We start from the raw sequence: 115,343 nt of genomic DNA, 5'->3' as shown, positions 1-115,343 counted from the left end.
AAGACAATAGCAGATTTGTGATGTTTTTAAAAGATGAGACCAGGGAACCTGCTCAGAAAAACCTTAAGATTGCCTTTAGTCACCAGTTAACCGGCCCCTACTCTGCCGCCAGTGCTCCAATCACGGGGAATTACTGGGCCGAAGGGCCTACCGTCTTAAAAAAAGGAAACGACTGGCTAGTGTATTTTGATAAATATAGAGATCACAAATATGGAGCAATCCTATCCTCAGACCTCAAGAACTGGAAGGATGTATCTGATCAGATCGCATTACCTAAGGGTATAAGGCACGGCACCATCCTTCAAGTCAAACAAAAAGAACTTAAAAAATTACTATCTCAATAGAGCTGTATATGCTATCTAAGACCGCAATATTTTTAAAAATAAGGAGTAATGGTAATCGGACCAATCAGACCAGATGGCATTACCGACCAATTTGAAGCATCAAACGATTTATAATTTATATTCACAAAATTGATCTCATGATAGTTTCTCCACTGGATCTTTTTCTGATCCATATAACGAATACGATTGGCCATCAGGTTAACCACTTCAACTTTAATGGTGTTGGTACCCTCTTTTAAATACTTTCCTACACGAGCCTGAAAAGGAATACTCCATAAGATGCCAACTTCCTCTCCATTAATCCAAACCCTGGCACTTTCGTCAACCTGGTTTAAGTTTAACAGGTATTCTTTGGCAGTTTTCCCCTTTAGCATAAAACTACTTGTATACACACCTGTACCTGAAAAATTCTGAAGTTTAGGATCGGCAAGACTAGTCCAGGAAACCAGCTTATCCAATTTTTGATCAGCAGGTATTTCTGGTCCACCAGCAGTAAAATGCAATGACCACGCATTAGTCAATTCAATTTGTTCAGCAGGTTTATTTAAATACGTCCATGATGTAGTCCCGGCAGTGCCTTTTTCCATCACCTTAAGTATCATCGCTTCACCAGAATGTATTTGCAGCCTCACCTTCAATTGTCCAGCTTTAACACTTGCTGCAGCAAGTCCTGAGGCTCCACTTTGCGGATCCATGATCAATACACTACCTCTGGCATTAATCGGTAATTCCGTATCAATAGCTGCAGCAGTATGGTTAACGATGTAATAGTATCTACCTCCGGCAAAACTGCGACGGATAAACTCTAAGCCCGTATCCGCCAATTCTTCCCGCTTAACGGCTTTATAGGCCAAAGCCTTTTCCACGTCTGCAGCCAACAACACCACACCTTTACCCGTTTTAAACTGTTTCAACCCCTCACCTGCATCCGAAAAATTCAGTTTAGACAGGATGGTTTTCAATTGCAGCCTGCGTGTTTCCAATTTATCTAAGCCTGGAACATCTTTTGGCAACTCCTGAAAAATAACGGTTGCACCATCATTCGCCAGTTGAATGACTTTACTTAGGGTTTCCAAACTAATCATTGTACATGCTGGAATCACCAATATCTTATAAGACGAGGCCTGATTCGACGTACTTATCAGCCCCTGCCGAGCAGTAGATTGTGCCAACAACCTATCCGATGCAAAATCAAAAGAATAACCCGATTTTGACATTCCCTTAGCCAATTTATAAAATGCTGTAGGATGTAACCAATCATCTATGTTATGTACTTTAACAGCCACATCCATGCCTTTAGCAGCATTCCATACATCATACACCGGCCAGTAAATCAGCAATTCATTGTCCGGTTTACCAGATTGAAGGATAGACTGACAGCGGGTAATATAATTGGTTAATCCACCAAGATGTGGCCACAAGCTATTACTGGGCGTAAACTCTGCCGAAGCATAAAACAACCAACCTGGCCAAACTGCATCCTCAGGAGAATTTGTGGAACCATGAAAAAAGATATGATTCACGCCAGAAAGAAACAACTGCTCTGCCTCAGGCTTACATTGGGAATAAGAAGTTTTAAAATGCTCTGTCAACCAGGTAAAAGTCTCAGAAGAAACCAATTTATTACCTCCTGTATGTGCCGCTGAAGAAGCAAACTTACACATCATTGGGTCAGGATCTACATTCCTGATATCTGCACTGTCTCTGCGAAGTCCAGGTATAGGGAAATTACTGGAGCCAAAAGTTTCCGTTTCCGGGATATCTACGGCAGCATAAAGATCCAGCAAGTTCCCAGGAGAACCATGTGATTGGTTCTTGGTCATCGATTTATAACCATGTGCCCAGTCTGTCCAGTTATGCGTAAAATTGAACAGTAGCAAATCACTCATCGTTTCTCTATAGTCTGATTTCAGACGGGCAACATTTTCATTGGTAGAATCCTTACCTACCAAGTCCCTCAGGTATTTTTTTAAATCGTAGCCTCTTCTTTTCCGAAATTCATCAAAAAAAGTGGGTGTCCAATTTGCGCCATACACTTCGTAACTATCGTTAAAAAAAGCCCTTACCCCTTGTGGTTTAAGACCAAAGGCATTGTCAAAGCGACTCAAATAATTCGTAACTGCACTTTTATCTAAATGATCCATAGTAAGACCTTCTCCACCCGGAGCTGCACGTTTTACCGCCTGACGCGTTTTACCGGCAAAGGCAGCATACACTTGCCAGCTTCCATTTCCAGCCGTCCAATTCAAAATACCGTAGGCATCAACTTTGTTCAATAAATCAAGCACCTCACCTTTGCTGCCATAAGCCGTAATGGCTTGTAGTTGGGCCGCATCCTGTTTTGCTTCCTTTACTTTAATCGCCTCAGTTAACTTTTGACCGGATTTCAACTCATACTGCTGTACAATTAGTTTGGTCGCTGCCTGTTCTGGTTTCACCAATGGCCCACCAAATGGCCAACCTGTCCCGGTATTCATATCTACCCCCATGCCCAGCGTATTGGATTTTTGAACAGTATAATGCAGCATGTCCAACCATTTAGGCGACAAAAAATCAATATAGCGTTTCTCAAAACCAGCAGCTCCATAGATAGGCGTAATTTCGACTCCTCCAATACCAGCTTGCTGATATTGAGTCAGTACTTTACTAATATTACCTTCATCTACAGCATTCCCCATCCACCACCAACGGGTCCAGGGTTTCATTTGTTTCTCTACTGCTGGCCATGTCCCTGATGGCTTAATCTTGTTTTGTGCAACAGCTGTATCAAATAACAATACACCGATTGCCAATGCGGTTAAGGTCGATTTCAGTTTCATCATTTAATCCAGGTGAAACACCTGCTCCAACTTTGTACTCACCGGCGAATTGTCCGAATTAGTTTCCATAATATCGGCCATATAGACCCACCACTTTTGTACAATTGCTGTAGTCCCCAAGTCTTGTGATGATGCACCGTCCTGTTGCTGCACCGCAAATAAGGTATTGGTTTCTTCATCCAGAAAAATAGAATAATCACTTACTCCATTCTGCTTTAACAAAGCAGCCAAATCTGGCCATATTTCGTCATGTCTTTTTTTATACTCCGCTTTGGCACCAGCCTTTAGCTTCATTTTAAATGCAATTTTCGACATATTTATCTAATTTATATTATTTTTTCATTTTATAAACTTCCGTACCCGCCAACAGAAAACAGCCCAATCCGTAATCCTCAAAATCAGGCACATTGGTGTAGCTTACCGGCTGACCATCTTTTGGTTCTTTACCGGTACCCTGCACATACCCCAGGAAACCATTTTTATGTACCGCATCTTTAATCATAGCATTCCATGCTTTTACAATGATCGGTTGATAAACCTTTTGATCTAAAAGTCCCTGATTTACACCCCAGGCCATCCCGTAAACGAATAGCGCCGTACCAGATGTTTCTTTGCCCCCAAAATTTGTTGGATCATGCAGACTTACATTCCAAAATCCATCAGTACGCTGAATTGGCACCAATGATTTGATCATTTCATGATATGTTTTTAAGTATTCATCTCTATGTGGTGCATCCTTAGGCATAATCTCCAACACTCTAACCAGTGCTGCAACTACCCAACCATTACCGCGAGACCAATAGCAATCCTCGCCATTTGGTTCTTTGTAAGGTGGTACAAAATCCTTATCTCTCCACCATAAGCCCTCTTTAGCATTGTATAAACCGCCACCTTCTACATTTTTAGAATACATATACATTTTGTACATATACTCGTAATAAGCATTGTCTTTATACAACACGCCCAGTTGTGCAAAAACAGGCATCCCCATTTGTAAAGCATCAATCCAGGTCCAATCGTCAATTTTACCCGATTTCATCATTAAGTCCATAGAAGCTTTAATGTCTTTAATCCTTTCCGGCTTTTTATCGATGTTATATAGGTCAATATAAGTCTGACCACAGGCTTGATTATCCGCATTACGGGTAGCGATACCATCTCTAATTCCCCATTTATGTTTTTCTCCCCACTGCAGTGCATACTCATAATAAGCTTTGTCTGCTTTAAGCTGATACAAACTCATTAATCCTTCATAGTACACCGCTCTTGTCCAAATATTACTAGGCCGCTCTCTATTGGTAATGATAGATTTGCCCGCATCCGGCCATTTGTTCATAAAATAAGCATTGGTTAGTATCAATGTTTTTAACACCTCTTTTTTAGAAGGAGTTTTTTGAGCAACACTGGTTTGGACAACCAATCCAAATAGGGTCAAGGCAATAGCAATCTTCTTTTTTATCATCATTTGTGTGGTTTTTGGTATTAAGTTCTTTTGCCGCCTACTAGTATAGGTTTAAACTATTACTCAGGCAACCTGTGGTGTCCTGTAAGCAGCCATTATATCCTTAAATAATTATTTAGTGTATTTTTTTCAGGGTTTATTTTTTTACGGGTTCTACCAGTACAATATTGGGTTTTGGTGCCTTTTTCATCCCATTTCCAAAATAGAAACCCGGGTGCGGTGGTTGGTTGTAACCCACATTTTGCCATGCGATACTCAATCTATATTGTGGATCGTGCATTAAAGTATAGGTTCTATGTGTTGTGGGAATGGTGGTGGTATAAATCCGAAGACTCTGATTGTCAAGGGCACGAAGAATAACCTCTTCCCGCCAATCTCCAAAAAGGTCTGCACTTAAACCCGGCGTGGATTTGGTGCCATTATTAGCCGCGCTACCAGTTGCAGTAAGCAAACGACCACCATTGTATTTATCGATACGATTGCCATCCAGCAATTCGCGGGAAAGATCGGCATCCCACCAAATTAAAAAGTTGGTAGAATGGGGTGCATTACCTATTCTATTACCTTTAATATCATACAAACCAGCAGAGCCCGACCACCACATTTGTGCACCTACTTTGGTATTGTCAATATTATCGGCTACGCCGCGACCTACATCCTTATCATCAGCGCCTTTCCATAAGATTTTACCTGTGCGGGCATCATAAACGGCCGCACCAGGTCCTTTGGTTCCTTCTTCAATTTCGTGCACACCAAAAACTTCCAGGCCAGGACGTTCAGGATCCAGATCGCTCACATGTAATGCATCACCATGTCTTAAACCAGTCGTATATAAACCCTTGCCGTTGTCATCCAAGCACATCGATCCGTAAATAATTTCATCTTTTCCATCCCCATCCACATCAGCAACAGAAAGCCCATGGTTTCCCATCCCCGAATAAGGATTTCGGCCATCTTTTGAATCAAATACCCAACGAGAGCCTAGCTTTCCACCGCGCCAATCCCATGCGGCCAAAACGGTACGGCCATAATAACCACGACACATCACTACACTCGGATGTACACCGTCCAGATAAGCAATGCAAGCTGTAAAACGATCCACCCGATTACCAGTGTTGTCATTTTTACCATTGCCACCTGATCCGCCCCATGCACCGATATCTCCACGCGCAGGGATATAAGCTGTTGTAGCCAATACTTCGCCGGTTTTACCACTAAAAATGGTAAAAAACTCAGGGCCAGATAGGATTTTACCATTGTCATTGCGCCAATCTTTTGTCGAATCACCAATCACCTTCCCTTTTCCATCTACTGTACCATCCGCAGTTTTGCAGGCAAATTCGGCAATACCATCACCATCCAAGTCATAGACCATAAACTGGGTATAATGCGCCCCTTCTCTTATATTTTTGCCAAGGTTGATCTCCCATAGCAATGTGCCATCAATTTTGTAAGCCTGAAATATCGGTGGGTCTGTCAGCCCATTAGAAGCATTATCCAGACCACGACCAGTTTGGTGTAATACCAAATCATATTCGCCATCCCCATCAAGATCTCCTACTGAAATGTCATTCGGGGTATATCCTTTAGGTGTATGTAGCGGTACTGTTAAATATTGCTGTGCGGGTGTATTTGCCAGCAATTTAAAAGCTGTGCCAGCTGTTTGTTCAATTCCTTTTAATACAGGTTTCACATAATAGCTATACTCCGTTGTTGCGGGGGCTTTTGCATCTACATAATTTGTACTTTCTGTTAATGGAGCTTGATTCAACTTTACCGCTTTAGCATTGCCAGCTTGTCGGTACAGGTTAAAAGTCAACTCATCAGGATCAGTTCCTAACATACGCCAACCTACATATACGGAATCGGCACCTTGTCGCATAGCGATCACACCACGTCCCAATTTTTCCATTTGCCGCTGTGCCAGTAAACTGCCGGAAAAGGCAAGCATTGCAATGACCAGTAGGATAGATTTAGTATACGTTTGCCCGAACATCATTCTATTTAACCTGATATTGTGCTACTCCTGTTACCGGCACGCCATTGACCGTAATTCCTTCGGCACGAATAGAAATGGTAGCCTGAGGATCAGCGTTTAAAAAGCTAAGTTTCGCTTCTCCCTGCTCATTTGTTATTAAGGAAGGGGCCCAAAAGATGGTAGTCCGAAGATCTTGCTTAGCCCCCATCTTATCCTGAAATGGTGGAATATAAAACTCTCGAGCTTGGTAATAACCGGGTAGAGTTGTATTTAAAACATCCAAACTAGAACTTCTAAATGCATCTTCTTTCAAATCCAAATTCATCACATAGGCATCACCACCTCCATTCCGGATCAGGTGTCGAACGGTAATCTTGTTCACTTGATTCATCGGTAGACTGTAATAATCCAATCTATCGAAAATATCTTCTCTTTTGTTTACAATAATACGGGGTGCCAGCCTTTCACCTCCTGAAGCTATAAAAGCAACCCCCTCAGTGGTATCAGAAAGTGAAACTGCTCCCGGAACTTTTGTAAGTAAAAAGTGTTCAAGACTCTTATAATCATGATCCGCTGCCGTGATGTTATATACCAAATCCGGATAGCCGAAGGTCGTTAAGGTTTCATCCCTAAGCACAACTCTTTTTTTATCTCCACCATCAATCACCACCTCTTTTAAGTTAATGGCTTCATTGGATCTTGCAATACGATTAAAGACCATTCGTCTGCCCGTTTCAATCTCAAATGCCGACAAGTTGGGCATATTTATGCCACCTGCTACGGCATTAACTTTCAAGGGATCCTTAAAAAGTGAGTCCAACATAATCCAGCCACCCTTTTTCCCTTTGGTATCTTTTGAAGATAGCTTGAAAGCCTGGTCACCAAACCAATTTAATCCATCCAAAAAATAGCGGCCATCGGCTAAACTTTTAGTCATATATATTTTACTATCCTGAAGTCCGTTTCCAAATAAAGTAATGTTCATATCCGGAAGTACTTTGCGCCCTACTTTCTGACGTACCTTCCCCGAAATTGTAATTCCTGGCTCAGGCATATAACTCATTACCGGCTTTGCATCTGCCAGTCTCTTCCATAAATAATCCCGCCATCCCTGGGTCATCAGTAAAAGATCCAATTGCTTTGATCTTCCGGGATTCTTTTCGTCAAAATACCTTGCTGGATCTTGTATCTTTCCTTTAATTTCAGACTCCAACCACAAATATGAAGCGATGTTACTTTCGTTGCCCGGCACTATAGCATCCAAAGCTGCCAGCGATAAATAGGTTTTGACTGGTTTCCCTACTCCATCTACTACTTTTACAGTTAAATTCACTTGTTCTTGCGGCTTATAACTGGCTTTATCAGACAATACCGATAAAATAACTGGCTTACCGGGTACATAAATCAGCCTTTCGCAATTCGGTCGTCCCTGATCGTCTATAACTGTGAGACTTGTTATGCCTTGAGGCAGATCTTGTAAAGGGAACAATATAGAAACCTGTGACTTACTGAGTTTGATTTGCTCCGTATAAAATGTACTGCCACCATGCTTTACATCGACAGTTATCTCCTTATTTTTAACTTCGTTCAGCATGGCTTCATTCACAGAAATTACGGCTTTAATGTTGGCCGAGTCTCTAACCACATGTAAGGAAATCCCTTTACTCAATGCATCGGGCAATGTTACTGTAAACTTCTTCCCATTTGCATAAATCCCTTCTACCCGATATTTAACACCAGCCTCCGGTTTAAGCGTAAATATACCCAGGCCCAGATCGGTACTTTCAAAACCACCAATTTCGGCTCCGCCGCCAGAAATCACCTTCCCGCTTACACGAATTCCATTGCCCTGTTGATCAAGTGCCTTAAAAGCGACAAGGCCGGTAACATCCTGCACCAACGATCCCCCCTCTGGAAATAACTGAATAGATTCTTGAGCCGCAATTGCCGCTGGATTTTTCTTTTTAGAAAGCGTACTGGAAATGTAGATCTTCTTTTGAAAAACAAAAAGGTCGTTAAAGTTTCGCATCCAGTTGGTATACGCCCTTAATTGGTACCATCCACCGGGTATAGAATCTTTGATTTTAAAATCACCTCTCCCCAAGCCATTATCCAATCGGATCAATTTACGATCCATGATTTCAGCTGCTGGCGAAATCAGTTCAACATACAAGTTGTTGCTTGTTGCAGTTAAATTAGCACTTCTACCATTCACTAGATAAGCACTAAACCAGAGATCTTCTCCAGTGCTATAATACTCACGATCTGTATGCAGATAGGTTTTTTCGAAAAACCATTGAACAGTTTTCGAAGCAGTCCCAGCTGGCTGAACCTTTTCCTGTGCTTGTCCAATTACAGGAAGCAAACTTAAAGCAGCAAAAACTATAATGGTGCGAAGGTTCATATGTTACAGCTTTACGCCAACAGAATTGATGACTTCTAGTTTAGTTTTATCAACGGTTTTAATTACCACATTTTTAAATGTCCAGTTTTCGGCATAGTCAATCGTTCCAGCTGTAGCTCCATCTATATCGATGTTGACAAGATTAAAGTTCTTTAAAATCGTTTCTTTAAAACCAATTGCATTGATTGCTTTTTTTGCCGCTGTAGCTTTAACATTATAAACAGTTACATTCTGGATTTTAGGGATCCCCTTAGATTCTGGAGTTACCCTATTTAACAGCTTTGTCCAATGTGGCGGAATAGAATCAGGATTGTAACCTGCCGGCAGTGTAGAGTAGCTGTAACTTGGATTCCAGTTTGGATTGATTTGAATCACATTGCCCACACCATGCATGGTGATGTTACCGAAATAAATATCCTCTACTGTACCGCCACGCGTTTTGGCAGATTTAATATTTAAAGCATTGCCTGTACCATAACCGACAAGGTCTGTAGCCCATACATGACGAATACCACCAGAGGTTTCACTACCTAGAGTCAAAAGTCCAGCACCTTTTCTGGCTACACTATTGCGTATTACTACATATTCTGTCGGGCGATTTACCCTCAGTCCATCCCAATCACGTCCCGCTTTTAAGCAAAAATTATCATCATTACAGTCGATATCACAGTTTTGCACCAATATCCACGATGAGGAATCAACATCAATCCCATCGGTACTTGGCCCATGCCCGCCGACGTTGTTGCGAATGGTAATGTTATCTACGGTTACATAAGAAGAATAAAGTACCTGCACCGTCCAGAAACCGGCCTGTTGTGCGTGAATGTCTCTTAAAATAATATTTTTTGAATCGGCAATTAAAATGGTTCTTGGTCTTTTCGCATCGTAATCTACAATCCAGCGCAGGCCTTTCGGATCGTAATCTTCCTTACGGATCTTCCAATAATAATCCCAAAAAACCTTTCCTTGTGCATTGATTAATCCTTCGCCACTGATCCCTGCATTTTCCTGATTTAAAATATTTAGCAAGGCAGCCGGCCATTTCATTTCTATACCAGCTACACGTGTATCAATCTCTTTATAATCCTTAATATTCTCGCTACCCAACAGCTCAACATCTTTATCAATTTTAAAGTTCACCCCTTTTTTAATAAATAGCGAACCTGTCAGGTATTTCCCCGGGGCGAATGTAACTACGCCGCCACCTTTAGCTGCGCAATCATCAATAGCTTGCTGAATGGCTTTGGTGTTTAGTGTTTTGCCATCATTTATAGCACCATATTTAGATACATTGAACGTAGTTTTCTTAAAAGTAATGGTTTTTGCACCGACTTTTGAAACCCATTCTGGAGCTTTAGGCTGAGCAAATGAAGGAACTGAAAAAAAGAATAAAGCAAGAAGTAGTAAACTGTTATAAAATCTCATAGTGGTTAAAATATACTTGGTTATGGTGAAAAGTTAAAAACCCTTTTTATTATTGCAATTGGATAAACTTATCCTGCTATCTATTTACATCATCTTTTTAAAGCCTTCCCATTTTACTTTCCAGGTTCCATCTTTAGGAAAACCGGGACTTTCTATCTTGTTGCCATCCCAGCCCGCACACATCATCGCGATAGCAGTCAACAAGCCTCCGTTACCTGGCAGATACAAACGCAAGCGATCATCCTGATAGTTATGTCCGTTGACCAGATAAGTGTTTGTTTTGACATTCATCAACAAAGCATCAATCGCTTTCTCTGGCATATTTAAACGTGCAGCAGTCATGGCAGTCATAGGAAAATCCCAGCCCCAGGTATCATTCCAGCTCCAGGTATCCCAAACCAGGTTAAAGGTTTTCTTCATTACGGCCTTATCCAACAAACTGGTTTCAGGCAGCATTCCGTAAGCTCCTAAGACCGAAGGATGATCCGTTTTATATTCTGGATTGGTGTAAGAATCTGTTGCACTCTCTGTCGCCAGATATACCCCATCCTGTTTTGGCAGAGGGGATAATTTAGCGATCACATCATCCCATTTTGCATTACGCGCCATGCCCAAACGGCTGCGCCATTGTTGTGCAGTTTTTAATGCCCATTCCCAATAAGCCAATTCGTAAGTTGGATTAAATGTAGTTTCGGCTTTAAAGCGTTCCTGTGCAGGAATTAAACCCGGTCCTAACACATAACGTTGTTTATCCTCATCATAATGTGCAAAAGAGGCCATAAAATCTGCTGTCTTAAAAACCAGATCTTTGTATTTCTGGAGCGTTTTCTGATCAGGATGGGCTCTGTATTCGAGTTCTGTAAATGTAATGATGTGTGGTTGCTGCCAGATTAGCATTGCCCCTACCGACGAAGGCGATTCATTACCTTCGTTGTCTGTCATTTTTTGCCATCGCACGCCATCAAACCCTTGACGTTTGGCGATGTTGGCCGCTTTATCTTTCACTGTAAAATACCAGTCTACACTTTTATTTAACAATGCAGGTCTGCCCCATAATGCAAAATGAACGCCATGCCACCAGTGCATCTCCAGATGCGGTTTGCCAAACCAACTGTTATAGGTTAAGCCTGTTTCCTGCGGTGGAAAATCTCCGGCACATTGAATTTTAGTTAGATATAGCGATAGAATAATCCTACGTTCCAATTCATTCGCGCGTTTATCAATGCTACCACTAAAATCAACTGCGGCACCGCTTAACCAAAAAGCTTTCCATTTGTTGATGCTATTGGATTGAACAGCAGCAAATAAGGGTACTGCATGTTGACTTTTTTTAGCGCTGAAAAGACAACTAAAACTAAAGTCATTTGATTTTTTATCAGGTATAATCGTAAAGTAATGCTTTGATTTCTCGACAATACGCGCTCCACTTTTCCATGAAAACGCAGTAAAATAAGCAACAGAATCCAACTGATGTTTTACAACTGCGCCATTCTGATTACTGTTGGTGATGGAAGAAGTATGCCTTTCCAGATCGTCCCAGTTGTTACCAACATCAATCCAATCGCCTGTTGGATAAGGAAAGCGCAGTCTGATTTTTAACCGTCCCAATTTAATCAGGTCCGATTTAACTGATGCAGCAATAATGTCCTGATCCTGATGCCCCAGGGTAACCACAGTTACCGGAACACCATCAAAAGTAAAGGAGCTTCTTATTTCTCCTGTCCAGGGATCTAGCACTTGCTTAATATTTTTGATATCAGCTGGGAGCGCAAGTTTACCATTAGCTTTGCTCAGCTCCAGACCAATATTACCTAGTTGCAAGCGGTGCACATTTTGGCGGTAATAGTTCGAGGCATCTTTACTCCGCTGTGTCTCATTCTGTTGAACTGTATACGACACTTTACGACCATGCTGATCGTAATACTTATAAGCTTCTTCAAGTTTAAAGTTGGCGGTGTCTTTAAAACTATCCCAGCCCCATTCTGATTGTGTGCCCAGTGGCACACCTTTAGCATAAGCATCTGGGAAAGTTTGCAGACCGGTTGCATCCACAGTAAAGGCAAATTTGCCATTACCTACAGAAAGAGACGATAAAGAGTCCATTTTATTGACCAACACCTGATGTCTTTGTACCAATCCCTGCCGGTTTATCTGTGCATACAAACTAGTTACAGGGCATAAAAAGGTAAGCAACAGTGCTGCTGCAAGTTTTCTTCCAAAAAATAGCATCTTCATATTCTTATCGTTTTATTAAGCTATTGATGTATAGTTCAAGATTTGTGTAACCTGTTCCGTTAATTTTAGTTGCATCTGCAGCATTGCGATGATCCAGTTTATTTTTCTTTTCCCAATCGTCGGGGATACCATCCTGATCTGTATCTTTTACAATTACGCGCAGCTCTTTTGGCAGATCCTGTCCACCTGCATCAGCTTCTGTTTTAAAAATCTGACCGGTTTTACCCATGCTTTTGAAATAACCAATGATCCTATTGTCTACAGCATCTCGTTTTAAGGAAGAACCAGCTTCTGCCATCACTACGTTGCAAGCTTCAGCGGCCGTACTGATCTTAACATTGCTTTTTAACAGAAGGGTTGGCTCTTTGAGCAGCGTAGCAGTTTCCTCTATAAAATCTTCATCTGTAATCAAACGTCCGTTTAGTTTACCGTCTTTATCCAGATCAGCGTAGTTATCTTTATGATATACATGGTCTGTTGCGGAAAACATACTCAGAAACTCATTTGTAGAACTTGGACCAGCAATGAAATAATTACCTACGATATCTTGATAATGATGTGCGCTAGAGTGTCCTCCTACAAAGCCACTTTTTCCCCAGTTGTAAATCACATTGTTGATAAATTCAATACTAGCCTTGGCTTTTGGATTGCGGCTTTGATTACCTGCAAAAAGGGAATGATGTATAGTTACATTTTCAGGAACTTCTAGTAGCGCGCCAAAACGTTGTGGGTCTATACTTTCGGCAATCATGCAATATTGTAAGGTTACATTTTTACTTTTCTTGATGTGTAGGTTGTCCCATCTGCCCCACTCTATGGATACATGATCAAAGATGATATCGTTTAAATCATCGGCAACCACAGTACACGATCCTTTAGACATATTGATGCTACCCCTGAAACGGATGTAGCGTACAATTGTGCTGTCTTTAAAAGAGACGCCATTACCGTAAATGGTTATTCCCTCCCCCGGTGCCGTCTGACCGGCAATGGTAATACGGGGGGCAACTGAGATTTTACCCCCAATTTTAATGACCCCGGAAACATCAAAAACTACCGTTCTGCCAGGCTGGCTTACGGCATCACGAAAAGAACCCTTACCAGAATCCTGAAGGTTGGTGACCCGGTACACCGTGCCGCCGCGACCACCGGTTGCAAATCTGCCAAAGCCCTCTGCTCCCGGAAAAGCAAGTTGTTGGGCATTGGTCACAAAAGTGAAGAAAATAGAGAAGATTAAAACTAAAAAAGTACGTTGCATTTAATGTGTTTTATAGGATGATCAATAGGATAGAATTGTATTATTTGAGTTTAAACGGCAAGTACCAATTGGCTTTGTTGGACAAACGTGATCTCACAGTTGCAGCAGAGGCACCATCGCCTGCAGCTTCAAACTTGGCTGCAATCTTATCAGCCAGGTAATTTGGTTCTGTAGTCTGCCGGCGCAATGCGATACGCAACAGATCCTGCCAACGGTAACCTTCGAAAGCGGTTTCCAGTGCTTCTTCCTGGATAATCTTATTCTCGGTATCCACAATCGCATTGGCAGTTAGAATAGGTACATTTTGATTTACAGCCCGGCCTCTGATTCCTGAGTTTCGGTACCAGTTACCCCTGAAAGCATTTGTGGTAGTCCCATCAAAATCAAATGGATAAGTATCTGGAACACCATTATAAGTAGATTTCGTTCCGAAAGTTCCCCAAATACCATTATTGATTAATGCTCCTGCAAGCACACTACGATCTAACCTGTTTGCGGCTTCAGCGAAGCGCATGTGCATTACCGCAGCACGGTAAACAACCCAAACCCCAGTTTTTTCAAAAGGCAATGCCGAACTATAGTTCATCGTATATTTTAAAACTTCAGGATCCTCACCAAACATACCGTACGACATATTTCGGCCTCGTCTATCCGTTAAACTGCCATCAAGTCTTACTTGATTATTCCAATTACTAATGGATAGCGCTGAAGGCTTAACCAGGTAACTTCCAGAAGTTGAAAATAGTGTCAGCAATGGGTTTCCAGGTGCAAAACGACCACTGAAAGGCAACGTCCACATCCTTTCCCAATTCGTAATCCGATCTGCCAGAGCCCCATAAAAAATCTTTGTCCATGGATTAAGCACCGCTGTAGTTTTAAGCGAGTGATCTGGGGAGTTGTCATCAGATACCCTGTAGGTATCAAAAATGTCCACCTGTTGATCAGCACTGGTACTGCTATTGGTTCCAGTTTCCATTACCTCCCGGTAATACTTAGCAGCAATTAAATAATCGCCTTTCCACAGGTGAAGATCGGCCAGAAAAGATTTTCTCTGGATAAAAAACTTAAATACACCATCCTTAAGTACATAAGTATCCATTGGCAACATCAGCGTCGGACTTGCAGAAGAGGTATTTTGATTGAGGTATTCTTTGGGGATGGCTTCAGTTTCAGCAATAAGCCGAGTCAACAAATCCTCAAATGACAACTTTGGAAACTTACCTTGATCCTTAAGGTCATTGACATCGCTTAGTGCATCTGTTACGTAAGGTACACTGCCATAATGGATACCAAGCTGTAGGTAAATCCAACTGCGCAAAAACAAAATATCAGTATAGCGCTGATAAAACTGGGTATTATCCAGTAATTTTTTACTGCGCATGATTTCAAAATTCTTCAGCGCGTCATTGCAATTTAAAATGACTTCATAAAAAGCCTTAGGATCGGCATAAGGATTATCTTCTGCAACCGTTTGAGTTCCTAACTGTCTTAAATAAGTATTGGCGTTTCTCGTTACATCCAGTAGATCTGCCCTCAGCTCATTGAGCAGGATGTAGCGATCTGCCAGCCCGACAAATTTTCCGTAAATCCCAAGTACAGCAGCATCGGCATCATACACATTCTGATAGGTTTGTGACGATTCTAAAGCATCTTGTGGTTTAATGTCAAACATTTTTTTACAGGAAGCCATAGTGCTCAGCCCCAGGATTACCAGTGTATATTTTCTTATTGTAATGGATAATTTCGTGTTCATATTTCTTCTAAACTAAACTACAGACCAATTCTCACACCCAGTTGTACTGATTTTGTCCCGGGCTCCAACCCTGTATCCACTCCTCTTGCGAATACACTATTACCTGCACTAAACTCTGGATCATAACCCTTGTACTTAGTGAGTGTAAATAGATTATTGGCAATGGCATAGACCGTTGCAGACCTAAAAAAAGTAAGCTTAGGCAGTTTATAACTTAAGGCTAATGATCTCAACTTCAAATAAGAGCCGTCTTCCATCCAGCGATCCGAGAATCTTGAATTTCTGGATGGATCATCCCATGAGGCTCGCGGCATATCGGTTACTTGTCCATTCACCCGCCATCTGTTTACTACAGCCAGCGTTTGGTTATTGTATCCATTCATACTCTCCAGCGCAGCGCGTGTCCCATTGTAAATATCATTTCCGTAAGTAAACGTAAACAAGGCATCCAGCGTCCATTGTTTGTAAGACAGTTTATTACTAAATGATCCTGTAAAATCAGGATTTGGGTTACCAATTACCTGCCTGTCATTTTCATCAATGGTATGGTCTCCGTTTGTATCCACAAAGCGCATATCCCCACCTTGAAAAGGGATAAAGTCACCATCGACTGTTTTATTACTTAAACCAGAAGCCAGCGCTTCTGCATCAGCAGCATATACCCCTTTTGTTTTGTATCCATAAAATAAGTTTGCGGCAGATCCGGGTTGCGTAATAATGGTTGCTCCCGAAAAATTGGTAATCAGATTTTGGTTTTCGCCAAGGCCGATCACTTTATTTCTATTGAGTGCATAAGTAAAGCCCATGTCCCATTTCAAGTTATTCTTATTGATCAATCTGCCACTTACCGCAAGCTCAATGCCCTTGTTTTCCATGGTTCCACCATTTTGCAATCCATAATCAAATCCGGTAGCCGTTAACATCGGTTCATAGATCAACATATCCGATATTTTATTGCGGTATACATCCAGACTGATGTTCAATCTTTCTTTCAGGAATGAGGCATCCATACCAACATTTAACTTGGCATTTGTTTCCCATTTCAAAGCCGTGTTACCAATGTTACCTCTAACCAGACCTTGTCTGCCTAAAAAATTCTGAGAAACATAATAGGTCTTAGCGCTATAGTTACCAATTTCGTCATTACCCGTTAAGCCATAACTTGCACGTAATTTAAGGCTCTCTACAAATCTATTATTGGCCATAAAATCTTCTGAAGAAACAAGCCATGAACCAGCTATAGAAGGTAATACGGCAACCTTAACGCCATTTAAAGTCAACACATCTGGAATTTGCTTTCCAAAACGGGATGAAGCATCGGCAGCTACATTAAATGATAAAAAGTATTTACTGTAAGCCTCATAGTTTACATTAAAGTAGGTATTTAACCAGTTCCATTTTCCCAGTGCCCCACCTACAATTCTTAATGTGCTTTGTCCACTTCCTAAGGTTACAAAATCATCACTGGCAGTATTGTAAGTTGTACCATTATCCAATTCGGCACTGCTACTCTGATACCTGAAACCTAGGTTTGCAGTCAGTTTACTAAAATGATTCAAATCCTTTTGGTAAGCCAAGCGGGTATCTGTATTTACGGCAAACAAACGCTGTACACCAGCTGCCACTTTATTATAACCCACTGCTGTTGGCAGTAATACTGGTGCGATTCCCAATTCTGGGGTAAAGTAGTTTTCTCTTACTTTATCAAAGGTAACTCCAATGATGGTACTGATTTTAAAGGATTTATTAAGTGTATAATCGAAACCAATAGAACCAGCAAACCGGTAATTACGGTTTATGGCCTCCACACTTTCGGCCGCTGCAGCTGGATTACTTACACCGAAAATATCAGTATCTGAAAAGTTTGGAGAAAGTACACCTGATTCAGATATTTCTTGTGGGGAAAGAAAAGGTGATTTGATCAATGCCAGGTATAATGGATTGGTGGTGTAAGCCTGGCCCTGATCTCTCAAGTTCTGCTCGCTCCTTGTAAAGGCCAGATTTGCCTGTGCTTTTAATTTTGAGGAGAGGTTTAAGTTTGCGTTAAAACGTGTCTGATATCGTGTCAGATCAGTATTATTGGTTAAACCCTCATTGTTCAGGTAGCCCAATGATAAAGCGTAAGTGGCAACCTCATCTCCACCTGTTACTTTGAGGTAATAGTTCTGGCTACTGCCACTACTCATTACCTTATCCTGCCAATTGGTATTTTGATGGTAGGTATAATAATCCAGCCCAGAATTGTCATTCATATAGGGCTCTGCTTTGAGCATCGCATCCGTATATCCTGGTCGGGTTTTCAACAGATCCCCTAAAAATATGCGGTAATTGTAGGCCTGCATCACCGGCAAATGACTAACCGTACCATTGTATCCGCCATAGGCGGCAAAATCCAATCTGGTCGCCACATCCTTTGCCCTGCTTGTTGTAATTAAAATTACGCCATTGGCACCACGTGTTCCGTACATAGAGGCCCCGTCTTTCAGTACGGTGATGTTATCAATATCCTTAATGTCAACATTGGCCAGGTGGTTGGTCTGGTGACCAGAAATAATAGAACTGCCATAAGTGTTGATGTCATAAAGCACACCATCCACGACTATAAGCGGTTGATTGGCGGCATAAAGAGAATTATACCCGCGCAAATAAAGATCGGCGCCAATGTCTGGGGTACCTGATCTTCTGATCGCGTCCAAACCGGCAACCTTTCCCTGAAGATAGGAGTCAGGAGTTTCATTACTACGCTCCCATGATCCATTAGGGTTGACAGCCGTAACTGCATATGGTGTTCTATTTTTAAGTACGGTTCCAAAAGGAAGTACCGCAGCATCATATACAGAGGTATAGCTCTCTTCATACAAAGCCGAAGAAATTGTTTTTCGTCCTTTCAATGCTTCTTCTTTAGACTGATAGCCTTGTCCTGAAATTATCACTACCGCAGAAAAACCAGGAACACTGATTTTATATTTTCCATTTTCGTCAGTCAGAGCAGCAGCATATCCGGGTACACTTACGTTAATTCCCGGCAAAGGTTTTCCTGTAGCTGCATCCGTAACTACACCACTAATTTGTGGTCCTGTAGCCCTTTTTACAACTGCAACTTTCTTTGTGCTTATGGTGTCTGTTTCCTGGGCAAGCAAGGTATTGCTGAATGCGAGGAAGAGTAGGCACGGTAAGAACATATTTTTTACCGTTTTTGTATTTATATGCATAAGGTTCTGTTGAAGGGCTTAGTTAACTGGTTTTAATTTGATGTAATCTAAAGTCAGGGCCGTTGGCAGTGCAGAAGTCGCCCCTAGTGAGGAAACCAGAAAAGTATACAGCGTCCCATAGTATTCAGGCGTATAGGTCCCTAGATAAACTTCCTTATATGCATCTTTATACGCCTGACTGGTTTGGTCCAGACCAAGTACGGAAGGAACGGACTTGTATCCGACAGTTGGAAATGGTCCTAAAGTATAATCCCAGGTCGTACTAAAATCAACTTTCATGGAGATTGGTATGGTTAACACATCATTTATCGCTCTCCAGTAGACTTCGTATTTTACTGAGTTTACCGTTGAATTATAGCTGAAATAATAAAGTGGGCTGGGACTGGCAGTAATGCTACCAGTTTGCCTGTCGATGTAGCGATTGCCAAAAGGGTCTTGCTTGATCCTCACAAAAGGATTTGCAGGCGTTCGCCAGCTATTGGTCATTTCGCCCTGGAGCACCACTGTAGGGATTTTATTTTCCAGAAGCTGATATCCAATTTTATTCACTACATAAGCTATCCCGTTACTGAGCAAACGTGTTTCGACAATGGCGCTCTTATCCAAATGAATCCTAACCCCGGTTACTGTGGTCATCGAATCCGGGAGCTCATTAATCTGGTAAACCTTGTTCACTACCAAATCACGCACTACACACCATTTGGTAAGCGTATCTGCCAACTTCACATCAGGGTGCAGGTTGTAAGTAAATAACTTACTCTTTTCAGCATTAAATGCGGCATCATTTAAGATGATATAGGTGAACAGGCTATCTTCACTGCTGATATCGGAAATCCGTTGAAAATACTGGTTCTTAAGTACCTTGAAGGTGGTACCTTCCTGATAAACTCCTTTTTGCGTTACCGGATCTTTATACAGCAGCACGCCTTTACTGGTGTCTAGCTCCATATGTTCCAAGCCTTTGATAAATGCGGCCTGCAAACCTCCCGAAACAGCGGACTGTAAAAACTCCCAGGCATTTGGCTTTGGTATGGATACCCCATTCACAACATGTAGCACCCCATTTTTAACATACACATCTGCAACAGTAATTGTAGACTCCTCAAATGTAGTTTTGGTAAGTGTGGTGTTTTTACCGTTTAACATCCTTACGATCAAAGAAGGCTTCGGATTTGCCGTAAAATAGCTCTGTTCTGCAATGCAATTGCCTACAAAAAGCTTTAATGCAGCATCATCGTTCACAATAGCATTGTCCAGACTTTTTAACGCTTCGTTACTGGGTGCCCATACGGTATAATTTTTGGACGATTTGAGCACCACATCGTAACCTGTTTTCACAAGATAGGCATGGAAAGTACTTAAATTGGGCTCAGCACTGATCTGTTCAGAAAGCGTCTGATCAAGTCTCGCTATATTTAACTCATTGTGGTCTTTCCAGGCATCTTTGCAGCCGGCAAAACTTAAGCTGGCAAGCAGAAATACTAAAATGAGATATCTGGTTTTAAATTTGGTCATCTTTCAGGTTCTATTATTTCTAAATCTTTTTTCTGGGGCGGGTTATGGGGCTAGTATTTTGGTGCCATCAGGCTTATATTTCGGATATTGCTGATCCTCATTGATCGGAATGAACTGAATCATATCAATATTATTGGTGTTCTGTTTTCCATTTATCGCTTTAAGCCTCAACCAATAACGTCCGGTCTGCTGGATATCAGCAACTCCCATTAACTTCGCAACCTGTGACCCGGATGTATTTTCCATATAGGTTTTAAATCCAACGGCCTCTTCTGCTTCCGTATCAATTACCGTAACACCATTAACCGTTTTATTAATCCCTGGACGTTTAACAGTGAAACTCAATGTACGGGCATTGGCCAATGGTACACGGTCTGTGCTGCCATCTACACCAATCAGCGCCTGAACTTCGAGTGTAGTAGCTCCCTCTGCCTGAACATAAATACCAATCCATACTTTGTATTTCCCTTTAATCAACAATGGCGTCCTAAACTCTACCCATTCTGCCCTACTCGATTCACCACCTGGTACAAGGGGCACAATCAGCACATCTACATTGTAGGATGTTTTTGAGGTAGATTGACCAGTACCATAACGGTAGATCAGTTTTGACTCTGGACCTGAAAACTTAACATCGGCCAATGCTCCAGCTTCAGCTACAGAAAATTCGTAAGTCTGCCTTTTATAGTATTGGGTATTTTTAATGAGTTCCGGAAATGAAGCCACATCAAACTCCACCCGGTAAGGCGACCTGAGTTTAATGGCAAAATGAGCCGAGGATTGGTGTACAACACCGTTTGTTGTGGTCACATCACTTTTATCTCTAAGTAAAGAGAAACCTCTTTCATAAACCCCGTTAAAGGTATCATCATTCATCATCGCCGTCTCTCCTGTCAGCTTGGACGTTAAAACCTCTAAAGGCGCTAAAGTATTGTGTGCACTAGATGTGATGATGTCTGCCAGGTATTTAGCCTCATACAAAATGTGATAATCCAAAAATAGGTGCAGACTATCTGTGGCTAATTTTGGATTTCCGGTATTTGAAAACTTATCTTTCAATGCCGCATAACTATTGATCCCTGCTGCCTTAAAAGCCTCATCAGTTTCAGCAATTACAGTTAACCATTTTTTCTTTTCATCGGGATTATTTGCAGGAAGTAAATTCAATTGGTCGTACAGCCCCGTCTCCTTTAAAGCCTGAGTAAATATGGAATATTGCGGATTAGCCTCAATCGTCTGCGCCAGACTTAATGTTGCCGGACTCAAAACATGGTCGACACTATGGATCAGTCCATTTCCAACAGAAATATTTGATTTAACAACATTCGCTTGTTTGTTGATCCTGATTTTGGTTATCCCGCCCACATTTTCTGATGATGTGGTTAGGTATTGACCAAACATGGTTAGGTTAAATAGTTTACCATCAGTAAACCGGGATGTAGGAATAGAATCCTCCAACAGGTGTAAACGAATAAAGCTTTTCCAGTCATCTGCACTAATCTCTTCTACGGCAGCCTTTCCCTTTTCCTGCAAATACGTCTTAATCGCTGTATTTGTAGGTGCAAACAAGGTATACGAGCCATAAGCATTTAAAAAAGAAGCTGTTCCAGACAAGCTCAACACCTTCGTCAGTTCAGAAAAATCATCAGGATTGTCCTTCAAGTATTGAGTCATATTGACAGCATTTGAGGTACTGCGTACCAACGAGTCTTTATTGCAAGCCCAAAGACAAAGAAAGATACTGAACAAGCCCAGTAGCATTATTTTAAAATTCCGTTTCATAACTATATATTTTTGGTTAGCGGTTTATTGATAAAATGGATTTTGTACCAGCCCCTTATTGGTTTGCAATTCATACGAATAAATTGGAAAATAATGGCTTCTATGGTCTTTATACTTATTGATGACTGTTTGTTGTTTACTAGGTTGTGCACTTGCAGAAACGATGTCCAGCAATAGTTTTTCATTGGCGTAGTTGTTTCTTTTGGCATTACGCAGAATGTCGTACCAACGTTTACCTTCAAAGGAAAACTCGCGGGCGCGCTCTTCAAAAATGTATAAAGAAAGGTTTTCCGTATTGGCTGGATCCGGTATTTCTATGGCTTTTCCATCCACATTGTTCAATGCATGGCGTGAAGTTCTGATGCGACCAACCAAATCAATTGCCTCCTGTCCATTGGCAGCGTTGCCAGGTGATACCCAGGTTAAGGCCTCTGCTTTCATCAACAGCACATCTGAATAACGATAAACAAACCAATGTGCATACGAAGTAACTGATGATCTTCCGTTCATGTACTTTACAATTAGGGCACTGGCTTCTGACATAGAAGTTCCATTGCCACGAACGTCAACATTTAAAAAATCTATTGCATCTGTACCATACAGTCGTCCCTCGGCAATCCAGTCTGCCGCCTTAAACTCTGTTCCCCCAAAGCCAAACATTGGGGCAAAAGGATTCAACTTTTGATTGTCAAACTGGAACTCAAAAATATTTTCCACTGAGTTTCCATTGTAATAAACATTCGTGTAAAAATCAAACTGGGGTGTTCCTGCAGGAAGTAATTGATATTTACCTGATGCGATGACCTTATCACAGGCATCAATAGCCTTTTGATATTCCTCATTCCACAAATAAACATCTGCCAATGCTGTATAGGCCGTAAACTTGGTGAACCTACCACGGTCTTCGGCCATATTGCCATAAGTAACCTGGCCATTTTCGGCAGCAAAAGTCAAATCAGTTACAATTTGTTGGTAAACTTCCTGCTGACTTTTCTTAGCAATAGCGGCAACCTGGGTATCATTATAGGTGGGTTCGAGCTTCAAGGGTACCTCACCAAAAGAACGTAACAAATAAAAATACATCAATCCACGTAGGGAATGTGCTTCTGCCAGATAAGCATTTAATGTGGTTTGACTAAGGGTTTTATCATTGGCCATCACATCGGGTCCGAACTTAATAACCGTATTGCAAAGGTTAATGGTTTTGTATACAGCTTCCCAATTCACAAAAATATTATTGGCAGAAGTTTGTGTACGCATCATATCCACCTCATCACGCATCGTCGCATTTAACAGCGCTTCATCATCCTCTGTAGCCAATTCCAATCCTGGAACGACCATATCACCTCTCAATTCGCCCCAAATAAAAAGGTATTTGGCCAATGGTATTGTGCTTCCACCCAGTAATGATGCATAACAACCCATTACCGCAGCATCCAACTGTTCTTTGGTTTTCCAGTATTCCTGACGGGTCAAGCCATCCTCAGGCTGCAAGTCCAGCCATTTGTTACATGAAGTTCCCAATACACTGATTATGGTAACCAGAACAAGTAGGGTATATTTTATATTTCTTTTCATATCAAATCAATTAAAAACCAACAGTTAAACCAAGCGTAAAAGTCATGGAAGGTGGTGTTAATGCATCGTCTTCAGCATATTTAAACGGGCTATTCTCGCCACTGGAAGTCACATCAGGATTTTGCCCGGTATAGTTGGTCCAGGTATATAAATTCTGACCTGTTACATACACGCTACCACTCTTCATCTTAAATCGTTTTAAAATGTCACTGGTCAGGTTATACCTTAAGGTAACCGAGCTTAAACGGATAAAAGAAGCATCTTCTACATAGCGATCAGAACCTAGCCAGTTGTAACCAGTTCCATACAATGCCCTTGGCATATCGGTCACATCACCTGGATTGCGCCAACGTCTAAGCACAGCTGTACTTTGGTTATTTACACCTGCCATATTGGTTGTGGTAATTTTAGCTTTGTTTACGATATCATAACCATACCTGTAACTGAAAAAGGCCTGAAGTTTTAAATTGCCCTTAAAAGTTATATTTGGGCCAAAGCCTCCTGTAAACTTAGGGACACTGTTTCCCAGGTAAACCATGTCTTTTTCGTCGATGTTTCCATCATGGTTGATGTCTTCATATACCGCATCTCCGGGTTGAAACACATAGTCGACCATCGGATAATTGTAACGCATATAAACCGTCTGGCCGTTAGGACCAACAATGCGATTTCCGTCTACATCTTTGGCAATGGTTGCGTCTTTATCAGTATATACACCTTTGAATTTAAAGCCGTAATAAGAACCGAAAGGGTTGCCTTCGATCAGGAAAGATTTGTACTTACCCAGATCTGGTAAACCAGCAGCACTTTCACGAGGGTAAAACTCTGAAATGGTTTGGATGCTGTTCACGTTGCGGGCAATGTTGAAATCGAAACCAACATTCCAGGTCTTATTTTTAAACGGTGTGGTATTGATCATGATCTCCCAGCCGTTGTTATTCATGCTACCAATGTTCATGTCAATTTTACTATAGCCCGTAGTACTTGCAATCTTAAGATCGTTGTAGAACATATTTTTCGTGGTATTGCGATAGATTTCCGCGTCAATCTTTACCCTGCTTTTAAACATGGTTAAATTGAAACCCACATTCTTACCCACCAGCGTTTCCCATTTTAAGCTGGAGAGTTCGATATTGGATGGGTATACTGCGGCCCGACCTGCATACGACCAATCAAAAGGCGTATAATTGTTAAAATAACCGTAGTTATCTTTAGGTGCTTTACCGCTGGCGCCATAGCTTAGCCTTAAGCTCAAATCATCAATAAAAGTAAGCTTCTTCATAAACGACTCATCAGACAAGCGCCATCTGGTAGATATACCTGGAAAGAAACCAAATCGATTATCCGGAGAGAACTTCGAACTACCATCTACCCTACCATTCACATTGATAATGTAGCGATCCAGAAACTCATACTGAGCTTGAAGTAAAACACCTACAGTTCTGGATTGCGACTGATTAGATTTTAACGCAAGGCCTACACCATTGGTAACAGAAGGATTTGAAGGATCCTGTAATTGAGATGAAGCCGTATTGGCTGTAACCAAGCTATAGGAAGCTGATTTTGTATCATTGGTTTGGAATGACATTAAGCCTTGCAAATTATGATTGATATTGATCCGTGGTCTGTAGATCAAATTGATCTTAGTCTGCATATTGTAAGAATCTCCATCCGCATCCGAAGCCCTGTTTACGGTAGTTTCAGTACTGGGTTGCCCGGTTGCAATCTGAGGTAAGAAGGTCTTCGACTTCGTGTTATTGACATCAAACTGAACATCGAATGTAGAGAACAATACAGATGAGATATCGTATTGCAAGTTAAACTTCGGTGTAATCCTCTCGCCTATCAGCTGACTAAATCCTTCGTTAGCCATAGCCAATGGATTATAAGTTCCCTTAACCTCATTTTTATCATTTATGCTAAAAGATCCTTGGATATTGGATAAAGGAGAGAAATAAATACCTGTATTATTTCCGTATTCATCGAACTCAAAAGGGGCCATATTAGGCATTTTATTGATGGCGGTACCCCGTAGTGATTTGTTATAATTTAGATTGTTATTAACGTGTGTATAAGTTAAATCTGTCTTAAATCTCAGCTTGCTGGAAACAATATAATCCAGGTTAATCTTAGTGGTTATCCTCGAAAGATCAGTGCCTAATGTTGTACCGGTTTGTCCCAAATAACCCACTGAAGCATAATAACGTGCCTTTTCGCCACCACCACTCATCGATAAGTTATGATCGTGCGTATAACCTGTACGTGTGATGAGTTTAAGCCAATCCGTATTGTTGCTATAATTGTAATAGTAATATGAATCTGAAGGATCGTACTGGAAGGCTTTATTCTGTCCGTTGTTTCCCAGAAAATCCAGAGGTAAACCTGTCGAGTTCATCACCGCTTCGGGGATCAGCATAGAATACTGATTACCGCTAAGAAAGGGAATTGGGTTAGGCTGGGTAGCCATAGTCCCCTTAAAGTTGTACGCAATAAAGGGCCTACCCTTTTCACCGCGTTTGGTGTTGATCAAAAGGACACCATTTGCCGCCCTTGATCCCCAAACAGCTGTAGATGCAGCATCTTTAAGTACGGTAATGTCCATAATATCTGATGGAGCAATGTTCAACAACTGCGCATACCCTTGTTCATCGGCCGTCCCGAAATTAAAGTCCGATGGAATTTCCGTTTCATAAGGCATGCCATCGAGTACGATCAAGGGTTCTGCAGATCCTGTAATTGAGGATGTACCACGAATACGGATTGACATCCCTGCTCCCGGATCTCCTGAGACCGTTCCAAAATCTACCCCTGACAAACGTCCTGCGAGGGCTTGATCAATAGAAGTTACAGGCAACTCTGCCAATGCTTTTGCACTTATGGTGGCCGATGCAATGGTAGAATTACGCTCGGCTATGTTTAGGCCGGTCCCGTTATTCACCATTTTTTTTGAGGTTACATTCACTGCATCCAGTTCATTTGAATTGGATTCTAAGATGACATTAATCGTAGTTCTATCACCGATTACTCCTCCCTGGAAGGTCTTATAACCGATATAGGAAACAACAAGCTGGTGCTTGGTATTGGTTACTCTAAGTGCAAAATTCCCATTGATATCAGTACTTACGCCTGTAATTGTTCTCTTATTTTGATCTACTTCGATAACGGATGCCCCAATTACCCCTAACTTATCTTTCTTGTCTGTCACCTTTCCGCGAACCGTAACAACCTGCTGCGCATAAAGTGATGCTGAATGCCCCAGAATCATCACAATCAGCGCCGTAAGACAGAAACTTTTGTATAAAAAACTTTTCATATAAACTCAGCTTGGCTTATTATTTATTGTAATTGAGATAATTGGTAATGGAATGAATAATGGTCCGGTTAGACAATTGATTACTTGTACTTAAACTTGTCTGAGATGTTCTGCCGGCCCTATCGGTAATGATCAGGTTACCTGGGTCGTTCAACACATTGACCAATGTGTTATCCCCTGCTTCTGTTTGTAGCAAAGTCAGGTAGTTATCTGCCTTTTTGCCATCAATAGCTACAGATTCGCCATTTATGATGTGATACAATATAAATTTACGCATCAGATCTTTTTGTGCTTCATTGGTAGGCGCAGCTGTAGGCAAGGCACCTGTTGCTTTTGTACCCGGCAATATGCCATCCCTAATGGCCTGTGCAATCGCATTGTTATCAGGTGCAAATAGAGTGTACTTATTGTCGATCCCCGTGTTCAATCCTGCAATAACCTTTGTAGTCTTATTGTAGATACCGGAATTAGAAACCATCCAGTAAAATGAAGCATAGCTGTTTGGATATTTTGTGGCCAGATTTTCTAAATGCTGACCAACATTTTTTTCAGAGAACGATAAAATACCATCCAGATAATGTACCACACCATTGATGGCGGTGTTATCTGTTTTGACAATATTGATGTCTACCCCCGAATCTACTGTTCCGCTGGTCTGAATCTTTCCGCCGCCATATTTAACATAATCGCCGCTTTGTGATTCAACAATGCCAGAGGCCCCAAAATTTGTGATCGATCCGGTTGGGGTAATCAATACTCCCGTTTTTAAGATTCGGAATATATTGTCCCGATAAAGAAAATTATGGGCATAGCTTCCAGTTGGAGATGATCTGTATCCCCATGCTGATGTGGTTAAACCTGCACTGCCTTCATTGTAACGGTATCCTCCGGCAATTAAAACCGCATCGGGCATCACCAGGATCGTTTGTCTAACCCCTGGTTGTGTGGAATATGCTTTAATCCCTGTAATGTCATCCGAATAGCCCAAATAAGTCATCATTGTAGCTGGATCAAGATAAGGGATGCCAAATACCGTTCTAAAAACGTTCGCCTGCTGCGCTTCATTTATGCCATAAAACAAGCCATTACTTAACAACTGTTTATCCACCGCATTTCCAATACTTATGGTTGCGACTTCCTCTTGATAATTTGCATCCTGCGAAAATTTACTTGGCCATAAGGCCGCTGCCCACATGTGCGAATTGATAAAATTAATGACTATACTCCTTGGTGCTGTTTTAAAGAACGAATTACCATACTTTGCCAATATCTTTTTGCGGTAGGCCCTTAAAGCGTCGTTGGTTGGCGCCATAATGGTCCAGCTTGATTTTTGAGACTCATTAGCCAGGTAAGCACTGATCCCCGGCTGCTGGTAGTTTTCATTGTTAATCGAAAATGCCAACAGTCCGTTGTATCCTTTTACATATACCGAATCCTTTTGGCCGGTGGCGACAAAATTCCGGTGCGTTAGATAGGCATTGGCCGTATAATATTTTAAAGAATCTAGCAGGCTTTTAAATTCACTGTAATTGTCATTATTACTGATATACTGATCAATGTTCTTTAAAGGCAGAATAACCCTATCCACTTCATGAATCATTCCGTTTTCAGCAGAAATATCCTTATTTACAACAGATGCTCCTGCTACGTTAAAGCCCGAAAAAGTTGAGTTGGGATAAAAAGATTTATAATCGTTTTGATTTAAGCCAGTGGTGGCGAAAAACTGATCGGTAAAATATGGGATGTACTTATTGTTGTTGTCCCCATCTATGTAAGCAGAACTGTTAATACCCTTTATAGATTGTACATTTCTGTTGGTTGCAATGATCTTACCATGCTCGGCATCCCCCTTTTGTTGTACCCAGTCGTAATAAGCAGTTTTTCTTTTAAAAGCGAGACCAACTCCAGTCTCCACATCGGCCCGCATCTGGTAAGTACTCAATTGATCTTTGCGGTAGGCATTGTATACCAAAGCATACTTTACAATTGAAAGCGCCATTGAATCTGTAACACCTTTTACCCCGTCAATGCCCTGTTCTATAAAAAATCGTTCAAAAGCAGCGTCATTGGGTGCAAACATTGTCCACCAACCTGTCTGAGCCAAAATGTCTTTGTAGCCTGCCTTGTCAATTAGGGCAGTAAGATGTTTAAAATTTCCTCGTGTTTGTAGCTGCTGATAAATAGGCTCACCCAATCCTTTTGGGCGCTCGTAAAATGCGTCAAAATCCTTTTTCTTGCAGCTGCTTAGAATTCCTAACAAAAGCAGGAAGCAGCATGAACTTGTAAAAAGTTTAGTCATACTCGGTTTAGTTATATTTGGTTATTGGTAATACAAATCTATCTGGAAAGGCGATCCAGAGTTTTCAAATTTTGACGAAATGCTTCTATTATTTGACAAAAAAGATGGTTTAAACTAATTTAGAGTGGGTTGGACCCTAAATGTCTGCTGAAAGATTTTCTGAATATTGCGAATCTCTCTTTATTCCTTTCAGGTACTCTGATGGAGACATTTTGTACTTCTCTTTAAAACAAGTACTGAAATAAGGTAGGCTGCTGAAGCCAATGAGGTAGCCAATTTCGGAGATGGTTATAGATCCTTCATCCAACAATTGCCGACTCCGTTTCAAACGCATATCTCTCACAAATTCAACCGGACTTAGCCCGGTTAAACTCTTCAATTTTTTATAGAAGGTAGTACGTCCCATACCGATGGCGGTAGCCACTTCTTCAATATTAAAGTGTGGATCTTTCATCCCTTCTTCTACAATCTTAATGCTTTGCTTTAAAAAGACTTCATCCTTTGAGGTGATCACTATCTCATCAGGATTTAGATTTACAATCCTTTTATCCAGTGCATTTGAAAGTTGCTCGAAGAGTTTTTTCCTCGAAGCAATCAGACTTTCAATAGAGGCCAGCAGATAATCGGTATGAAAAGGTTTGGTAATGTATAAGTCGGCGCCATATTTAAGCCCTTCTATCTGACTTTCTACCGAAGATTTTGCGGTTAAAAGAATCACAGGGATATGGCTGGTCCGAACATCATGTTTCAACTGATCCAACATTTGAATGCCATCCATATTTGGCATCATTACATCACTGATGATCAGATCTGGCAGTAAAGTAAAAGCAGCATTTAAACCTTCTATACCATCTGCAGCACTTTTAATACAGTACAATCCATCCAGTTTCACTGATAAAAAACTACGCAGTTCAGGATTATCTTCTACAATTAAAACCAGTGGGGTATCCACCGTCTTGATGTTTTTAACAGGGAGCTCTATTGCCGTTTCAGGCGTATCCATAGGGATCAACCCAGCTGTTCTGAAGCCAGCTTCAAACTTCAACTCTTCAGGTTTAAAATGTGCATTACCTGTCTTTAAGGTTAAGACAAAGGTCATCCCGACCGAACTATTTTGCTGAGCCGAAAGTTTACCATGATGACTCAGGGCCAAATCACGTGAAAGGGCTAAACCAATACCTGTCCCTTTGAGGTGGTTTTCGCCCATGGTATTCCCTTCATAATAGATCTCAAAAATCTCTTCCAACTGATCTGCTGCAACGCCTTGCCCAGCATCGATGACTTTCAACTCAATATCCTCTTTACCTGACACATAGTTCAAGGCTACGCTAATAGATTGATTGGCTGGTGTAAACTTAAAAGCATTGGAAAGCAGGTTATAAACAATAATGTCGATCTTTTCCTCATCCACCCAGGCCATGACTTGCTCGGTTTCAGAACTTACCTCAAAATGAATCCCTTTTTCGATTGCCATTCCAGAAAAATGACTGCAAATGTCTCTTATCAGGACTAATAAATCAACTTCAGCTATGTGAAGCTGCATTTTGCCACTTTGAATCTTCCTAAAATCAAGGAGCTGATTGATAAAACGGATCATCCGGTTGGCATTCCGATTTACAATATTCAAATACGCCGCGCCTTTAAGAGACAAGGACTCATTGCGTGAAATTTCCTCAAGCGGACTTACAATCAAGGTTAATGGTGTCCTTAGTTCATGAGAAATATTGGTAAAAAAGGCCAATTTCACTTCGGTCAACTTTTGTTCTACTAAAACTTTATTTCTCAACCTGATCATCGTGATAATAATACGCCTGGCTACAATAGCAATAGCCGCAGCAAGCACCAGATATATGAAATAGGCCCAATAGGTTAAATAAAATGGGGGTTTTACAATAATTTGCAAAGTCTTTTCGGGAACATTACTAAAGAGATCCTCACTTGCGGCCTTTACTTTAAATGTATATTTTCCGTGTGGCATATTGGTATAAGTAGCCTTTCGCTGATCGTTTACATGGTGCCATGTTTTGTCGAAGCCTTCCAATTTATAGGCGTAGGTAATTTTGTTTAAGGCCCGGTAATCCAATACCGCATAATCTATACTGATTGCATTCTGATCATGTTTTAAGGTCAAAACTGGAGTTTCATTTATGGCAAATTTCAAAGGAGAACCCTCAGCCCCCGGAACGATGTCTTTATAGTACAATTGCATCCTGGTTAAGGCCATTTCTGCATCAATCTTTTTATCAATAATGGTTACCGGGTTAAAAGAAATATACCCGTCCATACAACCAAAATATAACTTCCCATCGCTTCCGCTAAAGCAGGTACCTTCCGAAAACCCCGCTGCTGGCAGCCCATCATAAGCATCGTAATTTTTAAAGACTTTAGTTCTGGGATTAAACTGTGAGAGCCCACTTTCTGTAGCGATCCAGATGTTATTTTGTTGATCACCCGTAATGCTCAGCACAACATCATTAGACAATCCGTTTTCGGTTGTAAACACCTCAAACTTAATGTCGCCATTAGCTGCTTTAACGACCTTATTTAATCCCCCACCAAATGTACCTACCCACATTTGTCCGGTTTTGTCTTTATAAATGTATTGGACACTATTGTTGCCTAAACTAGACCTATCTCCTTTTATTTTTTGATACTTCTGATAATGATAGCCATTACCCGATGTCCTGTTTGGATCAAAGATGAGCAGTCCATTGCTTGTTCCTACCCAGATTCTACCCTGATTGTCCTCGTTGAGATGTCTGATTACATTGGCCCAGGAGAAAGGGTACCGTTTCATCGTATTGTAATAATTTTTAAAGCTGATTTTACCCTCCTGAGTACTCATCAAATTGATCCCTCCTCCAAGTGTACCCACCCAAATCCGTCCTTTACGGTCTTCAATCACCGAATAAACCAAGTCGCTGCTTAAGCTATTCGGGTCGGACTTATCGTTTCTAAAATTACTTAAGGCATAAAATGATCTTGCGGCATCTATAGGGGTTGCTTTAAACAATCCATCTCCTTTTGTGCCCAGCCAAACATTGCCTTTGCTATCTTCGATAATACTGTACACATAGCCTACCTTTTCACCGGTATTGACAAATACAGAAACCTGCTTGTTGTTTTCATAAACATACACCTTTCCATCTCTGGAGCAGAGCCACAAACGGCCTCTTGAATCCTTCATCATTGCCCGTACATTGTTTTCTGAACGATTTTGAGGATTTTTTACTAGCCTGAGGTAATTAAATTTATCGGTAATGGGAACTATTTTATTCACGCCCCCATCTTTTGCGCTTAACCATAAAACGCCCGTTTTATCTATTAACAGGCTGGTTAATATGTTAGAAAACTTTTGATCTTTAGTCCCCGGTTCATCATAAAAATAAGCGATGTCATCACTTACCGGATTGTAATATCCAAAGCCACCACCTTTCATACATACCCACAGTGTTCCATTAGCATCTGTAATTACCTGATAATCCCTCCCGGAATTGGTCACATCTTTTTTCTGGGTAAAATGCTTATAGATTCCGGTATGTGGATTGTATTTCAAAACCCCATTTTTTTCGGGTTCAATCCAAACCTGCCCGCCTTTATCTTCATACAATGAAAAGTAAGTATCATGAGCTGCCAAGCCAGAATAAGTGTATTTAAAGGTTTTTAAATCTAGTGTAATCAAGCCCTTCCCAGCGGTAGAAATGTACAACAATGGCCTATCGGAGCTACACATCGCGTTTAATTTACCCCCCTTACAAAGGGATTTAATTGAAAAAACCTTGTTCTTTATGTGATAAGTAATCAGGTTTCCATCTACAGTCCCAAAAAATAAGAAATCCTTATTTTGGGTAAAGCAGGTAAAAGAATAAGCAGCTAAAAATTTGGTAACCGCTGGTGTAAATTTGACTACTGCATATTTATGGTTTTTATCGAGTTGCAAACAGTTTAATCCAGCTTCTGTTCCTACCCAGATATTATTTCCCTCTCTATGCAGGAACTGAACCGAATTTCCGTTGATGTTAAACGAGCTCGCCCTATTTTTACCATAATAATTGATCACTGCTGTGCCAGAAGATTCGTTCATCGCATGAAATATTCCCTGATCTTCAGTAAGCAACCATACACCGTTTTCAGCGTCTGGAATTATTTTATCGATCGGACGATCTTTAAAAAGATGCTTGTAGGTTCCATCTGATATAGCCAGAAACTGCTCTGTCTTTTTATTAAAACGATACACCTTATTGTCATAAGTCTTTACCCATAAAAAGGCTGACTTATCCTCAATAATGCTCCTGATCTTATTGTTACTTAAATTAGAGCTATCACCTGGTCGGCTTTTATACACGACAAAATTATGTCCATCAAACCGGTTGATACCATCAAAGGTACCGAACCACATAAAGCCATCTCTATCGCGGGTAATGCACAAAACCCCATCATGCGACAAACCGTCCCGTGTAGAATAGCGGGTAATGTTACTGTTTAATTGAGCTGTGGAGATTAAGGATTGCAGCGAGAAAACTACAATCGCTAATATTTTATACATGACCGACTTCATTTAACGTACCAATGTAAGACCCATCATTCCAATTACCACATCATTACATAGGGCAGACAACGTAATTTTCGACAGTGTTTTATTCGGGTCGAGTTGTATCCCCAGGGCTGTTGCAGCACCGCCATCGATCTCCTTTCCATTCCATATATTGCCTTCCGCTGCTGTGATGATCTTTCCACTTTTTAAGTGAACACGTAAGGGCCTTGGCGCCCCGGTATCAAATGCAAAGCCATCTACGTACAAATCCTTTTCAATTGGCCACCAGTTTTCCGGATTTCTTAAAGCCAGTTTTTCCTGGCTTCCATCCGTATAAAAAACACGGATGATCCCGTTATCCATCCTACTTTGCATGGTATTGGTTGATCCTGCCAGTAAGAAAAATACAGCACTCGCTTTTCCCGATAAGGGAACGCTTACATTTTGTGGGTAATTATCCCACTGAGAAGTGTATGCTATATTCTTCAATGTGACATCGCCTGGTGTTTTAAACACAAGTCCTGATGGAAGAATTAATTCATTCTTAAGGCCTGCGAGGTTTCTTAACCCAGTGTCGTTAATTTCCGGTTTCAATGTCGGATGAGGCCAGTCGCCAATTCCTTGTACAGGCAACTGAAGCGTAGTGGTTTGTGGACGTGGCGACAGGTATTTATTGTTGAAAATCTGTGTTACTTTATCATTGAAGTAGGCAGATAGATCCAGGGGTTCCATTTTTTTGTTGGCCCATTCTTTACTGCTCAGGTCTAATGCCGGCTTTACAGCGCTTTCGCGTTCTTTTAGTTCAAAACACAGCGGAAACCAATAGCTAAACATTCCTCTTTTTAACTGAACAAAAACGGTACGATTTCCCAAATCCCCGGCTACTTGAGTTTTTATTTTACCACCTAAAATCTGGGAAGATTTGAACACATTTTGAGGATCAAATACTTTAGTGATCACTGCATCCTTAAAACTAGTTTCAAAATCTTCCCCCTGCAGATATACTGATTTCAGTTCTGGTTTTACCGTGTTCTGACCTGACCATACCAATTCAATTTTATAGCTTGCCGCAGGCTTGCTTTCAATTTCGATTTCCGGTAATCCGATGGCTGTTTCTACATTGGTCCATTTTACATCTTTCCCATTTACTTTTACTGACTTTAGCGCTGTACCTCTAGCCTTTACCCTCATTTTCAGATCCAAGGCTTTGCTAAATGAAGGGATTAAAGTATAAACATCTTTGTCTTCCGTTCTCTTAAAATCAAAAGAGAGATCTGGAATTTTTAAGGAAGCATGATCCCAGGCAGCAGGCAAACCTGGTCGAATCACTAAGGTGTGGTTTAACGCATCCGGTACAATCCCGAAAAGCCCTTCCACAAGTGTTCTTGAATTGATTCCAACAGGATCGCCAAAATCCCTGTAAGCCTCGCCTCGGTTAGCATCGTAATGAGATATCTGTACAAAATTCCCAGGACTTCCGCCCATGTACATGCTACTCAGTATTTCGCTTTTCCATAATTTAAAGGCCTCTTCTGTACGCCCTGCTTGCCAATTGGCCAGCGCTGTATGGGTAGATTCGGCCAATACAACATTATTTAAAGACCATTCGTAAGGCATCCAGTTGGTTGTAGAAAGCGTATAATATCCTTCATCTTTCAATCCATTGGCTTTAATAGCCATGTGCGGCAGCCCTGTATCCACATAACGCAAGCTTTGCCAGGCCTGAAAAGCATCAGGCACATCAGAATCTATACTGTGATAAATTGTCCAAAGTGCTGCAGCAGGATGAAGCTGTTTGAGACCAAGTCCATCTTTATATTCGGCAAACCAGCCTTTGGCCGGCATCCACAATTGGGCATTCATCGCCTTTAATATTTTATCGGCTTCCTTTTGATAAGGGCTGCCATCTTCATTTAACAATTTAGCGATTTTTGCAGCGGTATAATTCGACCGGTAATTGTAAGCAGAAGAATGTGTAACTGCGCCCCCACTATACTGCAGGGCATCACTTGCCCAAATCGCAGCATAGGCGTCATACAAACCATCACCATCTGGATCAAAAGTACGTTTCTCCCAAGCCAGGTGTCGTTTAAGAAGTGGCCACATTTCCCGTACAAATTTCAAATCCCCCGTCCAATTGAAATGCCATAGCAATTGGTCAATGTAAACGAGGTTCATATCATAATGATGAGGGCGAAGCGATTTTCCATTCGGATCCCGACTGATATAGCCATTGCTAAACATGGCCGTTCCCATTGCTTCCTTAGACCTGGCCAAATTTAAAGCAGTATCTGCTACAACCGGTCCCTTTTCAGGGCTCAGTACCTGCGATTTAGCATAAGCGCTAAAATGAGTTCTGGCACGGTCATGCCAACCCAATGGATCGGCTGTGTAAGCACCACGCCAACCGTTCAAACGCATGCGCCAGCCTATGGCGCCATGCATATAAGAAGGGCTTTCCCAAATACCATCTGAGGCTATGCTTAATGCACCGCCTATAGTATTCATAAAGGGATCTGGTGTATTAATTTGTACTTGATTGGCAATTGCCAGGCGAGAGGCTTCGGCACGTTTAAACTGCTCTGCTGGAGTCCAGTATTTTTTTAAGGTATCGCTATCAGGATTTTGGATCAGAAAATAAAAATCCGTTGCATTTTCAGCAGTAAGCTTTCCCGTTAAGACAGGGCTTTCTTTACCCGATGATCGATCCAACTCAGCTGGTGTGTGTTGATCAGCCGCATTTGCAACCTTTAGGTTGTTGGATGGAAAAGTTCCTATGAGCGATTTACCCTTGCCATAACTTAACCTAAAAGAGTTGCCATTTATCGCATAGACATTGTCTTTACAGTTCGCGGCCTTCAGATAAAAAACAGATTCAGGATCAGGCCCCATATCGCCACTGCGACTAAAGTTTTTGCCACTTGCGCCACCAAAAGCCCACAACAAGGTAACTTCTGGTTTTACATTTTCAAAGCGCGCTTTTAAAACCAATCCTTCGGAATTGCTCAGTGCCAATATTTCCAGATGTAATGTCCCATTTCCGAGTAAACGATCTTTAATGGAATAAATCATCGCGCCTGCGCGATACCTGGCTTCAATATTTTCTGCTGCAATCAACCATTTGCTTTGTGCTCCAACTATGAGCCCAAACTTCAAGTTACCGCCCATTCCAGGCATGTACATCGCAAACTCAGGAAGATCACCGGCCTCTACCCTAAAAGCTGTATTGGTACCATAAAGAGCTCGTGTAAAACGTCTGTTCCCATTTTTAATCACGAAATCTGTACCCTCAGGATGATACCTAAGGCTACGCTGTTCATTATGCCAGTTACCAGGAATTAATTTAGGGGGATAAAGTTCTTGCGCAAAAAGCGAGTTTAAGGAAAAGTACAACAGCAAGAACACGCCATAAAATTCCCGATTTCTAAATAGAAAATATTGATTAATCATTGGTCTGCTTTTTATGCCTAACATAAAAAGATATAAAACAATTAGCAACCTGTCTCATCCTGCTTCAAGCCCTTAGTCATTGCAATTAAGGGGCTTAAAAAACAGTGATTTCAATTTTTTTGCAAATCCTTTTTGTCCTGGATAGCACCTGTTAATGTGCATGCTCTTGGTTATGGGTTGTGGATTACTTTCCGAGCAATTTTCTCGAACGAGGTCCGAACCAGGTCCGAACGTAGTCCCTCTCAGGAGCGACTTTGTTAACCGGCACAATACAGGGACGATACCGCTTCGCTAACAATCCAAAAAAATTCATTTGATTTTAATTTCGGCCACAGCATGCAACTAAAAGGATGTGATTTCAATTTTAAATCCTAATCCAATATAAACAAAAAGAAAAGGAAAACCTAATTCGTCTTAATTAATCTGGCCACAAACATGGTATCGGCTTTATCTGTATAACCTTTGATCAGCTCCATTTTTTCGAGCTTTAAAGGTAGATTTTCCAATAAATAAGCAATCACATCTTCGTTCTCCTGTTTAAACACAGAACAGGTAATGTAAATTAAGGGCTTCCCTTCTTTCAGGTATTTGACCACATTTGAGGCAATACTTTGCTGCAACTTCGAGAAATAGCTGATCTTATGCTGCTCAAAATAGTACAACATTTCAGGTGTTCTTCCCCAAGTTCCGGATCCTGAGCAGGGTGCATCCAATATAATCCCATCAAATTCGTAATCGTGCAAATCCTGAGCATTATTTTGAAGCAGATCCAACACTTTTTTCTGGTATTTCTTTAATCCAGCTTCTCTAAAGCGTTCATCCAGATTGTTTAAGCTATTTTCCCGAACATCACTCACCAACAACTCTATTTTAGGTTCCAGATCATGTAGCAACAATGATTTACCACCTGAAGCTGCGCAGCAATCCCACCATTTATCCCAGGTTTGTGGCTGGAAAAAACTACCTGTTTGCTGCGAGGAAAGATCCTGTACCTGGTAGTGTTGCTGCCCGGTTAAAATCTGATCTAGTTTAGTACCATTGGCAACGGCAAGGGTATTGTCCCCAATCTGCTCCGCAACGATACCGTCCTTGTTCAGTACTTCAGCTATTGTTTTCAAATGTCCGCCGGTCACCCTGATAAACAGGTCAGGTTGCGTAAAAAAAGAGCTTAAGAAAGCAGGTTTATCAATAGATTCGGAAAGTTCTTCATGGAAACTAAAGACATCGGTTAGCTCAAATGCCGGATAATTTGATTTGATCAGCTCCAGTTTTTCGGATACTGAAAGTTCAACGTGTTGCTTCAATTCGGGCAACAAGGACTCAATCACCAAACTGCTGGTTGGGTTACACAGAAAATCTGCAATAGCTAGGCGCAACGCCCTTTCTTCTTTAATTAATGCTTTGCCCAATCTAAAGAAACTGTAGATATAGCGAGAAGCCCAGCGCCGATCTGAGGATCCCATTTGCTTATTTCTTTTAAAATAAGTAAACAAAAAACGATGTAATGGCAATGCACCATCATAACTTTTAAAGATCTGTTCAAATGCCCTTAGCTGGTGTTCTACTCTCATTCAATAATATTTAAAGCAAAGTTCTTATAACGCAATAGCATCAAGCTGGTATTGATGTATCCGGAGGTATTATCGTGGACAAAATGAAAGGAATTGTGAAGCCCCTTATAGTTTTCTTTAGTTAGGTATTTGATATAATCATCACCATACTTAGCAAGCAGTCTTCCAAAATAGAAGCCCGTATCAAATCCCTTGAAGGCATATTCTCCAGGCTCAAAATTGAATTGTGCTCTATATTTTTTTATGAAAGTGTTTACCTCAGCCCTGGTATAATCTACCTTATAGGAAGAAGAAACAATGGTATTAAAAGCCTGAAGTTCTTCTGTATTGTAATTTTGTTTAACCCATTCAGGATGGCCGAAGAGCGAGATATTCAATCCCGTTTTTTTAATCTTCATCAACTTATCCAGTGTAGGTACTACAAACTTTTTGTCGGATGAGCTGACTAGAATTACATATTGTTTTCCTTTTACAACCTTAGTTTCCATCGTAAAAACAGAACCATACTCCTGAAAGGCGAATACCTTTTTACTATTTGCAAAATAAGCTCTTAAAGGCTTCGCAAATATCTCATCACTGGCCGTCTTAGGGTTGATCAATACGACAATTGTATTGGTAGGATTGTAATTTTTACTGATGTAATTACCAATCTTTTCAGCATGAAGATCGATGTTATTTACAATAGAGATAAGATTAGGGTTGCCAAATTCGGCAGGCTGTGAAGCCGCAAGTGGATTTACAACTGGTATCTCTCGTGATATGGAATAATTGGTAATGTGTTTTAATCCATCAGGATAAACAGGGCCAACAATTATATTGCTACCCAATAAACTGCCATTGCTGATTAAATCGCCAATTTGGGCATTGTTATCCTGTGTATCGTAAACCTTAAGTTTAAAATTCTGTCCAGCTGCCGCTGCAGAGTCTACGCCTAACTTAAATCCTTGGTAGAAATCGATAGCTATGGCTGCCTTTTCTACATCGGCTTTAGTGGCACTCTTCAGTTTTATTTCATCTAGCCGAAAGGGAACAAGCAAGGAAATAGTAGCCTGCTTTACTTTCAAAGCAGGCTTTTCTATTTTCTCGACTTTCTTCGGCGTCTCGGTTTTTTTGGTTTCAGGCCTTATTTTTGGCGAACAGGCTGATAGAAAAAGTGCCGATAATACGATGATCCAATACTTATTCCCACTCAATTGTAGCAGGGGGTTTTGAACTAATATCATATACAACGCGGTTAATTCCTTTTACTTTGTTAATTATTTCATTAGAAATTTTTGCGAGTACGTTATATGGCAAATGACACCAATCGGCAGTCATACCATCAACAGATTCAACAGCACGTAAGGCAATTGCATTCTCGTAAGTACGCTCATCCCCCATTACACCTACCGATTGAACTGGTAGGAATATCGCTCCTGCCTGCCATACTTTGTCGTATAAACCAGCTTCTTTTAAATTATTGATATAGATGGCATCAGCTTCCTGAAGGATCGATACCTTCTCAGCAGTTACTTCACCAAGAATCCTGATGGCCAAACCTGGTCCAGGGAAAGGGTGACGTCCAATAATAAAGTGCTCCAATCCTAATGATCTTCCGACTCTTCTTACTTCATCTTTAAATAAGGTATTTAATGGCTCAACTACTTTCAATTTCATGAAATCAGGTAAACCACCAACATTATGGTGTGATTTAATGGTTGCAGAAGGGCCTTTTACAGAAACCGACTCGATGATGTCTGGATAGATTGTACCTTGAGCCAACCATTTCACATCCTGTACCTGGTGTGCTTCATCATCAAAAACTTCGATAAACACACGTCCGATCGCTTTACGTTTCAATTCTGGGTCTGAAAGACCGGCAAGCTGACTTAAGAAACGGTCTTTAGCATCAACACCTTTAATGTTTAATCCTAAATGTTTGTATTGCTCTAATACAGCGGCGTACTCATCTTTACGTAACAAACCATTGTCAACAAAAATACAATGTAAGTTTTTGCCTATGGCCTTATGTAATAATATAGCGGCTACACTTGAATCTACACCACCTGAAAGGGCAAGTACAACTTTGTCATCACCCAATTGCTGTTGCAATGCAGCAATAGTAGTTTCAACAAATGCATCTGGCGTCCATTCTTGCTTACATCCACAGATGTCTACCAAAAAGTTCTCCAATAACTGTTTTCCATCGGTACTGTGGGTAACTTCCGGGTGAAACTGTATGGCATAGGTAGCAGTACCTTTAACTTGATAAGCCGCAACTTTTACACTATCGGTGCTTGCGATCAACTCAAAGCTTTCTGGTATTTTAGTAATGGTATCACCGTGTGACATCCATACTTGCGAATCAAGGGCAATATTTTTAAATAACTTATTGCTTTCGGCAACATAATTCAGATTGGCTCTGCCATACTCACGCGTTGATGAAGCTTGTACTTCGCCACCTGTTTGCTGAGCAATGTACTGGGCGCCGTAACAAACAGCAAGCACTGGGTAATTATCAAACTTTTTAAGATCTACCTGAGGAGCATCTTCCTGACGAACCGAATATGGGCTGCCTGAAAGGATGATACCTTTTACATTTGACGTTATTTCAGGAATGTTATTAAATGGATGAATTTCGCAATAAACGTTTAACTCGCGTACCCTGCGTGCAATTAACTGTGTATATTGGGATCCAAAATCGAGAATTATGATTTTTTCTAGCATGGCCAAAGTTAAGAAAACTTATGCCGCGCTACAAGCAGGAATATCAATTAACCTTGATTTTCGTACTTCAGGACTTCTACACCGAACCTTTTTAGGAAATCTACGCCTTCATCACTAGCTAATCCTTTGTATGCTGCGTAAGAATCTCTGTAATAAACCTTCTTAATGCCAGACGAGAGGATTAAACGCGCGCAGGCTATACAGGGTGATAACGTAGTATACAAGGTTGCTCCTTCTATTTTAGAACCGTTTTTTATCCCGTATAAGATGGCATTCTCTTCGGCGTGCAAGGCCAATGAGCAACTTCCACGTGAATCTTTGGCACAACCAGTTTCCGGCCATTCTACATCGCAATTGTGTGTACCTGCAGGCGGACCATTATATCCTATGGAAATAATACGGGTATCTTTTGTCAACACTGCTCCTACTTGTGCCCGTACGCAATGCGAACGAAATGCAAGATCGGTAGCTAAATTCATGAAAATATTATTGAAACTTGGTTTTACTGTCATTCTACTGATTTCTCCCTTGATACTTAAAAAGTGGCAAAGACGTTTATTTTATAATTATAATGAAGGATAGTTTTTTTGAAGCTAATTTATGTTTAAAATTGCATATTAGCACAATATATACGTTAGCTGAATGTTTGAAGCAATATTACAAGGGATAGGTGCGGGTATTTTATTTTCTTTTTTAACAGGGCCCGTATTCTTTTCAATGATCAAAACCAGTATTGAAAAAGGATTCAAGGCCGGTTTTTCGCTGGCGATCGGGGTAATCATAAGTGACATTATTTTTATTAGTTTAACTATTTTCAGCTCACAGTTCGTTGACTATAATTCTACATTCAATAAATATATCGGCATCGTTGGTGGTTTATTTTTATTCGGCATTGGCCTATATTACCTCTTACATAAGGTAAAAGTTAGCTACAATATAGAAGAAACCATAAAAATCAATAGAAGTGGCTACATTTTAAAAGGTTTTTTAATGTGTCTTTTATCTCCTTCTACTTTGATGTTTTGGATTATGGTAGGTGGTATTGTATCTGTACAGCTTCATTACGAAATGGCAGAGAAAGTCGTGTTCTTTATTATAGCCATGACCACACAGTTGTCTGTAGATTGCTTAAAAACCTATTATGCCGCTAAGCTCAGGTATAGAATCAAAGAGAAGACCATCCAAAACCTAAACAGAATTGCAGGAGCTGTTATACTGATATTTGCAATTAGACTGTTTTATGAGGTGATAATTAAGTATTATTCAAAATAAGCCATTCTATTCACAGTCTGGAACAATTGATGCAGAAGGGCATCAAATATTCCTAGGCCTGTTCACAGAAGGCATATTTTGTTTCAAAGCATGATGCAGACTGGGTGTTAATAAGGGGCCGACCTGCCTGCCTAAAATAGCTTTTTGTTTAAATATCAGATATAGGAGTTTGTAGATTTCCGGCTAATCCGGAATCCTTTACAAATTTACTTAGTGTTGCTGCCGGAATGGCCAGACTGCTTGTACGGCTTACGCGAGCGATGTTTATTCCATAGAAATTCCCATCGATATCATATAAGGGGCCACCGCATTCAGCGGGCTTTAACTTACCATCATGAACCAGTACGGACTTAAATCCATCCCTCCTTTCGCTGCGTCCGTCCGTAAAACGGTAAGCAATATGTCTTTCGTTTAGTCTCCTTGGTTTGAGTACAATTTGTTTGTTGTAGGGGACGCCGGATCTGACCAATTGAAGACTGAGCGTATCGTCAGGTCTGTGTTTCGAAATTTCCAGACTTAGATCTTCCATTTTTGAAACCGGCTTTCCATTAAAACTATTCAGCTCATCTCCTACCTCCAGCTCTGCTACACTTGCGGGGCTACGCGGCTGAACCATCGATATCACGACCCGCCCATCTTTTAAACTCGTATTCACCCCCATATATGCGGCTGTAGGTCCTTTCGCTATAGCAAATTGTGTATTCCCCAATACACCTACCACCCCGTTACCGATAGGTTGTGGAGAAACTAAAAACTTACCTACCTTCCCAAAGGTTACTGAATCGGAGGTTACAGTTTTTAGTGCGATACCGCCATTAATCTTTCCCTGAACCTGAAGTAAAACCAGGTCATTATCCTCATCCCGCTTTAATACCTGGGCAATCCTTGTTACTCCTTGTTTCAATTCAACCAAGGGTTCATCTCCCACCATGGAGCTTTTGCTGAGCAAGAAACTCTTCCCTTTCAAGATCATTTCGGGAACAAGTCCTTTCAAATCTATCAGCGTCCCGAGTATCTGCCTGTCAGAGCCGTTCACAAAACTTTTTATCACCATGACGCTTTTATCCCTTCTACTTTCCGTGTACTGCAGGGTTTCAGCAAGATTCAAAATAACAGATTCGGCATTTAGTGCACTAGCATGGAAATCCCCTGCAAAGCTTTCGGCTGCAGGCAGTGAGACATAACTTGCCGGCCTGATCAATGAGCTCCAGTATTTTCTATATAGATCTATGGGGATTTCAAAATTATCCTCCAACGAAAGATTAATTTTACTGTGCAGCCCGATTACCCTTCCTTTCATGTCAAATACCGGACCTCCCGAATCACCAGGTTCCATCAAACAGGTGGTACGTATAAAACCTTCACTTGTCTCTGTCTCGGCCACATAGCCCAGTCTTACCGTTGGTGTTTTAGCTGCGAGAGTTCCCGGGTATGCGATACTGATACATGGCATGTCTTTCTTTAGGGATGAGGACCATCCCATTTCTGCGTATGGCCAGCTTCCTTTTTCTTCGATTTTCATTACAGCAGCGTCATTAGAAGGGATTCTACCCAGACCAATTGCCCTGAATTTTCTTCCGTCCGGAAAAGTAACCTCATACAAGTTGTTGGGTTTAACAGCATGAGCGGCCGACAGGATATAACCGGCAGTATCGACCACCACTCCACTAAAAGAACCGCCTGTAGCCTTCTTATTAATTGAGTCATAGGGAGTGATGTAAACACTGGCTTTGTAGACACGCTGAATAACCTTTTGAACGCTAGTTTCTAAACGTTTAACATCTGAGGGCTGGGAATGCGCAAAGAAGGGAGCCGCACATAGTAGGGAAATGAATAAGCATGATAATTTTTTCATCAATATTATTTTTTAATGCTACGATAAGACACAAACCAATGACAAAAACAGGAACAAGAAGTTTAATCAGATTACGTAATATTTTAATTACAGCCAGGTTCAAATGTTGCTGGTCATCTAAGCTGAAGCAGAATAATAAAGCAAGAAAATTTAAAATAAAAAAGCCCCCAATAAGTGTCTAACTTTTTGGGGGCTTTTCAAATGAACTGTAACTATTGAGGCTTTTTAGTCAATTTAAGGAACTAGTAAGCTCTTTGGTTATTACCTTCTTTCCAGTTCACAAAAGCTTTATTTACGACTTTGTTACCACCTGGAGTAGGATAGTTACCAGAGAAGTACCAATCGCCAGTGTGATTAGGACAAGCTACATGTAAGTTATCTAAAGTTTGGTAAATCACTTCTACTTCGGCAATTGTATCAGCTGGAGTAATGATTTTAGTAATTTGAGCAGAGATCTCTTCTTGTTTAAAGGGTCTGTAAATATCTTTAACGTGATTTACAATTTCGCCTTTAGGTAACAATAGAGAAGCTTTACATTTTTGATAAACCTCTTCGATTACATGCTCCATTCCTCTTGCTTTTAGCAATTGAATTGCAGCTTCGAATGCGACGAATTGTCCCATTTTAGACATATCAATACCATAGCAATCCGGGTAACGGATTTGAGGGGCAGAAGAAACAATAATGATCTTTTTAGGATGCAGTCTATCAATAATTTTAATGATACTTTGCTTTAAGGTTGTTCCCCTTACAATTGAATCGTCAACTGCAACCAATGTATCTGTATGATTTTTGATTACCCCATAAGTCGTATCGTAAACATGCGCTACCATATCACCTCTGTCGGCATCCTGCGTAATAAAGGTTCTCAGTTTTACATCTTTGATCGCCAGCTTCTCTACTCTTGGACGCATAGAAAGCAACTCATCAAGTGCTGCATCGTCTAAAATATCCTTGCGGTGAAGTAAAGCCTCTTTTTGATAATCTCTGATGTACCCATGTAAGCCATCTACCATTCCGTAAAATGATACCTCGGCAGTATTGGGAATAAATGAGAATACTGTATTTTTCAAATCAGCATTTACCGCCTTTAGAATCTGAGGGCATAATAAGGCACCCAGGTGTTTTCTTTCTTTATAGATTTCAGCATCACTACCTCTTGAAAAATAGATGCGCTCGAATGAGCAGGCTCTTTTTTCTTCAGGCTCTCTGAATATCTCTTGTGTTACCGTACCATCCTTTTTAACAATAAGTGCGTGTCCCGGTTCTATTTCTTTTACATTTTTAAACTGAATATTGAAGGCTGTTTGAATAGCAGGTCTTTCAGATGCTGCAACAACAATCTCATCATCTGCATAATAATATGCAGGACGTATGCCCGAAGGATCACGAAGTACAAAGGCATCACCGTTACCAATAATTCCAGAAATGGCATAACCACCATCCCAGTTCTTAGCCGACCTTCTCAGGATCTTAGCGATGTCAAGATTTTGAGAGATCTTTTGAGTGATCTGTACGTTATCTAAACCTTCTTTTTTATATTCATCAAACAACTCTTGATTCTCATCATCCAAAAAGTGACCTATCTTTTCAAGAACAGTAATGGTATCCGCTTTTTCTTTTGGATGCTGCCCCAATTCGTACAATTGCTCAAGTAGTTCGTCAACATTAGTCATGTTGAAGTTACCAGCAAGCACCAGATTTCTGGTCATCCAGTTGTTCTGACGTAAAAATGGGTGGCAGTTTTCAATACTGTTTTTACCGTGAGTACCATACCTTAAATGGCCTAGTAAAACCTCTCCAATAAAACTCACATTATGCTTTAACCACTCAGAATCTTGCATCAATTCAGGGGTTTCATTCTGAATATCTACAAACTTGCCCTGAACATGCCCAAATATATCGGCCACTGCGTTCTGAGCCATCGAACGATATCTACTGATGTAACGGTTTCCCGGTTTAACATCCAGTTTAATTGTTGCAATCCCAGCTCCATCCTGTCCACGGTTGTGCTGTTTTTCCATCAAAAGATAAAGCTTGTTGAGTCCGTAAAGAGCAGTACCGTATTTTTCCTGGTAGTATGAGAGCGGTTTTAAAAGGCGGATAAAGGCAATTCCGCATTCATGTTTTATCGAGTCACTCATTCGTGTGTGTTGTTTGAGCCGCAAATTTACCGTTAATAATAATCAGAACCTAGAAAGAAATATAAAGAAAATTTTGCGCGACTTCGGACGACAGGAAACAAAAACACGCCTAATAACCAATCAAATAGCCTTTTCTCCTGTTATACGAGATTAAAATCAGCTAGATTTTTCTTTATGGATTCAGGTCAATGACGTGTAATTTTATCAAAAACGGCTTGATTTGCCTAAAACGTAGCCCTCAATCTTCATCAGCTCATTTGACATATGAAGCGTGACTGGAAACAATTTCCTTCCCGAAAAATATAGATGCACTGGCATCAAAAGCTTGTGGATCTCCAGAAGTGAAAAACTGACTATAACCTTCTTTTGAAATCTTAGCTTCAATTTCAGTATGTTTTTCAAGGTAAAGCGCCAGGCTGTTCGCCACAATATCGTCCTGCCCCAATACACTAATGTGCGCAGGAAGTGCTGCTACGATCTTCGGAATTAGCAATGGATAATGGGTACAAGCTAAAACGATACAATCAATTTCATCATCCTTAGCCAATAGCTGATCTACATATTTATTCACAAAGTAATCTGCACCCTCATGTAGATGTTCGTCATTTTCTATCAATGGCACCCACATTGGGCAACTCTGCTGGGCCACTTTTATCTCCGGAAAAAACTTATTAATTTCCATCAGATACGATTCGGAATTAATTGTTCCCCGGGTACCCATTACACCTATCCTTTTGCTCTCTGTAAAATCACCTACAATCTCTGCCGTGGGTCTGATCACCCCGAGTACCCGATGGTTAGGATATTTAAATGGAAGTACATTTTGTTGGATGGAGCGCAAGGCTTTTGCCGAAGCGGTATTACAGGCCAGGATAACCAGTGGACAACCCTGTGCAAATAACCATTCCACACACTCTAGCGTATATTGATAAATAGTTTCAAAAGAATGGTCTCCATAAGGAGCCCGGGCATTATCACCAAGGTAGATATAGTTGTATTGAGGTAGTTTTTGGACAATAGACTTAAAGACGGTGAGTCCGCCATAACCTGAATCAAAAATACCTATAGCTTGTTTATTTTTCATTATAAAAAAACGGGACTGAGTTTATGACTCAGTCCCGCAATTTAAATATTTTGTTTATGTTAACCTATTTTTTAGGTGCAGTTGCTGTAGCTGCACCCAGGCCCAATTTAGTTCTTACTAAAGCTGTGATGTCTTCACCACCATCCCAGTAAATTAAAGCTTGGTTTGCAGTATCAAATACATAAGCAAAACCTTTTTCTTTAGCTACTGCTTTAATTGCATTATCAGCTTTAACTTGAATAGGATTAAACAATTCAGCATTTTTAGCTTCTAATTCTTGTTGAGCTTTAGTTCTAGCATCAGTAATGCGTTTCTCAAGATCTTGCAATTCAACACTCTTCGCTTGTAAATCTTTACCTACAGCTTCTTTGTTGGCTTCGCTCATTGTTTTTTCTAAGTCTTGAGCAGCTTTAAGCTTACCTTGGTATTCAGCGATCATCTTTTCGATTTCAGTCTGCTTACCTTTCTGAAGGTTTTCTAATGTTGTGCGGGCAGTTTTAACCTCTGGCATTGCTTCGATAATGGTTGCAGAGTTTAAGTGTGCAAGTTTTTGTTGTGCATTTGCAATGTTAGCAGTAAACAATAATCCTGCTGCTAAAAAAAATGCATTGATTAACTTTCTCATTCTATTTGTCTTAATAATTGTTTCTAATTTATGTTTAATCTCTCTATTTTACTGTTGTCTCTGGCTTATATCCCAACTTTCTAATTACATCATTGCTGACATCATAAGCGCTACTGGCATAAATCATCATTGTTGCTTCACTACTTTTATCAAAAATAAAATCTAACAACTTGGCTTTTGCAATCTCCGCTACGGCCTTAGTTACGCTATTTTGAATCGGGCTCAACAATTTAGTCCGGGCTTGAAATAACTCTCCTTCCGGGGCAAATATTTTACGTTGAAATTCTTTGGCTTGTTTTTCCTTTTCAATAATATCGTTCTCTCTTCTTTTGCGCATATCCTCTGTCAGTAATACCTGATCTGCTTGATAAGCTTTGTACATTTTATCAATCTCAACAAAATTATTGTCTACTTGTTTTTGCCACTGTTGCGACAAAACATTCAACTGATTTAATGACGACTTATAATCCGGCAAGTGTTTCAGAATATATTCTGTATCAACATATGCAAACTTCTGTGCAAATGCACCAAAGCTTACGAACAGCAAGATGCAAATTAAAAAATACTTTTTCATGCGTATATGTTTATTTTTCAGTGGTATTTATTGTTTCAATTGTCTTAAATCTGCATATTCAGCTTTAAGGGCTTGAAATTAAGATAGGTTTGCTAAGCTTCGCCCAACAAACCTATCTTAATTTCCTTTATTATTTTTTAGTTAAATCCTCCAAGTTGTTGGGCTATACTAAAGTGGAACTGTCCTTTATTAGCATCAGGTGATCCTGGAATATTATCAAATCCATAACCCCAATCGATCCCTAACAATCCAAATATCGGTAAAAATATTTTTGCACCAAAACCTGCCGAGCGTCTAACGTTAAACGGATTAAATTCAGAAAACTTATTCCAGGTGTTACCGCCTTCGGCAAAAGCTACTAAAAACGCTGTAGCCTGCTGACTTGCAATTACAGGGTATCTTAACTCCATTACATATTTAGAGAAGATTGGGCTACCTGATTGCTGCGCAATACGAGGATCGGATCCTACTGGTATTACCGAGTTATTGGCATATCCACGCATAGCAATCAATTCTGATCCTTGTAAGAAGTCGAAACCTTGCATACCGTCTCCACCCAATTTAAACCTTTCGAAAGCAGACTCACCAACAGCACTGTTATATGAACCAAGGAAACCAAACTGAGCTTGTGCTTTAATTACAAACTTACCGGCTAACCTTTGGAACCATTGCGATTCGAATTTCCACTTGTGGTACTCTGTGAATTTATAACGTTGCTTATCTGATGCAGTAGCATAGTTCACATTATTCAACAATGAATAAGGAGGTGTTGCCTGAACTGTAAATTTAAAGTACGAACCACTTTGAGGGAAAATAGGGGAATCTCTTGAATCCCTGCTAAGCTCCTGTGTTAAGTTAAAGTTATATGAAGTTCCTGTGCTGAATAAGAATCCACCATAGTTATTCAAAATGTATTGTTGTGCGTTGATGGCGTGGGTTAACTGGAAGTAGTTATCTGGGAAGTTTAATCTTCTTCCTAAACTCACAGTAACACCATTTAAACGAATTTTTGAATACTGGCTGCTCGAAGGATCAATCGTACCATAGTAGCTTTGTCCACCGTTAGACTGCAATGAAGTAAAAGCACTCACACCAAAGCTGATTGGTTTTTTACCACCTAACCATGGCTCAGAAAATGAGAAACTGTAAGACTGATAAAACTTACCATTTGTTTGTCCACGTAAACTTAATTTCTGTCCGTCTCCTTTTGGTAGTGGTTTATAAGCGCTTAAATTAAACAGGTTCCTTAAGGAGAAGTTATTAAATGTTAAACCTAAAGTACCGATGATGTTACCACCACCAAAACCACCTGAAAGTTCAATCTGGTCAGAAGGTTTCTCTTCTACATGGTACTCAATATCAACCGTTCCATCAGCAGGATTTGGCTTAGGGATTGGGTTTGTTTTCGACTCATCAAAGTTCCCCAATTGACCGATCTCACGAACACTACGGATCAATAGATCTTTTGAGAATTTCTCTCCCGGTTTAGTACGGATATCACGTAAAACTACACGGTCATTCGTAATGGTATTTCCAACAACCGTAATTCTGTTATTGGTATACTGAGGTCCTTCATAAATCCTCATTTCCATTTCAACAGTATCACCATAGATCTTTGTTTGAACTGGCTCTACATTAAAGGTTAAATAACCATCATTCAGATAAATGCTCGATACATCATCACCGTTAGCACTTCCTCTTAATTTCTTCTCTAATTTCTCTTCACTAAATACCTCACCTTTTTCTATACCCAATGCTCTTTGTAAATAGTCGGTCGTGTATTTTGCATTACCTACCCAAGTGATGTTACCGAAATAATATTTAGGTCCTTCAAATAGATCGATGTCGATGCTTACAGCTTTAGGGCTATACTGATAAACGCTGTCTCTAATAATTACAGCATCGCGGTAACCCTTGTCATGCATTTTAGCAATCAACTTTACCTTATCTTCATCATATTTCTCTTTATTGAACTTTCCTGAACCGAACACTTTGTAAAATGCCTGTTGCTTGGTTTTCTTTAGATACTTACGCAGTTTAGCCGATGAAAAGTCCTTATTTCCAGTAAAGTTGATCTTATGAACTTTAACTTTTCTGCCTTTATCCACCTTTACGAGTAACACAACGCTATTCTCCTGACTAGGGTCTGGCTTAGTTGAATACTCCACATTGGTAAAGAAATATCCTTTTCCCAATAAAAACTTCTTGATGGTAGCGGTGGTACTGCTGTACAAGTTATCATTGATAATTGCCTTACCTGCTTTCTCACCAAGCTTTTCAAGAATATCTGTTTTTTGCGATTTGCTGATTCCTGTAAATTCGAAAGAACCTAAACGCGGACGCTCAACAACTTCAATATCGAAATACACGGTATCTTCAACGATCTTAACAATGTCCAACTGCACATCATCAAATAAGCCTTGGGCCCAAAGATTTTTGATTGCATTTGCTGTTGCCTCACCTGGAAGCACAACTTTCTCTCCTTTAATCAGTTTTGAAAGCGTAATGATTACATCTTTATCCAGGTATTTTGTACCAGTTAAAGTAGTACCGCCAATGATATACTCTTTAGGATTGAAATAATCCAGTTCTAATCCCTTAACTTTTAAAGAAGGTGCTGCAGGATTGGACTGAGGACGGGTAATCTGTGCCATTGTTGGTAAACCAATCAACAACAATAATATAAGTTGGTATATTCTTTTCATTTACAATCTAAAAATCGATGCTAAGTTAATTTAAACACATGTTAAAAAGTGTTAAAAGTAAAATTAGTTAAGTTGTTCACTAATTTTACCGAAGCGGCGTTCGCGCTTTTGGTAGTCTACAATAGCTTCAAAAAGGTCTTCCTGTCTAAAGTCGGGCCACAGCTTATCTGTAAAATACAACTCTGTGTAGGCCATTTGCCACAGCAGAAAATTACTAACCCTGTGTTCACCACTGGTTCTGATCATCAATTCCGGATCGGGCATATTTATGGTAGTCAACTGAGCTGAAAACTGCTCTTCGTTAATGTCTTCAAGATTTAATTTCTCATCTTTTACCAGCTTGGCCAATTTCTTTGCGGCTTCGATAATCTCCCATTTAGCGCTATAGCTCAAAGCCAGCGTTAAAGTACAATGAGTATTGTTTGCAGTCTTATCCATAGCACTTTTCAAATCATCAATACACTTTTGAGGAAGCGAACTGATATCTCCTATGGCATTTAGTCTGATGTTATTTTTGGTAAGGGTTTCAGTCTCCTGATTGATGGTGGAGATCAGCAATTCCATTAAGGCATTCACCTCTTCTATAGGTCTGTTCCAATTTTCAGTCGAAAAAGCATAAACTGTTAGGTATTTGATACCTATATCAACGCAACCTTCCACGATATCTTTTACGGACAGTACACCACTTTCATGACCAAAAGCCCTGAATTTACCTTGATTTTTAGCCCATCTACCATTACCGTCCATGATGACGGCGATGTGTTCTGGCAAGCGATTGATATCTATTTGTTCTTTAAATCCCATTTATTATCCGCAAATATGCTTAAAATGTATAACATTTTTGGGACACAAAGGTATAAGATATGCCAATACCTACAAACATATATGTATCTCTTTTTCTAAAATCGCCTCTTTGTACGCCTGGATCACCATATTGAGTGATAGAAGGATCCGAAAGAAACTTACGATCAGCGAAATAGGCATCATTTTCCCAAACATTTGGATTGGGATATCTACCACTTACATCATCCAAATAATCGGTATAAGCGGTCCTATACCCGATCTGCGAAAACAGCCCCCAACGCTCTTTTAAGTGCACTTTAATCCCAACGCCATAAGGTATGCTCATGGCATAAGTTTTGTAAGCTTCACCTTGTCCTTCAGTTTGATAATATCTTAACTTGTATTCCTTATCGTTGTATATTGCTTTTGGATTATAAAATACACCTCCTATACCTGTAAAGATATATGGTGTAAATCTTTTGGTCCCACCGCCAGCAAAGTAATTCAGGAAATTAAAATCAAGTTGCAGACTAAATTCGTTTAATGCCGTTTGGAAATTTAGGTTCCGATCTCTAAACTGTTTATTTTCTGAATCGGCATCATTACCTCTAATTTTACCGTAATTATAATGAAGACCTACAGCCCAATATGGATCAAGGTTAACTTTGACATACCCTCCGGCAGAGATGCCAGAAATTTTTAAAGGCTGATTTTGATTCAAATCTCCCATATAACCGGCTCCGCCCCCTCCTATTCCTAGTTCAAAAGTTTGGGCATGGCTACTTAATATTCCGAAAAAAAAGGTAAAAAAACAGACAAGCGGCCGGGTATATTGCATACTAGTAATTACGGGTATCGATGCCCCATAGGAGCTTATTCCTTAACGTTGTCAGGTAGCTTTCATTGTTCAACCTGATCAAATTTACATGAAATTTCGCTTTATTGAGGGTAAGCTTTACCGATCTGTCTACAGTCTCCGTTCTCGAATCGCATGACACCAGGAATTTAGCACTTCTGGCTTCAACCTCAAAGGTTAAAGAAACATCATCAGGCACAATTACCGGCCTTACATTTAAGTTATGCGGTGCTATTGGTGTAATGACAAAGTTCTGTGAACTGGGATAAATGATCGGTCCGCCACAACTTAAGGAATAGGCTGTAGAGCCTGTTGGAGTGGCAATAATTAGTCCATCAGCCCAATAGGAGTTGACAAATTCATTATTCATATAAGCATGAATAATCATCATCGCTGAATTGTCTCTTCGGTGAATAGTGATGTCGTTCAGCGCAAAGTTCTCTTCTCCAAAAAGGTTATAGGTAGAGGCTAAACTGAGTAGCGTTCGTTTATCTAAGGAATACTCTTTATTCTTTAAAGCTTCAATGGCTTTCTTGATTTCATCTTTATTGATACTGGCCAGAAAACCTAACCTACCAAAGTTGATTCCTATCACTGGAATTCCAGAATCCCGAACTAAAGATAGTGTATCCAGCAAGGTCCCATCTCCCCCCAAGCTCACCAAGACATCTGTATGCCCAACAAGTTCGCTATGTTGCGTAAAAGCCGTTATATGCGTTGGTAGTTTAATTTTATCCTTTATAAAATCAAGGTATTTCTTGTAAACAAGAATAGGTGTTTTATACTGATCAAGAACATTAAAAACTTCCTGAACATAAGGTAACACACTATTATTGAATTCCCTACCGTAAATTGCAATCCTCATTTAGCGTCGATTTTCGTTTCTTTATTTTTGAACGGTAATTACACGTTCAGATAATTCATAAATGAATTAAACCTGTCTTCCGTTCCATCATCCGCCTTGGTGCTATTAAATACTGCTTTTACCTGGTAGTTATACCGTTCGAAAGAAGCAATAATACCGGACAATTCCGTTTTATTAATTTTCAATGTTATCTCCAGTTTGGTAGAGTCGGGAAACGACTGCACATAGGAAGATAGAATTTGTGCATTGTCAGCCTCTACAATTTGGGCCATATGGGCTAAAGAGTTGTTTCTATTGCTGATTTCCAATACAATAATACCTCCGGCATCCTTTACTGCAAAAATATCGGCGACATAACCTAAAATGCTATTTACCGCGATCAAACCAAGGTAATTTTTCTTATAATCCAGCACTGGGACTGCTGAAAGATTGAGTTGGGTGAGCAACCTGATGATGTCATAAATGTGTGCATCTTCATACACAAATGGATTTAAAAGGGATAAGGACAGACTACCAATAGGGGAATCTACATCCTTAACCTCAATCAATTCATCTTCGGAAAGTAAACCCAGAAATTGGATTTCATTTACGATTGGCATATGTGAAAGTTTGAACTCAGTCATCCGCTCCAAAGACTTCTGAACAGTGTCAGATGTTTTTAGAGGGGGGATTGAATAGGATATGAGTTCAGATGCCAGCATTATTTAAGTAAAATTCTGTTTAAAAATTTGCTCAGGTATTCGTTAAAAACTTCGGGGCGTTCCATCATTGGAGCGTGTCCGCATTTATCAACCCAGTTCAGTTCCGAATTTGGCAAAAGTTCATGAAACTCTTCTGCTACCTCCGGTGGTGTTACTTTATCTTGTTGTCCCCAGATCAAAGAAACAGGGATAGTGATTCTCGAAAGGTCTTTAGACATATTGTGTCTAATCGCTGACTTTGCCAAAGCAAGGATACGAATTACTCTAGATCGATCATTTACGGTCTTATAAACCTCATCAACCAATTCTTTAGTCGCTGTAGCCGGATCATAAAATGTAAATGCTACTTTCTCGCGAATATAATCGTAGCTCTCTCTCTTTGGAAAAGAACCTCCAAAAGCGTTTTCGTATAAACCTGAACTACCAGTAAGCACAAGTGCTTTTACACTTTCCTGATGTGCCAGGGTAAATATAAGTCCAACATGACCACCCAATGAATTGCCTATTAAAACAACCTGATTGGTCTTTTTATGTTTCAAAAATTTATTAACGTATTTAGATAAGCTTCTTACACCAAGCGTTAAAATAGGAAGTTCATAAATTGGTAAAATCGGCACCAGGATATGATAGTTTTCTTTGAAATGATCTATTACGGGCTCCCAATTACTCAACTCACCCATTAAACCATGAAGTAATACCAGGGTTTCACCTTTTCCGGCTTCTATATAATTAAACCCACCTTCGTCTATTACTTCGTATTTCATATATATTTTGTGTAATGTATTATTGCTACTAAGTTAGTAGAGTAAAATTAATTTAATGTAATTTAATATATTAATTTATTGAAAAAAAACGCAATCCATTTAATTTGCAGCACAATTTATGCCAATTGCTTTTTTATGAGTTCTGCGATGAGTTTACCATCAGCCTTGCCTGCCAGCTCTTTATTCGCCAATCCCATTACTTTGCCCATATCTTTAACGGAAACAGCTCCCGAATCTTTAATTAGCTTTATAATGATCTGTTCAACTTCTGCCTCAACTAATTGTTTTGGCATAAAAGCACTGATCACTGCAATTTCTTCTTCTTCAACCACACTTAGATCTTCACGGCCCTGTTGCTTGTAAATATCAGCAGATTCCTTTCTTTGTTTAACCAGCTTTTGTAAAAGTTTAATTTCAGCCTCTTCTGTAATTTCTTCGGCAGTTCCTTTTTCAGTTTTAGCCAATAACAAAGCTGCTTTTATAGCTCTTAAACCTCTTAACCTAGCTTGGTCTTTAGCCAACATGGCTTGTTTTATTTCCTGATCTATTGTATTTGATATCATGGTATTTTCGTTTATTTCCTATCTATTATTGTACCTGTTGCCTGCGCTGTTGGCATAATCAACATGTCATTGATATTTACATGGGCCGGCCTGCTCACAACAAACCAAATGGCTTCGGCAATGTCATCGGCGATCAATGGCTCTAAACCATCATACACTTTTTTCGCCCGGCCTTCGTCTCCCTTAAAGCGTACTTTAGAAAACTCGGTTTCTACCATCCCAGGGTGTATTGCAGTCACTTTTATCCCATGAGTTAGCAAATCTATCCGCATACTTTTACTTAAAGCATCAACTGCATGTTTTGTGGCACAATACACGTTGCCATTGGGATAAACTTCCTTTCCGGCTATGGAGCCTATGTTGATGATGTGCCCACTTTTTTCATTGACCATCCAGTTGGATACGATCTTAGTGGAATACAGCAGTCCCTTTATATTGGTGTCGATCATGGTGTCCCAATCGGTGATGCTACCTTTATGGATAGGATCTAAACCCTGACTAAGGCCCGCATTGTTAATCAGCACGTTTACTTTTTTCCATTGTGCAGGCAAGGTTTCTAAATGATAGGACAGGTTTTCGTAATCCCTAATATCTGCGACAATCCTTTTTACTTCTACCGCATACTTATCTTCCAGGTGCTTTCCGATCTCTGTCAATAGCTCTTCTCTTCTGGCTACCAATATTAAGTTATACCCTTGAGCTGCTAATGAATGCGCACATGCTGCTCCTATACCCGATGTTGCTCCTGTAATTAATGCCGTTTTCATGTCAATAAGTTTGTTTCACCCTAGGGCAAAGCTATAATTTTTTTTATTAGCAAAGGCTTGTTTTTGATGTTCTGGGCTACTCAAAAAATAAACTGAAAGTAACATGACGCAACATCAACTTATCTATAGGTGCCGAATACAGACTTGGGTCATTTTTCAAAACACTATTCAACGAATAAGATAGCTTTATCTCGGGCGACATCTTGAAATATTCAAAATAGAGATCAAACCCAAAGCCGGCTTCATAGGACAAAAAGTTCGTTTTATTCTTCAAAAACTTTTCCATTGGGGGATTAGGTGCATCATTGGTTTTCTTTTTAGAGCCGATATCCATCGAATACTTTGCTCCTCCGATTACATAAGCCCTGAAATTATTCCTTCTGTCTGATTTTAATTTAAAACCCAGTGGGAACTCGATCATCGTAGATTGCACCTTTCTCTCTATTGGCGCTTCCTCTTCTATAAAATCATAATAGGCCAATCGATCGTTAAAGACCAATATTGGCGTAAGTCTTAGATCTGCGTTTTCGCTGATGCGCTTGTTCACTACAAATCCAATTCCGAAACCGGGAGAGGATACAGACGAAATAGACCTTAGCGTTCTCCCCACCGGCATTCCGTCATCAGGATTAATGAACTGTTGTTGCCAGGTGTCCTTTTTTAAGATCTTAAACTCCGAACTCATGTATTGAAAGGTGAAACCAAAATGCAGGTTATCATCATCTACCCCACCACCCCAATTCTGAGCATTGGCTATATTTACAGCCAGGCAGCATAAAAGCAGCAGAAATGATCTAGTTTTATTTAACACCTGTATATATTGCACTTATTCCAAAAGTCAAACGAATATCTTTACTCTTTTTAAAACCTACCTTATCCATTAGTTTGATAAAATCTGCTCCATCTGGAAATGCAGCAACAGATTCTGGCAAATAAGTATAAGCCCGACTATCTTTAGAGAAAACCTTGCCAAAAAAAGGAAGTACCTGTTGTGAATAAAAATTATAGGCTTGTTTTATTGGGAAGCTTCTTGGTTTAGAAAACTCCAAAATCACGATCTTTCCTTCAGGTTTTAACACTCTAAACATATCCGCCAATCCTTTTTCCAGATTTTGATAATTTCTTACTCCAAAAGCTACAGTTATGGCATCGAAATGATTATCCGGAAAGTGTAATCCTTCTGAATCGCCCATTTGAACTGAAAAAATATGCTGAAGGTTACGCTCTGTAATTTTTTTTCTGGCTACATCCAACATTCCTTCAGATATATCAACGCCTATTATTTTTTCGGGCTTCAGGATGCTGATGGCTTCAAAGGCAAAATCACCTGTCCCCGTAGCTACATCCAGCATCACCCTTGGTTTTATGGATTTAAGCTCCTTAATCGCCTTTTTTCTCCATAAAATATCAATCCCTAGTGAAAGAAAATGATTTAAAAAATCATAAGTTCCTGATATATTATTAAACATTGTAGCTACCTGTTCTTTTTTTGTAGCCTCTTGAGATTGGTATGGTGTAATGTTTTCGTTCATGGTAAGCAGCAAAGATAAGTATTGTTGAAAACTAATTTTCTACCTTTGTCAAATGATTATAAAATCAGCAACATTTATTTGTAGTAATACAAAGGTATCGGCGCTACCTGTAGCCAATATGCCCGAATATGCATTTATCGGTCGATCTAACGTAGGTAAATCATCATTGATTAACATGTTAGTGAACCAACACGGATTGGCAAAAACATCACAAAGACCTGGTAAAACCCAGCTTATCAACCATTTTCTGATCAATGAGCAATGGTATATCGTCGATTTACCTGGATATGGATACGCCAAAGTATCTAAAAACAGTAGAGAAAATTGGGAAAAGTTTATCCGTAACTACATCACTAAAAGAGAAAGCTTGCAATGTGTATTCGTTTTGATAGACAGCAGATTGGAGCCTCAAAAGATTGATCTTGAGTTTTGCTGCTGGATGGGCGAAATCCAAATCCCCTTTGCACTGATCTTTACAAAGGCAGATAAGCAGTCGACCGTAAAAACAGATAAAAACGTTGCTTCATTTAAAAAAGAGTTAAGCGGGTGGTTTGAAGAAATCCCGCCATATTTTGTAACTTCTGCAGAAAAGGGTTTGGGAAGAGATAAAGTTTTAGACTTTATTACGCAGGTAAATCTTGATTTTGCCATGCCAATTTTAACGCCTAACGACGGTTTTTAAATTATTTTTATTCATGAAGAAATATTTTTCTTTGGTATTGTTCGCGCATTCAATTTTTGCGCTGCCTTTCGCAATGATTGGTTTTTTTCTGGGTGTAACCACTACCGAAAATCCTTTTAACTGGCTTAAATTGGCGCTTGTACTATTATGTATGGTATTTGCACGAAATGCAGCCATGGCTTTTAACCGATATCTGGACAGAAATATAGACGCCAAAAATCCACGTACGCAAATGCGGGATATTCCTGCCGGAAAAGTATCTGCGAAGGAAGCGCTGACATTTGTGATCATCAACTGTGTGCTCTTTGTGATCAGTACGGCTTTTATCAATAATCTGTGTTTATATCTTTCACCTATTGCCCTGTTTGTTGTTTTATTTTACAGTTATACCAAAAGATTTACGGCTTTGTGCCACCTTGTCTTAGGCCTGGGACTATCCTTAGCCCCTATTGGTGCTTACATTGCTGTTACTGGCCAATTTAATCTTGTACCTGTACTGTACTCCTTAGCGGTATTGTTTTGGGTAAGTGGTTTTGATATCATCTATGCCTTACAGGACGAAGATTTCGACAAAGGTGAGAAGTTGCATTCCATTCCGGCGGCTTTAGGGATAAAAAATGCTTTAAACCTATCGGTAGGCCTGCATATTTTATCTGCAACATGCGTGATATTACCAGCATTCTTTACTACTTTTAGCTGGATATATTACATTGGGGTAGCCTTTTTTTGTTTCATGTTGACTTATCAGCATTTGCTGGTTAAGCCGAATGACATTAGTAAAGTAAATAGAGCATTTGCTACGACTAATGGCTTTGCCTCGGTTGTTTTTGCTGTTTGCTTTTTACTGGATGCCTTTTTAAGAACTCATTATAACTTTTAGATCCCATGATCAACCTTACCATACCAAAGAAAATACGTACTTATATTCCTCAAGACCTTCAAATTGAATGGGAGAACCTGGAGCCTATTTTAAACGAACTGTTGTCGCGCCCGATTAACAATGTAAATGAATTGGAACAATGGCTTAAGGATAAAAGTGAGCTTGAAGCTGCTTTAGAGGAAGATTTTGCCTGGCGGTATATAAGAATGAGCTGTGATACCGCAAATGAAGAACTGGTTAAGAACTTCCAATACTTTGCGATGGAGATTGAACCTAAAATTTCTCCGATTGCCAATCAACTGAATCAAAAGTTTAATGACAGCCCATTTATTGATGAGCTGGATCAGGATGAATTCTTCGTTTATATCCGTGCCATCAGAAAGGCTTTGGAAATATACAGGGAAGAAAACGTTGACTTGCTCACTAAGTTACAGGTTACACAACAAAAATATCAGGCTAGTACGGGAGCCATGAGTGTAACTATTAATGGTGAAGAATATACCCTGGAGCAGGCCGCAAACTTTATTAAAGATACGGACAGACAGGTAAGACAACAGGCTTGGGAAACGATACAACAACGTCGCCTGGTTGACAAAGATGACTTAAACCTATTGTTTGATGAATTGATTGTGATGCGTCATCAGGTAGCTTTAAATGCAAATTTTGAGAACTACCGGGATTATATGTTTCAGGCCTTAGGTAGATTTGATTACACCCCTCAGGATTGTTACCTTTTTCACGAGGCGATAGAAAAGAAGATTGTTCCGATTCTTAAAGAACAAGCCGAAAAAAGAGCTGAATTGTTGGGCCTTGAAGTGCTTAAGCCTTGGGACATGGATGTGAGTACTACCGGAAAAGCAGCCTTAAAACCATTTAAAAATGGCACCGAATTAATCGACAAGAGTATTGAGTGTTTCAATGCGATTGATCCAAAGCTGGGCCAGATGTTATCCATTATGAAAGCGAATAACCTTTTTGATGTGGAAAGCAGAAAAGGCAAAGCGCCTGGTGGCTACAATTACCCCTTGGCAGAAACAGGCGCTCCATTTATTTTTATGAATTCGGCCAATTCGCTTAGGGATTTGACCACGATGGTACATGAAGGTGGGCACGCTATCCATACTTTCCTTACCGCAAACCTGGAGCTCAATGACTTTAAGCATTGTCCATCTGAAGTTGCTGAGTTGGCTTCGATGAGTATGGAATTGATCTCTATGGACAATTGGAATATCTATTTCGACAATGAGGAAGATTTGATCAGAGCGAAAAAAGAGCAATTGATTGACGTGCTAAAAACACTTCCATGGGTTGCGGTGATTGATCAATTTCAACATTGGATCTATACCAATCCCGGCCACAATCCTGCTGATCGCGAAGAGGCTTTTAAACAAATATATACCCGCTTTGGCGCTGGCTTTACCAACTGGGATGGCCTTGAAAAAGAATTTGGCAATGTTTGGCAAAAGCAACTTCATCTTTATGAAGTTCCATTCTATTACATAGAATACGCCATTGCACAACTGGGTGCGATTGCCATCTGGAAGAATTATAAAGAAAATCCGCATAAGGCACTACACCAATATTTGGAAGCGCTTTCTTTAGGATATACCAAACCTATTAATGAAATTTACGAGACTGCTGGCATTAAGTTCGACTTCAGTCCGGAGTATATCGAGCAGTTGGCATCATTTGTTAAAGACGAATTACACAAATTAGGATAATTTATGCTCGAAAAACTGTTCCGAAAAAAGTCCATTGACAAAATATTAGCCGATGCCGAAAAGGGATATGGTGACCATGGGAGTTCCCTACATAAAACCCTTGGTGTTAGAGACCTAACTGCTTTTGGTATTGCTGCGATTATAGGAGCAGGTATTTTTAGTACAATTGGTAAAGCAAGTGCGGACGGTGGTCCGGCGGTAATTTTTCTATTTATTTTTACGGCTATTGCCTGTAGTTTCGCTGCTTTTGCTTATGCGGAGTTTGCTTCGATGGTACCGGTTTCGGGAAGTGCGTATACGTATTCGTATGTTGCATTTGGTGAACTAGTTGCCTGGATCATTGGTTGGTCGCTCATTATGGAATATGCAATCGGAAACATCACCGTGGCGATTTCCTGGTCCGATTATTTTACGGGACTCCTCTCCTCCATCAAAATTCCGGCTTTAAACATTAACGGGATTAACTTGCCGGATTGGATGACGATGGACTACCTTACGGCTTACAATGGGCATCAGCATGCAGATGCGCTCATCAATGCTGGTAAAACCTATGAGAATCTCGATAATGCTACCCGAATAGCCCACAATGCCTGGATTACAGCTCCAAAGATTGGCAGTTTCCATCTTGTTGCAGATTTACCTGCCTTAGCCATCATTATATTCATCACCTGGTTGGTTTATCGCGGGATGAAAGAATCCAGAAATGCGAGTAATGCCATGGTTATCGTAAAATTAGCGGTGATTTTACTGGTGCTTGCGGTGGGTGTATTTTATGTGGATACCAAGAACTGGGATCCTTTTGCACCGAATGGAGTATCTGGGGTATTGAAAGGTGTTTCTGCAGTATTCTTTGCCTATATAGGTTTTGATGCCATATCCACCACTGCTGAGGAGTGTAAAAATCCACAACGTGATTTGCCTCGTGGCATGATGTGGGCAATTATTATATGTACCGTATTGTACGTCGCCATTGCATTGGTGCTTACCGGTATGGTTAACTACAGTTTACTTGCTGTTGGTGATCCTCTGGCCTTTGTTTTCGATCAGATAGATATGAAAGTCATGAGTGGCATTATTGCCGTGAGTGCGGTCTTTGCTATGGCCAGTGTATTGCTGGTGTTTCAAATGGGACAGCCCAGAATATGGATGAGCATGAGCCGTGATGGTTTGTTGCCCAAATCCTTTTCTAAGATCCACCCTAAGTATAAAACGCCTTCTTTTGCGACTATAGTAGTCGGCTTTGTGGTTGCGGTTCCCTCTTTGTTTATGAACCTGACTATTGTAACGGATTTATGTTCTATAGGAACCTTATTTGCATTTGTGCTGGTTTGTGCTGGCGTATTGGTTTTACAAAACAAACCGGATATTAAAAGAGGGAAGTTCAAAATACCTTATGCCAATGCCAAGTATTTCATCCCTGTTTTGTTTGTAGGTATGTTGGTTATGGGTTTTACTTTATATAAAAAGGAAACTACAGCTTTTATCTGGAATACACCAGCGATAAATAGTCCGATAAAGATCATTACTTCGTTAAACGATGCGGAGCGTGCAGTGATCAAGCAAGAGATCACCGCCGAACAAGCGAAGGTTACTCCTGTTGAAAACAGTGTTGACGCTGAAGCTTACTTCAATAGTCTAACAGAGCAACAGTACCAGGATTTTATTGACAAATCGGCTATCGACAGCACCAAAAAGTATGAAACTGGCTGGAACCTATTTAAACATAAAATCCCGATGTGGATCTTTTTCTTCCTGAGCATCGCCATCACCTATTTCTGCATTACAAAAAACCTAAGTCTTATACCAGTTTTAGGATTACTAAGCTGTTTATACATGATGTGTGAGCTGGGCATCTCTAACTGGATTGGTTTTGGCATTTGGCTACTTGTCGGCTTAGTCGTTTACTTTTTGTACGGATATAAGCACAGCAAACTTAATGTAGAAAAAATTCCACAATAGAAAATATTCTTTAGATTTATTATAATATATTAATAAAATACACTACATTAGAGTGGTAATCACCTATGGGTTACTAAATGCTCTCTTTTCCCCACTTCGGGGAAATCGGATTGAGCACATTGATTTGCCTTCCTAATTATCCCTATAGTTGTTTGGTCGGACGACCGACAATAAAGGCTCCTCCCCGGAGCCTTATTTGTTTAACTAAACCACATAGAGACACTGATAAAAAAAACATACACTTTTTTAATCTATACAAGAAGAATTCTGCCTTTTTAACATTGAACAAAGCCTACACTCTGGTCGGTGTCGATTCCTTCGGGAAGTCTTGCTCAGGGGTAGGATCGAATAAGTAGTAACATAGGAATATCAAAGGACTTTCGTAGGACAAATAGTCCTATGAAAGTCCTTTGATATTCCTTTAACAATCCTATCATTGTAAACGCGCGCCCGAAGCCTTACCGAAGGCCTATAAAAGCCTCGGGACTATTTATTAAACTGAAGCTGGCTAAAATTAAAGAATCCAACATCAGCTAAAACTGTTAGGGTCTGTTTCCCTGCATTTAGAGGGACATTCTTTATTTCTATAAATTGAAAATCACTTAAACCTCCCGTATTAGGAACAAGAATATCCTTCGAGACTAATTTTCCGTTAGATAGGATTGAAATCCTCCCATTATCATTAGCAGCGGCAACTTTTAATTTAATTGTATAGCTCCCCTTCTTTTTAACCTCCATTGTATAGTTCAGCCATTCGCCGGACTCAATGTTGTAGATGTAATAAGCCTCGTATGCGGTCGGATCTTTTATAATATCCACACCATCATTTCTATACATCCGACCTTTATTACCTCCTTTGTGTTTTGCATTCGAAACATGATAATCAGCCGTATCCTTGTCGAAATAAGCAACCCCATTACGACCTAAATCATAATCTACCGCGTTTATCACAATACGGTTCTGCACTATATGCTTTTTAAAAGGTTTGGTTTCAGCAGAAAATGGCTGGCGTATCATCGCATCAATTACATCACGATGAATGGTTGTATTTTCAAGTCTGGTGTGGACAGCAAGTTCCATTAATCCGCTATAGACATTACTTTCTTTTGGCTTGTTTCCACCTCCATTTAAATAGTCAACTACGCTATCGTAATTTAAGTTTGATTTTATTTCCACAGGATTATTGACTCCTATTTTCTTTAATGGCCACCAAGCCCAGCCAATGTTGTTCGTTTCAAATAAACGAATCGCTTCTGTGAACCATACATTTGAATTTTCTCCAGTCTCTCCAACCCAAACAGGAATATTATACTTATCCCTTGCTTTAATCATATGACCTGCAGATCCCTGATCATTGTAACTCCAATACTTGTGAAAGCTCAACACCATGTTATTATCCCATTGAGGAAGGATTCCGTTGTAGTTATTACCCCAACCATTCCCTTCAATGATAATCATGTGCTTTTTATCGACCTCCCTAATCGCTTTGGTAATGTCGATCATCAGCTTTTTTAAAGGGGCATTATTTTTTTCTTTTGTACCGTTTTTATCATTTACTGGATCATCAAAACCCCAGTTGGGCTCATTAATCAAGTCATATCCACCAATCCAGGGCTCATTTACATAACGCTCTGCTAACTTTCTCCAAAGGGCAATTGTTTTTTGCTGGTTGGCTTCACTATCCCACAACGAGGGTTTTGATGGATCACGGTCTGAGATATTTACATCATTACCCTGTCCACCAGGGGCCGCATGAAGATCGAGTATCAAATACATTTGGTTTGCCTTACACCAGGCCAACAAGGAATCAGTCATGGCAAAACCTTTTTCGAGCCATGTATTTTGTCCGTTTACAGATTCCTTTTCTACAGGCAATGTGTATAAATTATAATGCATAGGTAACCGCACAGAATTAAATCCCCATGCTTTCATTGAATCGATATCAATCTTACGCGTATGATTGGCCAACCACAGGTCATAAAATTCGCCGGTCTGTTTCGCCCCCATCAGCTCTTCTAGTCTCTCGCGAATACGGTATTGCTGACCCTCTTTATTTATTTTTAACATGTATCCTTCCTGCAACATCCAGCCCCCAAGTCCAACGCCCCTTAACAAGACATTCTCCCCTTTTTCATTTACAATTTTCTTACCATCCGCCCGCAAAAATCCTTGCGCCAAACTACGCGAAGAACAAAAAACAGATAGCCATATTAGCAATAAGAGACTTAATTTTTGAAACATATAAAGTATATTTTGATGAATGTTAACATTATTTAAATGGAAATAACTTACCAAATATAGGTAGCAACATCTCCCTTACCGATTGTACAGTTTAGCAATTTACCATTAAAACTAATGCTAAACGCCTGGCTATCCGCAGCACTATTGGCAACGATTAGCACGTTTTTTCCATCGGGAGTTTTAAAGGCCACATTAGAAAGATCCTTTGGCTCATTGGATGCAATCCGGACGGAAGCCGGGCGCACAAATTTAGCCGCATGGGCAACAGAATAATAGGCCACATTTCTTTTAACATGATCCCCATCAATTGTTACCGCTCCCTGACACATCGAACATCCACCCCTATCAGTGAAAGGCTTATTTTCAGAATTTGAAGTTAAATTCCATTCCAATACAGTCTTGCTCCAGTTTCTGCTGGCGCCGATAATGAGCCTCTTAACGGGCGATATGATATTGATTTTATCATCTTCAGCACCCTCAATGACCATTTGCTCAGTAAAATAAATATTTTTATCTGGATGGGCCTCATGCACATCGGTTAAAGCTTCAATTTTACCCCCGTAAAGATGAAAAGCAGATCCGTCAATATATTTACGCGCTTCCGGATCATTAAGCACGGTAATTGGGTAATCCGGACGATCGGCATTGTGGTCATAAATGATAATCTTTGTTGCTAAACCAGCTTTTTTAAATGCAGGTCCAAGGTTATTTTTAATAAAAATTGCCTGATCCGGTGCAACCATCAATAAACTAGGATTGTTACCAGGATGTAACGGTTCATTTTGAATAGTGACCGCATCAATAGGAATACCCTCGGTTTTCATATCCTTGATATAACGAACAAAGTATTTTGCATAAGCTTCGTAAAATTCAGGCTTTAACATTCCACCTCGCGCATCATAAGTCGTTTTCATCCAAAGTGGCGGAGACCAGGGAGAACTCATTATTTTGATATTGGGATTAATCGCCAAAATTTCCTTCATTATAGGTATCACATCTACACGATCCGGACCAAGTTCGAACTTATCCTGTTCCAAATCGGTTTCCCCTTCGGGCAAATCATTGTACGAAAACACTTTTTCATTTAAGTCTGACGCACCTATAGTTAAGCGTATATAACTGATACCAATGTCATTTTCGTTCGTTGCAAATAGTTCTTTTAATAGAGCGGTTCTGGCTTTAGCACTCATTTTTAGCAAATGTTGAGCACTCCCACCTGTTAAAGCAAAGCCGAATCCATCAATGGATTGAAAGGTTTCTTTATCATTAACTATAATGGTAGGCTTAACCGACTCCTGTTTATTAAACACCAGACTCCCTTGCTGTTTAGCAAACAACACAGAACGGTCGGACTTGGTAAGCCAGTAACTTGCCTGCTGGGCATTAACATGCAGGGCAGAGATCAGCAGCATGCCGGATAAAAATATATTTAGGTTTAATCTCATCTTGGCTTATTGAATAATAAATGTGGAAATGGAATGCGGCAGACTAGTCGTTTCGGCAGCTTTGCCGTCCATCCATAAATAGTATGGGATCTTATCGTTGCTCTTATTCATCACGATGACAGCCAGTTTCCCATCTGTATTCATAAAGGCCGTAGTGATCAACTTATCTCTGTTTGATGAACTGGCCACCCTACGAGCACCAGGCCTTACGAATTTCGAAAAGTGCCCCAAGTAGTAGTAAGAATTGGTATAGATCAATTTGCCGGTCTTCGTATCCGCATGAACTGGGGCAAAGCAAAAATTACCTACATGATTGGGACCACCTTTATCATCCAGCAACATATTCCAGTCTGTCCATGCAGTCACTCCGCTGTTAAAATCGTTGATCATGGAGTACCCATAGCGTTCTCCAAGGTCCCACCTGGAAATGCTATCCAGGTTAAACTTTTCTACACAGCCTTCAGTAAGTAACAACTGCTTATCTGGAAATGCTTCATGAACCAGTTTCACATTGTTAAAAAGCATGTCACTTCCGGTCCAGGTTTCATACCAATGGTATCCTATACCCCACACGTATTTTGATGCTTCTGGATCTTTAAGGATAACGCTTGCCCTTTGGTAAATCTGATCCCTGTTATGATCCCAGGCAATCAGTTTTTTATCAGCCAGGCCATTTTTATGGAGAATTGGCCCTAAATATTCCTTGATAAAATCCCGCTCTTCTTCGGCTGTAAAAATACAAGACTCCCATTTCTGTGTTGCCATCGGCTCATTCTGAACGGTTAAGCCCCATACCGGAATCCCCTCCTTTTCGTAGCCTTTAATAAATTTGACAAAATAATTGGCCCAAGCTGATCTAAACGCCGGTAATAGTTTACCCCCACGCAACATATCATGGTTACTTTTCATGAATGCAGGCGGGCTCCATGGACTTACAAAAAGTGGAAGCTTTCCGCCCGCAGCGACAATACATTGCTTAAGGAGTGGGATCCTGTATTTCTGATCGTGCTCCAAATTAAAGGACTGAAGAGCTGCGTCATTCTCCTTTACATAAGTATAGCTTCCACTTGAGAAGTCACTGCTGTGGATTGTTGTTCTGGCCAAGGTATAGCCTATCCCATTGTCTCTATCATAATAAGCTTTTAAAAACTCTTTTTGAACATCGTTAGATAAAGTTGCATAGGTTTCGGCCGCTGCATCGGTGATGGTTCCACCGATCCCTGTAACGGATTGGAATTTGGTTTGCGGATCTACAAACACGCAGATCTGAGTTTCCAGGGGCTGTTTCAGCTCTTTAAAAGTAAGTGATCCAGAGGCCGTGAGTCTTAAATTTGTGTGATCGGCAGTTGTATAAATAACCGAAGTCTGGGCGTAAATTGGCATTGTCCCTATAGTCGACAGCAGGATTGGCAAAAGACCAATTGGTTTAAGCTTCGACAAGCATTGTATGATGTTCATGGATTGGGTTTTATTTGTTTTTCAATCTTAGTAAGGATTCCAGATAATAATAATCTGCGTAGTTAATCGGCACATCAATTTCTGAGTTTGCTGGCCTATGCCCGGTGCTGTGCTCCAGGATAAAGCCCTTATTGCTACCGACCTTACTTGTATAAAATTTGTTTAAGCTGTATAGCAGATGATCAGCGGATTTTTTATAGCCTCCATTTGGCACATAACCATCCATCTCATAAAGTGCTGCTGCTGTAATAGCCGCTGCCGAAGCATCCTTTGAAGTGTTGGGAATCTTTGGATCGTGATCATCCCAATAAGGAATGCCATCTGCTGGTGTAGTTTTGTTGTTCAATATAAATTTTGCAATGCCTTTTGCTTGATTCAGGTAAGTTTCATTATGCGTTTCCCTATAACACATGATAAAACCGTACAAAGCCCAGGCTTGTCCCCTTGCCCATGCGGATTCATTACTATAACCCTGGGCGGTTAACTTTTGAGTTACCTTGCCTGTTGAGGTATCATAATCTAGCACATGCCATGAGCTGTAATCAGGTCTGAAATGATTGCGAAGGGTTTGATCGGCATGACTTACCGCAATTTTATAGAAAGTTGAATCACCTGTTAACTTAGTCGCTTCAAACAGCAACTCCAGGTTCATCATGTTGTCAATAATTACCGGGTATTTCCACTTGGCCTTTTGGTGGTCCCATGACTTAATGACTCCCGCCACCGGATTGAATCTTTTACTCAGCGATTTGGCAGATTGAATGATGACCGACCGGTAGGCGGTATCACCTGTTAATCGATAGCCATTACCAAAGCTACAATACATCATAAAACCCAGATCATGGGTACCTATATTAAACTGCTCTTTTTTTATTTTCTCGGTATATACCTTCGCCAAGTCCATCCATTTAGGATCCTTGGTATATTCATAGAGATACCAAAGTTCGCCGGCAAAAAATCCACTGGTCCAATCGCTCGATTTCACCATCACCAGTTTACCTTTTTCAACTGTTCTGGGTGACACCTGATTTTTTCTTAAAGCAGCGGTATCATTTCTCACTTCCTTCAATAAAACTTCAGTTTGTTTTGCTGCATCAGCAAAGGCTTTTGAAACGTTTACTTTCTGCGCCTTTACTGTACAAATCCCCAAGGCCATATACAGGCTCAATATCAGTTTTGTTTTCATATCATTTGTGTGTTGCGTTTAAATTGGTCAGGTCACAGCCATATCAGGGGATGACGAATCGGTAAATTTCTGATTACCTCTTCCACCTTAGGATCGTGATCCAGACTTTTCCATGTTAAATACCAGCTATTTTGTTTAAAAACATTGGCACCAAACAACAAGAAAGGTTGTGCCACGGGCCAGTTGTTCCAATACATTACATCTTGCTTAAAGGGCCATTCATTTTTATGCTTTACAAAGGGGAACAAATAAGCTATGCCTGTCTTTATAGACTGCCCTTCTTTCGCTTTATAAGTCCATAGGTTATCTTCCGGTGTGGAGAGGATCTGACACAGCATAACCATCGCGTCTAAATTAAAAATGGAATAACCATAAGGTTTGGTTCTCGATAGCTCTAAAGGAAAACTGCCATTGGCAGCCATCTGTGTTGGCAGCAATACCGTCTTGTACCTTAACCGCATGGCATCCAACATTTCGTTGTCCCCGCATAGTTTGGCAAAAGAAGCCACCTGCATTGCCCAACAGGTAGAATGATTGTTTTTGATTGCTTTTTCTTGTAGTCCAGGCTTACTGGTATTTAACCACTCCGTGTATTCGGAGAACCATTTTTTAATTTCCTTTGCAGTCTCTTTTTTAAATGCCTTTGATTTTTCTAACAGCAATATACCTTGGGCAACTTCCATTAAGTGAATGGTGTCAATTATTCCATAATTGCGCCCCTTGTGCTTCCCTTTTACGGCTTGGGCATACAATAGGTTAGGGTTCATCAATGTCTGAGGATCGATGAACCAGGCTTTCAAATGCAACAATGCATGTTTTACATATTTCTCATCACCTGTTAATTGATAAGCAGAAGCCAATGCTCCAATAACATTGCTGAAACGGATCATTGACTTTCTATGTGCTACAAAATTATCGGGGTTAGTTAAACCATCACGTTCAATATAAGGGCCTTCCGGATTGTTTGGATCGGGCCAGAAGTAATCAGCTTCAGAAAAAAAATCATGCTTACCACCTGAACTTCTAATGGATGAATCCGATGTCACTGTAATCGGCTGCTGTTCCAAAGCCCATTGCGCTTCTTTTAACACCTGTTTTCTCAGTAAGGCTGTAACCTCCTTTTTTAAGTCTACAGGCGGCGAAGTTGTAAAAGCAGTCGACACCGTAAGAAGCAGCAAAAGTAATCCTCCGGTATGTATTTTTTTAAATTTCTTCATATCAAATATTAATATCAATTCAGCTTTCTAACAGAAATGGCATTTAAAACCGGCGCCCCCTTTACTGGAATAAAATCCAGAAGTAGTCCCTGTCCATTAGCAACATCAATTCTAATTGTCTTCTTAACTGCAGTTGCGTATCCATATTCTTCAGCAATATTGAAGTTATCCAGAAATTTCTTTCCATTCAGATTAAGGGTAAATATTCGCTGTCCCCCTATTTCTTTCACAATTTGATTGTCCAGATTATAAACCAACATTTCTTTGGGTGTCCCTCCAACTAGTTCAGCAAAATACAAGCTCAGCTCATATTCCCCATCTGGTACATCCATTCTATAAGCCTTCAGGTCCACCTGTTGTGTTTGATAAATAGGATCAAGATCCGTATTCAGGATATTTTTGTCAGAGCCATAAGAAATACGGCTATTGCCGCCTTTAAAGGCAGCTCCACCGATATGACCAAAAGATCCTTTTCGATATGGCTGATCAGGAATCCACAATACCTGCTGCTCCCCATCCATAAAATAACGGTTTGCCCCCAGTAAAATATGCATGGTTGTAAAGTCCCTTGCATCAGAAAAAAGATAGGGTAAGAGCGTAAAATCAATTGATGTCTGATCGCTAAGCATTGGTTTTTGCGGATCTACGGCCCGAAGCTGATTAAGGCCGGCGGTAAATGGAACCTGCCATTCGCAGATACGATCTTTACTCGATTGCAATCCCATACTTTTCCCATTCAGGAATAGCTCGACCACATCCAGATTGGTAGCCACCTGAACAGGCTGTGTGCAGAACAGACTAGCCGAGTCGGCTATTCCGGTTCTTTCCTTCCAATTTCGGGATGCGATTTTGATAAATGGCTGATCCATTAGGTAAGCTTGATACAGATAGTAAGTATCTTTTTCTTTTCGTCCGAGCGTTAGTAATCCCTTATTGTTAATGTGTGGCATTGTTTCGGCTCTAGTTTCTGAGCTAAAGTCGGCCAGATTCCATACCATTGCACCACTTACAAAAGGTCTGCTTAAAATATCATTTAAATAGACCTGACTGAAGCTGATCGCATATTCCACACTTTTATCAAAGCGCAGTGGCGAAAAAGACCTGATCCTTGGATCTGCGTCGGCGCCAAATTCGGTAATCAGTAAAGGCACATCCGGTAATTCCCGATGGTGCTTATCTAAAAATTGCCCGAATCCTTTCAGCTCTCCGCCATACCAGCCCTGATACAAGTTCCAACCAATAATCATTGGAATTTTAGTTAACCCTACTTTATGATACCGATCAAAATCACCATGAAGCGCCATCATTGTGTATCTTGAAGGATCTTCTCTGCGTGTCAGGTTCTCCAATTGCTGAGCCAGCGCTCGCACATTGTTAAAATATTGTTCCTGTCGGGGCTTGTCAGTCTCAAATTTAGGCCGCAATAGTACTTCATTCATATAAGCCCAGATGATCACACTGGGATGATTAAAATTTTGACGGATCATTTCAATTTGCATGTGCTTACAGTTTTCGGTAAAACCTTCGCTTTCTGTAATTGCATTTACAATCGGAATTTCTACCGAAGCGAGAATCCCTAAACGATCACAGGCTTCGAGGATCACAGGATCTTGTGGATAATGGGCTACTCTTAAGAAATTACCCCCCATTGCTTTCAGAAGAGTTACATCCCTTATTTGCAATTCATCAGGAACTGCATTTCCTAAACCTTCATAATCCTGGTGACGGCTTGAGCCCATTAATTTTAGTGGTTCGCCATTTAAAAAGAAGCCTTTCTTTGCATCAAACTTATACCATCGAAACCCTATAGAATTGGCAACCTGATCTAAAACAGATGAACTTTTAGCATCAATAATTCGGCTAACTGCCCTATGCAGCACTGGATTTTTGGTTGACCATAATTCTGGTTTCTTTATGACAGGCAGGTCTTGTGTGACTACTCTTTTCTCCCCCGGTTTTAAATTTACATTTAAGGTATGAGTTGAGACCGCTTTCCCCTGCTGATTATAAACTGTCGTTTTCAGCTGAAATGCGCTCGCTGTAGTACCGGAGTTCTCCAATGAACTATTTATCCTTACACTGGCTTGCTCGGCAGATACCGTAGGCGTCTGGATATAAACACCATCAGCACCATAGTCTCCATTGTAAAAATGGACTGGCTCTGTGACCAATAAGTTAACTTTTCTATAAATCCCACCGAAAAAAGTAAAATCGGCAGTCAATGGTGCAATATCTTCATTAAAACGATTGGTTACCTTAACCAGCACTTCGTTTTTAAAATTGGCCTTATGATTTACCAATGCCGTCACCGGAACTATAAATCTCGTATAACCACCAGCATGTGTACCAGCCAATTTACCATTAACATACACTTCGGCTTCCTGATTCAGGCCATCAAAACAAAGAAAAAGCGATTTCCCTATCAAAGCCGGGTTTCCCTTTAAAATTCGTTTGTACCAGCTTGTTTCACGGTAATAACCGGGCGTATCATCCATGACATCCTTTGCATTCCAGGTATGAGGTATGGTAACACTTTCCCAGCTTTGGTTATCCTTACTAAAAGACCACTGGTCGTTAAAGCCAATCATTTGTCTACCGCTGAAGATTGGTTGGCCTTGCAAAAAAAAGGGACATATCAATAAGGTAAAAAGTATAAACACATTCTGGCCATATATTGCCAGAATGTGTTTAACCAACCTGCCTGTAAACAAATTGTATTTCTTCATTTAATCAGGAATTTTATCCAGTGCCGGAACGTTATTTTCATAACCACTGTAACCTTTATTCTGATTGATGCGTCCATTTACGTTAAATCGTTGAGAACTTGCTGGCACTGGCCACAACACGTGATAAGGAGCAATCCTGTACTTTACGCCCTGCAGCGTAGACACTTCATTTTTGTAAAAATCATTTTTCTCTATAATGCGGTCATAGAAGAAATTGTTATCTGAAAAAGAAGCGAGATTATATGATTTACCATTATAGGCCGTTTTTCCCGTTTGCGCAAAAATATAAGCAATTCGCGTCAGTTCAGTTTTACGAGGTTCTTCCCAATACAACTCCCGCGCACGCTCATCCAGAATTGTTCCTATAGTGACTTTGCTCGGATCAGTAAGCGGTGTTGCATTGGCACGAATCCGCACTGCATTGATGTCCTGCATAGCCAGTCCCAGATCTCCTCTCCAATAGTAAGCTTCGGCTCTTAAAAGAAAGGTTTCAGCTAATCTGAATACATACCAATCAGTATTGGTACCACGTGGCGGCGACCAATAAGGATCAATAGCCAATGCATTTGTAGAGTTGATAAACACTTTATAATGCGGCCAACCAAACCAGTGACGGATCGTATCTAAAGCACCGTTCTGGAATCGTGCAGCAACATTGGTATTGTCAAATTGCAACAAGGGTTTGCCATATAGCGCCTTGTCTGCAGCATTATTTGAATTTTTTAGTGCGGGATTATTATAAACCAGATCGGTCATATCCATCCACATTCCTTTAGCATGCCTGTAGTCAGTATTATCCGTCCAAATGTATTTAGTACTGTAAGGTGTTCCTCTGTAACGTCCAATTCCACGTCCATACATTCTGGTTAAAGGAAATTCTGCATTTACGGCATCCGTTAACGCAGTTGCGCCAGATGGGGTTTTTACGTTAGCAAAATGCCATGCAGGAACAGTATTCCGCATTAATTGCGAACCATTGGCCGTAAAGCCCTGTAAAGTCTCCCTATCTATCACAAGAAATAAAGCTTCCCTATTGGTAGGAAGTGCTTTATTGTCCATCCTATGCAGATCCCAGATTACATTTTTCGTCGCGTCGGCAGCTGTACTACCAAAACGAGAAGTCATTAAAGCATAAGGGCCGCTAATCACACTGGTTGCCGAAGCAATGGCATCATCAAATTTACCAAGAGCAAGGTTAACTTTAGTGAGCAAATGACCTATTGCACCCTTTGTAACCTCACCTTTGTTTACATTATCAGAAACTGATGCCTGCGCAAATTCAAGATCCGATTTCATCTTTGTAAGAATTACCTCTCGTTTGGTAGAGAAGTAATCATCTTTTGGAGCATCAATATCCTTTAAATTAAGGGGCACGTCACCAAACTGATGAACCAATCTATAATAATGATAGGCACGATAAAAATAGGCAGCACCCAGAATTGCATTCTTCTCAGCTGTGCTTGCATAGGTCGGCCTATCTATGTTTGAAATGATGGTGTTGGCAAACCTTACTCCGCGAAATTCCTGTTCCCAGTACCAACCAACCTTGTTAAAATCATCGCTGTTCAAATTCGCATCAGGTGTTATCCTCGAGACCAGATCCTGTGCAGGCGTACTTTTATCGGTTGTACCTTCGACAGCGACATCAGAAAAAATAGATTCGGTAAGCATTGGGGCAGCATCTCCGAAAAATTCCTGCCGCACATTTGCACCCAGTGCATTTAGCGCCCCTTTTAAAGCCGCGACATTATTTAAAGACGTTTCAGGAGAGTATTGAGAAAGCTGGTCTGAATCCAGAAAGCTTTTTTTACATCCCCCGGAAGTAATCAGGGCTGCGGATGTAATTAATATGACGATTTTTTTATTGAGCTTATTCATGTTCGTTAAGATCATTATAATGAGATATTAAGACCTAGGGTATAGAATGTTGGCGTAGGACCATCATCGGGATCATTTTGAGGATCCCAGTATTTCCAATCCGTAAAGACAGCTGCATTGTTGGCATTCACATAAACCTTTGCATTTTTTATCCTCACCTTACTTAAAATGCTTTGTGGTAAGGAATAGGCCAATGCAATGGTATTTAACCGAACGAATGAACTTTTGCGAAACACATTGAAACTCGTTCCGCTCGTGCCTGAATTTAGGCGTGAGAAGTCATTAATTGGATTTTGTGGCGTCCAATAAGGCTGAACATAGGAAGACATACGGGCAAAACCTACGCTACCCGGTTGGTTCTTAGCTTGGTTGTATTGTCTTTGTTGTCCCCAGTTTGAAACCAACTGGAAGGAGAAATCGAATTTTTTGAATAAATTAAACTCATTTCTCATCGCCCACATAAACCTCGGTGTCTTGTAACCCAGATATTGTTTATCGGCATCATCATAAAGATAATTCCCGTCTACATCCTCCAACTTAAAATCTCCGGCTTTAATTGCGCCCTTAGTAAACTTGTTGGCTTCGGCCATTTCACTTTCCTGCCATACACCAAGAATCTTGTAATCCCAGATCACGTCAATGTCCTTCCCGATGAACCACCCATTTGCAGGTTCATTGGCACTAGTTGTCAACCTGACGATTTTATTTCTGTTCAAAGAAAAGTTAAAGCTGGTGTTCCAGGTCAGATTACCTTCTGTAATGTTTCTAGAGTTTAGACTGATCTCTAATCCTTTATTGTTTACCTCCGCAAGGTTAGAATAGTAATTTAGATACCCTGAAACCGGTGGAAGAGCGGGCCTTACCAGCAAATCAGTCGTTTTTTTATCATACACATCTACTGAACCACTAATCCGGCTATCCAATATACCAAAATCAAGTCCTACATTTAGAGACGTTGTTTCTTCCCATTTAAGATCAGGATTACTTAAACGTGTACCAATGACTACCGTATTTACTTCTGAAGCTGCTCCAGAACTGTTTACCGTTTGATATTTCCCTATGTTTAACTGCGATAAGGCCGCATATGGATCAACAGTCCCGTTATCAGGATTACGAAGATCTCTGTTGCCATTGATACCATAAGACACGCGCAGTTTTCCATAATTCAACCATTTAACGGATTCAAGGAATGATTCTTCCGTAAAGTTCCATGCGAAGGCTGCTGCCGGAAAAGTTGCTCTTTTTGAATTGATACCAAAAACAGAATAACCATCTCGGCGAACAGACAAGGTTAGGTTGTACCGCTGCATCAGGCTATAGTTTAGCCTGGCCATCAAAGCATCTCCAGTATACACCTTGTCCTCACTATTGACACTCGCTTTAATGCCACTTGATACGTTATGAAAGCCCAGAAGATCATCGGGAATAAGTCCCTGATTCCCTGCCTCAGTCCACCAGGTCTGGTATTTTTCTGCATTAGCCAATAAAGTAACATCAAAACTATGAACACCAACGGTCTTGTTCCATTTCAACAGATTATCTACCTGCCAGTTATACCTGGTTTCATTAGCCCTTGTCACAACCCCGCCTGGGGTAGTCACGTTTGGATTTCTAGACGAGCTGTAGTTGAATGTACGATAAGAATCAAGTCCTGGACTAAAGTTAATCTGATAGGTAATTCCAAAAGGCAGTTTTGCTCTCGCAAAAAGACTTGCAAATAGCGTATTCTGCTTATCTAAACGATCATTATAGGTCATGTTAAGGAATGGATTCCTGGCATTTAATCCATTGTCGTCGGTTGGGATCCTGCGCAACGTACCATTTGCATTATACATATCACCATAAGGAGAAAGATTGGTCAACTGGGTCCAGTCTGCTGCAATAGAACCTTCATCTCTTGCGGCAAACTGTAGATTTAAACCTACAGTCAGGAATTTTGCAGCTTGCCCTTCCAGATTAACCCTGGACCGGAATGTATTGAATTCTGCGCCTTTGATTACATTTTCATTTTTCTGATAACCTAAAGACATGTAATAACTGATCTCCTCTTTTTTACCGCTCATACTCAGAGTATGATCCTGACGGAGCCCAGTCCGGAAAATTTCATCATACCAGTTTATCGTTTTGCCATCCAGGTAGTTCTTCTTTTCATTGGCTACCAGTCCCAATCTATTGAGCCATAGATCTACTGGATCGCCCGTTTGCCCATTCAACCATTGGGTCATCGTTACCCCTTCAGGTAGATTCCTTGGATCATTATAAAGATAGGGAGCCGTAACGGCACCACTTCTCATCACATCTCCACGCCAATTGATGAAACCAGGTCCATCATAAACGTCCATATTCTGAGATAGCGTAGCAATTCCAAAGTTTGAATTGAGGTTTATTGTTGGTGTATCACCTTTTCCCTTTTTGGTGGTAATTGCAACTACACCTGTAGCAGCCTTTGCACCAAAAACGGCTAATGAGCTAGCGTCTTTTAATACATCCACTGATTCAATGTCATTCGGATTAATGTCTGAAAGCTGTCCGTTGTAAATTACACCGTCCAATACAATCAATGGCGCAGTACCAGCACTTAACGTTGTCTTGCCCCTTACCAATAGGTCACCACCACCTTTGGCACTCGTATTCATACTCACGGAAAGGCCCGCAATATTTCCCTTTAGTATATCTGCAACACTTTGCGGGTTTTCATTTTCCAGCTGCACCGCTTTCACACTTGAAATGGCGCCGGTTACATCCTTTTTCTGTGCTGTTCCATAACCGATCACGACTACTTCAGAGAGACCTTGTGATTCTTCAACCAAAGTTATATTGATCTGGTTGCGATTGTTTACAGTAACTTCCTGTGTAGTAAAACCCACCGCTGAGAAAATCAATACCGCATTTCCAGAAACAGAAATACTATACCGCCCATCTGCGCCGGTGGATGCACCAATTTTAGAATTTTTAAGTTTTACGGATGCACCAGGTAATGGTGATCCATCTTTTTCTTTCACAGTCCCTGTTATGTCTCGCCCCTGACCAAAGGACAATACATAAGCAGATAGAAAGAACACAATTAGTAGTGTAATTCTTTTTTTCATCTTTTTGCTTGGTTAGAATTATAAATGGTGAGGTAAAACTATTCGATTAAAAGCATAAGAACAAGAAAAATATTTCATAACTAATTGAAAAACAAATAGATATAACAAAATACAATACACTTAAATCGCAAGAATAAATATGGTTTTCCACTGATTATCATACTGTAAAGCGACTTTCTATTTTTGATGGTGATACACTATAAAAACATCAAAAAAAAGTTCAAAAAAAATGAAATAAGGCTCAAAAACAGGCCCATACCTCCTTTAAATAAGCTTTTAAGAATCCGGGCCTTATGTTTTTATCCTAAAAACTTATATATTAGGTTAAGAACAACTAAAATTCCCAAAAACATGATATTTTCACATTTAACCATTCGGGTTACCTTGCTCTGCATTTTGCTTTTTTCAGGTTTCCATGCCCTAGCAAACATCCAAAAACCTGTGTTCAAAGTCATTGCCTTTTATACAGCAAAAAATGACCAGGCCCATATCAGTTATGTTCATGAGGCTAATGAATGGTTCCCTAAAATGGCCAAGCAGTATCAATTCAGTTATGACACTACCTCTAACTGGAGTAATATGAATCCAAAATTTCTATCACAATACCAAGTTGTTTTATTTCTGGATACCAGACCAGAGACACCTGAACAAAGAGCTGCTTTTGAAGCGTACATGAAAAACGGTGGGGGGTGGATGGGCTTTCATTTCGCAGCCTTCGCACTGGCAAAATCGACATACCCGGATAATTGGGATTGGTACCATCATGAATTTTTGGGCTCTGGTGCCTACGGCAGTAATACATGGAGACCAACATCGGCCATTTTAAGAGTAGAGGATCAAAAGCACCCAGTGACAAAGCAGCTTCCTGTAACTTTTAAATCTTCACCAAATGAATGGTACCGTTGGCAAAATGATTTACGAAAGAACCCCGATATAGATATTTTGCTCGCTATAGACAGTAGCAGCTTCCCTGTAGGTACCGGCCCAAAGGACTACGAAATTTGGCATAGTGGTTATTATCCGGTAGTGTGGAGCAATAAAAAATATAAAATGATGTATGTAAACATGGGCCACAACGACATTGATTATGAACATAAAACCAATAAAACGCTTTCTCTGACTTTCGACAATGAAGTTCAGAATAAAATGATCATCAATGGCTTGTTGTGGCTTGGCGCGGATAAAAAACGCGGCTGAGTTTTATTTATTAACGCCTGAATAGACGGCTTTTCTTAAAACCCCATCTTCAGTATCTCCGCCATACTCCCAATACATAGCACCGAGCATCCCGCGACTCAGGATGTAACTGCATTTTATTGCTATGGATTCAGGACTTTCATAAGAGCATACAAATTCGCCCTTGTCATTTTCCAAAAAAGGTACTTTAGCCTCATCATCCCATTGATTTTTAAAACCATTTAATTTTACCACTTCCTTATAATCAATAAAATTAGCAACACCGTTTTTTCCATGTCCATAAAAAGGAATGCCCAAAACTAATTTATTTAAAGGCATTCCTGCTTTTACATGCGCAGTTACCCCTTCATCCACGCTAATCCAGCCGGTATATTTGGAACGGTATAAACCTGCATTGTGATTAGGGGGATTGCCCATATCATAAGTCATAATGTTCACAAAATCGACAAGTGGCTCGATGGTCTTAAAATCGACATACTTTGCATCAGCAACAGAGGCCAGTGTTAATAATTTGCTTGTCCCAATCTTGTTTCTGATGGCCTTCATCATTAAGCTATAATTTTGCGTGTCTTCTGGAGCGGATGATATTTTAGCCGCAGCACTTGTAGGATACTCCCAGTCAATGTCAATCCCATCAAGCTTAAATTCATTTATTACCCTTAGACAATCTTCAGCAAACTTATTTCTATTGTCTTCAAGTGCAGCCATTTCACTAAACCTTCCGCTGCCCCATCCACCAATAGAAATTAAAACCTTTAACTCGGGATATTTAGCCTTCAAATCGGTCAAGCTTTTAAGTCGGCTTTCATTGTCAATACGAATTCCATTAAAATCGTTATTTACATGCCCAAAGGCATAATTTATGTGTGTGATGTATGCCGGATCAGGCATTACACTGGTCCAGGAAGTAACGTAAGCTACAGTTACCTTTTTCGAAACATTTGTTTGTTGTTGTGCCTTCTGTTGTCCCTGAACAACGCAAGTACAGCCTATAAGCCAGATCAATACCAGAGATGGAGTTAATTTTATCATGTTTATTAAGTTTTAAATGTAGTAGCTATATTTCTATTTAAGGTTTATACAATTTAGAGTTTTAAACGAATGTTAATTTTTGAAAGCAAAATAGAAAATCCAATCATCGCCAATGCCCAGACCAGTGAGCCTACAACCGCTAGAAGCTGATTTGCATCTTGTTTATAGATAAAAATATGCAATCCCATACCCCAACTCATAAAGTAAATCACGTCGGGTGCCAGGTAAGTTGTTAAAGAATTTTTACCGGCAGCCCCAAACATCCAGCCCCAACTGCTTTTACCTTTTATATCCACCAGGAAAAACAAAAGTGCATAGATCAGCATGCTGATACCGTTACAAACCATTGCCCAGCTCGGCGTACCAAATATTTTGGAAAGGATAAACCAGTTGCGAAGAAAAAAACCAAGTCCAAGGCAAATTACCCCTAAACAGGCAATGACTAAAGCTATTCTTTTTGAACTCATTTCTTTCTGTCCAAGCAACAGTCCCACCGTTAAACCAGCCAAAACAATTGAAGGTACGTTTCCGTCTATTATAACCCCAAACACTGGATTTAAAAAGTCGAGCCACCCCAACATTCCAAGCTGGGAGAGGACATTCAATCCAATGAAAAATATCCATAAAGCGGCAATCGGCAACAGTTTTGACTTTAAAAACAAACAACCTAGTGCAGCTACAAAATAACCCCAGCCAATCAATCCCAAAATCCCCCACCATTCAATTTTCAACCAGGAAGGATGTTCGGGTTTACCTGACTTGAATATGGCCACAAGCACAATCAGCCCAATAAAGCCTAATATTCTTAATCCACTAAACCAATATTTACAACTCTCTTTTTCCGGATAATTATTCCAGATCAGGAAAATAGAAACATAAAGTAGTATTGCCCAGAGGTTATTGTCCATACCCGTGAGCTCGGAATTTAAACGCCCGGAGTTGAGCATTAATACACCTATAAGCAAAAGGCTCAATGTTCTAATGATAATGTGCGAGAAAATATACAGATCTGAATCCCCTTTCTTTTTACGGGATGTAATTGCATATGGAATGGACATCCCAACCATAAACAAAAAACCTGGAAAAACCCAGTCGGCCAAGCCCATCCCATCCACCTCACCCTCTGTATGCAGCAACCAACGAGGAACACCCCGCTCATACAGATCATTTACAAAAAGCATGAGAAAAAGGGTCAATCCTCTCATGATGTCAATCGATAAAATCCTTTGGATTTTTTCTGGAATAGCTTTGGTCATGGTGTGTTCTTTATTTGCCGGCTGCCCATAAAATGGCATTTCCAAACATGGTTTTAAATTCTTCAGACTTCAGTAAATTGGCATGATGTCCCATCAGGAAATAAACATTTCTGGCCTTCATTTTTTCATTGATCCAGATCACTGGGTGATCACCCATTTTAATGGAAGACGCAGGTTGATAGCTCGCTTCATCTACATTGGCCAGTACCTTAGCATTTGATCTCGGGTTTTTATCAAAAGTATACCACTCGTCGTCGGGAATAACAAATGAAGCGGGCAAGCCTTTCATTATCGGATGCTTTTTATCTTCAATATGTACGGTACCCGAAGCACGGGCAGCGATGTAACTTTTGAAACGTATGCCGCCCATAAAACCCGAGAACCAATTCCACATTGGGTAGCCATCAAACTCACCAAGCAAGGTGGCATGATGAAAACCAACCCAGCCGCCATGTCCCTTTTCAATATATCGCTCAAAAGCTGCTTTAGACTGATCCGTCCATGCATAAGGCGGATAATTCAATTGAATAAACAACTTATAATTGGAAAGATAATCTGCATCTACATCTTTAAGATTATTGATGATTGTAATTTCGAAATTATGATTTACCGAAAAATCATTAAGCCAAGCCAAGGCTGCGACTACAAAACCTTCATGCCCTCCTCCCCGCTCTGTAAGTACCAGCGCTTTAAATTTAGGCGGCTTAGCATTAACATTGGCTGTAAACACCGTAAAAACCAATATCAGCAATACAATCTGGTTAATAATTCTATTCTTCATATACTTTATACGTTTCAATTGACTGACATCCCTGCTACGGCCTGTAAAAACCAGCCAGTGTGAGGAATCCACTGTTCAGTCCAGCGCCATTCATTTCCATTATCCTCGATTTTAAAATCAATACCTGTTCCATCCCCATTTCCGTCTTTCCCCGTAATTCCATTTGATATCCCGCCCTTTCCGGTACCGTGACCATACATAGCACTCATGTGAGGGACATTTTTTTCTCCATACCCGTACATCATACACATATTATATGGGTTACAGCCCAAAATCCAGGAGACCAGATTACCAGCAAATTCTGAAAGCTCCGGTTTCAGTCCAAATGGTCCTTGACCGGGATAAACCAAACGGCCACCAACAATTGCGGCAGCAGCCAGCGAACCTAATCGTGCATTTTCACCCTGCCACCACCAACCACTTTCATTTTCATGGGGAATAAAAAAACCATTTTGCACTTTCCCTTTGTAAAGAAAACTCTGTCTGGGATAGCCAAAAGGGTTTGTGGTTTCGCTGGTTACTTTAAGATTATAATCAAGCGCCTTTTTGATGGTTAACAAAGCTAGATCTCTAAATTCCTTGTCCCTTTCTACATCAAGGTACCGGGCAAGCGCTATAACAGGTAAACCAGCATCTGCGGCATGCCAAAACGGGCGATCTTTGTCATTAGCGATGAAGTAACCCGCTGGAGAGAGACGCTTACTAAGGTTGTTTGACCGTAAACGGGCCTCATTGCGGTATAATGTTTTACCTGTAACCTTCCAAAGTTCTACGGCGGCCATCAGGGCACAATAATCATCAATGATGTTATCTTTATGGTCATCTGCATATTGTGTACTAAATTTCTGCAAATGCACAAAGGCGATTTCCGCAGCATCCAGATATTGTTTTGAAGAAAATTCACCATGCATCTTCCATCTTGATACCCGTGCAAGCGCTGCGATGGCCATCCCACCACCTTCCCTGTAGGCACATTGGTAATCTGCTGTTGTCTTACTATCTGCCAGCAAACCAACTATTCTCCTGGCATTGGGGTTCTTATCAAAATAGCTAAAAACAGTCATGTAAAAATATCCCTCGGCAGAAAGCGACCGCATCAGGTAATCCGCCCCATAAAGTGCTTCTTTAGTAAGTGCCTCCTTACTTCCGATCTGATCCAGAAAGGAAGGAATGGTTTCTACCGTATTGGTCATAGACCAGGTAACCATGGGAATTTGTTGGGGCAGCATAAAATTGGTATAAGCTAAATGGGAAAAATACTTACTTACATCGCCAGAAGCATCACACCATCCACCGCTCAAATTAACCGTCTTTTGACTTCCATATAGCTGGACGTTTTTGTCGGCTTCCTGCTCCTCAGGCGAGTTTGCCCTTTGATGGTTGAAGAAATTCACAATTGCGGGAATAGCAATTTTGCCAATCCCCTGCTCTTCAATTTTAAAACCGTAGGAATTGTAGGTTCTCCCTTCCACCAAAAGCCGGACATAATAAGTTCCAATCACCGAAAGTCCAGAAAAATTAACCTTGCTATACCAAACATCCATCCCCCAGTCCGCTACACGTTCTGATCTGCCTACTTTTCCGGAGAACAAAACAACCGCATCCCCTTGCTTAACCACCTGAAATTCCAGGTTATCTGGCAAAGGGTGGTCACTTTTAACTACGGCCTGTTTGGGGCCCTTAAGATTATACGCAACCTGATTAACCAATATATGAATCGGTTCTACTGTTGCTGCGCCGGAAGATGGGACTGACACAATTGTCATTCCCATCAGTACCAGCACAACTGCCATTATCATATTGATATTTTTGGACACCATGTACTTAAAAAGCCAAAGATTTCATTCTTACACCAGATATTTTCACGTATTGATTGGCTGTCCCAGTACCATTAAGGTTAGCAACAAAACCAAATGAAACCCTGGTCTCTCTTTCTATAGTAAAATTAATTGCAATGGTATATCCCTGTGCCGCAGTCGTTATCTGCATATAACTTGCATCTGTACTAAGACCCGTAAAATTAATTATTGACGGACGCTTTATCAGCTCTGAAATGTCTGGAATATCCGTACCAGCCTTTGCGACAAAGTAGATAGCGGAATTCGCACTTGCATTACCGACCCGAGCTTCAAGACTATATTCCCCTGCCGGTAATAATTTAGATTGATAGATCTTACCATTGCTCATCGTATTCAAGGTTGGAGTAGTCCCGTTTTTTCCAGCTTCGAGAGACATTGTGGCAAAATTAACGACTGTTTCTGCAGTTCTTTCCACCCATGTTCCATAGGTATCAAAAGCAGTCCCCCAATTGTTTGCCTGAGCATTAGAAGTCCAGCCTGCCAATCTCCTCCAGGTTGCAGCATTTCCGGCAACCACAGCGCCTTGCGTTAAACTAACAGGTAAAAATTGTTGACCGGTTGTACTTTTCGGGTCCATTTTTCCAGGATTATCAATAAAACTGGCTGTAACATCAGTTCTTGCATTTATCCCTCTACGGTAGTCCGTATAGAATGTATCTATCGCTAAACTATCCGGAAGATATACAGTCCTGTAATCAAAAGTAGTTCGGTATTTATAATTCAACAACTGAGCAGTTGCTGAGTTGGTCAACCTTTTCGCTCTTGCCGCCGCATTGGATGTATTGGTATACAAAATATCCATGTAAAGCGCTCCACTCGTTTTATCAAGCCCTCCCCAGGAAATGGTAGCTGTCGAATTTTCAAGAGAAACATCTGACACAGGCATATTAACCAATGATGCTGCATAATTATTACCATACACCTTTACACCACTCTTAACAACCGGTATAGAGGCATGCATTTGTGAATCGTAGGTAATGACTTCAAAGTTATAAGACCCTTCGAACAAATTACTCACATATTGCTTAAGTGTATCTACGGCTAGTTTACGCGTAACAGGCACTATTAAAGAATCCTGTCGACTGTTCCAATAGATTTTACAGAGGGTGATTTTACGATCAGAAATAAATAGCCCTTGAACCAGCACGCGATTCCGTCCTGATCGTATGATCAAGGAATCCACTCTGCCGGTATAAGATATTTCACCGTCCCTAACATACTTTTTAAAATCATCCATCTTTGTGCAGGATGCTATACCTGCCATGCATATCGCAAGCAGGAACAATAGAGATCTGATATTTAGAATATTCTTCATTTCCATTCAATTAATCATTAATTATTTAGGATTTCCGTATGCCTGAACTTCCGTAATCAATAGGAAATTCGTCCCCTGCCAGTTACTTAGATTTTTTATTCTCAGATAGCGTAGTTTAGGAACATTGATATCAAGATCCCAGCTAAATCCTGCCTGTGCGGTGGTTAAATCCTCATCGCTGACTTCTCCATATGGTAACCCGGAAGGTTTCACAGATTGATAGGTGCCCAATTTGTACCAGCTGTCATATGATCCATCAGGATTAGGATTTGCGGAACCCCATATTTCAAAGTTTTTCATGTTCCCCCTATAAAAGTATGTCTTTCTTGCACTAATCGTTTCAGGGTAATCCCAGATCACAAGGCGACTAAGTTGAGCGGTCTGACCGAGATCAAATGTAATTGAATGTGGGCCTTGATCTGTTACGGTTGGCGGTGTATAAGCACAACTTGGCCAAGCCACTGTCTCCCCATCCCACATCCTTTTTATCCCCGTTGCATCTATTCCATTGTTCGAAAAATTAGCTTTCTGATCTCCAGGCCATATTACCCCTGGCATTTCTTTATACAAAGATTTAGCGAGTGGCATTTCAAATAGCGGGGTAACTTCGGCAAATAGCGTATCTGTTTGGTTCAAAAACCGATCGCGGATAACCACTGCTATTTTAATAGGAACAGTCTCTAATCCTCTTATATTTTTACTAACCACCTCGGCAGCCGTATAAATACCATCAAACGGAACCCAACCTTTATAGCCTTGTTGTCTCATCGGAATAATCGACAAGTTTGCTTTGCCGGTGTTCGTTAAAGAAACATTAATCCCTCCAAAAGCCGCCACAACCTTCATGGTTCTAAAAGCAATTTGTATTGCATTTTCCAAGGGCTTAATCTGAACGGTTATTGGAGCAGAGGGAACTTCACTTTTATTAACTACCCTCAAGGTTACCGTATGTACTTCTGTATCACCAAATCCATCAACCACCATCTGACTGGTATAAAAAGAAGCCCGAACCTCACGTTTAGCACCAGATAACAAAGTATATTCTGCTTTTACATAAGCGATGTCATCATCCGTAGGCAAAGTATAAGTTAGGGTAGCTTGCCCAGATTGGTTGAGTACTTTGACATTGGATACAGTCCCCGGTGGAGTCATATTATTGCCTAAAGGGCCAATGATGTCCTTTTGGCATCCGTATAGCACGATGAATATCAGCGCTATCATTAAAATTGATTTAAATAATTTCATTTCTATTAATTTAAGGTGACTACCATCCTGGATTCTGAACTAAATTTGTGTTTACTCTGAAAGCTCCGGTTTGAATTGGCCATAAATAGTCTCTCGGAGCAATAAATGTCTGGTTGTAAATTACTCTTGGCTGATAATAACCTATAGCAGAACTTTGACTGATCGTCCAACCCGTAATTGCTGCATTTAATTCTTCAGCAGCCGTCTTCCATCTTCTAAGATCCCAAAAACGACTTCCCTCAAATGCCAGTTCGATACCTCTTTCTCGTCTGATCAGTTTCCTCATGTAATCCTGATTACCTAATCTTGCACCTCTATCTTTTGTAAACTGTGTCCAGGATTCCCGAACGCCTAATAGTCCAGCTCTTACCCGAATCAAATCCAGGTATTTAAAGATATCCGGATCTGTTGGACCATTCGCTTCATTTAAAGCCTCGGCATACATCAAGTACAAATCAGCCAATCGAATTTCCGGCCAGTCATAGGGCTTAACTGTATTAGAATTTGAGGAATTAGTCAGGTTAGCTTCCACTAATTTTTTAATAAAATATCCGGTTTCGTTATAATAGCCTTCAGCCCCTGAATTACCGGGTTGAGTATATTTTGCCTGCATATAGAAGGTTCCTTCATCACCACCACCTGCTCCCGGATTATTAGCGACCATATACCACACACCCCCATCAAATCCAAGATCGGCATAAAAACGAGGTTCACGATCAAAGTTAACCCGCGCCGTTTGGTAGCCTTGACTAATTGCAAAACGTTCTTCATTTGTTGCCGTACGCAATTGGTTTTTTATAGAGAAATCAAGCTCACTATCTTCATTCATCGGCACTCCGTTCTTGGTATAAAACAAATCTGTGATCTTCAGAGGAGCAGAGAGCTGTCCATTTGAGTTATTCGGTGTGAAACTAGCGGCAAGACATCCCATAGCAACCCGTTGAAGCTGCCCCGCGTAACTATTGGACAAGCCCCATACCCGCTCTGTGTTCCATCTCTCTGAAATCACATTTCTCAATGTCATTTGCTGATTGGTAAATGGTGACAATACCGATGATGGTACCGCTGTATACAGTTTAATTCCCGCTTGCTCACAAATATCAATGGCAGCTTTTGTGGCTAATGCTGCACGATCCCATTTGGTTTTATCAAAGATTGGGTTTACCAATTGAGTTCCGTCTTTATTTTTAAGGGATGCGTAATCCGGATTACCATTAAACAATGGACTCGCGGCCAAAATCAATAATTTCGCTTTTATAGCCAAGGCGATCGGCTGCGTCATCCGACCAAGTTCTGTCGCCCGCTCACCTATCACAACAGGAAGGTAAGGAACAGCCTCGTCAATTAGGTTAACCACATAATTCACACAGTCATCAAAAGGCGCTCTGGTTACCATCATGTCGGAAGTAGGCGCATCGATGTCAATGTTTTTGTCAATAAGCGGAATGGGGCCGTAAGCTCTTAAAAGTTGGTAATTATTAAATGCTTTGAGAATTTTTGCTTCTGCCAACCAGCGCGACCTCATATCGGATGTCAGGTCGTAGACCTTTTCTTCATCACTCACATTTTCTATGAATATATTACATTGTCTGATCGCTTGATATCTTCCATTCCAAACATTCGAGATTGGACTTGCAGCAGTTTGGCGCCCCAGGGCTATATCCCACATCATCAACGCACCTCTGGTATCAAATGTGCCCCTGCGGCTACTGGGTATCCATATTTCATCGCCTCCAAGAAAACCAGGATTACTAGTTGGATTTCCATCATTAGGCAAGTAAGAATAGCAACTGAACAAAAACTTTTCTGCCTCGCTTTTACTGGTAAAGGCGTTGTCGATCGTAGGCACATTATCTGGAACTACATCCAGGTATTTTTTACAGGAAAAATTCGCAAATATTAATAAAGCTAATATTGGCCAAATCTTTTTTGATTGCATTATATTTTTCATCAGAATTTATTTTAATAATCTATATTAAATCAAGAACTAAGGTCAAAAGCCAATATTAACACCCAGATTATATATCCTTTGAAGCGGATAGTCCAGGCCATTTCCACGCACTTCCGGGTCCCATAATTTGAACTTGCTTATCACAAAAAGATTCCTTGCGCTTGCATAAATCCGGAATGAGCTTAAACCAACTCTTTTTTTGAAATTGCCTTTTGGCGTATAACCAATTTCCACTTGCTGAAGCCTTAAAAAAGCACCATTACGCAACCACCAACTCGAATTAACGTAATTATTGGGCGTTGCAACACTGCTTAAACGCGGGAAAAATGCGTAAGAATTTCGACTGTCTTCAGACCAATGGTCATCAGCGACGGCTTGCAATACCCGGGTTTGATATCCGCCGATTTGGAGAAAGGGAGCTATACCACTTTTACTCAAATTTTCGGTATCAAATCCACCACTATTCACAAAGAAAGCAATACGGGCATTCCCCTGCATTTGTGCGCTCAGGTCAAAGTTTCCGTAGGCAGCAGAAAATCCAAAGCCGTAAGTAATTTCCGGGGTATTAGGTAGCCCCATAAAAACCCTATCGTCATCATTAATAACGCCATCTCGATTCACATCTCTGTATTTGATATCCCCGCCTCTTACTTCCATATTTCCGGCTATCGCTTTCTGGCTTGGTGAGTTGGCCACCTCTATATCATCTGTAAATAAACGCTCCGCAATAAAACCCATCATTTCTCCAGAAGAGTGACCTACTCTGTACAAATGAGCCAGACTTGCCGGATAAACCGGTTCATCATATTTTACAATTTTATTTGTTGCAAATGTAAATGTGCCCCTTACCTGAACAAATCCTCCTCTAAAGGACTTGCTATAATCGGTTTGAAAATCAACACCTTTACTATCCTGAACACCCACATTAGCACTTGCATTTGCGACTAAACCCATTGTTGTTGGGATGCCACTTCGTACTTGCAAAATATTAGAGGTCCTTTTCTGATAGGCATCTATAGTGAAATTTACAGCATTGAAAAAGGAAAGATCCAAACCTATGTTAAGCTGCCGCGATTCCTCCCATGTAATTGCGGGATTGGCATATCTTAAAATACTCACTCCATTTCGGTAATATAGTGTAGTAGGATCCTCACCAAATGAGGCTCCATTACCATTGGTCAGATCTATATTCGATAAATAAAAGAACCTATCCGTATCGTTTCCAATCTGGTCATTACCATTAAATCCGTAGGAAGTTCTGATTTTAAATAAGCTTACCACCCTACTTAAAGGTTTAAAAAACTGCTCATTAGATAAAACATAACCAACACCTATAGAGGGGAAAAAACCAAAGCGATTCTTTTCTGCAAACCGTTCTGTTCCATTGTATCCAAAGTTAAATTCGGTCAGGTACTTATCGTCATATCCATAAGTAAATCTACCTGAGAGGCCAACATTTCGTTTTGGCAATGAATTTTGCAAGCTCCCCGCATTACCAGAAAGAGAGTTCCGTAAAATTCCAACGAGCATTCCACCCACCGTATTTTTTTTAAATACCTGATTATAATTAATGGCCGCCTCAGTGTACAGCGAAGACTTGATATCTTTAGTTCCTTCACCATAACTTAAGTAATCACTACCCACCTGGCCGACATTGGTTGGACCTCCATTGTTTAGTTCAGTTAAAGTAATATCATTCCCGTCGATTGAACTGGCATTGTAATAAAACGGGCTATAAGCACGTGAAACTGCATAACTATTGTTACGTTGCACATAGCCCATAAAGCGTGCTTTCAAGCCCGGAAGTATAGCAGCTAAATCCTGATTCACTTCAATCTGGGGTTGAAGATTAGAAGTATTAGATTGCTTATACCCTCTAACAAGGTCGGCATACGGATTAATATATAGGTTCCCACCAATGATAGATCCTGGGACATTCTCTACCACAGCATTACCGAATAAAACATGTTTTACACGTGGCGCATAAGATGAAGGGAAAGTCATAGGGAAATTAACCGGATTTGAAAACATAGCCCTTTGAAAAACGTCCTTCCCGCTGCCAAGTGGGCCGTTGTAATCATCAAATTGGCCATATACCCTGATGTCGGCTCTTGTGGTTTTTGTTAAATTTAAGGTCACATTAGATCTTATTGAATAATTGATCAGCTTAACGTTACTGTTAAAATTATTTAATTGATCAACTTTGTAGATACCGTTATCTATATTCAAAGTCCCGGCAACATAGTAGCTGGCCTTATCAGCACCACCAGTTACACTCGTATTGAAACGCTGATTGTAAGTATAATCCTTTATGGTCTGTTTTATCCAGTCATTGCTTGGGTACAAATAAGGGTTGGCCGTACCAGACGCAGTCCGGTCAATCTTGGTCTGAGAATAAGGGATGGGATTTAGCGGATTCCTGGTTAATGCAGCTTCATTCGCCAAATTCATATAGGTAATATTATCTGTGTATTTAAGATTTTCTGTATTACCAGATATGGTATGATCCGTACGGAAAGCAAATTTGGTTTTCCCCGGTTCACCCTCCTTTGTTTTAACTAAAATTACCCCATTTGCACCTCTGGCACCATAAACAGCCGCAGCAGTAGCATCTTTTAACACAGAGAAACTGGCAATATCATCCGGTTGTAAACGGGCAAGATCATTTTGTGTCGATTCGACCCCATCAATCAAAATCAGGGGGTCTACTTTACCTGCACCAAAAGAACCAAGCCCTCTGACAAAGAACGACGCGTTGTCGGATCCCGGCTCTCCCCCACTTTGATAGCCAATTACCCCAGCCAACCGGCCGGCAAGCATTTGGGTAAGGTTACTGGTAGGGCCCTTCAGTTCTTTCGGATTGATTGTGGTAACCGAACCGACCATTGTCATCTTCTTTTGCGTACCAAAACCCACTACGGCCACTTCATTCAATGAATTGTCATCGGCTTTCATCACGACATTCAGTACATAGTCGCCCGTAGCGGAAGCCTTAAGGCTTTTTATATCAAATCTTTGGGTTACATAACCAATAAACGAGATCGATAAAACACCAGTTTTGGGTGCTTCAATTTTATAATTTCCGGCTACATCTGTTGATGTCGATATTTTAGTTCCTGATACTAAAACACCAACCCCAGGTAAAGCGCCAACACTATCTTTTACAGATCCTCTTACTTTTACCATGTCTTGGGCTATGCCACTCCCAGATATTAAAATCAGCAAAAGAAAGATTAAAAAATCGCATAATTTATACTTCATAATACATATTTGTAATGGTTTAGGTATTGTTAATTAAATTTTAGGCCATAGGATTCCACTGACAGATTTTAGGAATCTGCCTTAGTTAAAATGGAAATACGATAAATTGCCTGTGGTTAAGGAAGTGTGAGTCTAAGTTTGTTCATGTGGTTTGGTTTAGGTTTACAATTGGTTAGTTAGCAAAAGCGGAAAGTTTTAGGCAGTTCCGATTGTTAATTGTGGTAATAAATTGTTTTGTAGAAATTGAACACGACAGGTCTGTCGATTCACAGGAGCAGTAATTCTTTTCATCGTTTATTTGGTTAGAATGAGGTTTAATAACGTAAAGCTATTCCAATCATATGACAAGTGCAAGAAAAATAAATCATAACACATTGATAAATAATAACTTAAATAAAAAGCAATACACTTCATTTACAAGCATGAATAGGGATTTTCTTTAATCATGATGGCTTTAACATGTATTCGTCCTTTTGTGACGATACGCTAAAAAAACATTAAAAAAAAGTAAAAAAAATGCTATTAACAGTCAACTAAGAGGCGATTTCATTACTTAAGACTCAAAAATTAGCTTACTCCATCCCCCTTCGCCCGCATTTTTCAACTCTTTTTTTCTTTCTTCCAGTATCTTTTGCATTTTACTGTTGTATGCCCAGCAGGTTCCTTGCCGGATCAAGAGTAACTGGGACAGTTTATGAGAGGATATTTTACCTTTGGTAGAGTAAACAAGAAAAAGCATGTAGAAGGCTTTATTGATTGGAATCCTACTGTTCTGAAAAATGGTATAAGCAATAACAGACTCGTCGTATCCACATTTTGTACATCTGCGGCTAAAAGGTAAAAAACCTGAAAGATATTGTGTATTCTGGCACTTCCTACAGGCATAGCCGTTTGCCCACTTTAATTCGGACAGGTATTTAAAGCAGGTCTCCCTGTCTGGATATATTTTACTGAACTCAGCAAAATCAACTTCATCTGACATTACACGTGCACGCGTTACCTTTTCAATATTCAAATGCAGCTCCTGGTTGTCCTTTTCCAGCATTGCATTCATCAGCGAGATTTCTTCATTCTGCTTCTCGATAGTGGCGGCTTTATCACTCACCTCTTTTGTTCGTTCATCAACCAATACAGTGAGCTCTTTATTCAATGTATCTTTCAATCTTTCATTGATCTGCAACTGTTGAATCATTCTCCGCTGTGCTTTATCCTTCTTTTTTCTTAGCCCCCGAACGCTATCGCCAATAGCAAAGGAAACCAGAATCATTTCAACGACAAAGCAGAAGCTTAAGCTATAATGAGTGATCGGCCCATAAGGAAGCCAAGGCACATTTAAAAGTACCAATGCTTTAATAACCAGTCCAAGAAATAGAAATGAATAGCCTACCACAAAAAAACGGCCCGGCTTATACCCTCTTTTCCAGATATAGATCCCTGAGCCTAGAGCAAGGGCCAGAGGAATCACTTCAATCATTTTATAAGTAAACAAATGACGATCGAACAGGCAGCAGATAAAAAAGACGGTTCGAAGAACGATAACTGCAATTATACTCCAGTAAAGTCGGGGAGCCTTGCTTTTTACGTACAGAAAATTTAGGGTAAAAAGCAAGCCAAATATACTGCTGGAATACAAAAATACACCATAAGCATATTGGTTCCATTCAGGATGATTAGGCCATAAATACTGAAATGCAACTCCATCAACACACATTTCATACAAACCAATACTAAGGTTGTACGCTACATAATACAGGTATTGCTTTTGCCGAACGGCCAAAAACATCAAAAGGTTATAAAAGCTAAATACCACTATCATTCCATAAAAGACACCGAAAAAAAGATATTCCTCAGTCGCGTAATGAACAATCCAGCGAAGGTTTCTGAGTACGACAATAACGCTGGCCGTTTGCGAAGATTTTACCCTTATGTAATAGGTTTCTTCCCTTGCGTTGGAATTGTCCAGATTGAATAAAAAGTTCTTATGGGCATATTCTCTTAGGCTAAAATTGTACTGCGCACCAAATGTGTATTTCTTGTAGGTATTGTTTCCCTCGGGCGCATACAAATTGATGTCATCAATGGTCTGATCAAAAAATTCAAGCACCCAATGTTCTTTTGATTGTGGAACAAACGCAATTCTTATTTTAAACCAATAAGCAGATTTAGGATTAGGACTTTTGGGGGTATAAACCTTACTTTTTGCGAAGTGAATATCTGTTCTTCCTTTTAGGATGTCTTCAAATTTCAAAGTACCACTCGTATCTTCGAATTGCTCAATCTCCCCATACCCAAATATATGATGTGGTACTTGATCATCAATTTTAACAGTCTGCTGTGCATTACAGAAAGAAAGCATGAATCCCAAAAACGTAATGGTAATAAAGAAAAATACCCGGACAAATTTTATCATCTATTGTTGATTTCTGATTGTACTATGTGCTATGGCCATTTGTGACCCCTGCCCATAGCGGTCAATTTATACAAAAAATTGGGTTATGTAGCTTTTTAGCTCCATAACCCAAATCATATGCCTCTAGACAAATCACTGTATTTTTATCAATGACCTGACCTTGCTGGCTTTTCTAATATGGTAGATTTGAATTTCTTGAAGCAGAACATACCGAACCAGGCTACATACAAGTAACATACGGCAGGTAACAGGAAGGAATTCTGAATACCAATCGCATCGGCCAAACTACCTTGTATCAATGGAATTACGGCTCCGCCCAGTATGGCCATCACCAACAGAGAAGAACCCTGACTTTTATATTCGCCCAGTCCTGAAATAGAAAGGGTAAAGATATTAGACCACATAATCGAGTTGAAAAGGCCTATCCCCAAAAGACACCACATAGAAAGCGCACCTCCTGTAAATACCGTAATGAGTAGTAGTGCAATATTAATTACCGCAAAAATGGCAAGCATCAAAGCTGGAGCAGATTTGCCGATGCTGAAGCCTACAAGGTTAATGACAATAAAGATGATGAACCACTGCATCTGTGCAAAATCAAGATCTACAATCGTGTAAAGCAATACAAATAGACCTACACAAACCAATACCATGTACAACATTTTTTTACTGTTACTCAGCACATCATTCATGCTGATGGCCCCTAAAAATCTGCCAATCATGGCACCGCCCCAGTATAGAGACAGATAATTTTTAGCTACCGTTTCTTTTAATCCCATGATATCGCCATGTTCCAGGAAACTGATCATGAAACTACCAATGGTTACTTCGGCACCTACATAAAAGAAAATAGCAAAAATCCCACCTTTTAACTGCGGGAATCGTAGTGCCCCCAGACCATCCAGCGCCGAGTGATCACTTTTAAAATCAGGTAACTTTACTTTATAAATGAAAAGGGTTAGTAACACGAATATGCCCGAAAATATAAGGTAAGGCATTTTAGTAGCGCCAGCAGAAAGATGCCCATTTGTGGCGAAAAAATGAAAGATCAGATAACCACCAAAAATTGGAGCGATGGTGGTACCAAACGAGTTAAAGGCTTGTACCAGGTTGAGTCTGCCGGATGCGGTGCTTTCTTTTCCCAATAAGGAAACATAAGGATTTGCCGTAATCTGTAGTAAGGTAAAACCCAGTCCTAAAATAAAAAATGCGGCCAGGAATAAACCATACACCGACAGCATTGCCGCCGGATAGAACATCAGACAGCCCAGCGCCGAAACCACTAAGCCTAGCAATAAACCATTTTTATACCCGATTTTATTAATAGGATCCCCTTTAAAATGGGAGATCAGGAAATACACCAATGAGCCAATGAAATAGGCCCCAAAAAAGCAAAACTGAACCAGCATGGCTTCCAGGTAATTCAAGACAAACAGTCCCTTCAAGTGAGGGATCAGGATATCGTTCATGCAGGTGATAAATCCCCACATAAAAAAAAGGAAAGTAAGGGAAACCAGAGGTGTAGTATAATTTTGCCCTACAGGGGAATTTTCTTTTTGATCAGCAGTCTGCATTCGTTTATAGTTTTGGTTGTCGAATATATAAATATTTTATTTATCCATTGTGGTTCTATCTATAGCTATTTTAACCGGGTTATTTTTTTATTGGGAATAGCTGCCTTTTTACATTCCAGCCATAAACCTCTACACTTAAAGACGTGCTTCCTTGTTCAGTAGCCCCTACAACTATCATTTTTTCTTCACCAGGCAATACACTCAAATAATTATCGGAATAGAAAGCAGGAAGAATCCGTTCGCCGGTTGTGGTGTTGACCAGGGCCACCCGATTAAAAAAGGCCAGGGTGTTGGTTGCATCATTTTTTAACCTGACTTCAATTTCCCCTTTTGTTGTCTTCGTAGCTGTAACTTTTAATTCAGCCGATTTCATCTGCCGCAGGCCGGTATACTTTCCGTCCGACCCCGGCAGCCAGTAGAAATTTTCACTCAATACCTGTTGCTGGGGATTTAGCAATTTCAATAACACAAAAGCACCATCCTTGTTCTTCATTTTCTTTAACTGCGTCTGGATCGGAAACATCCGCTGTACTGTCGAAGGTGCGATTTCGGCAAATGCCTGCACCTGATCCTGTAGTTTCCCGTCCAGGTCATATATACTGGCCTGCACCATGATGTTACGCTGTGTAGCAAAACCATTATTGACTACAGTAAGCATACTATCCAATGGGTTCATCATAATGTGCAGCGGTTCCGCACCTTTCCGGGTACCGTATAAACAGGCATTTACATCCAGGTAATAATCGTACATCTGTCCACGCATAGATGTCCATGGGTTTTGGGTTTTCCAGATGATCGTTCCAGTATACCAATCCCACATGTGGGCAGAAAAACCTTCCATCAATGCGCGGTATTGGTCATAATTTACCAGCTGCGCTTTCATCGCAAAATCTCTCGCATCTTTCGCTTTCCCGTAAGGATCAATGTGATGATCGTAGGGAATATATTTGTGGTAAGCCCATACCGAATCTGGCTCCTGCCCGTTTTGCGGTGCAATCATATTTTGCTTCGGAATAAAGCGCTCCAATGAAGCATAGTCGCCAACCCCTACTGAGCCGACCTCAGAATTGTAAGGATAAGTTTTGTAAGACCAAAAAGTTTTAGGGTCCTGGATGTTATATGGACCATCGCCATTTCCACCAATGGAATTGTAGGACATGTCGTTGGTATTGGAATAATCAAAGAAATAACGTGTGCCATCTAGTTCAGGAAGAATCCTCTCCTTCAGTGGGAGCAGAATATCATCCGGCGGGGTAATTTCATTGCCACCGCACCAAAAGGCCAGGGAAGCATGGTTCCGGATCATCTTGATCTGATCAGCAGCAGCGGTCAATACCAGTCCATGATCATCTGGGTATTGCCTGCGGGTCCACTGGTCGTCCTTTTTCAAAGGATCCTGCCATTTACCATTGCAATCGCCACTGAACCAGAAATCCTGAAACACCAACATACCATATTTATCACAAGCCTCATAAAACTCCGGTCTTTCGATAATTGCACCACCCCAGATCCGAATCAGGTTAAGGTTCATATCCCTATGGAACCGCACCTCGGCATCATAACGCTCGTTAGAAAAGCGGAGCATCGCATCAGAAATGATCCAATTGCCGCCTTTTATAAATATCTTTTGTCCGTTTACCAGGTTTTCCCTACTACGGGTTTGTTCGTTCCAGCGGGTAGAGATTTCTCTAACCCCAAACTGAACATTTTCCTGGTCTGCGGTTTTGCCCGCAGCATCAACAAAGCTAAAACTGATTTTGTACAATGGTTGTTTACCATAGCCGCTTGGCCACCAGAGCTTCGGATTTTTCAATTCGAAATCAGGTAGCTTTACGGTTTTCTTTTCTCCCGATTTTAAAACTACAGCTGTTTTAATAACCTTACCATCCAGGGTGTATTGGATGAATCCGCTAACGGTCCGGTTTAAAGGATTTTCTATTTCGCATGAAGTACGGATCATGGCAGGCTGCTGGATACCTTCTGGCAAACGGATGCCCGGCACCAGGGTCACCACATGCGGATTTTCAAGGTTTATACCTTTAGTTTTTTCGATGAAGACTTTATCCCAGATTCCTGTATTGCGGTCACGAACAGGTTGAATCCAATCCCAGCCCGCAGTATAGGCGGTAGTTAAACCTTTAGCGATGGTACCATCACCTCCCTGCCCACCGTTTGGTGCACCAGGGAAATCTGGTGGATAAACCAATATGGCCAGTCTGTTCTCTCCATTTGCGGCCAAAAGTTTGGTAATGTTGTATTGTTGGCGCAAGTGCATCCCTTCATGTGTGGTAGCATTTACCTTTTTGCCATTCAAGAAAACTTCACATTTGTAATTTACGCCTCTTAGTTTTAACCAAATTTGTTCATCACCCACAGCAGTTTGGGTAAAAGATTTTACAAACCAGTAGGTATAATAAGCATTGCCGGTATCATACACATCTTTGATCTGCAGGTTATTCATCCCATAAAAAGGATCGGGAACTTTTTTATTGTTCAGTAAGGTAGTCAGTACTGTTCCAGGAACTGTTGCCGGCATCCAATTGTTTAAAGAATATCCTAATGTAGAGATTTGACTGCCGCCAACCTGTACTTCTTTAATATTTGCACAGCGCCATCCATCAGTTAACTCGTACCGCTGCTGCGCCGACAAAGTTGAAAAAGTAAATACGCAATAAACTAAGAACAGCATTTTTTTCATAGTATTTATTAATAGGCTAAAGGTTTATTACCCATGTAAATTTTCATTTCCCCACCGGCTACAATGGTATGATGCGTAACAAATGATTTGGTATAAGGTTTATGGTTCAGTTCAATTTTACGGATATAGGGATTGTCCTTGCTATTCCCCATAACGGTGATGCGGAAGGTTTTATTTCCCGGCAATTTTATGGTCGCCTGATCAATCAAAGGAGAACCAAATACATATTCTCCGCTCGTGGGGTGAACAGGGTAAAAACCTAATGCAGAAAACACATACCAGGCACTCATTTCTCCAGCATCATCGTTGCCACATAAGCCATCCGGTTTGTCGGTATAAAATTGCTGATCTATTTGTCTAATGATTTCGGCAGTTTTCCAGGGTTGTACAGCCATACTGTACAAATAGGGAATATGATGATTGGGTTCGTTACCATGTGCATACTGGCCAATCAGGCCCGAGATATCTGGGGAAGTCTCTGCATCCAACTTTGATGAAATGGTAAATAAAGAATCTAATTTGGTCAGGAAAGGCTGCGTACCGCCAAAGCAGTTAATTAATCCCTTCACATCCTGAGGTACCAGCCAGGTATACTGCCAGGCATTGCCTTCGCAGTAATCGTTTTGCCTGTGCACTGCGTTATAAGGATTGAAAGGCGTTCGCCATGAGTCATCTGCCATTCGTCCACGGAAATGACCTGTACTTTTATCGAAATATTGTTGGTATAGCTTGCTCCTATCTGTAAAATATTTGAAGTCGTCCTTTTTCCCTAATGCTTTAGCCATCTGAGCAATGCTAGCGTCTGAAATTGCATATTCCATTGCTTTTGCAACAGATTCTTCCACCTCATCAGCAGGAATAAATTTCAGTTTCTGCATATATTGAATGCCATTCGTATCTTGCATTGCTGATTGGCGAATGGCTTTGTAGGCTAATTCAACATCATAATTTCTAAACCCTTTTAAATAGGCGTCGACAATAACCGGGACAGCCGGATAACCGATCATACAATTGGTTTCATTGCCATGTAGGTGCCATACTGGTAATTTCCCCTGCTGCTGATAGATAGCCAGCATGCTGTTTACGATATCGTTTACACGTTCGGGTTGTAAAATGGTCATTAGCGGGTTAAGGCCACGGTAAGTATCCCATAAAGAAAAGGTGGTGTAATTGTTAAAATCGGCTTTTTTATGAACCTTTTTATCTGCTCCACGATAATCTCCATTCACGTCATTAAACAAGGAAGGCGCAATCATGGTATGGTATAAAGCAGTATAGAACTTAGTTTTTTGAATTGGGGAGGCCTCAATTCTTACGCTGGATAACGCTTTTTCCCATTTGGCATCAGCTCGCTGAACTGCCACATTAAAATCCCAGCCTGGCAGCTCCGTTTTTAAATTGAGTAATGCATTGCTTGCACTTACTGGCGATATCGCAACTTTTACTTTTAGCTGTGCGTTTTTTTCCGCATCAAAAAATAAGGCTGCCTTTATCTCTTTGCCAGTGGCCTGTGTACCTTGCTGCAATGCTGAAACATTGTAGAGTTCAGCTTTGGTTACAGGAACAGAAAGTTGAATGGCAAAATAAACACGCTGATCTACAGCCCAACCTTTTGAGAAGCGATAGCCCTCAAAAGTAGTGGCATTGATCTGCTTGAAATAGGTTTCCACAGGTTCGTCCCAGCCCATGCCAAACCCAAGGTCTACCAGCAAATGAGCATTGTCCTTTTTTTCATAAGTATATTGATGAAAGCCTATGCGTTCAGTAGCAGTTAACTGGGCCTTTATTTTGTACTTATCCAGGTAAACCTCATAATAACCGGGTTTGGCTACTTCCTTTTGCTTAGAAAAGAAAGAACCATAGCCACTTTCCATATCATTGAATTTAGCCCTTACTACCTGCGTTTTACCATTTGCAGGCAGCAACAAAATATCATTCAGATCACCTATACCGGTGCCACTTAAATGGGTATGGGTAAAGCCCAAAATTTCAGGGCTATCATAATTGTATCCGCTGCACCAATCCCAGCCATTAAATTTATCCCAGGTTTGCATGATTTGCGAAGGGCCTAGCTGTACTGCTCCATGAGGAACATTTGCCCCAACAAAAACATGTCCGTGTTTAGCTGAGCCAATAAAGGGATTGACATTGCCGGTAAGCTTACTTTTTATAGTCGTTTGTGCATTTAGAACGGAACTAAAGAAAATGATGGAGAAAACCCATAAAATAGTAGGTAGTCGCTTATAAAAAAAATGCATAACATTTAGGGTTAAAAGTTTAAATAAACCGGGACCAGAATATTCCATCTGAATCCCGGCTTTATGATGAGCAAGAATTTTATCTTTTCTTATTTATTTCCTTTTGCGTAAAAACGTAAACCTAATTCAAATGAGTTTCCTATAGTACCACCGCTAAAATTATCGCTCCCCGAATTGTAAGCGCCAGAAACCTGAAAGGCACCCAACACCTTAAAACCAATTCCGGCAGTTACGCTTTTATTAGAATGATATAACGCAAACAGGTTGATTGTATTTTGTACAAAATCAACATTTGCGCCAGCATCCATAATACTTTTTAAGCCTTTAAAACTGCGAAAAGCAATTTTTGGTTCTAAATTAATGGGATCTCCACCATCGGCAATGCTTATTTTATAAGCTGCCGAAGCAACAAAAGTACCCTGACTCAATATTGTTTTTTCTATATCTCGCAATGTAGAAACAAAGTTTGGTGCTGTGGCTTGAAGCGTAAGCCTGTCACGAAAGTAAGCTACACCAAAATCGGCCTCAAACTGCATTTTACGATCATTAAAATTGTAAAGGAACACGTCAGAAGGATCTCCGCTAATGTCATTTGCGTTAAATCTTTCCTTTACCCCACCAGCAGATACACCAAAATGCAGGCTCTGATTATCTTCGTTCAGTTTTACCTGGTAAGCATAAGTGCCCATGATTCTGGTGGTGCTCAATGCGCCTATATTGTCCATTATTAAATTGACACCAAGTCCTACCGCATTACTCAATCCATAGTCAGCAGTTATGTATATGGTTTTGGCGCTGTTACTCACAGCAGTAGATTCCTTATTGTATGCCGTATTGATATTGAATTCTTTAGAATTTAACCCCGCCATTGCAGGGTTAAGCACATATTGATTTTGAAAATATCCTGTACCAAAATTTCCAGTCTGGGCATTAACGCCAATCGGCAAGCCAAAACCTATGGTCAACAGAAATAGTATGATTTGAATTTGCTTTCTCATTTCCATCTTTATTTAATGATCGTTAATACACCAGTCTGAGCTTTCCTACCATCATTTGTTTCTATCACATAATAATATCCACCTTGTGGTAAAACAACACCGTTATGTGTACCATCCCAATCGTTTCTATAGTTCCTTGTGGTAAACACCAGACGCCCCTGGCGATCCATTACCTTTACTTCATTATTTGGTATCTTTTCAATTCCCCATACCATCCAGGTATCGTTTTTACCATCCTGATTAGGTGTAAGGACATTAGATACCAGTAGCACCGAGTCCTTAGGAAGAATAGTAATGCTGGCTGTTGCGGTACAGCCCATTGGCGTAGTTGCAGTTAAGGTATAGGTGGTTTTCCGTTTAGGAATTACCGACAGCTTAATTCCATTACGACTACCAATAATCCCCTCAGCATCGGCCCATTGAAAACGGGTCTGATCAGGGAAATTAGTGATACCGGTAAAATTAACTACCGCATATCTCGCGACAGTATCGTTCTTTTGGTCGGAAATTACTTTTAAGGCTAATGTTGTAAACTTAATCTTTACCAGAAATTCAGTACTATCAGAAGCAAATCCATTGGTTCCGCCGTTATCTTTTACAGTAAGCATCACCAGTGCCGAATCACCCGGAACAGCGATCCCGGTTGTTGTCACGCTAAAATTAGCAATCCCACCTATGGTAGGGATTTCATCCTTCCCAAAAATTGTACTCGGCGCCACTACAGGATTAAATGAATACGATGAAAAGAATTTGACGCTTCGTTCATCTCCGGCTTTTATCCCCGTAACTTTTAGCTTTTGTGTACTTTCATTACCAGGTCCGGGCGAAATCGCGTTAATGGCCAGTTTAAATTCACCAGTTCCGGTACATATGCTCAGCGCCTCTGCATTTGGTCTTAAAGGAGCAGAGTTTGCACCCATCGTTAGTACTTTAAGTACATTAGAATAGACAGACTTGGTTTTTTCTTTGATTGCACTTATCCTGTAATAATAGTTAGTTGCTGGCCATACTGAAGCATCAGCAAAGGTGTTGGTGTTAGGGGCTAAAGTTTTAAGTTCTTCAAATAAGACGTTATCCTGTGATCTTTCTAATAGGAAACCCGTTTCATCTGTCGAACGATCTGTCCATTGTAATTTAATTTCTTTTTCGCCCACCGCAATCGCCATCAGGTAAGCCGGCGTTAAAGGCAGTCCATCCGTAGCCGTCGTTTTACCCATGGCCACGTTAGACCAGGCCGATACTGCTGTAGGTCTATCACCTATTGCATTTAAACGATAATAATAATTAGCTCCATCATACAGATTACGGTCTATAAAACTCGTAACTGTACTTTCCAGGGTATCAATGGCTTCAAAAAACAATCCATCTACTGAACGTTGCAAGATAAACCCTTTGACAGGTATCGTTTTATCCTGTGCCCAACTTAAGCTAATGGTATTAGTGGTAGTTGCGGTAACGGCTAAATTAGTGGGAATATCCGGAGAGCCTGGGTCGAGGCCCAGAATCTGCCACTCTGCAATCTGGTATCTTACAATATCGGTAGAGTTGTTGTTCGATGTAAAAGCTATACGGTAAAATTTGAAAGCTTTAGTTCCAGGGTTCGCAATAGAATAACTGTAAGTTGTTATTCTTTCTGCTGCTGCTCCAAGCTGATTTGTGCGGGTATCCAGTACTGTCCAGGCGGCATTGTCATCCGAGCCTTCAAAACGCCAGTCTTTGGGATCACGAGCAGGTGAATCATTAGCTGTGCTTAAAGTATAACCGGTTACAATATAAGCTCCCTTTGGTGCATATACTGCCGATAAACTTTGTCCTACTTGCGCATTGAATACCAGCCATTTGGTTGAAATATTGTTATCAATAAATTTTGAAGATCCCTCAGCTGCGTTTGCTCCGCCACTATTATCCGCAGTAACTGTCAGCGCGCCCCCGTCATCGGTAATATCTGCAGGCAAACCTTTAATACCATTGGTGGTTATCTTTACTGGAGTGGAATACGGTGACTTACCTATATAATTAAAAGCCCTTACCCGGTACCAGTAAGGAGTATTGGGTTTCAAAGATTCTTCTATGTACGTAATAACCGCTTTATCAAACTTACCCATCAAGGTGAAGTTGGTTCCATCAGTCGATTTTTCCACTTCAAAGCCTCCCTTGGTATTAAAAGCAAGATTCCATGATAAAACGGCCTGGGTCCCTGTAGGGGCAGTTGCCTGCATTACAGGGGCAGTTAAAAGCGCGTCATTTATCGTTGTTATTTTAATCGCATCAGAATAAGGCGAAGAAGAGATGTCATTTTTCCCAATCACACGATACCAATAACTGGTGTTGTGGGTTAGCGTTGTATCGGCAAAAGTATTTACTGCTTTATCCAGGGTTTTTAAAAGTGTAAAATCAGTCCCGTTTAGCGATCTTTCCAGCGTGAAGGTTCCTGGACCTCCCATAGGGAGGCTCCAGTTTAAATTAGCTGTTGTGCTGGTTGTTAAAGAAGCCATACCGGTAAGTATAGGTTTATTAACCAATTTATCATCGGTGGTGATCAATTCCTTTATTTCTGAATATGGGCCAAATACACTACCCTTTTTCACCCTAACCTTATAAAAATAAGTAGTATTTCTTTTCAGCGTATCCTCTTGCAACGACAATACCGATTGAGCGACTGTCTTGATCAAGGCAAGACTACTCCCCGGTGATGAACGTTGAATTTCATACTCTCCTGTGCCTCTTATTTCCTGAGTCCAACTCAGCATTCCCAGGTTTCCTGTTGCCCCAGGCGTTGTGGTTAGAATAGGCGCAAGAATTTCGGTACCAAAGCCCGATATTTCCGAAATCCTTATTGTTGTGGTGTTAAAGTTGGTAAATACATACTTGTAATAAGTATAACTATTGGCATTGGTAAAAACGGAATTGATGGTTACCAGAGGTCCCGTTTTTGTATCCAATAAGGTCCAGGTGGTTCCATTCTGAGAGCCAAAAAAGGTAATATCCCTTGCCGAAAAAGTTGCAGTAGTAAAGTTGATGGTATAATCTTCTACTCTTTCGGGTTTAGCACAAACAATGGTGAGCTCTAAGGTACTAGAGGCAGGCCTGTTAAAAAAGGCTGTAGTTGTAGTGCTACCATCATTAAGGTTGGCAATTGCCCCAGAGCTGAGGGGTAAGGAGGCGGTGATCGTTGCATTCGCCGCCCTGAATACATTTCTTTGTGCCATCATTGCAGTAGTTTGCAAAAAGAGGCCTATAAAAATGCATATCCTTATGAATTTTGTATTCATAGTAATTAGTTTAAACTGTATAAAAACGTGTTTATATCTTTTAGTAAATGCGCGGTTATAGGTTTACATCATCACTTTCACGACGATCAACGCAACCTGGTATCTCTATTACATTTTGTTCTTTAACTCCTTTTACATAGCCTTTTAATATATCCAGGTAATTGTTTGGGAACATATTAAAATCGAACATCATAATACCTTTATAACCTTGTACCATTAGCGACCGGAGTGTTGCTTCAGGGTATCCACCACCCGAAAAAGGTTTGGTACTAGGAAAAAGTCGCTCTATAGGAAATCCTGCTGATCCAGGTGAAGGCGTTTGCGGATAAAATGCAGAAGCACCTGCATCTGCAACATCCCCCATCCGTTTTCCTTTATAACTCGAAGCTGAAGCGCCACCAAAAATATAGCAGTGTACAAACTTATCAGGCAACAATCGTTTAATTTCCGAAACCACCATCACGAAGGATTCATTATTGGCCCATGATGGATTTTCTGAGTATTCATCATCAAAGTCTATTGCATCAAGCCCTAAGCGGCGTACCTCTATGGCTACGTGTTGTGCAAAATCTGTAGCCTCCTCCAGGTTTTTAAAATTTCTGAAACCTGCGTTGTCGTGATTACCCAATAGTGTCATTCCCACTTTAATCCCCTTACTCTGCACATATCTGATATATCCTTTGTTAATCAATCCCTGTACTTGCTTGTTGTAGGTGATATATGCTTTCTTTGTTCCGGAGTTGATATTGATATTCGGTGCAAACACCCAAGCCAAGTCAATTACCGGCTTTCCTTCATCATTTAAAAAGCAGGTTACATTTTTAAAAGCCCTGTTATTTACTTCCACGTAAGCGATTAAAATGTTCTTTTTATTCATCAACGAATTAGGATCTACTTCATTGGGTTTGTCAATCTTTGCCCGGTCTATAGAATCCTTTTTTTGCTTCGCAATCTGCTCAATTCTCTCGGCTGTCCAAACATCTTGCTGGGTTTCCAGCTGATCTTTGATTTCCGGAAAGGCCTGTTCTGTTTTTATTTTGCGGCAGGATGATACCATGATCATCAATAAAAAAGCCATTAGAAATATATTTTTCATGATTAATATCATTTAAAAGTTCAAATCTTGTTATTTATCCCACCAAACCCTTTTAGTCAGATCCAGATCGTTACCACCCAAACGGCCTACAGCGTCATTATAATTCACGGAATTGTAGGCAGCTTCTCTATTCGGATAATTCAGTCTGCGTGGTATCACACCATTTGTTCGGTTGCCCGGGTAGTTTACCGGTGTAAGTATTGGATAACCACTGCGGCGATAGTTGGCCCAGGTTTCCACAAAATCGAACAATGTAGCCACCCAATATTGCGAATTGATCATCTCCAAAGCCTTTGCCTGAGAACTTTCATCCAGTGGATGTGCATTGGCAAAAGTTTCCACTTCTCCACCCATAGTTAACATTCCATTTAACTGTTCTAATGATTTCATCGCAAACACAAGCCCATTTTTATAATGATCTTTTGCCGAAACCGTCCCAACATCCCAGCCTCTTACCTTAGCTTCGGCCAGCAACAATTCCGTTTCAGCATAAGTAATCACAAATGAAGGAAAGTTTGGCTGGGCAAATACCCGGGCTAAAGGTCTGGCATAATTACCCAGAGGAGAAACGTTGTCCTTAGTCCCTGTTGCACCAGGATAAGCAGCTGCAGTTTCTATGCTGCGCACACCATTTATATCATAACCATTCGGCATCCCCATAGGTACTTCATTAATTTTTCCCGGAGGGGCCGGATTTACTTTTGTATAACCAAGCGCAGGTCTGCTTAAATCATTGTTATACCTCATACCTGTGTCTGCTTTCTCGGTAATCAGGTAAAGCCTTGGGTCGTCGCTATTTTTCATGAAATCGATGAATGTTTTAGACCATCTTACCTGTCCAAAGGTAACTGCATCCCCAAACCAGGAGTTTGCAGATTTATTTTTACGCTCATCGGCGTTTCCATCAAATTTCAAAATGGCATTGTCTGTAAAATCCTTGAAGGTTTTATCTTTTGTCTTCTCCGCATACAGACGTGCTGTAGCCGGATCCGCCTTGGTTAGACGCATAGCCACTCTCAACATAAACGAATAGCTTAACCTTTTCCATTTCTCTGCATCGCCATCATAAAACATATCGCCAGCAACTTTATCTTTTTTTGGATCCAGTTTTTCCGCGGCATCCTCTAGTGTAGCCAGCATATCTTTGTAAATATCTGCCTGCAAATCATACTTTGGATACAGGGTGCCATTTTTCTGAAAATAGGGAATATCACCGTAAACATCTGTAATGCGTTGCATAGCCATCACACGCATAATGCGACTAACCTGGATCAGGTTAGCATATTTATCAGGATCCTTTTTTTCTGCAAGCGATTGAGCTTCGGCAAACAAGCCTGCTGCAGTTTGTCCATCATCAAAAAAGCGGTCGTTGTACGAAAACAGTTGTGAACTGTATTTATCTCCCGCACTGTATGAAGTCTGTATCGCGGTAGAAGCCAGTACCTGTACCATTGGCGCCAGTTCATACAATTGAAATTCTGTAATGTTCCCATAATTCAACTGTCCTGCCGTGAACAGATTATTGGGGTCCATATTGTCCTCATTGGCCTTCGTAGGATCACGGTTCAATTCCTCAAACCCTTTAGTACAACCAGTGGTTAGGACTGCCATCAGGCATAAATAAAAAATTATATTTTTCATCCTTTTATTTTTTAACTTTTAGCTACTAAACTATTTGAGCTTAATGTTTAAACTCAATCCATAATTACGTGTTTGTGGCAAGCCTGCACCTTCTAAACCTGCGTTTCCTGTTAATGACGAGAAGGTATCTTCAGGGTCAAAATTTTCGGTATGCTTCATCAAAGTAAGCAGGTTACGCGCCGCAAAGCTGATGTTAACCGAAGCTAGTGGACTGTTTTTCAAGAAGCTTGATGGCAGATTATAACCCATAGTAATCTGACGGAGCTTAATAAAGCTACCATCAAACACAGTAACTGACGAAACGTTTCTTACCAGACCAGGATAATAATCTTGTGCACTTACCACCTTTGTATTCTCTTTTCCATCCTCTGTTACCCCTTTTACCACGATACCATTTTCTCTTCCTTCAAGGGTCTTTTTATTTAGTCCGTAATACATACTCAGGAAATCCGTTGCCGAAAGCACTTTATTTCCAAAACGGTAATCAATCAGGAAGGATAAATTAAAGGACTTATAAACGAAATTGTTATTTAAACCTCCGTAATATTTAGGCAGGCCTGAGCCCATAGGTTTTAAGTCAGTTCCCCTTAAAGGTATACCATCTGTATTACCAACGATGATATTGCCATTGGCATCATATTTATAATCATAAGTCATGATCTGGGCAAGTGGTAAACCGACTACACCAAATACACCTGCACCGTTAGCGTATGGCCCAACTGTTGGCCTATACTGTCCTTCATCTGCATTTTGGATTCTTGTAGTTATCCCATCGATGTTCAGGAGTTTATTGTTAACCAAGGTAAAGTTAAAGGAAACATCCCAGCTAAAATCACGCTGTTGTATAGGCATACCATTCAAGGTTAACTCCAATCCGCGGTTTTGTGTGGACCCCAGGGGAATATAAGTCGATCTATATCCTCCAGAGGCCAGACTGATTTGCTGTGAAACCAATTCATCCTTTGTTTTACGCGCAAAATAAGATGCTACCAATCCAAACCGCCCTTTCAGTCCTTTTAACTCTAAACCAGCTTCCAGCTCCTGCATGGTATATGGATCTAAGTCTTCAGGTAAAATTTCTAAGTTTAGATTTGCATAGGGTTTACCATTGGCTTCTCCGGAAACAGGCACATAGTATTTGGCATTTCTAAAAGGTAAAGCCTCGCCGCTTGTCTTGGCATAAGCCAACCTTAGCTTTCCAAAAGTTAGCGCAGGAATTTGAATCAGGTTTGTAAACACAAAACTAGCACTAACTGAGGGTGTAAATACCCCTTTAGTAGTGGTACTAAACCTATCATAACGACCTGTATTACTTAAGGTAAGGTAATTTTTGTAGTTAAAATCTAATGTATAGTAAGCCGAATTAGTTTGTGATCGGTTTGGCGATGGATATAGTGCCAATAAAGTAGTTAAGTTAGAAGGCACGTAGAAATCGGCACTTTTCCATTGAGAACCAGATATACCTACCTTTTCATAATTAAATTTACGGATGTTTCCACCTACTGCCACATCCATACTTAAATCGGTCACCAGTTTTTTGGTATAACCAGCCAAAACATCTAGGTTCATCTCTGTGGTTGTCGCATCAGAAAGATCTTCCAGTTTTCCTTTCGGATTATAACCAATTCCCAAAGGTTCTATCTTTAATGTATGGTCGGCGATATAATCATAGCCCATACGCGTCTGGATATACAATTCGCTGGTAAAATCGTAACGCAATGCGGTAGAAGAAATCAAACGTTTTCTACGCGTATTAGACGTTACTTTTTCTACCACAAACCATGGATTAGGAATATAACCACCGTTACCCAGGTGGTTTTCAAGATCTCCATCAGGATTATAAATTACTTTTAGATAATCAGGACTCACATTAGGAGGTAGCAATCCCATTGTAAAATTGGGGTTCCGACTCATGTCGCCCAGGTTAGGTCGCAGTTTTACATCTTCATTTAAAAAATTAACCATAGCGGTCAGCTTTAACTTACTGATGAGCTCCTGATTGATGTTCAGGTTTCCTGAATACCGTTTCAAACCGCTGTTCGGAATAACAGATTGGTTGTTTGTTTGTGAAAGCGACAACCGCATATTTCCTTTTTCTCCGCCATTTAAAAATGCCAGTGTGTTTGAGAATGCGGGTGCATCACGGTAAAATTTATCCAACTGGTTTTCTACTGGTAAATAAGGATGCATTTTTCCATCCTGTCCAAGCGCTAATTCTCCAGTCAGTTTTCCACCCCAGCTATTTAAACTGGCCCCCACAAGGTCGGCACTAGTCAAGGGTATTTTTCCATCCAATCCCTGACCATAGGCTTTCTGATAGTTTGTATTATCAACAATGCTGTTTAGACTAAAGTTGCCACTGTATTCTACACCAATGCCCTTTTGTCCTTTGCCACTTTTGGTGGTAATCTGTATCACACCATTGGCGGCTCTGGCACCGTATAGTGCTGAAGCAGAAGATCCATTTAACACCGTTACGGTCTCAATATCGTCTGGATTGATACTCGAAATCCCATCCCCCATATCCTGGCCGCCATACACCCCTGGAGAACCCTTTTGGGTATTATCCATCGGCACGCCATCAATCACAAATAAAGGGCTTGAAGAAGACGAAAAATTGGATACTCCTCTAATCAAAATTCTTGCGGATGAACCGGGCCCACTACTTACTCCACTTACATTTAATCCGGCTACTCTACCGGTTAAACTATTCGCCACGTTAGGTTCCTTAGCCTGGTTTAGCAGATCTCCTTTTACACTGGTTACTGCGTAACCAATCTTTTTACTGTCTTTACTAATCCCCAATGCAGTAACGACCACTTCCTTCAGTTGACCTAAATCTTCGAGCAATACAATATTAATGACCTTACGGTCGTTAACTTGCTCTTCAATTGATTTAAAGCCGATATAAGAAAACACCAATACAGCCCGTTGTTCGGTCTGCAGGACATAATTACCATTAGGATCTGTAATCACAACTTTACCTGTCGACTTAACTTTAACAGTTACGCCGGGTATTGGCAGTCCTTTCTCATCGGTTACTTTTCCTTTAATCTCTATTACATCTACAACGGGAAGCTTGGGCATTACCTCCTCTTTTTCCTGGACAATAATGGTTTTATTCTTAATGACAAAACTCAAATCCTGGTCTTCCAGCACCATATCCATCGCCTGTTCTAAGTCTACATCTTTAATATTAACACTTACTGGCTGTGTCTTTTTTAATAAAGCCTGATTCCATATAATGTTATAGCCTGTTTGCAGCCTGATTTTTTTAAATACCTTTTCAAGAGGAGTATTTTTTTCCTGAAGGGTAACTTTCTGTGCGCTTGCAGCAAATGAGAATTGCAGAAAAGCGGTGATCATTAAAACAAGGGTTAGTTTCATAATCAGCATTAATTTGGGTACATAGCCTTTCAGCCGATGCACAAAATGATCGTAAAAGTTCATACATTTGGTTAGGGTTAAACGATTGTCCCATAATTTTCAAGGATTGGAGAACAAACGTTAGTTGTTAAATAGACAATACTCTAATAACCGGGGTCGGCTGCGCAACATGCTGATTCCGGTTTTTTTTCTTAATTTTTTTTGCTGGGCTGGTTCCTTCGATTCATTTGGTTTGATTTAGTTAATTTAAATTTGTTGATTGGTTAAATCGTTAATTGGCCAGGGGGCTTACGATTACCTTTTGTCCTTCTATTTTAAAGCTTATTTTTCCTGTCAGTGCTAATACGTCCAATACTTCCTTAATGTTCGTAAACTTAGACACACTTCCTCCAATTACTACTGCTGAAAAATCTCCTTTGTATGCCACATCTACATCGTACCATCTTGATATCTCTTTCATCACCTCTGGCAATGGCTCATTGCTGAACATAAACTGACCATTTTTCCAGGCTATGGCTTCTTCGGTATCTACATTTTTTAACGTAAGACCTCCTGGGCTTAAGCTAGCCTGCTGACCTGGGATAAGATTTACAGGTTTAGCGTGACGATTGACAATTTGGCCCGATGATGAAACACGAACAGCACCTTCAAGCAACGTAGTTTTTGTTAAGATTTTATCACTATAGGCATTCACATTAAAATGTGTCCCCAATACCTCTACTTCCTGTCCTTTACTAGCTACAATGAAAGGCATTCTGGTTACTTTATCCTTGCGGTCTAATCCTTGCTCCTTCTGCATTACTTTCGCCACTTCAAAATATGCTTCTCCTGTCAGCTGCACTTTTCGTTGCTTTTTGTCCGCAAAGCTAACCGGGAACTTCAGTTTTGTTTCAGCGTTTAGCCAAACCCTTGAACCGTCAGGGAGATTGATCTGGTACTGTCCTCCCCTGGGCGTTTCAATGGTATTAAATTTATCCTCAGAACCGGCCAATTGTTTATCAGCTATGGTATAAATAAGTTGTCCATTCTTTGTTTTGGTAATGGTTATACCCGCCTGGCTAGCCAATTCTCCATTTGCGACATCATTCAATGAAATCCTTGAACCATCAGCAAGCGTCAAAAAAGCTTTGTTGCTACCCGGTTTGATATCCGCAGCTACAAGCCGATCAATTGATTTTTCTTTAACTGGACTTGCCTTAAAGAAATACAATGCTGTACCCAAAACCACAAGTACGGAGGCGGCAACAGCAATGCGTGGCCATAATGAAACTTTAGCAGTTTTTAAGCGTTCTGTGCGGAAACCATGGGCGACCAGATTTTCTTCAACCGAACCCCAGAGCTGATCCAGGTTTTCATCTAAGTTTTCTATATCAAACGACGAAGATTTCTCCTGCGCATATTTTATATACCATGCATTCAGGAAAGCACTTTCTTCATCCGTCAGTGTTCCATTTTTATATTTTTCTACCAGTATAGAGATTTCCTTTTCCAACATGTAATGGTATGTTTATAATGTTAAGACATCTGATTAATCAGAAAGAGGTAGAAGAAATGAAAATTTATTTTTGGACCAGGCTAAACAGCGCCAGTAAGAATAATATCAGTTTAATCTTTAACCTTAGGATTTTTAAGGCATAGCCGATCTGCTTTTTAACCGTTTCTTCCGAAATGCTCATTCTTTGTGCGATTTCACGGTTCGAAAGTTCTTCTTTCCTGCTTAAAACAAACACCTCTTGCATACGGGCAGGTAAGGCCTTGATCTCGGATTCAATCCGCTGGCTCAGTTCTTTTTCCTGAATCAAAATATCAGTACTTGCAGTCCCCAGGTCATAAACGGTCAACATCAGCTGCATGTGTTTTACAACGTGTTTCTGGTGCAGTAACAAATTCAGAATTTTATGTTTAACCGAACTGAACAGATAAGATTTTAAAGAAGTGCTCACCTGGAGTTCTTTTTTTTTGATCCAAAGGGTAGTAAATATCTCCTGTACCACATCTCTAGCCTGCTCATCCTCATTTAGCATTCTGCGGGCGTGTAAAAACAGGATAGTTTTATAGCGTGTATAAATCTCAGTAAAAGCCCGCTCATCTCCTTCAGAGAGATGTTCAATTAAATCTTTGTCACTTAAAAAGTTATAGCCCGTGTGGTTTTTCAAAGTTTGGTTAGATAAGGCGGGGGAAAGCTATACATTTTTTTGAAAAGGCCCAAATTCGTAGGCCAGATGAAAGCCAAAGAAGTACTAAAAACATTCTCAGCTATTAATTGTTCTAGCCGACACAATAACCTTCTGGCCTTCAAGATCTAAGTTCGCCCCCATATTTTTTCACTTAAAAATCCAATAAAATGAAAACGATGAAAATTACTTCAATGCTCTTACTGTTAGGATTATTACTAACCCTAAGCACAAATGTGTATGCTCAAGACCCAATGACCGCTGCGCCAAATGCGTACAAAAAAGTTCTTCTTGAAAATGAAAAGGTACGGGTAATGCAAATTGAAATTGCTCCTGGTGAGGTAGTACCATGGCACAGTCACCCTGACCATGTCATATATGCTTTAACAGATGGAAAGCTAGAGATTACCGAAAAAGACAAAGCCGCAACGGTTGCCGAAATTAAAGCCGGTGAAGCTATGTTTATGCCTGCGGTAACACACACCGGTAAAAACATAGGAGAAACCACCCTAAAGTTGATTGTAACTGAATTAAAACAGGGAAAAGCAAGTAAAATGGACAAAATGTAGTGTGGCCAAGCTTAATAGCCGCCTTGCTTTAGAAAAAAATCACCTTCTCAGAAAGAGCCTCAGCGTTCTTCGCTTTTTCAGCGAAGCAATGCAGCTCTTGAAGAGAACGGTTATTTTTTAAACTGGCAACCGAGTCAATTCTATATCATCTGGCGTTAC

Annotated in this window: 72 protein-coding genes (2 of these 72 only partly in view); 8 read left to right on the top strand and 64 right to left on the bottom strand. The window is 40.4% G+C overall.

Features of this window, described 5'->3' with window-relative positions:
- On the top strand, positions 1-344 hold the end of the coding sequence (locus tag FBD94_RS12935; RefSeq protein WP_136880457.1) for a glycoside hydrolase family 43 protein. It extends 592 nt beyond the left edge of the window; the window shows 344 of its 936 coding nt (coding positions 593-936); its start codon lies off the left edge, out of view; the stop codon is at positions 342-344.
- Between the two features lie 32 nt (positions 345-376).
- Here the strand turns inward: FBD94_RS12935 and FBD94_RS12930 are convergent, their stop codons facing one another.
- From FBD94_RS12930 to FBD94_RS12830, 21 genes are all read right to left on the bottom strand, one after another.
- On the bottom strand, positions 377-3,166 hold the full coding sequence (locus FBD94_RS12930; protein ID WP_235884454.1) for a glycosyl hydrolase: 2,790 nt from the start codon (positions 3,164-3,166) through the stop codon (positions 377-379).
- Positions 3,167-3,478: an L-rhamnose mutarotase gene (rhaM, locus tag FBD94_RS12925; protein ID WP_136880456.1), complete on the bottom strand. Its 312-nt coding sequence runs from the start codon at positions 3,476-3,478 to the stop codon at positions 3,167-3,169.
- A gap of 16 nt (positions 3,479-3,494) precedes the next feature.
- Positions 3,495-4,628, bottom strand: a complete 1,134-nt coding sequence (locus FBD94_RS12920) for a glycoside hydrolase family 88/105 protein (RefSeq protein WP_136880455.1) — start codon at positions 4,626-4,628, stop codon at positions 3,495-3,497.
- A 133-nt stretch (positions 4,629-4,761) separates the two neighbouring features.
- Positions 4,762-6,624 carry a rhamnogalacturonan lyase gene (locus tag FBD94_RS12915; RefSeq protein ID WP_235884453.1) on the bottom strand — a complete coding sequence of 621 codons (1,863 nt, stop codon included), beginning with the start codon at positions 6,622-6,624 and terminating at the stop codon, positions 4,762-4,764.
- 1 nt (position 6,625) lies between these two features.
- Complete coding sequence (locus FBD94_RS12910; RefSeq protein ID WP_136880454.1) at positions 6,626-9,007, bottom strand: hypothetical protein; 2,382 nt, start codon at positions 9,005-9,007, stop codon at positions 6,626-6,628.
- A gap of 3 nt (positions 9,008-9,010) precedes the next feature.
- Positions 9,011-10,432 carry a glycoside hydrolase family 28 protein gene (locus FBD94_RS12905; protein WP_136880453.1) on the bottom strand — a complete coding sequence of 474 codons (1,422 nt, stop codon included), beginning with the start codon at positions 10,430-10,432 and terminating at the stop codon, positions 9,011-9,013.
- Between the two features lie 84 nt (positions 10,433-10,516).
- A complete protein-coding gene (locus FBD94_RS12900) occupies positions 10,517-12,667 on the bottom strand; it encodes a hypothetical protein (RefSeq protein WP_205945879.1) in 2,151 nt (716 codons plus the stop codon).
- A 4-nt stretch (positions 12,668-12,671) separates the two neighbouring features.
- Positions 12,672-13,925 (bottom strand): pectate lyase family protein, encoded by a 1,254-nt coding sequence (locus FBD94_RS12895; RefSeq protein WP_136880452.1) that lies wholly within the window; start codon positions 13,923-13,925, stop codon positions 12,672-12,674.
- Between the two features lie 40 nt (positions 13,926-13,965).
- Positions 13,966-15,678: a RagB/SusD family nutrient uptake outer membrane protein gene (locus FBD94_RS12890; RefSeq protein ID WP_136880451.1), complete on the bottom strand. Its 1,713-nt coding sequence runs from the start codon at positions 15,676-15,678 to the stop codon at positions 13,966-13,968.
- A gap of 17 nt (positions 15,679-15,695) precedes the next feature.
- A complete protein-coding gene (locus tag FBD94_RS12885; RefSeq protein ID WP_136880450.1) occupies positions 15,696-18,890 on the bottom strand; it encodes a SusC/RagA family TonB-linked outer membrane protein in 3,195 nt (1,064 codons plus the stop codon).
- Between the two features lie 18 nt (positions 18,891-18,908).
- Positions 18,909-20,405, bottom strand: coding sequence for a fasciclin domain-containing protein (locus tag FBD94_RS12880; protein ID WP_136880449.1), 1,497 nt, complete (start codon positions 20,403-20,405; stop codon positions 18,909-18,911).
- Positions 20,406-20,447: 42 nt separating this feature from the next.
- The gene (locus tag FBD94_RS12875; RefSeq protein WP_136880448.1) at positions 20,448-22,187 is read right to left on the bottom strand and encodes a fasciclin domain-containing protein; all 1,740 of its coding nucleotides are present in this window, start codon (positions 22,185-22,187) and stop codon (positions 20,448-20,450) included.
- A 24-nt stretch (positions 22,188-22,211) separates the two neighbouring features.
- Positions 22,212-23,765: a RagB/SusD family nutrient uptake outer membrane protein gene (locus FBD94_RS12870; RefSeq protein WP_136880447.1), complete on the bottom strand. Its 1,554-nt coding sequence runs from the start codon at positions 23,763-23,765 to the stop codon at positions 22,212-22,214.
- Positions 23,766-23,775: 10 nt separating this feature from the next.
- The gene (locus FBD94_RS12865) at positions 23,776-27,078 is read right to left on the bottom strand and encodes a SusC/RagA family TonB-linked outer membrane protein (RefSeq protein ID WP_136880446.1); all 3,303 of its coding nucleotides are present in this window, start codon (positions 27,076-27,078) and stop codon (positions 23,776-23,778) included.
- A 19-nt stretch (positions 27,079-27,097) separates the two neighbouring features.
- Complete coding sequence (locus FBD94_RS12860) at positions 27,098-29,377, bottom strand: fasciclin domain-containing protein (RefSeq protein WP_136880445.1); 2,280 nt, start codon at positions 29,375-29,377, stop codon at positions 27,098-27,100.
- 136 nt (positions 29,378-29,513) lie between these two features.
- Positions 29,514-33,923 (bottom strand): hybrid sensor histidine kinase/response regulator transcription factor, encoded by a 4,410-nt coding sequence (locus FBD94_RS12855; protein WP_169472294.1) that lies wholly within the window; start codon positions 33,921-33,923, stop codon positions 29,514-29,516.
- A 12-nt stretch (positions 33,924-33,935) separates the two neighbouring features.
- Entirely contained in the window at positions 33,936-37,361 is a 3,426-nt protein-coding gene (locus FBD94_RS12850) for a DUF4450 domain-containing protein (protein ID WP_136880443.1), read from the bottom strand.
- Between the two features lie 404 nt (positions 37,362-37,765).
- Positions 37,766-38,932, bottom strand: a complete 1,167-nt coding sequence (locus tag FBD94_RS12845) for an RsmB/NOP family class I SAM-dependent RNA methyltransferase (protein ID WP_136880442.1) — start codon at positions 38,930-38,932, stop codon at positions 37,766-37,768.
- Entirely contained in the window at positions 38,929-40,155 is a 1,227-nt protein-coding gene (locus FBD94_RS12840; protein ID WP_136880441.1) for an ABC transporter substrate-binding protein, read from the bottom strand. Before FBD94_RS12840 ends, FBD94_RS12845 begins: the two co-directional genes overlap by 4 nt.
- Positions 40,112-41,638, bottom strand: a complete 1,527-nt coding sequence (guaA, locus tag FBD94_RS12835) for a glutamine-hydrolyzing GMP synthase (RefSeq protein ID WP_131612593.1) — start codon at positions 41,636-41,638, stop codon at positions 40,112-40,114. Before guaA ends, FBD94_RS12840 begins: the two co-directional genes overlap by 44 nt.
- A 47-nt stretch (positions 41,639-41,685) precedes the next feature.
- The gene (locus FBD94_RS12830; RefSeq protein WP_165503723.1) at positions 41,686-42,117 is read right to left on the bottom strand and encodes a deoxycytidylate deaminase; all 432 of its coding nucleotides are present in this window, start codon (positions 42,115-42,117) and stop codon (positions 41,686-41,688) included.
- Positions 42,118-42,280: 163 nt separating this feature from the next.
- Between FBD94_RS12830 and FBD94_RS12825 the strand changes: the two genes are divergently transcribed.
- On the top strand, positions 42,281-42,910 hold the full coding sequence (locus tag FBD94_RS12825; RefSeq protein ID WP_131612597.1) for a LysE family translocator: 630 nt from the start codon (positions 42,281-42,283) through the stop codon (positions 42,908-42,910).
- Positions 42,911-43,058: 148 nt separating this feature from the next.
- On the opposite strand, the gene FBD94_RS12820 is transcribed toward FBD94_RS12825, so the two are convergent.
- The 15 genes from FBD94_RS12820 to ubiE all read right to left on the bottom strand — a co-directional run bounded on the left by FBD94_RS12820 (position 43,059) and on the right by ubiE (position 58,728).
- Complete coding sequence (locus tag FBD94_RS12820) at positions 43,059-44,765, bottom strand: trypsin-like peptidase domain-containing protein (RefSeq protein ID WP_136880440.1); 1,707 nt, start codon at positions 44,763-44,765, stop codon at positions 43,059-43,061.
- A 242-nt stretch (positions 44,766-45,007) separates the two neighbouring features.
- The gene (locus tag FBD94_RS12815) at positions 45,008-46,909 is read right to left on the bottom strand and encodes an amidophosphoribosyltransferase (protein ID WP_131612601.1); all 1,902 of its coding nucleotides are present in this window, start codon (positions 46,907-46,909) and stop codon (positions 45,008-45,010) included.
- Positions 46,910-47,162: 253 nt separating this feature from the next.
- Positions 47,163-47,993: a glutamate racemase gene (murI, locus tag FBD94_RS12810; RefSeq protein ID WP_136880439.1), complete on the bottom strand. Its 831-nt coding sequence runs from the start codon at positions 47,991-47,993 to the stop codon at positions 47,163-47,165.
- A gap of 64 nt (positions 47,994-48,057) precedes the next feature.
- Positions 48,058-48,618 (bottom strand): OmpH family outer membrane protein, encoded by a 561-nt coding sequence (locus FBD94_RS12805; protein ID WP_131612605.1) that lies wholly within the window; start codon positions 48,616-48,618, stop codon positions 48,058-48,060.
- Positions 48,619-48,661: 43 nt separating this feature from the next.
- The gene (locus tag FBD94_RS12800) at positions 48,662-49,192 is read right to left on the bottom strand and encodes an OmpH family outer membrane protein (RefSeq protein ID WP_131612607.1); all 531 of its coding nucleotides are present in this window, start codon (positions 49,190-49,192) and stop codon (positions 48,662-48,664) included.
- Between the two features lie 137 nt (positions 49,193-49,329).
- Complete coding sequence (locus FBD94_RS12795) at positions 49,330-51,897, bottom strand: BamA/OMP85 family outer membrane protein (RefSeq protein ID WP_235884452.1); 2,568 nt, start codon at positions 51,895-51,897, stop codon at positions 49,330-49,332.
- 63 nt (positions 51,898-51,960) lie between these two features.
- The gene (locus FBD94_RS12790; RefSeq protein ID WP_136880438.1) at positions 51,961-52,701 is read right to left on the bottom strand and encodes an isoprenyl transferase; all 741 of its coding nucleotides are present in this window, start codon (positions 52,699-52,701) and stop codon (positions 51,961-51,963) included.
- Between the two features lie 19 nt (positions 52,702-52,720).
- Complete coding sequence (gene porG / locus FBD94_RS12785) at positions 52,721-53,518, bottom strand: type IX secretion system protein PorG (RefSeq protein WP_136880437.1); 798 nt, start codon at positions 53,516-53,518, stop codon at positions 52,721-52,723.
- 1 nt (position 53,519) lies between these two features.
- Positions 53,520-54,401 (bottom strand): NAD kinase, encoded by an 882-nt coding sequence (locus FBD94_RS12780; RefSeq protein WP_131612613.1) that lies wholly within the window; start codon positions 54,399-54,401, stop codon positions 53,520-53,522.
- Positions 54,402-54,439: 38 nt separating this feature from the next.
- On the bottom strand, positions 54,440-55,102 hold the full coding sequence (locus tag FBD94_RS12775) for a CBS domain-containing protein (protein ID WP_131612615.1): 663 nt from the start codon (positions 55,100-55,102) through the stop codon (positions 54,440-54,442).
- Positions 55,102-55,866: an alpha/beta fold hydrolase gene (locus FBD94_RS12770; RefSeq protein WP_136880436.1), complete on the bottom strand. Its 765-nt coding sequence runs from the start codon at positions 55,864-55,866 to the stop codon at positions 55,102-55,104. Before FBD94_RS12770 ends, FBD94_RS12775 begins: the two co-directional genes overlap by 1 nt.
- 116 nt (positions 55,867-55,982) lie before the next feature.
- Positions 55,983-56,429, bottom strand: coding sequence for a GatB/YqeY domain-containing protein (locus FBD94_RS12765; RefSeq protein ID WP_136880435.1), 447 nt, complete (start codon positions 56,427-56,429; stop codon positions 55,983-55,985).
- A gap of 11 nt (positions 56,430-56,440) precedes the next feature.
- Positions 56,441-57,196 (bottom strand): SDR family NAD(P)-dependent oxidoreductase, encoded by a 756-nt coding sequence (locus tag FBD94_RS12760; protein WP_131612621.1) that lies wholly within the window; start codon positions 57,194-57,196, stop codon positions 56,441-56,443.
- A 76-nt stretch (positions 57,197-57,272) separates the two neighbouring features.
- A complete protein-coding gene (gene porT / locus FBD94_RS12755) occupies positions 57,273-58,007 on the bottom strand; it encodes a type IX secretion/gliding motility protein PorT/SprT (protein WP_131612623.1) in 735 nt (244 codons plus the stop codon).
- Complete coding sequence (gene ubiE / locus FBD94_RS12750) at positions 57,997-58,728, bottom strand: bifunctional demethylmenaquinone methyltransferase/2-methoxy-6-polyprenyl-1,4-benzoquinol methylase UbiE (protein WP_136880434.1); 732 nt, start codon at positions 58,726-58,728, stop codon at positions 57,997-57,999. Before ubiE ends, porT begins: the two co-directional genes overlap by 11 nt.
- Positions 58,729-58,780: 52 nt before the next feature.
- Between ubiE and yihA the strand changes: the two genes are divergently transcribed.
- From yihA to FBD94_RS12730, 4 genes are read left to right on the top strand one after another with little or no spacing between them, the layout of a single operon-like run.
- The gene (yihA, locus tag FBD94_RS12745) at positions 58,781-59,410 is read left to right on the top strand and encodes a ribosome biogenesis GTP-binding protein YihA/YsxC (protein WP_131612627.1); all 630 of its coding nucleotides are present in this window, start codon (positions 58,781-58,783) and stop codon (positions 59,408-59,410) included.
- 13 nt (positions 59,411-59,423) lie between these two features.
- Positions 59,424-60,290 (top strand): UbiA-like polyprenyltransferase, encoded by an 867-nt coding sequence (locus FBD94_RS12740; RefSeq protein ID WP_131612629.1) that lies wholly within the window; start codon positions 59,424-59,426, stop codon positions 60,288-60,290.
- 5 nt (positions 60,291-60,295) lie between these two features.
- Positions 60,296-62,011, top strand: a complete 1,716-nt coding sequence (locus tag FBD94_RS12735) for a M3 family oligoendopeptidase (protein ID WP_136880433.1) — start codon at positions 60,296-60,298, stop codon at positions 62,009-62,011.
- A 3-nt stretch (positions 62,012-62,014) separates the two neighbouring features.
- Complete coding sequence (locus FBD94_RS12730) at positions 62,015-63,970, top strand: amino acid permease (protein WP_136880432.1); 1,956 nt, start codon at positions 62,015-62,017, stop codon at positions 63,968-63,970.
- A 486-nt stretch (positions 63,971-64,456) separates the two neighbouring features.
- Here the strand turns inward: FBD94_RS12730 and FBD94_RS12725 are convergent, their stop codons facing one another.
- The 8 genes from FBD94_RS12725 to FBD94_RS12690 are packed head-to-tail and all read right to left on the bottom strand — an operon-like array spanning position 64,457 to position 79,210.
- Complete coding sequence (locus FBD94_RS12725; protein ID WP_136880431.1) at positions 64,457-66,211, bottom strand: cellulase family glycosylhydrolase; 1,755 nt, start codon at positions 66,209-66,211, stop codon at positions 64,457-64,459.
- Positions 66,212-66,258: 47 nt separating this feature from the next.
- Entirely contained in the window at positions 66,259-67,656 is a 1,398-nt protein-coding gene (locus tag FBD94_RS12720) for a glycoside hydrolase family 30 protein (RefSeq protein WP_136880430.1), read from the bottom strand.
- Positions 67,657-67,662: 6 nt separating this feature from the next.
- Positions 67,663-69,114: a glycoside hydrolase family 30 protein gene (locus FBD94_RS12715; RefSeq protein ID WP_136880429.1), complete on the bottom strand. Its 1,452-nt coding sequence runs from the start codon at positions 69,112-69,114 to the stop codon at positions 67,663-67,665.
- A gap of 10 nt (positions 69,115-69,124) precedes the next feature.
- The gene (locus tag FBD94_RS12710) at positions 69,125-70,300 is read right to left on the bottom strand and encodes a glycoside hydrolase family 88 protein (RefSeq protein ID WP_136880428.1); all 1,176 of its coding nucleotides are present in this window, start codon (positions 70,298-70,300) and stop codon (positions 69,125-69,127) included.
- A 32-nt stretch (positions 70,301-70,332) separates the two neighbouring features.
- The gene (locus FBD94_RS12705; RefSeq protein ID WP_136880427.1) at positions 70,333-71,517 is read right to left on the bottom strand and encodes an alginate lyase family protein; all 1,185 of its coding nucleotides are present in this window, start codon (positions 71,515-71,517) and stop codon (positions 70,333-70,335) included.
- Positions 71,518-71,531: 14 nt separating this feature from the next.
- Complete coding sequence (locus FBD94_RS12700; RefSeq protein ID WP_136880426.1) at positions 71,532-74,243, bottom strand: glycoside hydrolase family 2 TIM barrel-domain containing protein; 2,712 nt, start codon at positions 74,241-74,243, stop codon at positions 71,532-71,534.
- On the bottom strand, positions 74,244-76,121 hold the full coding sequence (locus tag FBD94_RS12695; RefSeq protein WP_131609929.1) for a RagB/SusD family nutrient uptake outer membrane protein: 1,878 nt from the start codon (positions 76,119-76,121) through the stop codon (positions 74,244-74,246).
- 14 nt (positions 76,122-76,135) lie between these two features.
- Positions 76,136-79,210 (bottom strand): SusC/RagA family TonB-linked outer membrane protein, encoded by a 3,075-nt coding sequence (locus FBD94_RS12690; RefSeq protein WP_131609928.1) that lies wholly within the window; start codon positions 79,208-79,210, stop codon positions 76,136-76,138.
- Between the two features lie 351 nt (positions 79,211-79,561).
- Between FBD94_RS12690 and FBD94_RS12685 the strand changes: the two genes are divergently transcribed.
- The gene (locus FBD94_RS12685) at positions 79,562-80,407 is read left to right on the top strand and encodes a ThuA domain-containing protein (RefSeq protein WP_136880425.1); all 846 of its coding nucleotides are present in this window, start codon (positions 79,562-79,564) and stop codon (positions 80,405-80,407) included.
- Positions 80,408-80,410: 3 nt separating this feature from the next.
- Here FBD94_RS12685 and FBD94_RS12680 read toward each other — a convergent pair whose 3' ends face one another.
- From FBD94_RS12680 to FBD94_RS12590, 19 genes are all read right to left on the bottom strand, one after another.
- Positions 80,411-81,439 (bottom strand): glycoside hydrolase family 18 protein, encoded by a 1,029-nt coding sequence (locus FBD94_RS12680; RefSeq protein ID WP_136880424.1) that lies wholly within the window; start codon positions 81,437-81,439, stop codon positions 80,411-80,413.
- 53 nt (positions 81,440-81,492) lie between these two features.
- Complete coding sequence (locus FBD94_RS12675) at positions 81,493-82,734, bottom strand: DUF5009 domain-containing protein (protein ID WP_235884459.1); 1,242 nt, start codon at positions 82,732-82,734, stop codon at positions 81,493-81,495.
- Positions 82,706-83,476, bottom strand: coding sequence for a ThuA domain-containing protein (locus tag FBD94_RS12670; RefSeq protein ID WP_136880423.1), 771 nt, complete (start codon positions 83,474-83,476; stop codon positions 82,706-82,708). The genes FBD94_RS12675 and FBD94_RS12670 overlap by 29 nt, the downstream gene beginning before the upstream one ends.
- A 14-nt stretch (positions 83,477-83,490) precedes the next feature.
- Positions 83,491-85,275 carry a glycoside hydrolase family 9 protein gene (locus tag FBD94_RS12665; RefSeq protein WP_205945878.1) on the bottom strand — a complete coding sequence of 595 codons (1,785 nt, stop codon included), beginning with the start codon at positions 85,273-85,275 and terminating at the stop codon, positions 83,491-83,493.
- A 25-nt stretch (positions 85,276-85,300) separates the two neighbouring features.
- Positions 85,301-86,650, bottom strand: a complete 1,350-nt coding sequence (locus FBD94_RS12660; protein ID WP_169472293.1) for a DUF4998 domain-containing protein — start codon at positions 86,648-86,650, stop codon at positions 85,301-85,303.
- 21 nt (positions 86,651-86,671) lie between these two features.
- Entirely contained in the window at positions 86,672-87,895 is a 1,224-nt protein-coding gene (locus FBD94_RS12655; protein ID WP_136880421.1) for a DUF5000 domain-containing lipoprotein, read from the bottom strand.
- A 19-nt stretch (positions 87,896-87,914) separates the two neighbouring features.
- On the bottom strand, positions 87,915-89,846 hold the full coding sequence (locus FBD94_RS12650) for a RagB/SusD family nutrient uptake outer membrane protein (RefSeq protein ID WP_225874739.1): 1,932 nt from the start codon (positions 89,844-89,846) through the stop codon (positions 87,915-87,917).
- Positions 89,847-89,888: 42 nt separating this feature from the next.
- On the bottom strand, positions 89,889-93,107 hold the full coding sequence (locus tag FBD94_RS12645) for a SusC/RagA family TonB-linked outer membrane protein (RefSeq protein ID WP_205945877.1): 3,219 nt from the start codon (positions 93,105-93,107) through the stop codon (positions 89,889-89,891).
- 553 nt (positions 93,108-93,660) lie between these two features.
- A complete protein-coding gene (locus FBD94_RS12640; RefSeq protein ID WP_131609922.1) occupies positions 93,661-95,517 on the bottom strand; it encodes a 7TM diverse intracellular signaling domain-containing protein in 1,857 nt (618 codons plus the stop codon).
- Positions 95,518-95,663: 146 nt separating this feature from the next.
- Positions 95,664-97,091 carry a sugar MFS transporter gene (locus FBD94_RS12635; RefSeq protein ID WP_136880420.1) on the bottom strand — a complete coding sequence of 476 codons (1,428 nt, stop codon included), beginning with the start codon at positions 97,089-97,091 and terminating at the stop codon, positions 95,664-95,666.
- 79 nt (positions 97,092-97,170) lie between these two features.
- Positions 97,171-99,789 (bottom strand): glycoside hydrolase family 2 protein, encoded by a 2,619-nt coding sequence (locus tag FBD94_RS12630; protein ID WP_136880419.1) that lies wholly within the window; start codon positions 99,787-99,789, stop codon positions 97,171-97,173.
- Positions 99,790-99,797: 8 nt separating this feature from the next.
- On the bottom strand, positions 99,798-102,047 hold the full coding sequence (locus tag FBD94_RS12625; protein ID WP_136880418.1) for a GH92 family glycosyl hydrolase: 2,250 nt from the start codon (positions 102,045-102,047) through the stop codon (positions 99,798-99,800).
- Positions 102,048-102,136: 89 nt separating this feature from the next.
- On the bottom strand, positions 102,137-103,045 hold the full coding sequence (locus FBD94_RS12620; RefSeq protein ID WP_169472292.1) for a PorP/SprF family type IX secretion system membrane protein: 909 nt from the start codon (positions 103,043-103,045) through the stop codon (positions 102,137-102,139).
- A gap of 8 nt (positions 103,046-103,053) precedes the next feature.
- Positions 103,054-106,317, bottom strand: a complete 3,264-nt coding sequence (locus FBD94_RS12615; RefSeq protein WP_136880416.1) for a T9SS type B sorting domain-containing protein — start codon at positions 106,315-106,317, stop codon at positions 103,054-103,056.
- Between the two features lie 55 nt (positions 106,318-106,372).
- Positions 106,373-107,413: a glycoside hydrolase family 18 protein gene (locus FBD94_RS12610; protein ID WP_169472291.1), complete on the bottom strand. Its 1,041-nt coding sequence runs from the start codon at positions 107,411-107,413 to the stop codon at positions 106,373-106,375.
- Between the two features lie 30 nt (positions 107,414-107,443).
- Positions 107,444-109,054 carry a SusD/RagB family nutrient-binding outer membrane lipoprotein gene (locus tag FBD94_RS12605; RefSeq protein ID WP_136880414.1) on the bottom strand — a complete coding sequence of 537 codons (1,611 nt, stop codon included), beginning with the start codon at positions 109,052-109,054 and terminating at the stop codon, positions 107,444-107,446.
- Between the two features lie 30 nt (positions 109,055-109,084).
- Entirely contained in the window at positions 109,085-112,504 is a 3,420-nt protein-coding gene (locus FBD94_RS12600) for a SusC/RagA family TonB-linked outer membrane protein (protein WP_136880413.1), read from the bottom strand.
- A gap of 208 nt (positions 112,505-112,712) precedes the next feature.
- Entirely contained in the window at positions 112,713-113,936 is a 1,224-nt protein-coding gene (locus tag FBD94_RS12595; RefSeq protein WP_136880412.1) for a FecR family protein, read from the bottom strand.
- 64 nt (positions 113,937-114,000) lie between these two features.
- Positions 114,001-114,597: an RNA polymerase sigma factor gene (locus FBD94_RS12590; RefSeq protein ID WP_136880411.1), complete on the bottom strand. Its 597-nt coding sequence runs from the start codon at positions 114,595-114,597 to the stop codon at positions 114,001-114,003.
- A gap of 188 nt (positions 114,598-114,785) precedes the next feature.
- Here FBD94_RS12590 and FBD94_RS12585 point away from each other — a divergent pair, with 188 nt between their 5' ends.
- Positions 114,786-115,184: a cupin domain-containing protein gene (locus FBD94_RS12585; RefSeq protein ID WP_136880410.1), complete on the top strand. Its 399-nt coding sequence runs from the start codon at positions 114,786-114,788 to the stop codon at positions 115,182-115,184.
- A gap of 117 nt (positions 115,185-115,301) precedes the next feature.
- Here FBD94_RS12585 and FBD94_RS12580 read toward each other — a convergent pair whose 3' ends face one another.
- Positions 115,302-115,343, bottom strand: the end of a protein-coding gene (locus tag FBD94_RS12580) for a KUP/HAK/KT family potassium transporter (RefSeq protein ID WP_131609910.1). 1,911 nt of this gene lie beyond the right edge of the window; the window shows 42 of its 1,953 coding nt (coding positions 1,912-1,953); the start codon falls outside the window, past its right edge; the stop codon is at positions 115,302-115,304.

Source organism: Pedobacter hiemivivus (assembly GCF_005144565.1).
GTDB classification, from domain to species: domain Bacteria; phylum Bacteroidota; class Bacteroidia; order Sphingobacteriales; family Sphingobacteriaceae; genus Pedobacter; species Pedobacter hiemivivus.
The sequence above is the reverse complement of the archived record's forward strand: the minus strand, read 5'-3'. Positions and strand labels throughout refer to the sequence as shown.

What these genes read in the sequence shown, in the direction of transcription:
- FBD94_RS12615 (WP_136880416.1), bottom strand. Translation starts at nt 106,317, where the DNA reads ATGAATACAAAATTCATAAGGATATGCATTTTTATAGGCCTCTTTTTG.
- FBD94_RS12610 (WP_169472291.1), bottom strand. Translation starts at nt 107,413, where the DNA reads ATGAAAAATATATTTCTAATGGCTTTTTTATTGATGATCATGGTATCA.
- FBD94_RS12775 (WP_131612615.1), bottom strand. Translation starts at nt 55,102, where the DNA reads ATGCTGGCATCTGAACTCATATCCTATTCAATCCCCCCTCTAAAAACA.
- FBD94_RS12635 (WP_136880420.1), bottom strand. Translation starts at nt 97,091, where the DNA reads ATGCAGACTGCTGATCAAAAAGAAAATTCCCCTGTAGGGCAAAATTAT.
- FBD94_RS12845 (WP_136880442.1), bottom strand. Translation starts at nt 38,932, where the DNA reads ATGAGAGTAGAACACCAGCTAAGGGCATTTGAACAGATCTTTAAAAGT.
- FBD94_RS12645 (WP_205945877.1), bottom strand. Translation starts at nt 93,107, where the DNA reads ATGAAGTATAAATTATGCGATTTTTTAATCTTTCTTTTGCTGATTTTA.
- FBD94_RS12890 (WP_136880451.1), bottom strand. Translation starts at nt 15,678, where the DNA reads ATGAACACGAAATTATCCATTACAATAAGAAAATATACACTGGTAATC.
- FBD94_RS12895 (WP_136880452.1), bottom strand. Translation starts at nt 13,925, where the DNA reads ATGCAACGTACTTTTTTAGTTTTAATCTTCTCTATTTTCTTCACTTTT.
- FBD94_RS12780 (WP_131612613.1), bottom strand. Translation starts at nt 54,401, where the DNA reads ATGAGGATTGCAATTTACGGTAGGGAATTCAATAATAGTGTGTTACCT.
- porG (WP_136880437.1), bottom strand. Translation starts at nt 53,518, where the DNA reads ATGCAATATACCCGGCCGCTTGTCTGTTTTTTTACCTTTTTTTTCGGA.
- FBD94_RS12675 (WP_235884459.1), bottom strand. Translation starts at nt 82,734, where the DNA reads ATGCCATTTTATGGGCAGCCGGCAAATAAAGAACACACCATGACCAAA.
- FBD94_RS12820 (WP_136880440.1), bottom strand. Translation starts at nt 44,765, where the DNA reads ATGAAAAAATTATCATGCTTATTCATTTCCCTACTATGTGCGGCTCCC.
- FBD94_RS12850 (WP_136880443.1), bottom strand. Translation starts at nt 37,361, where the DNA reads ATGATTAATCAATATTTTCTATTTAGAAATCGGGAATTTTATGGCGTG.
- FBD94_RS12830 (WP_165503723.1), bottom strand. Translation starts at nt 42,117, where the DNA reads ATGAATTTAGCTACCGATCTTGCATTTCGTTCGCATTGCGTACGGGCA.
- FBD94_RS12585 (WP_136880410.1), top strand. Translation starts at nt 114,786, where the DNA reads ATGAAAACGATGAAAATTACTTCAATGCTCTTACTGTTAGGATTATTA.
- FBD94_RS12640 (WP_131609922.1), bottom strand. Translation starts at nt 95,517, where the DNA reads ATGATAAAATTTGTCCGGGTATTTTTCTTTATTACCATTACGTTTTTG.
- FBD94_RS12915 (WP_235884453.1), bottom strand. Translation starts at nt 6,624, where the DNA reads ATGATGTTCGGGCAAACGTATACTAAATCTATCCTACTGGTCATTGCA.
- yihA (WP_131612627.1), top strand. Translation starts at nt 58,781, where the DNA reads ATGATTATAAAATCAGCAACATTTATTTGTAGTAATACAAAGGTATCG.
- FBD94_RS12650 (WP_225874739.1), bottom strand. Translation starts at nt 89,846, where the DNA reads ATGAAAAATATAATGCAATCAAAAAAGATTTGGCCAATATTAGCTTTA.
- FBD94_RS12865 (WP_136880446.1), bottom strand. Translation starts at nt 27,078, where the DNA reads ATGAAAAGTTTTTTATACAAAAGTTTCTGTCTTACGGCGCTGATTGTG.
- FBD94_RS12720 (WP_136880430.1), bottom strand. Translation starts at nt 67,656, where the DNA reads ATGAGATTAAACCTAAATATATTTTTATCCGGCATGCTGCTGATCTCT.
- FBD94_RS12595 (WP_136880412.1), bottom strand. Translation starts at nt 113,936, where the DNA reads ATGTTGGAAAAGGAAATCTCTATACTGGTAGAAAAATATAAAAATGGA.
- FBD94_RS12700 (WP_136880426.1), bottom strand. Translation starts at nt 74,243, where the DNA reads ATGAAGAAATACAATTTGTTTACAGGCAGGTTGGTTAAACACATTCTG.
- FBD94_RS12710 (WP_136880428.1), bottom strand. Translation starts at nt 70,300, where the DNA reads ATGAAAACAAAACTGATATTGAGCCTGTATATGGCCTTGGGGATTTGT.
- FBD94_RS12690 (WP_131609928.1), bottom strand. Translation starts at nt 79,210, where the DNA reads ATGAAAAAAAGAATTACACTACTAATTGTGTTCTTTCTATCTGCTTAT.
- FBD94_RS12905 (WP_136880453.1), bottom strand. Translation starts at nt 10,432, where the DNA reads ATGAGATTTTATAACAGTTTACTACTTCTTGCTTTATTCTTTTTTTCA.
- FBD94_RS12790 (WP_136880438.1), bottom strand. Translation starts at nt 52,701, where the DNA reads ATGGGATTTAAAGAACAAATAGATATCAATCGCTTGCCAGAACACATC.
- rhaM (WP_136880456.1), bottom strand. Translation starts at nt 3,478, where the DNA reads ATGTCGAAAATTGCATTTAAAATGAAGCTAAAGGCTGGTGCCAAAGCG.
- FBD94_RS12630 (WP_136880419.1), bottom strand. Translation starts at nt 99,789, where the DNA reads ATGAAAAAAATGCTGTTCTTAGTTTATTGCGTATTTACTTTTTCAACT.
- FBD94_RS12900 (WP_205945879.1), bottom strand. Translation starts at nt 12,667, where the DNA reads ATGAAGATGCTATTTTTTGGAAGAAAACTTGCAGCAGCACTGTTGCTT.
- FBD94_RS12885 (WP_136880450.1), bottom strand. Translation starts at nt 18,890, where the DNA reads ATGCATATAAATACAAAAACGGTAAAAAATATGTTCTTACCGTGCCTA.
- FBD94_RS12740 (WP_131612629.1), top strand. Translation starts at nt 59,424, where the DNA reads ATGAAGAAATATTTTTCTTTGGTATTGTTCGCGCATTCAATTTTTGCG.
- FBD94_RS12840 (WP_136880441.1), bottom strand. Translation starts at nt 40,155, where the DNA reads ATGATATTAGTTCAAAACCCCCTGCTACAATTGAGTGGGAATAAGTAT.
- FBD94_RS12825 (WP_131612597.1), top strand. Translation starts at nt 42,281, where the DNA reads ATGTTTGAAGCAATATTACAAGGGATAGGTGCGGGTATTTTATTTTCT.
- FBD94_RS12860 (WP_136880445.1), bottom strand. Translation starts at nt 29,377, where the DNA reads ATGACTAAACTTTTTACAAGTTCATGCTGCTTCCTGCTTTTGTTAGGA.
- FBD94_RS12880 (WP_136880449.1), bottom strand. Translation starts at nt 20,405, where the DNA reads ATGACCAAATTTAAAACCAGATATCTCATTTTAGTATTTCTGCTTGCC.
- FBD94_RS12625 (WP_136880418.1), bottom strand. Translation starts at nt 102,047, where the DNA reads ATGCATTTTTTTTATAAGCGACTACCTACTATTTTATGGGTTTTCTCC.
- FBD94_RS12800 (WP_131612607.1), bottom strand. Translation starts at nt 49,192, where the DNA reads ATGAAAAAGTATTTTTTAATTTGCATCTTGCTGTTCGTAAGCTTTGGT.
- FBD94_RS12930 (WP_235884454.1), bottom strand. Translation starts at nt 3,166, where the DNA reads ATGATGAAACTGAAATCGACCTTAACCGCATTGGCAATCGGTGTATTG.
- FBD94_RS12910 (WP_136880454.1), bottom strand. Translation starts at nt 9,007, where the DNA reads ATGAACCTTCGCACCATTATAGTTTTTGCTGCTTTAAGTTTGCTTCCT.
- FBD94_RS12600 (WP_136880413.1), bottom strand. Translation starts at nt 112,504, where the DNA reads ATGAACTTTTACGATCATTTTGTGCATCGGCTGAAAGGCTATGTACCC.
- FBD94_RS12680 (WP_136880424.1), bottom strand. Translation starts at nt 81,439, where the DNA reads ATGATAAAATTAACTCCATCTCTGGTATTGATCTGGCTTATAGGCTGT.
- FBD94_RS12685 (WP_136880425.1), top strand. Translation starts at nt 79,562, where the DNA reads ATGATATTTTCACATTTAACCATTCGGGTTACCTTGCTCTGCATTTTG.
- FBD94_RS12875 (WP_136880448.1), bottom strand. Translation starts at nt 22,187, where the DNA reads ATGAAACGGAATTTTAAAATAATGCTACTGGGCTTGTTCAGTATCTTT.
- FBD94_RS12705 (WP_136880427.1), bottom strand. Translation starts at nt 71,517, where the DNA reads ATGAAGAAATTTAAAAAAATACATACCGGAGGATTACTTTTGCTGCTT.
- FBD94_RS12665 (WP_205945878.1), bottom strand. Translation starts at nt 85,275, where the DNA reads ATGATAATGGCAGTTGTGCTGGTACTGATGGGAATGACAATTGTGTCA.
- FBD94_RS12855 (WP_169472294.1), bottom strand. Translation starts at nt 33,923, where the DNA reads ATGTATAAAATATTAGCGATTGTAGTTTTCTCGCTGCAATCCTTAATC.
- FBD94_RS12795 (WP_235884452.1), bottom strand. Translation starts at nt 51,897, where the DNA reads ATGAAAAGAATATACCAACTTATATTATTGTTGTTGATTGGTTTACCA.
- guaA (WP_131612593.1), bottom strand. Translation starts at nt 41,638, where the DNA reads ATGCTAGAAAAAATCATAATTCTCGATTTTGGATCCCAATATACACAG.
- ubiE (WP_136880434.1), bottom strand. Translation starts at nt 58,728, where the DNA reads ATGAACGAAAACATTACACCATACCAATCTCAAGAGGCTACAAAAAAA.
- FBD94_RS12765 (WP_136880435.1), bottom strand. Translation starts at nt 56,429, where the DNA reads ATGATATCAAATACAATAGATCAGGAAATAAAACAAGCCATGTTGGCT.
- FBD94_RS12770 (WP_136880436.1), bottom strand. Translation starts at nt 55,866, where the DNA reads ATGAAATACGAAGTAATAGACGAAGGTGGGTTTAATTATATAGAAGCC.
- FBD94_RS12620 (WP_169472292.1), bottom strand. Translation starts at nt 103,045, where the DNA reads ATGAGAAAGCAAATTCAAATCATACTATTTCTGTTGACCATAGGTTTT.
- FBD94_RS12715 (WP_136880429.1), bottom strand. Translation starts at nt 69,114, where the DNA reads ATGAACATCATACAATGCTTGTCGAAGCTTAAACCAATTGGTCTTTTG.
- FBD94_RS12605 (WP_136880414.1), bottom strand. Translation starts at nt 109,054, where the DNA reads ATGAAAAATATAATTTTTTATTTATGCCTGATGGCAGTCCTAACCACT.
- FBD94_RS12695 (WP_131609929.1), bottom strand. Translation starts at nt 76,121, where the DNA reads ATGAATAAGCTCAATAAAAAAATCGTCATATTAATTACATCCGCAGCC.
- FBD94_RS12805 (WP_131612605.1), bottom strand. Translation starts at nt 48,618, where the DNA reads ATGAGAAAGTTAATCAATGCATTTTTTTTAGCAGCAGGATTATTGTTT.
- FBD94_RS12730 (WP_136880432.1), top strand. Translation starts at nt 62,015, where the DNA reads ATGCTCGAAAAACTGTTCCGAAAAAAGTCCATTGACAAAATATTAGCC.
- FBD94_RS12660 (WP_169472293.1), bottom strand. Translation starts at nt 86,650, where the DNA reads ATGAAGAATATTCTAAATATCAGATCTCTATTGTTCCTGCTTGCGATA.
- murI (WP_136880439.1), bottom strand. Translation starts at nt 47,993, where the DNA reads ATGAAAAATAAACAAGCTATAGGTATTTTTGATTCAGGTTATGGCGGA.
- FBD94_RS12760 (WP_131612621.1), bottom strand. Translation starts at nt 57,196, where the DNA reads ATGAAAACGGCATTAATTACAGGAGCAACATCGGGTATAGGAGCAGCA.
- FBD94_RS12870 (WP_136880447.1), bottom strand. Translation starts at nt 23,765, where the DNA reads ATGAAAAGAAATATAAAATATACCCTACTTGTTCTGGTTACCATAATC.
- FBD94_RS12920 (WP_136880455.1), bottom strand. Translation starts at nt 4,628, where the DNA reads ATGATGATAAAAAAGAAGATTGCTATTGCCTTGACCCTATTTGGATTG.
- FBD94_RS12735 (WP_136880433.1), top strand. Translation starts at nt 60,296, where the DNA reads ATGATCAACCTTACCATACCAAAGAAAATACGTACTTATATTCCTCAA.
- FBD94_RS12725 (WP_136880431.1), bottom strand. Translation starts at nt 66,211, where the DNA reads ATGTTTCAAAAATTAAGTCTCTTATTGCTAATATGGCTATCTGTTTTT.
- FBD94_RS12670 (WP_136880423.1), bottom strand. Translation starts at nt 83,476, where the DNA reads ATGAAGAATAGAATTATTAACCAGATTGTATTGCTGATATTGGTTTTT.
- FBD94_RS12815 (WP_131612601.1), bottom strand. Translation starts at nt 46,909, where the DNA reads ATGAGTGACTCGATAAAACATGAATGCGGAATTGCCTTTATCCGCCTT.
- FBD94_RS12655 (WP_136880421.1), bottom strand. Translation starts at nt 87,895, where the DNA reads ATGAAATTATTTAAATCAATTTTAATGATAGCGCTGATATTCATCGTG.